88 protein-coding genes, 1 tRNA gene and 1 pseudogene (1 of these 90 cut by a window edge) are annotated in these 92794 nt (G+C 64.3%); 39 read left to right on the plus strand and 51 right to left on the minus strand.

Annotated elements, in window-relative coordinates; all coding sequences use genetic code 11:
• From EN818_RS20770 to EN818_RS20820, 11 genes are all read right to left on the minus strand, one after another.
• On the minus strand, window positions 1-2 hold a 2-nt sliver of the coding sequence (locus EN818_RS20770) for a MotE family protein (RefSeq protein WP_095806239.1). It extends 556 nt beyond the left edge of the window; a 2-nt sliver of its 558-nt coding sequence is all that appears in the window; its start codon straddles the left edge of the window (only 2 of its three bases are visible, at window positions 1-2); the stop codon falls past the left edge of the window.
• A gap of 8 nt (window positions 3-10) precedes the next feature.
• Entirely contained in the window at window positions 11-1099 is a 1089-nt protein-coding gene (locus tag EN818_RS20775; RefSeq protein WP_245420366.1) for a flagellar basal body P-ring protein FlgI, read from the minus strand.
• A 149-nt stretch (window positions 1100-1248) separates the two neighbouring features.
• Window positions 1249-1773, minus strand: a complete 525-nt coding sequence (gene flgA, locus EN818_RS20780) for a flagellar basal body P-ring formation chaperone FlgA (RefSeq protein ID WP_095806237.1) — start codon at window positions 1771-1773, stop codon at window positions 1249-1251.
• A gap of 6 nt (window positions 1774-1779) precedes the next feature.
• Window positions 1780-2568 (minus strand): flagellar basal-body rod protein FlgG, encoded by a 789-nt coding sequence (flgG, locus tag EN818_RS20785; RefSeq protein WP_095806236.1) that lies wholly within the window; start codon window positions 2566-2568, stop codon window positions 1780-1782.
• Between the two features lie 9 nt (window positions 2569-2577).
• On the minus strand, window positions 2578-2907 hold the full coding sequence (locus EN818_RS20790) for a flagellar hook-basal body complex protein FliE (protein WP_095806235.1): 330 nt from the start codon (window positions 2905-2907) through the stop codon (window positions 2578-2580).
• Window positions 2904-3323: a flagellar basal body rod protein FlgC gene (gene flgC / locus EN818_RS20795; RefSeq protein ID WP_095806234.1), complete on the minus strand. Its 420-nt coding sequence runs from the start codon at window positions 3321-3323 to the stop codon at window positions 2904-2906. The genes EN818_RS20790 and flgC overlap by 4 nt, the downstream gene beginning before the upstream one ends.
• A 2-nt stretch (window positions 3324-3325) precedes the next feature.
• Window positions 3326-3706, minus strand: a complete 381-nt coding sequence (flgB, locus tag EN818_RS20800) for a flagellar basal body rod protein FlgB (protein WP_095806233.1) — start codon at window positions 3704-3706, stop codon at window positions 3326-3328.
• A 94-nt stretch (window positions 3707-3800) separates the two neighbouring features.
• A complete protein-coding gene (locus tag EN818_RS20805) occupies window positions 3801-4601 on the minus strand; it encodes a hypothetical protein (protein ID WP_135904626.1) in 801 nt (266 codons plus the stop codon).
• The gene (gene fliI / locus EN818_RS20810; RefSeq protein WP_095806231.1) at window positions 4582-5991 is read right to left on the minus strand and encodes a flagellar protein export ATPase FliI; all 1410 of its coding nucleotides are present in this window, start codon (window positions 5989-5991) and stop codon (window positions 4582-4584) included. The genes EN818_RS20805 and fliI overlap by 20 nt, the downstream gene beginning before the upstream one ends.
• 4 nt (window positions 5992-5995) lie before the next feature.
• A complete protein-coding gene (gene flgF / locus EN818_RS20815; RefSeq protein WP_095806230.1) occupies window positions 5996-6718 on the minus strand; it encodes a flagellar basal-body rod protein FlgF in 723 nt (240 codons plus the stop codon).
• Between the two features lie 6 nt (window positions 6719-6724).
• Window positions 6725-7501 carry a DUF1217 domain-containing protein gene (locus tag EN818_RS20820; RefSeq protein ID WP_165350000.1) on the minus strand — a complete coding sequence of 259 codons (777 nt, stop codon included), beginning with the start codon at window positions 7499-7501 and terminating at the stop codon, window positions 6725-6727.
• Between the two features lie 146 nt (window positions 7502-7647).
• Between EN818_RS20820 and motA the strand changes: the two genes are divergently transcribed.
• Genes motA through EN818_RS20850 form a run of 6 tightly spaced genes read left to right on the plus strand, consistent with a single transcriptional unit; the run spans window position 7648 to window position 12518 of the window.
• The gene (gene motA, locus EN818_RS20825; protein WP_095806228.1) at window positions 7648-8520 is read left to right on the plus strand and encodes a flagellar motor stator protein MotA; all 873 of its coding nucleotides are present in this window, start codon (window positions 7648-7650) and stop codon (window positions 8518-8520) included.
• A 34-nt stretch (window positions 8521-8554) separates the two neighbouring features.
• Window positions 8555-9487 carry a FliM/FliN family flagellar motor switch protein gene (locus tag EN818_RS20830; RefSeq protein ID WP_095806227.1) on the plus strand — a complete coding sequence of 311 codons (933 nt, stop codon included), beginning with the start codon at window positions 8555-8557 and terminating at the stop codon, window positions 9485-9487.
• Window positions 9488-9516: 29 nt separating this feature from the next.
• Window positions 9517-9897 carry a flagellar motor switch protein FliN gene (gene fliN, locus EN818_RS20835; protein WP_095806226.1) on the plus strand — a complete coding sequence of 127 codons (381 nt, stop codon included), beginning with the start codon at window positions 9517-9519 and terminating at the stop codon, window positions 9895-9897.
• A 43-nt stretch (window positions 9898-9940) separates the two neighbouring features.
• On the plus strand, window positions 9941-10957 hold the full coding sequence (locus EN818_RS20840) for a flagellar motor switch protein FliG (protein WP_095806225.1): 1017 nt from the start codon (window positions 9941-9943) through the stop codon (window positions 10955-10957).
• A 21-nt stretch (window positions 10958-10978) separates the two neighbouring features.
• Window positions 10979-12061 carry a flagellar biosynthesis protein FlhB gene (flhB, locus tag EN818_RS20845; RefSeq protein WP_095806224.1) on the plus strand — a complete coding sequence of 361 codons (1083 nt, stop codon included), beginning with the start codon at window positions 10979-10981 and terminating at the stop codon, window positions 12059-12061.
• Window positions 12062-12080: 19 nt separating this feature from the next.
• Window positions 12081-12518 (plus strand): hypothetical protein, encoded by a 438-nt coding sequence (locus tag EN818_RS20850; RefSeq protein WP_095806223.1) that lies wholly within the window; start codon window positions 12081-12083, stop codon window positions 12516-12518.
• A gap of 42 nt (window positions 12519-12560) precedes the next feature.
• Here the strand turns inward: EN818_RS20850 and EN818_RS20855 are convergent, their stop codons facing one another.
• The 4 genes from EN818_RS20855 to EN818_RS20870 all read right to left on the minus strand — a co-directional run bounded on the left by EN818_RS20855 (window position 12561) and on the right by EN818_RS20870 (window position 16129).
• Window positions 12561-13331: a helix-turn-helix transcriptional regulator gene (locus tag EN818_RS20855; RefSeq protein ID WP_095806222.1), complete on the minus strand. Its 771-nt coding sequence runs from the start codon at window positions 13329-13331 to the stop codon at window positions 12561-12563.
• Window positions 13328-14038: a helix-turn-helix transcriptional regulator gene (locus EN818_RS20860; protein ID WP_095806466.1), complete on the minus strand. Its 711-nt coding sequence runs from the start codon at window positions 14036-14038 to the stop codon at window positions 13328-13330. The genes EN818_RS20855 and EN818_RS20860 overlap by 4 nt, the downstream gene beginning before the upstream one ends.
• A gap of 382 nt (window positions 14039-14420) precedes the next feature.
• Entirely contained in the window at window positions 14421-15452 is a 1032-nt protein-coding gene (locus EN818_RS20865) for a histone deacetylase family protein (RefSeq protein ID WP_095806221.1), read from the minus strand.
• A 23-nt stretch (window positions 15453-15475) separates the two neighbouring features.
• Window positions 15476-16129 carry a TetR/AcrR family transcriptional regulator gene (locus EN818_RS20870; protein WP_095806220.1) on the minus strand — a complete coding sequence of 218 codons (654 nt, stop codon included), beginning with the start codon at window positions 16127-16129 and terminating at the stop codon, window positions 15476-15478.
• Between the two features lie 259 nt (window positions 16130-16388).
• Between EN818_RS20870 and EN818_RS20875 the strand changes: the two genes are divergently transcribed.
• The 10 genes from EN818_RS20875 to EN818_RS20920 all read left to right on the plus strand — a co-directional run bounded on the left by EN818_RS20875 (window position 16389) and on the right by EN818_RS20920 (window position 27778).
• Window positions 16389-18068 (plus strand): amidohydrolase, encoded by a 1680-nt coding sequence (locus EN818_RS20875; protein WP_095806219.1) that lies wholly within the window; start codon window positions 16389-16391, stop codon window positions 18066-18068.
• Window positions 18069-18193: 125 nt separating this feature from the next.
• Window positions 18194-19288 carry an ABC transporter ATP-binding protein gene (locus tag EN818_RS20880; RefSeq protein ID WP_095806218.1) on the plus strand — a complete coding sequence of 365 codons (1095 nt, stop codon included), beginning with the start codon at window positions 18194-18196 and terminating at the stop codon, window positions 19286-19288.
• The gene (locus EN818_RS20885) at window positions 19288-20211 is read left to right on the plus strand and encodes an ABC transporter permease (RefSeq protein ID WP_095806217.1); all 924 of its coding nucleotides are present in this window, start codon (window positions 19288-19290) and stop codon (window positions 20209-20211) included. The genes EN818_RS20880 and EN818_RS20885 overlap by 1 nt, the downstream gene beginning before the upstream one ends.
• Window positions 20204-21007, plus strand: coding sequence for an ABC transporter permease (locus tag EN818_RS20890; protein ID WP_095806216.1), 804 nt, complete (start codon window positions 20204-20206; stop codon window positions 21005-21007). Before EN818_RS20885 ends, EN818_RS20890 begins: the two co-directional genes overlap by 8 nt.
• A gap of 28 nt (window positions 21008-21035) precedes the next feature.
• Window positions 21036-22070: an extracellular solute-binding protein gene (locus EN818_RS20895; RefSeq protein WP_095806215.1), complete on the plus strand. Its 1035-nt coding sequence runs from the start codon at window positions 21036-21038 to the stop codon at window positions 22068-22070.
• A gap of 236 nt (window positions 22071-22306) precedes the next feature.
• A complete protein-coding gene (locus EN818_RS20900) occupies window positions 22307-23503 on the plus strand; it encodes a serine hydrolase (RefSeq protein WP_129553822.1) in 1197 nt (398 codons plus the stop codon).
• 25 nt (window positions 23504-23528) lie between these two features.
• Window positions 23529-24707 carry a serine hydrolase gene (locus tag EN818_RS20905; RefSeq protein ID WP_095806213.1) on the plus strand — a complete coding sequence of 393 codons (1179 nt, stop codon included), beginning with the start codon at window positions 23529-23531 and terminating at the stop codon, window positions 24705-24707.
• Between the two features lie 124 nt (window positions 24708-24831).
• Window positions 24832-27153, plus strand: a complete 2322-nt coding sequence (locus EN818_RS20910; protein ID WP_095806212.1) for a Tex family protein — start codon at window positions 24832-24834, stop codon at window positions 27151-27153.
• Between the two features lie 62 nt (window positions 27154-27215).
• Window positions 27216-27494, plus strand: a complete 279-nt coding sequence (locus EN818_RS20915; protein WP_095806211.1) for a type II toxin-antitoxin system ParD family antitoxin — start codon at window positions 27216-27218, stop codon at window positions 27492-27494.
• Complete coding sequence (locus EN818_RS20920; RefSeq protein ID WP_095806210.1) at window positions 27494-27778, plus strand: type II toxin-antitoxin system RelE/ParE family toxin; 285 nt, start codon at window positions 27494-27496, stop codon at window positions 27776-27778. The genes EN818_RS20915 and EN818_RS20920 overlap by 1 nt, the downstream gene beginning before the upstream one ends.
• A 73-nt stretch (window positions 27779-27851) precedes the next feature.
• Here the strand turns inward: EN818_RS20920 and EN818_RS20925 are convergent, their stop codons facing one another.
• The gene (locus tag EN818_RS20925) at window positions 27852-28763 is read right to left on the minus strand and encodes a LysR family transcriptional regulator (RefSeq protein WP_095806209.1); all 912 of its coding nucleotides are present in this window, start codon (window positions 28761-28763) and stop codon (window positions 27852-27854) included.
• Window positions 28764-28863: 100 nt separating this feature from the next.
• On the opposite strand from EN818_RS20925, the gene EN818_RS20930 reads away from it, so the two are divergent.
• The 8 genes from EN818_RS20930 (at window position 28864) to EN818_RS20965 (ending at window position 41705) form a co-directional block, all read left to right on the plus strand.
• Window positions 28864-30054: an acyl-CoA dehydrogenase gene (locus EN818_RS20930; RefSeq protein ID WP_095806208.1), complete on the plus strand. Its 1191-nt coding sequence runs from the start codon at window positions 28864-28866 to the stop codon at window positions 30052-30054.
• A 272-nt stretch (window positions 30055-30326) separates the two neighbouring features.
• Window positions 30327-33686: a transglutaminase family protein gene (locus EN818_RS20935; RefSeq protein WP_095806207.1), complete on the plus strand. Its 3360-nt coding sequence runs from the start codon at window positions 30327-30329 to the stop codon at window positions 33684-33686.
• A gap of 6 nt (window positions 33687-33692) precedes the next feature.
• Window positions 33693-36104, plus strand: coding sequence for a circularly permuted type 2 ATP-grasp protein (locus EN818_RS20940; RefSeq protein WP_129553823.1), 2412 nt, complete (start codon window positions 33693-33695; stop codon window positions 36102-36104).
• 6 nt (window positions 36105-36110) lie between these two features.
• Window positions 36111-36995: a transglutaminase family protein gene (locus EN818_RS20945; RefSeq protein ID WP_095806205.1), complete on the plus strand. Its 885-nt coding sequence runs from the start codon at window positions 36111-36113 to the stop codon at window positions 36993-36995.
• 163 nt (window positions 36996-37158) lie between these two features.
• On the plus strand, window positions 37159-38253 hold the full coding sequence (locus EN818_RS20950; protein WP_095806204.1) for a DNA topoisomerase IB: 1095 nt from the start codon (window positions 37159-37161) through the stop codon (window positions 38251-38253).
• A 105-nt stretch (window positions 38254-38358) separates the two neighbouring features.
• Window positions 38359-38733, plus strand: coding sequence for a YciI family protein (locus EN818_RS20955; protein WP_095806203.1), 375 nt, complete (start codon window positions 38359-38361; stop codon window positions 38731-38733).
• Entirely contained in the window at window positions 38730-40004 is a 1275-nt protein-coding gene (locus EN818_RS20960) for an RNA polymerase sigma factor (RefSeq protein WP_095806202.1), read from the plus strand. Before EN818_RS20955 ends, EN818_RS20960 begins: the two co-directional genes overlap by 4 nt.
• 186 nt (window positions 40005-40190) lie before the next feature.
• Window positions 40191-41705, plus strand: coding sequence for an aldehyde dehydrogenase family protein (locus EN818_RS20965; protein WP_095806201.1), 1515 nt, complete (start codon window positions 40191-40193; stop codon window positions 41703-41705).
• Between the two features lie 71 nt (window positions 41706-41776).
• Here EN818_RS20965 and ugpC read toward each other — a convergent pair whose 3' ends face one another.
• From ugpC to EN818_RS20995, 6 genes are all read right to left on the minus strand, one after another.
• Window positions 41777-42853, minus strand: coding sequence for a sn-glycerol-3-phosphate ABC transporter ATP-binding protein UgpC (ugpC, locus tag EN818_RS20970; protein ID WP_095806200.1), 1077 nt, complete (start codon window positions 42851-42853; stop codon window positions 41777-41779).
• Window positions 42840-43778 carry a PfkB family carbohydrate kinase gene (locus tag EN818_RS20975; RefSeq protein WP_095806465.1) on the minus strand — a complete coding sequence of 313 codons (939 nt, stop codon included), beginning with the start codon at window positions 43776-43778 and terminating at the stop codon, window positions 42840-42842. The genes ugpC and EN818_RS20975 overlap by 14 nt, the downstream gene beginning before the upstream one ends.
• Entirely contained in the window at window positions 43778-44794 is a 1017-nt protein-coding gene (locus EN818_RS20980; protein ID WP_095806199.1) for an SIS domain-containing protein, read from the minus strand. Before EN818_RS20980 ends, EN818_RS20975 begins: the two co-directional genes overlap by 1 nt.
• 2 nt (window positions 44795-44796) lie before the next feature.
• Window positions 44797-45642, minus strand: a complete 846-nt coding sequence (locus EN818_RS20985; RefSeq protein ID WP_095806198.1) for a carbohydrate ABC transporter permease — start codon at window positions 45640-45642, stop codon at window positions 44797-44799.
• Complete coding sequence (locus EN818_RS20990) at window positions 45642-46526, minus strand: sugar ABC transporter permease (protein ID WP_095806197.1); 885 nt, start codon at window positions 46524-46526, stop codon at window positions 45642-45644. Before EN818_RS20990 ends, EN818_RS20985 begins: the two co-directional genes overlap by 1 nt.
• Window positions 46527-46611: 85 nt before the next feature.
• On the minus strand, window positions 46612-47850 hold the full coding sequence (locus tag EN818_RS20995; RefSeq protein WP_095806196.1) for an extracellular solute-binding protein: 1239 nt from the start codon (window positions 47848-47850) through the stop codon (window positions 46612-46614).
• A 223-nt stretch (window positions 47851-48073) separates the two neighbouring features.
• Here EN818_RS20995 and EN818_RS21000 point away from each other — a divergent pair, with 223 nt between their 5' ends.
• Window positions 48074-49276 carry an ROK family transcriptional regulator gene (locus EN818_RS21000; RefSeq protein WP_095806464.1) on the plus strand — a complete coding sequence of 401 codons (1203 nt, stop codon included), beginning with the start codon at window positions 48074-48076 and terminating at the stop codon, window positions 49274-49276.
• A gap of 9 nt (window positions 49277-49285) precedes the next feature.
• Here the strand turns inward: EN818_RS21000 and EN818_RS21005 are convergent, their stop codons facing one another.
• On the minus strand, window positions 49286-50173 hold the full coding sequence (locus EN818_RS21005) for a hypothetical protein (RefSeq protein WP_095806195.1): 888 nt from the start codon (window positions 50171-50173) through the stop codon (window positions 49286-49288).
• 303 nt (window positions 50174-50476) lie between these two features.
• Between EN818_RS21005 and EN818_RS21010 the strand changes: the two genes are divergently transcribed.
• Window positions 50477-51310: a GNAT family N-acetyltransferase gene (locus EN818_RS21010; RefSeq protein ID WP_129553826.1), complete on the plus strand. Its 834-nt coding sequence runs from the start codon at window positions 50477-50479 to the stop codon at window positions 51308-51310.
• 155 nt (window positions 51311-51465) lie between these two features.
• A complete protein-coding gene (locus EN818_RS21015) occupies window positions 51466-52506 on the plus strand; it encodes a proline racemase family protein (RefSeq protein WP_095806193.1) in 1041 nt (346 codons plus the stop codon).
• A gap of 121 nt (window positions 52507-52627) precedes the next feature.
• Here the strand turns inward: EN818_RS21015 and EN818_RS21020 are convergent.
• Window positions 52628-52704 (minus strand) — tRNA-Met (locus tag EN818_RS21020).
• Window positions 52705-52946: 242 nt separating this feature from the next.
• On the opposite strand from EN818_RS21020, the gene EN818_RS21025 reads away from it, so the two are divergent.
• Window positions 52947-53912, plus strand: a complete 966-nt coding sequence (locus EN818_RS21025; protein WP_095809329.1) for a Gfo/Idh/MocA family oxidoreductase — start codon at window positions 52947-52949, stop codon at window positions 53910-53912.
• A 50-nt stretch (window positions 53913-53962) separates the two neighbouring features.
• Here the strand turns inward: EN818_RS21025 and mnmA are convergent, their stop codons facing one another.
• A complete protein-coding gene (gene mnmA, locus EN818_RS21030) occupies window positions 53963-55153 on the minus strand; it encodes a tRNA 2-thiouridine(34) synthase MnmA (protein WP_095809330.1) in 1191 nt (396 codons plus the stop codon).
• A 260-nt stretch (window positions 55154-55413) separates the two neighbouring features.
• Here mnmA and EN818_RS21035 point away from each other — a divergent pair, with 260 nt between their 5' ends.
• Entirely contained in the window at window positions 55414-55689 is a 276-nt protein-coding gene (locus EN818_RS21035; protein WP_006203587.1) for a DUF1153 domain-containing protein, read from the plus strand.
• Window positions 55690-56004: 315 nt separating this feature from the next.
• Here the strand turns inward: EN818_RS21035 and EN818_RS21040 are convergent, their stop codons facing one another.
• Window positions 56005-56382: a flagellar export protein FliJ gene (locus EN818_RS21040; RefSeq protein WP_095809331.1), complete on the minus strand. Its 378-nt coding sequence runs from the start codon at window positions 56380-56382 to the stop codon at window positions 56005-56007.
• Window positions 56383-56827: 445 nt separating this feature from the next.
• On the opposite strand from EN818_RS21040, the gene ctrA reads away from it, so the two are divergent.
• Window positions 56828-57523, plus strand: coding sequence for a cell cycle two-component system response regulator CtrA (gene ctrA, locus EN818_RS21045; protein ID WP_006203583.1), 696 nt, complete (start codon window positions 56828-56830; stop codon window positions 57521-57523).
• 107 nt (window positions 57524-57630) lie between these two features.
• Here the strand turns inward: ctrA and EN818_RS21050 are convergent, their stop codons facing one another.
• Together EN818_RS21050 and EN818_RS21055 are read right to left on the minus strand one after the other, a co-directional pair.
• Window positions 57631-57999, minus strand: coding sequence for a response regulator (locus tag EN818_RS21050; RefSeq protein ID WP_095809332.1), 369 nt, complete (start codon window positions 57997-57999; stop codon window positions 57631-57633).
• 234 nt (window positions 58000-58233) lie between these two features.
• Window positions 58234-58863: a histidine phosphotransferase family protein gene (locus EN818_RS21055; protein ID WP_095809333.1), complete on the minus strand. Its 630-nt coding sequence runs from the start codon at window positions 58861-58863 to the stop codon at window positions 58234-58236.
• Between the two features lie 375 nt (window positions 58864-59238).
• On the opposite strand from EN818_RS21055, the gene EN818_RS21060 reads away from it, so the two are divergent.
• Together EN818_RS21060 and EN818_RS21065 are read left to right on the plus strand one after the other, a co-directional pair.
• Window positions 59239-59775, plus strand: coding sequence for an EipA family protein (locus EN818_RS21060; RefSeq protein WP_245420711.1), 537 nt, complete (start codon window positions 59239-59241; stop codon window positions 59773-59775).
• A gap of 131 nt (window positions 59776-59906) precedes the next feature.
• Entirely contained in the window at window positions 59907-61037 is a 1131-nt protein-coding gene (locus EN818_RS21065) for a hypothetical protein (RefSeq protein ID WP_095809335.1), read from the plus strand.
• A 9-nt stretch (window positions 61038-61046) separates the two neighbouring features.
• On the opposite strand, the gene EN818_RS21070 is transcribed toward EN818_RS21065, so the two are convergent.
• The 6 genes from EN818_RS21070 to EN818_RS21095 form a co-directional block, all read right to left on the minus strand.
• Entirely contained in the window at window positions 61047-61844 is a 798-nt protein-coding gene (locus tag EN818_RS21070; RefSeq protein ID WP_095809363.1) for an RNA methyltransferase, read from the minus strand.
• A gap of 56 nt (window positions 61845-61900) precedes the next feature.
• Window positions 61901-62239 carry a metalloregulator ArsR/SmtB family transcription factor gene (locus tag EN818_RS21075; RefSeq protein WP_095809336.1) on the minus strand — a complete coding sequence of 113 codons (339 nt, stop codon included), beginning with the start codon at window positions 62237-62239 and terminating at the stop codon, window positions 61901-61903.
• A 174-nt stretch (window positions 62240-62413) separates the two neighbouring features.
• The gene (locus EN818_RS21080; RefSeq protein ID WP_095809337.1) at window positions 62414-63175 is read right to left on the minus strand and encodes a HugZ family protein; all 762 of its coding nucleotides are present in this window, start codon (window positions 63173-63175) and stop codon (window positions 62414-62416) included.
• Between the two features lie 36 nt (window positions 63176-63211).
• Window positions 63212-64399 (minus strand): CaiB/BaiF CoA-transferase family protein, encoded by a 1188-nt coding sequence (locus tag EN818_RS21085; protein ID WP_095809338.1) that lies wholly within the window; start codon window positions 64397-64399, stop codon window positions 63212-63214.
• 4 nt (window positions 64400-64403) lie between these two features.
• The gene (locus EN818_RS21090; protein ID WP_095809339.1) at window positions 64404-65165 is read right to left on the minus strand and encodes a 3-hydroxyacyl-CoA dehydrogenase; all 762 of its coding nucleotides are present in this window, start codon (window positions 65163-65165) and stop codon (window positions 64404-64406) included.
• 30 nt (window positions 65166-65195) lie between these two features.
• Entirely contained in the window at window positions 65196-65801 is a 606-nt protein-coding gene (locus tag EN818_RS21095; RefSeq protein WP_095809364.1) for an N-acetyltransferase, read from the minus strand.
• 291 nt (window positions 65802-66092) lie between these two features.
• On the opposite strand from EN818_RS21095, the gene EN818_RS21100 reads away from it, so the two are divergent.
• Window positions 66093-67079: a glutathione S-transferase family protein gene (locus EN818_RS21100; RefSeq protein WP_129553828.1), complete on the plus strand. Its 987-nt coding sequence runs from the start codon at window positions 66093-66095 to the stop codon at window positions 67077-67079.
• A 1-nt stretch (window position 67080) separates the two neighbouring features.
• Here EN818_RS21100 and EN818_RS21105 read toward each other — a convergent pair whose 3' ends face one another.
• Window positions 67081-67584, minus strand: a complete 504-nt coding sequence (locus tag EN818_RS21105) for an NUDIX domain-containing protein (protein ID WP_095809341.1) — start codon at window positions 67582-67584, stop codon at window positions 67081-67083.
• 68 nt (window positions 67585-67652) lie between these two features.
• Here EN818_RS21105 and EN818_RS21110 point away from each other — a divergent pair, with 68 nt between their 5' ends.
• Window positions 67653-68588 carry a metallophosphoesterase gene (locus EN818_RS21110; protein ID WP_095809342.1) on the plus strand — a complete coding sequence of 312 codons (936 nt, stop codon included), beginning with the start codon at window positions 67653-67655 and terminating at the stop codon, window positions 68586-68588.
• Here the strand turns inward: EN818_RS21110 and EN818_RS21115 are convergent.
• The 4 genes from EN818_RS21115 to leuA all read right to left on the minus strand — a co-directional run bounded on the left by EN818_RS21115 (window position 68578) and on the right by leuA (window position 73897).
• A complete protein-coding gene (locus EN818_RS21115) occupies window positions 68578-69192 on the minus strand; it encodes a hypothetical protein (RefSeq protein ID WP_095809343.1) in 615 nt (204 codons plus the stop codon). The two genes, EN818_RS21110 and EN818_RS21115, sit on opposite strands and share 11 nt — an antisense overlap.
• Window positions 69193-69263: 71 nt before the next feature.
• Window positions 69264-70067 carry an alpha/beta fold hydrolase gene (locus EN818_RS21120; protein ID WP_095809344.1) on the minus strand — a complete coding sequence of 268 codons (804 nt, stop codon included), beginning with the start codon at window positions 70065-70067 and terminating at the stop codon, window positions 69264-69266.
• Window positions 70068-70181: 114 nt separating this feature from the next.
• The gene (locus EN818_RS21125; protein WP_095809345.1) at window positions 70182-71966 is read right to left on the minus strand and encodes a hypothetical protein; all 1785 of its coding nucleotides are present in this window, start codon (window positions 71964-71966) and stop codon (window positions 70182-70184) included.
• A gap of 191 nt (window positions 71967-72157) precedes the next feature.
• A complete protein-coding gene (gene leuA / locus EN818_RS21130; RefSeq protein WP_095809346.1) occupies window positions 72158-73897 on the minus strand; it encodes a 2-isopropylmalate synthase in 1740 nt (579 codons plus the stop codon).
• Between the two features lie 395 nt (window positions 73898-74292).
• Between leuA and EN818_RS21140 the strand changes: the two genes are divergently transcribed.
• The 3 genes from EN818_RS21140 (at window position 74293) to EN818_RS21150 (ending at window position 77528) form a co-directional block, all read left to right on the plus strand.
• Entirely contained in the window at window positions 74293-75459 is a 1167-nt protein-coding gene (locus EN818_RS21140) for an ATP-grasp domain-containing protein (protein WP_095809348.1), read from the plus strand.
• 3 nt (window positions 75460-75462) lie between these two features.
• Window positions 75463-76239: an esterase family protein gene (locus tag EN818_RS21145; protein ID WP_095809349.1), complete on the plus strand. Its 777-nt coding sequence runs from the start codon at window positions 75463-75465 to the stop codon at window positions 76237-76239.
• A 272-nt stretch (window positions 76240-76511) separates the two neighbouring features.
• The gene (locus EN818_RS21150; RefSeq protein WP_245420708.1) at window positions 76512-77528 is read left to right on the plus strand and encodes a siderophore-interacting protein; all 1017 of its coding nucleotides are present in this window, start codon (window positions 76512-76514) and stop codon (window positions 77526-77528) included.
• A gap of 18 nt (window positions 77529-77546) precedes the next feature.
• Here the strand turns inward: EN818_RS21150 and EN818_RS21155 are convergent, their stop codons facing one another.
• The 5 genes from EN818_RS21155 to EN818_RS21175 all read right to left on the minus strand — a co-directional run bounded on the left by EN818_RS21155 (window position 77547) and on the right by EN818_RS21175 (window position 82646).
• On the minus strand, window positions 77547-79655 hold the full coding sequence (locus EN818_RS21155; RefSeq protein ID WP_135904623.1) for a TonB-dependent siderophore receptor: 2109 nt from the start codon (window positions 79653-79655) through the stop codon (window positions 77547-77549).
• A 182-nt stretch (window positions 79656-79837) separates the two neighbouring features.
• Window positions 79838-80941 (minus strand): AbrB family transcriptional regulator, encoded by a 1104-nt coding sequence (locus EN818_RS21160; RefSeq protein ID WP_129553829.1) that lies wholly within the window; start codon window positions 80939-80941, stop codon window positions 79838-79840.
• Window positions 80942-81008: 67 nt separating this feature from the next.
• Window positions 81009-81317: a putative quinol monooxygenase gene (locus tag EN818_RS21165; RefSeq protein ID WP_095809353.1), complete on the minus strand. Its 309-nt coding sequence runs from the start codon at window positions 81315-81317 to the stop codon at window positions 81009-81011.
• Between the two features lie 48 nt (window positions 81318-81365).
• Window positions 81366-82139, minus strand: coding sequence for an SDR family oxidoreductase (locus EN818_RS21170; protein ID WP_095809365.1), 774 nt, complete (start codon window positions 82137-82139; stop codon window positions 81366-81368).
• A gap of 72 nt (window positions 82140-82211) precedes the next feature.
• Entirely contained in the window at window positions 82212-82646 is a 435-nt protein-coding gene (locus tag EN818_RS21175; RefSeq protein WP_095809354.1) for a DsrE family protein, read from the minus strand.
• A gap of 165 nt (window positions 82647-82811) precedes the next feature.
• On the opposite strand from EN818_RS21175, the gene EN818_RS21180 reads away from it, so the two are divergent.
• A complete protein-coding gene (locus tag EN818_RS21180) occupies window positions 82812-83894 on the plus strand; it encodes a hypothetical protein (protein ID WP_095809355.1) in 1083 nt (360 codons plus the stop codon).
• A 237-nt stretch (window positions 83895-84131) separates the two neighbouring features.
• On the opposite strand, the gene EN818_RS21185 is transcribed toward EN818_RS21180, so the two are convergent.
• From EN818_RS21185 to EN818_RS21210, 6 genes and pseudogenes are all read right to left on the minus strand, one after another.
• A complete protein-coding gene (locus tag EN818_RS21185) occupies window positions 84132-85079 on the minus strand; it encodes a cation diffusion facilitator family transporter (RefSeq protein ID WP_135904621.1) in 948 nt (315 codons plus the stop codon).
• A 5-nt stretch (window positions 85080-85084) separates the two neighbouring features.
• A complete protein-coding gene (locus EN818_RS21190; protein WP_095809366.1) occupies window positions 85085-87274 on the minus strand; it encodes an anthranilate synthase in 2190 nt (729 codons plus the stop codon).
• A 250-nt stretch (window positions 87275-87524) separates the two neighbouring features.
• Window positions 87525-88581: pseudogene (locus tag EN818_RS21195) on the minus strand (succinylglutamate desuccinylase/aspartoacylase family protein).
• 136 nt (window positions 88582-88717) lie between these two features.
• On the minus strand, window positions 88718-90094 hold the full coding sequence (locus tag EN818_RS21200) for an FAD-containing oxidoreductase (protein WP_095809357.1): 1377 nt from the start codon (window positions 90092-90094) through the stop codon (window positions 88718-88720).
• Window positions 90091-90552 (minus strand): DUF4126 domain-containing protein, encoded by a 462-nt coding sequence (locus EN818_RS21205; protein WP_095809358.1) that lies wholly within the window; start codon window positions 90550-90552, stop codon window positions 90091-90093. Before EN818_RS21205 ends, EN818_RS21200 begins: the two co-directional genes overlap by 4 nt.
• 48 nt (window positions 90553-90600) lie before the next feature.
• Window positions 90601-91617 carry a helix-turn-helix domain-containing protein gene (locus EN818_RS21210; protein WP_095809359.1) on the minus strand — a complete coding sequence of 339 codons (1017 nt, stop codon included), beginning with the start codon at window positions 91615-91617 and terminating at the stop codon, window positions 90601-90603.
• A gap of 139 nt (window positions 91618-91756) precedes the next feature.
• Between EN818_RS21210 and EN818_RS21215 the strand changes: the two genes are divergently transcribed.
• Window positions 91757-92398 (plus strand): cysteine hydrolase family protein, encoded by a 642-nt coding sequence (locus tag EN818_RS21215; protein WP_095809360.1) that lies wholly within the window; start codon window positions 91757-91759, stop codon window positions 92396-92398.
• A gap of 79 nt (window positions 92399-92477) precedes the next feature.
• Here the strand turns inward: EN818_RS21215 and EN818_RS21220 are convergent.
• The coding region (locus EN818_RS21220; RefSeq protein ID WP_135906544.1) for a formate--tetrahydrofolate ligase at window positions 92478-92794 on the minus strand (317 nt) is incomplete at its 5' end.

A 92794-nucleotide genomic window follows, 5' to 3' on the forward strand; every position in this document is an offset into this window, starting at 1 on the left:
ATCGGCGTGCCTATTGGAGGACCAGATCGGCCTGCAGGGCACCGGCCGACTTGATGCCTTGCAGGATGGCGATGATGCCGTCGGGCTTCACGCCGAGGCGGTTGAGGCCGGAGACGAGCGTTTCGAGATCGGGACCGTCGAGCACTGCGACGCGGGCATTGGGCTGGGTCGCCTCGATCGCGGTGAAGGGCTCGACCGCTGTGTGCCCCTTGGAGAAGGGCGCGGGCTGAACGACCTTCGGCGCTTCGGTGATGCGCACGGTGAGCGTGCCGTGGCTGATGGCCACGCGCGAGATCCTGACGTTGTTGCCGATGACGATGGTCCCGGTACGCTCGTCGATGACGACACGCGCCGGCGCGTCCGACTCCACGACAAGGTTTTCGATCTCGGCGTAGAAGCGCGCAGCGGAAACGTTCTTCGGCCGCCTGATCTGCACGGTGCGGGCGTCGCGCTCGGCGGCGACGCGCATGCCGAAACGCTGCGACGTATAGTCGTTGATGGCGTCGGCAATGCGGATGGCGGTGGAAAAATCGGGATTGCGCAATTGCAGCGTCAGCACGCCCTGGTCGTCGAATTCGGCCGGCACCGAACGCTCGACTATGGCGCCGTTCGGCACGCGACCGGCGGTCGGAACGCCTTGTGTCAGCTGTTCGGCCTGGCCCTTGGCGCTGAAGCCGCCGACGATCACCGAACCTTGTCCGACGGCATAGATCTCGCCGTCCGCAGCCTTCAGCGGCGTCATCACCAGCGTGCCGCCGGCAAGCGAGGAGGCGTCGCCCATCGAGGAGACGTCGATGTCGATGCGGGCGCCCGACTGGACGAAGGGCGGCATGTTGGCGGTGACGATGACGGCGGCGACGTTCTTGGCGCGCGCGCTGCCGCCTTCGGTGGCAATGCCGAGATTCTCCAGCATGGCGCGGATCGACTGTTCGGTGAAAGGCGAGTTGCGCAGGCTGTCGCCGGTTCCCGCCAGGCCGATGACCAGGCCGTAGCCGACGAGCTGGTTGTCGCGCGCGCTCTGCAGCTGGGCGATGTCCTTGATGCGCGCGGCGACCTGGCCGGGCGGCAGCGTGCTCGGCCCGGTCGAGACGCGGAACATGCGCGTGGTGGTCTCGGGGTCGTATTCCGGATCGCTGGAGGCAGTGCCGTTCTTCAAAACAAGCTCGCGCTTGGCCTTGGGGGTGAGCCCATCGGCGAGCGCGGGCTGAAGACCGATTGCCGCGCTCAGCAGGATGGCCAATGCACGCATCACGACGCGCCGACCCTGATGCTGCCGTCCGCCATCACCGTGCCGGAAATGATCTTGCCGCTGTCGACGTTGCGGACCTTGACTAGGTCGCCGGCAGCGCCCGGCTGCAAGGTGACGGCCGTCGCCGAAATGGTGAGCGCGCCGGCGGTGAAGTAGACCTGCACCGAGGCACCCTGCTCGACAAGCCAGGCATCGCGTATGGCGGCTGTCGGAATGTACCGGCCGGGCACGAGGGTGCGCTTGGCAACCTTGCCCTCAAGTTCCTCGGCGCGTGTCGCCATGCCGTCCGGTCTGTGCTTGCCCGCAATAAGCGTCACCTGCTGGAGCGCGGCGAGCTCGATGGCCTCGCCGGGATAGATGACGCGATTGGGTATCAGCACCGCTTCGCCGGCCGCCTGACCGGCCGCGATCTGGTTCGCCGACTGACCGTCCGAGTCCTGCGCAAATGCCGGCATGCCGCCGGCGACCAGCGCCAGTGCCAGCGCGGCGCAGCGGAATGCGGAGCAGGAGATCGGCTTCGCCATGGTGCGCTACCTGATGTTCTTGGAAACCACGGACGCCATGTCGTCGGCAGCCTGGATCACCTTGGAGTTCATCTCGTAGGCGCGCTGCGCCGAGATCAGTTCGGTGATCTCCTTGACCGGATCGACGTTGGACGACTCCAGATAGCCCTGTTCGATCGTGGCGAAGCCGGGATCTCCGGGCACGCCGACATTGGCCGGGCCGGAGGCCGCCGTCTCCTGGAACAGGTTGTCGCCGAGCGGCGCCAGGCCGGCCTCGTTGGCGAAATTGGCGAGCTGGAGCTGGCCGAGGAGCTGGAGGTCGGTCTGGCCCTCGATGCGGGCGAAGACCTGGCCGGTCTTGTTGACGATGACCTCGACCGCGTCGGTCGGCACGGTGATGGCCGGGATCACGTTGGCGCCGTCGACGGTCACCAACTGCCCGGTGGCGTTGGTGTTGAAGGCGCCGGCGCGTGAGTAGAGCGTGCCGCCGTCGGCGCCCTCGATCTGGAACCAGCCCCTGCCGGTCAGCGCCAGGTCGAAGCTGTTGCCGGTGCTGGTCAGCTCGCCCTGGGTGTGGACGTTGCGCACGGCCGTGGTCTTGACGCCGAGACCAATGGAAACGCCTTCCGGCACCAGCGAGGTGTTCGAGCGGTTGGGCACCCCTTGCGTGCGGTCGACCTGGTAGAGCAGGTCCGAAAATTCGGCTCGGGCGCGCTTGTAGCCGGTGGTGTTGATGTTGGCGATGTTGTTGGCGATGACCTCGAGATTGGTCTGCTGGGCATTCATGCCGGTCGCGGCGATGGCAAGGGCTTTCATGACGCGGTCCTAGATATTCATGCGACTGATTTCGAGATAGGCGGAGACGACCTTGTCGCGGATGGCGATCGTCGTCTGCAGCGCCTGCTGGGCGCTCATCACGGCATCGACCACCTGGCGCGTGTCGGCATCGCCCTTGAGCGCCTGGATCGACAATTGTTCGGCGTTCTGCAGCGTGCCCACCGTCTTCGATGCGGCCTGGCTGAGAAGGTCGGCGAAGGAACTGCCGACGCTCTCGCCGGCTTGCGGACCCGCGCCGCCAGGCAGCAGGCCAGGCGCCGCCGCGTCGGCGCCATCGATTGCCGGTTTGAACTGCAGCGCGCCGATACCGCCGATCATGACTGGTTCCTCATCAGATCGATGGTCATGGAGATCAGATCGCGCGCCTGCTTGATGACCTGGAGGTTCGCCTCATAGGAGCGGTTGGCCTCCGTCATGTCGGCCATTTCGACCAGCACGTTGACATTGGGCATCTTGACATATCCCCGTTCGTCGGCAGCCACGTTGCCGGGCTGGAATTCGACCGGGAAGTCCGATGGATCGCGGTCGATCGAGTTGACCTCGACCAGAGAGCCGCCGGTGGCGCGGTCGAGCTCCGAAGCGAAGGTGATCGTCTTGCGGCGATAGGGATCGGCGCCCGCCGAGGTGCCGGTCGACTGGGCGTTGGCGAGGTTTTCCGACACCACGCGCAGGCGCTCCGACTGGGCGCCAAGGCCGGACGAAGCGACTTTGAGGGCTGCGGTCAGCGCGTCCATCGTCAGCCCTTCGCCGCCATCGTCAGCATCGAATGGAAGGCCTTGACGATCGCCGTGTTGAGCTCGAAGGAGCGGCGGATCTCGCCCGCCTTCATCAACTCGTCCTCGAGCACCACCGTGTTCTTCGACGGCATGATCGAGCCGTTGTCCTCCTGCGGCTTGACGGCGAAACCGGCATTGGCCGTTTCGGCGCCAAGATGCCCGGACTGCGTGGCGCTGAGCGTGACCGCGGTCCGGTCCAGAACCTTTTCGAACGGCTCGACATCGTTTGCCGTGTAGCCCGGTGTGTTGGCATTGGCGATGTTGGATGCAACCGTGGACTGACGAACGGCAAGCCACTGCGACTGCCTGGTGGCGAGATCGAATAGGTTGACGGGTTCCATGGGAATCTCCGGGCGAGTGCGCACAAGACTAGGTGGCCAGTCTTGCGCGGACCTTGCGCGGCAGGCCGCAGCCGCCAGCGCTGTCCACCGTCGATTACCTGGAAAGCTCGATCACCTTGTCGGTGCTGGTGACGATGACCCATTTGCCGCCGCGCTGCTCGATCGAGCTGACGCGGCTGGAATCGGGCAGCACCGAGCCGCGCTGAACGATCCACAGGCCGGTGTCGTCCTCGATCATGGCGCGGCCATTGGCGACATGCACCATCTTGAATTCCGAAACCGCGGCAGGGAAGGGCTGTTCGTCGAGCCCGGGCGCCTTGTCGGGGTCTTCCGGCTCGTCCTGCAAGGTGCCGGTGGCGAGCAGGTCGAGATCGGGAACGTTCTTTGACGTCGGCGGCGCCCCTCGATTCTCCAGCTGCGATTCGCCGGCAACGCGCCCGTCATTGGTGCCGCTGCCGCCGAATTTGATCGCCTGCACGCCGAACTGGTCCTGATTGAAGAAGATGTACCACGGAAACAGCGCACAGATCAGGCCGAGCGCGATGCCGAGGGCGGCGATGACGAAATCGCTGCGCCGGTCGGCCGTCTTGTCTGTCAGGCGCGGGAACTCGGATCGCGGCGGCTGCGGCCAATCGGTGCGCGGAAACAGCCCCTCGATCAGCGACTCGCGGCTGGCCTGCATGGTCTCGACGGTCTCAGGCTGCGGAGCCCTGGGCAGGGGAGGCCTGGTTGCCCTGGCGAGAATGGCGGCGGCCCTGCCAGCCATGGCGCGGGCAGCCTTCGCGTTGGCAGCTCTGGCAATGTCTGCTTCGGCTTCCTCTGCGGCCCGGGCCTCGGCGATCATCTCGCGCAAAAGGCGCTCGGTGTACTGAAGCTCAGTTTCCTTGATCGCCATTCAGCTTCCCCTTGAGATGGCGGGCGAGGTCGGCAAACGGATCCGCCGAGGCACGGTCCCTCGGCGATTGCGTGAGCGCTTCGTAGATCAGCGGCACCTGGCGCACGGCGATGTCGAGCTCGGCGTCGGCGCCGCTCTGGTAGGCGCCGAGCAGGCGGATGTCGCGCGTGTCCTCGAAGCGCGAGATCATCGACTTCAACCGGGTCACCAGCATGCGCTGTTCGGCGCTCCAGGCCTTGTCGGCGAGACGCGAGATGGACGACAGCGGATTGACCGGCGGATAGCGACCCTGCTCGGCGATCGAGCGGTCGAGCACGACATGGCCATCGAGAATGCCGCGCACCGAGTCTGCCACTGGATCATTGTGGTCGTCGCCATCGACCAGCACGGAGATGATGGCGGTGATCGAGCCTTTGCCTCTAACCCCGGGGCCCTCGGCACCGGGTCCGGCGCGCTCGAGCAGCTTCGGCAGGTCGGTAAAGACCGAGGCCGGGTAGCCGCGCGCGACCGGCGGCTCGCCGGTCCCAGTCGCCACCTCCCGCAAGGCGTGCGCGAAGCGGGTGATCGAATCGAGTACCAGAAGGACGCGGTGGCCCTGGTCGCGGAAATGCTCGGCCACGCACATGGCGGTGTCGGGCGCACGCCGACGCATCATGGCGCTCTCGTCGCTGGTGGCGACGACGGCGACGGTCTTGGCCATGCTTTCGACGCCGATCGTATCCTCGAGGAACTCGCGCACCTCGCGGCCGCGCTCGCCGATCAAAGCGACGACGACCGTGTCGAAGGCCTCGGAGCCGGCAAGCATGGCGAGCAGCGTCGACTTGCCGACGCCGGAGCCGGCGAAGATGCCAAGCCGCTGGCCGAAACAGAGCGGGGTGAAGATGTCGATGACGCGCACGCCGGTGAGAAAGCCGGTGCCGACGCGCTGGCGCGACATGGCGCCCGGCGTAGCAGCCTCCGCATCATAGGCGGCATTCGGCCTGATCAGCGGCGGGCCGCCGTCGATCGCCCGGGTCAGTGCGTCGATGGCCCGCCCGCGCCAGGAGGCATGCGGGGTGACCGCGAGCGGGCCGCGACGGAACACGGCGTCGCCGATGCCGGCGTCGGCGCTGCGCTCGAACGGCGCGACCACGACCTCGTCGCGACCGATCTTGACGATCTCGCCGCGGCGGCTGCCGGCGTTGCCGCGCTGCTCGACGATATCGCCGAGCCGGGCAATGTCGGAAAGCCCGCGCACCTTGTAGTGGGTGGGAGAGATCTCGCTGACACGGCCGCCGCGGCTGAGCAGCGTCTGCGGATTGTCGAACCGCCGCCAGATGCGCTCGAGCCCGGCCAGCCGGTCCTCCGCCGGCTTCTCAGGAGCGCGTATCAAGGAAGGTGCGGTGGCCATGCCGCTATTTCGAGCCGAGCGTCTTGATGGCTTCGTCGCTGGAAGCGTCGGTCTGCCGGATCAGCGCCGCCGTGTTCTCGAACGCGCGCTGAACCATGATCAGCCGCGTCATCTCCAGCACCGGATTGACGTTTGATTCTTCCAGGAAGCCTTGCGCGACGCCGACGTCGGAGCGGTCGGTGACCGGCTCCGGAGTGCGCGCGGGAACGATCCCCGAATTGCCGTAGCGGACGAAGTTCTCGCCCGGATCGAACGTGTAGAGGCCGATGGCGCCGACCAGCTGCTCGTTCTGCCGCAGCGACCCGTCGGCGCCGGCCTTGGGCGGCCCGTTGCGCGGATCGAGCTGGATCGGCGCGCCGCCGCTGTCCAGCACAGGATAGCCCTCGATCGACATCAGTTCGCCATTCTCGTTCATCGAGAAACGGCCGTCGCGGGTCATGACGGTACCCGCCGGCGTCTGGATGGCGAACCAGGCATCGCCCTGGATGGCGAAGTCGAAGGGATTGCCTGTCTCGGTCATCGAGCCATGGGCAGTGGAAAGATAGGTCTTGCCCGAGGAGGCGAAGGAGACCGACTTCAGACCGGTGCCGGAAACCACGTCCTCGAATTTCACGCCCGTGGCGCGGAAGCCGATGGTGGAGGCGTTGGCGACATTGTCGGCGATGGTGTCGAGGCGGCGCTCGAGCGCGATCTGCGAGGAGAGGGCGACGTAGAGACTGTCCTGCATGATGCCTCAGAACTTCAGCTTCTGCATGGCCATCATCAGGTCGGTGGAGATGCCGACCGTGGTTGGCTGGGCGAACAACACGCCGACCGACGTCTGCGCCGTGGATGTGGGGTTGTTGATCTCCCACAGGCTGGTGAAGCGGGTCAGAAACTTGCTCAGCTTGTCCGTGTCCTTGAAATCGGCGATGTCGAGCTTCTGCTCGAACAGTTGCGCCTGCTTGTCGATGTCGGCGGAGGCGAAGGAATCGGGCAGGCCGAGCGCGGTGCGAACCACGCTGGAGAGCGCGGTGTCGGCGAGCACGTCGTACCAGTTGGTGATGGTGGGCGCCTTGCGCTGGAAGTAGAGCGCCAGCCGAACGCCCTGATTGGTCTCGCCGGCGTTTTCCTCCAGCGTCTGGCGCATGTACTTGTCGACCGTGCCTTGCTGGGCGGAGGTGTAGATCGTGGCGGTCTCGCCATGGGCGGCAAAGTTGAACGCCTTGACGAATTCGGCGTAGCGCTTGTCGGTCAACTTGTTGGCGAAGCTGTCCTCGTCGGAGACGCCCTCCTTGAGCGCCTTGACCATGAAAGCCTTGGCATAGGCCATGTCTTCGAGTCCGAATGCCTTCATGGCATAGTTGAACAGGCGGGTGTTGCCGACGAAATCGTCGATGGTTTTGGCGTTGCCGATGTTGGCGAGATAGTACTCGGTCTCGCGTTTCACGGCCGGCTGCGACTCGACCTGATCGATGGCCTTGGGAATGTCCTTGGCGATGAGCTGGTAGCTCGTATAGGTGTTCAACACGCGGGCGCCTCCGGCCGAAGCTATGACGAAACGATAGCCAGGTTTCCTTGCGCGAAGCTGAATCGGGTTCCGGAGCAGGATTCAAGCCTCACACAAGGCACGAAGACTAGCCTGATCCGACGACGTGACATGCGGAAGGACCTGTCGTGGGCATTCTGATCGGACTTGTGGTGACGCTCGGCTGCGTCCTCGGCGGCTTCATGGCCATGGGCGGGCACCTCCACGTGCTGGTCCAGCCCTGGGAAGCGGTGGTCATCTGCGGCGCCGCGCTCGGCACCTTCCTCGTCGCCAATCCGATGAAGACCGTCAAGGACACCGGCAAGGGCATATTGGAAGCCTTCAAGCAGGCAGTGCCGAAGGAGCGGGACTATCTCGAGACGCTCGGCGTTCTGCACAGCCTGATGCGCGAGCTGCGGTCGAAATCGCGCAGCGAGGTCGAGGCGCATATCGACAACCCGGACGAGTCGGCCATCTTCCAGGCATTCCCGACCGTGCTGAAGAACCACGACCTCACGCATTTCATCTGCGATTATTGCCGCATCATCATCATCGGCAATGCCCGCTCGCATGAGATCGAGGCGCTGATGGACGAAGAGATCCAGACCATCCGCACCGACAAGCTCAAGGCCTATCACGCCATGGTGGCGGTGGGCGACGGCCTGCCGGCGCTCGGCATCGTGGCCGCGGTGCTCGGCGTGGTCAAGGCGATGGGGGCTCTCGACCAGTCGCCGGAAATCCTCGGCGGGCTGATCGGCGCCGCGCTGGTGGGAACCTTCCTCGGCATCTTCCTCTCCTATGCGGTGGTCGGTCCGGTCGCCACCAAGATCAAGACGGTGCGCGAGAAGAGGAACCGCCTCTACATCATCGTCAAGCAGACGCTGCTTGCCTACATGAACGGCGCCCTGCCGCAGGTGGCGATCGAGTTCGGCCGCAAGACCATCTCGTCCTATGAGCGGCCGACGATCGACGCCGTCGAGCAGAGCACGATGAACACGGGCGCCGAGAAGAAGGCGGCCTGATCATGCGCGAAGACAGTCAGGACCGCTTGCCGTCATGACCAGTCCGGGCAGTCCGTCACAAACCCGGGCCCTGATCATCGAGCGTCTCGTCGGCGACAGCGGCGAGGCCGCGCAGGTGATCGGCGTCGGACGGGGCATGGCGGAACGGGCGCTGCCGCTGCTGCAGAAAGCCCTTGCCGGCGAACTCGGCGCACCGGTCACGGTCGACCTGCAGGCGGTGGAAGTCGGCCGTGTTCCCGAGGCGCGCTCGCGCGCCGGCGAAACCTTCGCCATGACCATCATTCCGTCGCCGACATCGGCCGATGCCATGACCCTGGTGATCGACGCGCCAGCGATTGCGGTCATGGTCTGCGCCCTGTTCGGCGGCGATCCCGATCAGCCCGTGTCCCCCATAGAACGCGAGCTGTCGCAGATCGAGACCGATGTCGCGACGATGGTATTCCAGGAGGTGGCAGTGGCGCTGAACGGGTCGGGGCGCCGTTCGCTCGAACTGCGCCTGCCGGTGCCCCGGGCCATGTCGGGCATCGAGGCAAGGCGGCGCGTGCTGCGCGACGGCGCTTCGATCCGCATCGTCTTCGGCGTCTCAACCCCGACGGACACCGGCACGGTCACGGTGATGATCCCGCAGCGTATTCTCTTGGCCACGCGCGGCGCCACGGCCCACAGCGGCGAGGACGATCAGACGGGCGACTGGCGGGCACGCTTCTCGGAAGAGGTCATGCGCTCGACGGTGCGTTTGGAAGCCACCATGCCGCTGGCCAGACTGACGCTTGGCGATCTCGACGGCTTCCAACCCGGCCAGGTGATCGAATTCGAGGAACACGCGCACGCGCAGGCAAGGCTCAGCGCCCGCGACAGGACGCTGTTCGTCTGTGAGTTCGGAAAGCTCGGACAAAACTACACCGTCCGCATCAGGCATCCCTTCGATGCCGGACAGGACTTCATCGACGGACTGATACCTGGCTGATGCCAGGCCGGAATTCTTGGAGACGACGCATGGCACAGACCCAGTTGGAAGCCGAACCGGATCAGCCCAACGAGCAGCTCGACCGCGCGATCGAGGAACTGCGCGGCGTGCTTCGGGAGGAAGAGAGGCGCCCCGACGCCTCCTCCCCGACGGGCGCCACCTCAGGCATCATCATGAGCATTCCGGTCGACGTGCAGATCATTCTCGGTAGCACCGAGATGCCGGTCTCGGAATTGATGGCGCTGCAAAAGGGCTCGACGGTGGCGCTCAATCGCCGCATCGGCGAGCCGGTCGACGTGGTGGTCAACGGCCGCAAGATCGCGCGCGGCGAAATCACGGTTCTGGAGAACGATCCCTCCCGCTTCGGCATCCGGCTGACCGAGATCATCGCCGCGGCCAAGAGCGCATAGACATGGACGGCGGACGCATGCGGCGAGGGCAGGGGCAGGCAGGATGACGAATCTGACGCTGACGCGTCCGCAGAAGGCGGCCGCAATACTGGTGGCGATGGGCAAGCCCTCGGCCAGCCGGCTGCTCAAATTCTTCAAGCAGGAAGAGCTGAAGGCGCTGATCGAGGGCGCCCGGCTGCTGCGCACCATTCCCCAGAACGATCTCGAGCGCATTGTCGCCGAATTCGAAGCCGAGTTCACCGAGGGTGCCGGCCTGCTCGATTCCGCCGACAGGATGGACACGATCCTCAACGAGTCTCTGTCGCCCGAAGAGATGAGCGCCATCATGGGCGACAGGAAGTTCGAGCCCGTGGCCGAGGGGCCGCCACCGATCTGGCCGGACCTCGAAAAGCTAGAGCCGTCGCGCCTTGGGACCTATCTGGCGGGCGAGCATGCGCAGACCGCGGCCATGGTGCTGTCGAAGCTTGCGCCGCAGGCGGCCGCCAATGTGCTGCTGACCATGGAAAAGCCGATGCGCAGCCAGATCATCAAGCGCATGGTGACGATGGCCAACATTCCGGACGCGGCAACCAGGATCGTCGAGAACCAGCTGCGCGCCAGCGTGCTGTCCGAGAAGACGACCAAGGACACCTCGGCCGGTCAGGAGCGCGTCGCCAGCCTGCTCAATGAAATGGCCAAGCCGGAACTCGACGAGCTCATGCAGGATCTGGAGGAAGCCGGCACGCCCGATCTAGCCGGGGTTAAGTCGCGGCTGTTTGCCTTCGACGATCTGCCGCTGCTGACGCAGAAGGCGCGCGTGCTGCTGTTCGACGGCCTGTCGACGGAACTCGTCACGCTGGCGCTGCGCGGCGCGCCGCCGGCGCTCACCGAATCCGTGCTGTCGGCGATCGGCGCGCGCTCGCGGCGCATGATCGAATCCGAACTCGGACAAGGGTCGGAAGGCATCGCGCTGGCCGACATCATGGCGGCCCGCAAGACCATCGCGGTGGCGACCGTCCGGCTGTCGCGCGAGGGGGCTTTCGAGCTTCCGTCGACGCAAAGCCCGGCCGAAGCTGCCTGACGACAATTCGGTCAGGACACCATGGCTGAGGCGGTCGACAAGGATTCCAAAACCGAGGAAGCCACAGAAAAGAAGATCCGCGACACGATCGAGCAGGGCAAGCTGCCCCATTCGCGCGAGACGGCGATCTTCGCTTCCTTCCTGGCCATATTGGTGTTCACCGTGTTTTACGCCAAGGACGCCATCGTCGACCTCGGCATGTTCCTGTCGATGTTCCTGGCAAAGCCTGAGGCCTGGCCGATGGACACCGAGACCGACGTGATCGCGCTCTACAAGCAGGTGCTGATCGAGATCGGCCGGGCCGTGGTGAGCCTGCTGGTGCTGCTGGTGGTCGCCGGCGTCGGCGCCTCGGTGTTCCAGAACCTTCCGCAGTTCATCGGCGAGCGCGTCAGGCCGCAGCTGTCGCGCATCTCGATCGCCAAGGGCTGGAGCCGGCTGTTCGGGGTGCAGGGCCTCGTCGAGTTCGCGAAATCGCTGGCCAAGCTCGCTTTTGCCATCGCGGTGCTTGCCTTCACGCTGTCGGAAGATCATCGCAAGCTGCTCGCCGGCATGATCACCAATCCGATCGCGTTCGGCATGGTCATCCGCGGCATCGCCGTCGACATCCTGGTGGCGATCGTCTTTGTCACGGGGCTGATCGCGGTGGCCGACCTGGTCTGGTCGCGCTTCCACTGGCGGCGGGACCTGCGCATGACCAAGCAGGAAGTGAAGGACGAGCTGAAGCAGTCGGAAGGCGACCCGATCGTGAAGTCCCGCCTGCGCTCGCTGGCGCGCGACCGGGCGCGCAGGCGCATGATGACGGCGGTGCCGCGAGCAACGCTGGTCATCGCCAACCCGACACACTATTCGATCGCGCTGAAATATGTGCGCGAGGAAGACTCCGCTCCTGTGGTCGTCGCCAAGGGCCAGGATCTGGTGGCGCTCAAGATCCGCGAGATCGCAACCGAACACAACATTCCGATCTTCGAGGACGTCGCGCTCGCCCGCTCCATGTACAAGCAAGTTTCGGTTGATAGCGTGATCCCGTCGCAATTCTACCAGGCCGTGGCCGAGCTGGTGCGGATCGTCTACTCGAAAAAGGCCGAGCGCAGAGTAACCTCATGAACGGAAGCTGCTTCTATCCATGAACCGGCAACCACACGCCAATTCACGCGAGCTCATCGTCGCCAAGGCCATCGAAGGCGTGGTGGGCGAACTCAGGCTGATCGAGGTCGCCGACTACATCGCCTTCATCCGGCTGGAGCATTTCGCCTGCCTGTCGGATCTGGTGGACTCGGCGGCCGAGCTCTTCTTCCAGCCGGGCACGCTGAGGCTTGGCCATGGCGGCGAAGCGCATGTCGACTGGAGCGGCCATCCGCGCATCGTGCTCGATCTCGAACTCAGACCGCGCGGCGTCACTATCTATTTCCAGCTGACGCTGAACGAACACGGAGCCTCGGTGGTGGTCAACTACGTGTCGTTCGAGAAGCCGGGCGAAACCCCGGAGCACAACACCGCGCTGCTCGAGGATGCCGTCGAACAGGCCCGCCTGCGTAAGAGCGAGCCGCTCGCCTGTCCGTAAGAAAGATTTCGAAGAGCTTTCGAACGCTTTGGCCTGAGCGGCCTACTCGATCAGGCCGAGCCGCAGCGCCTTGGCCACCGCCTGGTTGCGGTTGACGGCATTGAGCTTCTGCGTCGACTGGGTGAGATACTGGTTGGCGGTGTGGACCGAGAGCTTCAAAAGCTTCGCGATCTCTTCGCTGGTGTTGCCATTGGCGGTCAGCTTCAGGCATTCGAGCTCGCGCTTGGAAATCGACCGCGTCCTACCGGCATCGCTCGGCCGGATGCGGGCGACCGCGGCGAACAGCGTGAAGCATCGCGCATGGATCTCATACATGATGTCGTCGGACAGGGTCATTTCCGACCCCAGGAAAACCACCAGGCCACACTGGCCGCGCTCGGCGTGGACCGGGAAGGCAATTCCGTTCGTGCCGGGCGCAAGAGCTACGGTGCGCTCAGCCCAGGCAAGGTTCTGGAGGGTGTGCTGCGAGCCGGCAATGACATCGTCGGCCCACCAGCGCGGTGCCGTCGAGATGCGGCTGTGGCGGACCATCTCCTCGCCATTGGCGCCGGAGATGAACTTCGTTGCGACGGCCGTTGCAGGGTAGTCGGAATCGAAGCAGGCAACGAGGCGCGCCCGCTCGAGCGACGGGCTGACGAAGAACAGTCCGAAGGCGGAGGCGTTAATGTCGACGGCGATCCAGCGGCAGCGCCGCACGGCGTCCGGAACCGTGACCGCGTGATGGGTCTCGGAGCCGAGGGAGAAGGCGCCGAACGGATTGCGCTGATCGTTGAACAGAGCTTCGGCGGTCGCTTTGATATGCGCGTGTTTCAAATGATGCCGCTCCTGATCGCCGTTGCGATCGCCATGGCGCGGTTGCTGGCCGCGAATTTCTGGATGGCGTGGGTGATGTAGCTGTTGACGGTGTTGGACGAGACGCCGAGGATGAGCGCCACCTCATCCGTGGTCTTGCCTTCGGACACCCAGAACAGGCATTCGCGCTCGCGGTCGGAAAGCGGATCCTGCATGGCGGCGGCGGCGATCAGTTGCGGGATGTCCGACAGCGCGTAGCAGCATTTCAGTTGCGCCTTCATCAGCGCCGGCAGGTCGATCTTGCCGGGCTCCGCGGCCGAGAAGAGCGCGAACAGGCGCTGACGACCGACATTGAGCCGCAATGAATAGACTTCGGCATGGCCGAGCACGTCGAGCAGCCGTGCCTCCTCGCCGGTCAGCAGGGTGCCGGCGTCGGGCGCATGCGCCGCCACCAGAGCCTTCGGGCGTGTGCCGGGAGCGGCCGTCAATGGCCCGAGCGCGAGGCCGGCGATCAGCTTTTTGCCGATCAGTTCGATCGCGTCGAAGATCCAATTCGAGGCGACGATGCGCGCATCGTTGCGATCCTCGTCGTGGACGATGGCAACCAGCATGTAGCTGTCGGCGCCGATCTCGGCGGCCAATTGCATGAAGAAGCCGGTGAGATCGCCGCGGGACGCAAGGCGTGAACCTGATGCATCGGATTTGAGAAGCGCGGCGGGACTGCTCATTTTGATATTCTGGCCGGAATCGATCCCTGTGCCCGGTGCTGGCATCGGCCAGCGCCCGGACCCGAAACGCGTCACGTTTACGAAGACACACACAAGGGCGCGCAGCGCCCAATCAAGCCGAATCCTTTGGGGAACGCGAAGCCGTCCGCGTCTGGTACCGGCCGTATGCCGGAACTTGAGACTTTGGGTGGTCGCCGCGCCCCCCGTGGACCGGCTGATTCGGGTCTAATCTACCCGCAGATGAATCCGACATCAAACGCGATTTGACAAAATCGAATCTGATGGACTCGCGACGCGACTCAGTAGCCGGGGCTATATTGCCTGGCGGCGAAGAAATCTCCGCTCGGATGCTCCGTGGAGGGCTCGTCCTTCGCCCGATGCGTCAGCGATCTTCGAAGCCGGTCAGCACGCCGACGGCGTTGACGCCGATCTCTTCCACCGCGTAGCCGCCCTCCATGACGAACAGCGTCGGCAGGCCGAGCCTGGCGATGCGGCGGCCGATCCTGGGATAGTCCTCGCTCTTCAGCTTGAACTGGCTGATCGGATCTTTCTCGAAAGTGTCGACGCCAAGCGACACCACGACGACGTCCGGCGCATAGGCAGCAAGCTTGGCGCAGGCGTCTTCCAGCGAAGCGCTCCATGCGCCCCAACCGGTGCCGAAGGGCATCGGATAGTTGACGTTGAAGCCTTCGCCTTCACCCTCGCCGCGTTCGTCGGCATGGCCGAGGAAGAAGGGGTACTCGACCATCGGGTCGCCGTGCAGACTGAGCACCTGGACGTCGCCGCGGCGATAGAAGATCTCCTGCGTGCCGTTGCCGTGGTGGTAGTCGACATCGAGGATCGAGACGCGCCTGGCGCCCTGGTCGCGGAACCATTGCGCGACCACGGCGGCGTTGTTGATGAAGCAGTAGCCGCCCATGAAGGCAGCGCCGGCGTGATGACCGGGCGGACGGCAGAGCGCGAAGGCGCTCCGCTCGCCGCCCCTGACCAGCGCCGCCGCGGTCAGGGCGACGTCATAGGAGGACTTGATCGCGGCCCAGGTGCCTTCGACGAAGGTGGCGCCGGCATCGAAGGAATAGTAGCCCAGCAAGGCGTCGATGCGTTTGGGCGGCACATTACCGCGCAGGCCGCGCGTCGGCCAGGCGAAACCCATGGCCGAACCCTTGAAGCCGGCGGCGACCCATTCCGGCCACACCGTCGGCAGAAAATCGATGTAGTCGGTTTCGTGGACGCGCTTGGCGGCCGCAAGATCGTGCTCGACCGGCCCGATGATCGGCCCGAGCTTCTCTCTCTCCACCCGCGCCCTGATGAATTCCGCCCGCGACGGCTTCTCGAAACCCGGCACGATCTGCGACGTAACCAGTTCCATCTGCCCTGCGTGCCCGGCATGGAAAGGCGAATAGACAGTCTTCATGAAATTCCTTTCCAAACGGGGGCTTAGTCGAGGTTGAGATAGGGGCTCAATAGGGCGAGCCACATGGCTTCCACGTCGTCCTCGATGAGGTCGAACGTCCTGCGATCCCTCTTCAGCCCCACGAGCCGGCAGGCATGCCCGACTTCCATCATCACCAGGCCGAGCCGGCTGGCGATCTTGCCTTCGAGAGCCGGGTTCACATGCTGCAGCCATGCGGCGTACAGAGCGATGATCTGGTCGTCATATTCGTTCTGAATTGGCCTGAGATCGGCGTTGCCGGATATCGCCTCGATCACCGGCATCAGGGTGGCGTTTTCGAGATAGAGCCTGGATGTATCGATGAAGAGCTTGCGGACTTCCCGCCGAAACTCTTCGCGGTTGGTGGGCGGAGCGACCTTGATGCGCTTGGCTATTACCTCGGGGAAGGACGACAGCCAGCGCCGGGCAAGGTCGAGAAGAATGGCTTCCTTGTTGGGAAAATATTGGTAGACCGAACCGACCGACAGGCCGGCACGCTGTGCGATCGCAAGTGTCGTCGGTGTCCTGGTCCCTTGCTCCCGCGTCAAGATCAGCGCCGCGTCGAGAATCCTGTCGACCACCTTGCTCGACCGTTGCTGCCGCGGCTGCTTGCGCGGTTCGAGCGCTATCTTGGTTTTGCGGTCGAAACTGCGCTTCACTGCTCGATGTCCTCGTTCCCCGCCCGGTCCCAAAACAGGCGGAGGGTGGTGTCCACAATACATTCGAAATTCCGAACGTTGACAAACGCGAATGATTAGTCGCATTCTTTATCAACGCTGTCTCCAAGGATAACAAGGGGAATTTCGAAGACGGCGTGCCGGCATCATTTCTTGTCCGACACCGCCGCTCCGGCGGAGTGCAGGTGGTTGGGCACAACGGGCGTCGGTCTCAGCCAGCCGTCAAAAGCGCGGAGTCGCGATGTCTGTCACGGGTGCGGGTCAACATGCCGATCTGATCGTCATCAACGGTCCGGTGCTGACCATGGACGCTGACAATCCCGCCGCCGAGGCCGTTGCCGTCAAGGGCGGCGCCATCATTGCCATCGGCAGCCGTGCAGCAGTCGAAGAGCTGAAGGGACCGTCTACCAATGTTGTCGACGCCCAGGGCGGGTCCGTCCTGCCGGGGTTCATCGAAGCGCATATGCATCTGTTCTCGGGTGCGGCCGAGCTTGCCCATTTGCAACTGGCTGGCGTCCACGGTTTCGAAACGCTGCAAAAGGCGATCCGCGACTACGCGCAAGCGCGCCCCGACGCCAAGATGCTGGTTGGACAGGGCGTCGACTACACCGTGCTCGATGGCGAGAGGATAACGCGCCACCATCTCGATGCGATCCTGCCGGACCGGCCTTTCGTCATGGCCGCTCCCGACCACCACACGATGTGGGCCAACACCAGGGCGCTGGAGAGGGCAGGGGTTTTGCACGGGCGCGAGCTCGGTCCGGGCAATGAAATCGTCATGGGCGACGACGGTATGGCCGAAGGCGAGTTGCGCGAGGGCGAGGCGTTCGGTCCAGTGCTCGAGCTTGCCGGCGAGGGGCGTGTGCGGTTGGGGCTGTCCACCGGCGGTGAGCCGGACACGATGCCGTCGGTGGAAGAACGTGCCGCCGACCGCGATATCATGCGGCGGGGACTTGCCTGGTGCGCACGCCACGGCATCACCTCCATCCACAACATGGATGGCAACCTCTACCAGCTCGAACTGCTGGCCGAGATCGAGGCCGAGGAAGGCCTGCCCTGCCGCGTGCAGGTCCCGTTCCACTACAAGAATTTCATGACGCTCGACATGCTCGGCAAGGCCTCAGCCATGGCCGAGCGTTACAACAGCGAATGGCTGTCGTCGGGCATCGTCAAGGTGTTCTATGACGGCGTGCTCGATTCCTGGACGGCTGTCATGATCGAGCCCTATGCCGACCGATTGGATTGGGCCGGCGAGCCGCTGTTCACGCCCCGGCAATTCGTCGATCTCGCCACCGCCATCGACAAACGCGGGCTGCAGATCGCGGTGCATTCGATCGGCGACGGCGCCGTACGCGCCGTGCTTGACGGCTACGAAGCGGCTGAGAGAGCGAACGGCAAGCGCGACAGCCGGCACCGCATCGAACATATCGAGGTCATCACCGAGGTCGACGTGCCGCGCTTCGCCGAACTCGGAGTCGTCGCTTCCATGCAGCCGCCGCATGCGCCCGGGGCCATGGATTTTCCGCTGCAGCCGACCGTGGCGCGCATCGGGCAGGCCCGCTGGCCGCTGAGCTATGCCTGGCGAACCCTGAAGAAAGCGGGTGCCCATGTCGTCTTCGCTTCTGACTGGCCGGTATCGCCGATCGATCCGATCCGAGCCATTCAGGCGGCGATGACACGCAAATCGTGGGCAGAAACCGATCCGGACCAGCGCTTCTCGCTGCATGAATCGCTTGCCGCCTACACCGTGGAGGGCGCCTATGCCGAGTTCATGGAACATCGCAAGGGGCGCCTGAGAACCGGATACCTCGCCGATATCGTCGTCTTGTCGGCCGATATCGAGAAGACCGCGCCGGAAGCGTTGCACACCGTTCGAACCGCGACCACCATCTGTGGTGGAAGGATCACTTATCAGGCCTGACGATGGCACAGGAATTGCTCTCTAGGTCCAGTGAAGCTCCGCAGTTGCCAAGCCGATTGGCTTATGGTGACAATCGAACAGGAACAAATCTGCCGCCAAGAGCAGGCTCTCTCAATGGGGTACTCGTGCCGGAACAACCGGATAAGAACGCGATTGAAGTTCGCGGTGTACGCAAGGTATTTGGAACCGGTGAAAACGAGGTAGCCGCTCTCGACACGGTCTCGGTGTCGATCCGCGAGAACGAGTTCTTCACGCTGCTCGGCCCGTCCGGATGCGGAAAGACGACGCTGCTGAGACTGATCGCCGGCTTCGATTTCCCAACCGCTGGCGAGATCCTGCTGCATGGCCAGGACATCGCGCCGCTGCCGCCCTTCAAGCGCCCGGTCAACACCGTCTTCCAGAGCTACGCGCTGTTTCCGCACATGACGGTGGCGCAAAATATCGGCTTTGGCCTGGAAATGCTCGGCAAGCCGAAAGCCGAGATCGAGGCGCGCGTCGCCCAGATGCTGAAGCTGGTCAAGATGGAGGCGCTGAAGGGGCGCCGCACCAGCCAGATCTCGGGCGGCCAGCAGCAGCGCGTGGCGCTGGCCCGGGCGCTGGCGCCGCAGCCGAAGGTGCTGCTGCTCGACGAGCCGCTGTCGGCCCTGGACTACAAGCTGCGCAAGGAGATGCAGATCGAGCTGAAACGGCTGCAGCACGAGACCGGCATCACCTTCATCTTCGTCACCCACGATCAGGAAGAGGCGCTGACCATGTCCGACCGCATCGCGGTGATGTCGGCCGGCAAGATCCTGCAGGTCGGTACGCCCTGGGACATTTACGACAAGCCGGCGGAACGCTTCGTCGCCGACTTCATCGGCGAGAGCAATTTCCTCACCGCGGCGATCGCCACCATCGGCAATGGCAAGGCGCGAGCGACACTGAAATCCGGTGCCACGATCGAAGCGACCCTGGCCGAAGGATTCACGCCGAAGGGCGATGCCACCGTCGTGGTCAGGCCGGAACACGCCAAACTGACCAGCGGCAAGGGCGACCTGTCGGGCACGGTCGAAAACATCGTCTATTTCGGCACCGATACGCATATCCATGTCCGCCTGGACAGCGGCGAAGCGTTCACCGTGCGCCAGCAGAACTCGCGCAGCGCCGGCTGCGGCTTCGAGCGCGGCGACAAGGTCGGCATCTCGATCGGCAACGACGCAGCGCAGGTGCTGAGGGACTGATGGCCAGCGCGGAACAAGTCGCCAAGGAAGCGGAGCGGCGCGACGTGCGCACGCGCTGGCTGCTGTCGACGCCGGCGCTCGTCATCATCCTTCTGGCCGCCACCGGGCCGCTTTTCGTGATGCTGGCCTATTCCTTCATGCTGAAGGGCGACTACGGCGACGTGCAGTTCGGTACCTTCTCGCTGGACGGATGGACATCGGTCCTGTTCCAGCGTGACATCTTCGACGATACGCTGGGCATGGCGGACGCGCACCTGAGCATCCTCTGGCGTTCGATCAGCCTGTCCTCCTACACCACCGTACTGACGTTGCTCTTCGGCTTTCCCACGGCCTATTTCATTGCCACGCGACCGCCGAAGACGCGCGAGGTCTGGGTTTTCCTCGTGACCATTCCGTTCTGGACGAACCTGCTGATCCGCACCTTCGCCATGCAACAGGTGATCCGCAACGAAGGCCTGGTCAACACAGCGCTGATGGCGCTCGGCATTATCAAACAACCGCTGCAGATCATGAATACCGACACAGCCATCCTGCTCGGCATGGTCTACGTCTATCTGCCCCTGATGGTGCTGCCGATCTACGCCTCGATGGAGAAGCTCGACTTCCGGCTGGTCGAGGCCGGATATGACCTCTACGCCGGCCGCTGGCAGGTTCTGCGCCGTATCATCATTCCGCTGGTCAAGCCCGGCCTCATCGCCGGCTCGATCCTGGTCTTCATCCCCTCGCTCGGCGCCTATGTCATTCCGCGTGTGCTGGGCGGGGGCAAGAACATGATGCTCGGCAACCTAATCGAACTGCAGTTCGGCGCGGGCCGCAACTGGCCCCTGGGCGCGGCCATCTCGATCACGCTGATGGCGCTGGTGATGATTGCGCTGCTGTTCTACGTGCGCAACGCTTCCCGCTCGCAGGGCGTCCATGGCTAAGCGACCGTTCGACATACAGGCGCAGCCCGGCTTTGGCTTCGTGGCGCTTGTGACGTTCTTCGCGCTCTATCTGCCGATGGCCGCGCTCGTCGCCTATTCGTTCAACGCGGCGGATTCGCTGTCGCGCTGGGACGGCTTCTCGCTGCGCTGGTTTATTTCGGCCTGGCACAATTCGGCCGTGCAAGACGCCTCCGTCCGATCGCTCGTGTTGGCGATCTCGGCTGCCGCGCTTTCGACGATTGTCGCCACCATGGCTGCGCTGGCCACGACCCGCACGCCGCCGTATCCCGGCCTGACCTTCAAATACGCCTTCATCAACCAGCCCCTGATGGTGCCGGAGATCGTCACTGGTGTCGCGCTCCTAATCGTGTTCTCGCGCATCAAGGTCTGGACCGGCTATTCAGGGCTCGGCTATCTGATCGCAGCGCACACCGCCTTCTGCATCCCGTTCGCCTACCTGCCGATCCGGGCACGGCTGGAGAGCATGGACCTGACTCTGGAGCGCGCAGCCGCCGATCTATACGCCACGCCTTGGAAAGCCTTCCGTTTCGTGACGCTGCCGCTCTTGAGGCCAGCCATCATCGCCGGCCTCATGCTCGCCTTCGTCATTTCGCTCGACGACGTCGTCATCACCGAATTCGTCAAGTCCGGCGGGCAGGATACGCTACCCACCTACATGCTCGGCCAATTGCGACGCGAAACCAGTCCGGAAATCAATGCCATCGCCACGGTTTTCCTGGCGCTCTCGGTGGTGCTCGTAACCGTTTTCTACTTCGTCAATCGGCGCAAACCATGACCAACCATTGCCAAACGGGAGAACAGCAATGAAATGGAAGACAACGGCAGCCACGGCGGCATTAGCATTGTTTGCTTTTGCCGGAAGTGCGTATGCGGGAGGCGAACTCAACATCTTCAATTGGGGCGACTACACCAGCCCCGAGATGATCAAGAAGTTCGAGGACACCTACAAGGTCAAGGTAACGGTCACCGACTACGATTCCAACGACACCGCGCTCGCCAAGGTGCGCGCCGGTGGTCACGGCTTCGACATCGTGGTGCCTTCGGCCAACTACGTGCCGATCTGGGTGAAGGAAGGGCTTCTGCTCGAGGCTCGGCCCGACCAGATGGAGAATTTCAAGAATGTCGACGAGCGCTGGGTGAACGTTCCCTGGGATCCGGGCCGTCACTATACGGTTCCGTGGCAGTGGGGCCTGACCGGCATAGGCGTCAACACCAAGGTTTATAGCGGCGACATCAACACTTCCGCCATCTTCCTCGATCCGCCGAAGGAACTGGTCGGCAAGATCAACGTCGCACCGGAAATGAACGACGTGATGTTCGCCGCCATCAAGTATCTCGGCGGCAACTGGTGCACGGACGACAAGGAACTGCTCAAAAAAGTGCGCGACAAGCTCGTCGAGGCCAAGCCGAAATGGCTGGCCATGGACTACAGCGTGACCGAGAAGCTACCGGCCGGCGACTATTCGGCCGTCTACTACTGGAACGGCGCCATCATGCGCTCGCGCATCAAGAACCCCGATGTCAAGTTCGGCTACCCGAAGGAGGGCTTCCCCTTCTTCATGGATAGTGTTGCCATCCTGAAAGATGCGAAGAATGTCGAGAACGCAAAGCTCTTCATGAACTTCATCATGGATCCCCAGAATGCCGCCATGATCTCCGCATTCGCCAAATATGCCAATGGCATCAAGGGGTCGAAGGCGTTTATGCCCGATGATATGAAGGATGCGCCCGAACTGGTAGTGCCGCCGGAGTTCGAAAAAGTGGGCGAGTTCATCACCCCCTGCTCGCCCGAGGTGCAGCAACTCTACACACGCATCTGGACGGACGTTCAGAAGTAGCAGCACTCTTCCTTCTCTCCGCTTGCGGGTAGAAGGCTGCTCGAAGGGCCGGATGAGGGGCGGCGCTGAACTCGCAGCGTCGCGCCGCCCCTGATCTGCCTGGCGGCACTGCTGTCGCCATGGCTTCGGGTGTTCGTCACTGGAAAGGCCCTTCGAGAACTTTTCGTCCGCTGTGCTGGCCGCTCCTCACCGCGGCGAACAGGAGAGCGGTGGTCACATGCGGCAAGGAAATTCTCATGCAGTCGTACCGAAATTCCGATCCGCGACCGCCGATCATGCAGGGCTCGCCGCCGGCAATGGTCTTGCCGAAGCTGGAGTGGGACCGGCCGCCGTGGAACCGCTGGGCCTTCCAGCACATCCGCGAATTCCTGCCGACCGCCGAGGTCTGGCGCGGCAGCGGCCACCGCCATCGTTTCGAGCGGGCCGAGGTCGACCTCGACGAACTGCCGGTGCTGGACAGCGACGGTGCTGCGACGACGCTCGCCGCATTGCTCGACGAGACCTACACCGACGGTTTTCTGGTGCTGAAGGACCGCAAGATCGCCTATGAGCGCTACTTCAACGGCATGGACGAGCGCACGCTGCATCTGTCGCAGTCGATGGCGAAGTCGATCACCGGCTCGGTCTTCGGCATCCTGGTCGGCCGCGGGCTGATCGATCCCGCCAAACTAGTGACAGACTATCTCCCGGAACTCGGTGCGACGGGCTGGGAAGGCGCAAGCGTGCAGCACGTGCTCGACATGACGACCGGCGTGCGCTTCTGCGAGGAGTATACCGATCGCTATTCCGAAATCGGCCAGGTCGATGTCGCCACGGGCTGGAAGCCGATCCCGCCGGACAGCGATCCCGACTTCCAGTGGCCGTCGCATCTGTTCGAACTCATCCTGCGGCTGAAGGACAAGGTGCGGGAGCATGGCGAGGCATTCCAGTATCGCTCGATCGAGACGGACGTGCTCGCCTTCGTCATGGAGCGGGTCACCGGAAAGCGCCTGGCGCAGCTTGTCTCGGAAGAGCTCTGGCAGAAGCTCGGCGCCGACGAGAGCGCCTGCTTCACCGTCGACAGCGCCGGCTACGCGGTGGCCGATGGCGGCTTCAACGCGACGCTGCGCGACTATGGCCGTTTCGGCCAACTGATCCTCGACAATGGGGGCGGCGTGATCCCGGGCGAATGGATCGAGGCGACGCGCAGCGGCAAGCATGCGTCCACCTTCAATCCCAGCCTGCCGGAAGGCAGCTATCGCAACCAGTTCTGGATCGAGGATCCGCGCTCGCGCGCATTGATGTGCCGCGGTGTGTTCGGACAGCTGATCCATATCGACTGGGGCAACAGGATGGTGGTGGTGAAGCTTTCGAGCTATCCGGATTTCACCAACATCGCCTATTCGGTGGCGACGCTGAAGGCCGTGCACGCTATGGCCGCCGCACTGGCCTGACGTCTCGCTGTAGAAAGACAAGATCGTGGCCGGCAACACTGCGTTCGAGATCAATTATGGCTTTGCCCGCAAGGATGTGCGGCTCGACAATTGGCGGCTGAGGCCGTTCAGCCAATGGTCGTTCCAGAATGTCGGCGAGTTGGTGCCGAGCGTGCCTGTTGCAGCCGCACCGGATGGCGAGGAGCCGGCAAAGCCTCTCGGTGCGCTGCTCGAAGAAGAGCTCGCTTTGGCCGGCGGGGCAGAAACCGTCGAAGCCCTCCTCAATCGTTCCGATACCGACGGGCTGACGATCATGAAGGCCGGCCGCATGGTCGGCGATTGGTCGACACCGCACATGGCGTTCGGCGCGCGCCATATCGTCTTCTCCATCAGCAAGTCGGTGACGGCGATTCTCGCCGGCATCCTGGAAGGCGAGGGCCTGTTCGATCCTGAAGCGCCGGTGACGCAATACATGCCCGAGGCAAAAGGCTCGGCCTATGGCGATGCGAGGGTCAGGCATGTGCTCGACATGAGCGTCAGCCTCGATTTCGACGAGGACTATCTCGATCCCGAGAACGCTTTCGCCCGCTATCGCCGTGCGACCCTGTGGAACCCCGGCGGCGGTTTGGAAAGCCTTGCGGCGTTCCTGCTGACGCTGCCGCGTCTCGCCGAGCCACACGGCTTGACCTATCGCTACCGCTCGCCCAACTCGGACCTGCTCGGTATCCTGCTGGAGCGGGCGTCGGGCAAGCGCATCGGCGATCTGTTGGCCGAGAAACTGTGGCGGCCGCTCGGCGCCGCCAGCGAAATGTCGGTCACGGTCGACATGGAAGGCACGGCGCGTACCGCCGGCGGTATGTCGATGACGCCGCGCGACCTCGCCCGCATCGGCGAGATGATGCGGCAGGGCGGCACGGCCAACGGCCGCCGCATCGTGCCGGAAGACTGGGTGCGCGACACGATCACCGCCGGCGGCAGCCACGAAGCCTGGCAACGAGGCACCATGGCGTTCCTGTTTCCCAAGGGGCGCTACCGCAACAAATGGTACCAGACCGGCGCGACAAGCGGCGCCTTCTGCGGCATCGGCATCCATGGCCAATGGCTCTACGTCAACCCGAAGACCGAGGTGGTCATCGCCAAGATGTCGTCTCAGGCGGAGCCAGTCGACAACGGGCTCGACCTCGCTCTCGTGGCGTTTTTCGAGGCGCTCAGCGGGATGGTCTGAGACCGTCGACTCTTGATCCCATGTCGCTGTTTCCTGTGGACCTTCTCTGCCAGGTGAAAACAGCGCGGTTGGCGCGGCCGGCATCCCGGCCTATGGTCGCCCGTTCTTTTCGACAGGGACCGGCATGGCATCGGACATCAAGCGCATCGCAGCAATCATCGCGGCCGAGATCGGCTCGCGGCCTGAGCAGGCCGCGGCGGCGATCGGTCTGCTGGACGAGGGCGCCACGGTGCCGTTCGTAGCGCGCTACCGCAAGGAAGTCACCGGCGGGCTCGACGACACGCAGCTGCGCGACCTTTCCGAACGGCTTGCCTATCTGCGTGAGCTCGACGCGCGCCGCGAGACGATCCTCGGCTCGATCCGCGAGCAAGGCAAGCTGACTGAAGAGCTCGAGGCCAAGATCGCCGCGGCAAACACCAAGGCCGAGCTCGAAGACATCTACCTGCCTTACAAGCCGAAGCGCCGCACCAAGGCCGAGATCGCCAAGGAGCGTGGGCTCGGTCCGTTGGCCGAGGCGATCCTGGCCGACCGTTCCGCAGTTCCGGCCCAACTGGCGCTCGCCTATGTCACCGAAGAGGTAGCCGACGCCAAGGCGGCGCTCGAAGGCGCGCGCGATATCCTGTCGGAACAGTTCGCCGAGAATGCCGACCTGGTCGGCAAGCTGCGCAGCTATATGAAGGAACGCGCCTTCCTGCGCGCTCGCGTTGTCGACGGCAAGCAGGAGGCAGGCGCGAAATTCTCCGACTATTTCGACCATGTCGAGCGCTGGGCAAATGTGCCCAGCCATCGCGCGCTGGCGATGCTGCGCGGCCGCAACGAGGAGGTGCTGTCGCTCGATATCGACGTCGATGCCGACGATGCCTCGCCGGTGAGGCCGGTCGAGCGCATGATCGCCAATGCCTACGCGATCGGCGCCAGCCTGCCCGGCGATCGCTGGCTGATGGAGGTCGCCGGCTGGACCTGGCGCATCAAGTTGTCATTACACTTGACCCTCGATTTGATGCGCGACCTGCGCGAGCGGGCCGAGGACGAGGCGATCCATGTCTTTGCCCGCAATCTGAAGGATCTTTTGCTTGCCGCTCCCGCCGGCTCGCGGCCCACCATGGGTCTGGATCCCGGCATCCGCACCGGCGTCAAGGTGGCGGTGGTCGATGGCACCGGCAAGCTGGTGGCGACGAGCACTGTCTATCCGTTTCCGCCGAAGAATGACGTGCGCGGAACGCAGGCCGAGCTGGCGAAGCTCATCCGCCTGCACAAGGTGGAGCTGATTTCGATCGGCAATGGCACCGGCAGCCGCGAAACCGAGAAACTCGTGGCCGACATGCTGTCCAGCCTGCCTGCGGACGGCGGGCCAAAGCCGCTGAAGGTGATCGTCAGCGAAGCCGGCGCTTCGGTCTATTCGGCCTCCGCCACGGCGGCGGCGGAATTCCCCGGGCTCGACGTGTCGCTGCGCGGCGCGGTGTCGATCGCCAGACGACTGCAGGACCCGCTCGCCGAGCTGGTCAAGATCGAGCCGAAGTCGATCGGCGTCGGCCAGTACCAGCATGATGTCGACCAGTACCGGCTCGGGCGCTCTCTCGAGGCCGTCGTGGAGGATGCGGTCAACGCCGTCGGCGTCGACCTCAACACGGCATCGGCGCCGCTACTGGCGCGCGTCTCGGGGCTGGGGCCCTCGCTTGCGGAAGCCATCGTCGCGCATCGCGACGCGGGCGGTCCATTCGCGACGCGCCGGGAACTGTTGAACGTGTCGCGCCTCGGGCCGCGCGCCTTCGAGCAGTGCGCCGGCTTCCTGCGCATCCCGAACGGCGCCGAGCCGCTCGATGCGTCCTCTGTCCATCCGGAAGCCTATGGCGTGGCGAAGAAGATCGTCGCCGCCTGCGGCCGCGACGTGCGTTCGCTGATGGGCGACAGCGCCGCGCTCAAGGCCCTCGATCCACGCGTCTTCGTCGACGAGCGCTTCGGCCTGCCGACTGTGCGCGACATCATCGCCGAGTTGGAGAAGCCCGGCCGCGATCCGCGCCCCGGCTTCAAGACGGCGACCTTCGCGGAGGGTGTCGACGACATCAAGGATCTGAAGCCCGGCATGCTCCTCGAAGGCACGGTCACTAATGTCGCCGCCTTCGGCGCCTTCGTCGATATCGGCGTGCACCAGGACGGGCTGGTGCATGTCTCGCAACTCGCCGACCGCTTCATCAAGGATGCCCATGAAGTGGTGAAGGCCGGCGATGTCGTGAAGGTGCGGGTGGTCGATGTCGACATCAAGCGCAATCGTATCGGCCTCTCGATGCGCAAGGATGGCGGCCAGGGTGGGGCGCCTCGGGGCGGCCAGCGTGACAGCAGCGGCGGCAAGCCCGCACCGCGCTCGCCGGCGCCGCAGCGCCAGCCCGAACGGCCGGCGCAGGGTGCTTTCGGCGCGGCGCTTGCCGAGGCGATGAAGCGGAAGTAGCGGGCGGACGCGTAAAGAGTTCCTTCCTTGCAATCGGTAGTAAGGTTGCCTACCATATCTGCATGGCGAATGTAGAGAAAGTGAGTGTTGCCCTCACTCCCGAAATGGCAAACATGATGCGGGAAGTCGTCGCTGCTGGCGAATACGCCTCGGCAAGCGAAGTCATGCGGGAGGCATTGCGCGACTGGAAATTTCGCAGGACACAGCGCGATCAGGCTATCCACGAACTGGGCCGTCTTTGGGATGAAGGCATGGCAAGCGGCAACGCGGTCGACGGCAATCAGGCTTTCACCCGGATCAAAAACAAGCTCGAAGCGAAAATCGCCGAACGCAAGTCGTAATGACACTGCGCTTACGACCAGAAGCAGAGGCCGATATCGAGGCGATCGCGCTTTACATCGCCGAGGATAGTCCGTCGGCGGCGTTGCGCTGGTATGACGAGATGTTCACCCATTGCCAGCGCATCGCCGAAATGCCGGGAATGGGCGTTGCCCGGCCGGAAGTACGGGCGGACTTACGCACGTTTCCTGTAGGAAATTACCTTATCCTCTATCGCCAGATCGAGGGCGGGGCCGAGATCGTGCGCGTCGTTCATGGTGCGCGGCGGTGGCAGGAACTGCTTTAACTGAACGTCGAGATGCAACGGCGACGCGCGCGCATTTGGCGCGGCGCTCGCGGAGACGATGAAGTGCAAGTAGCTACCACGCCAGGACAGCCGGCTCCTTGGCGATCTGGCCCAGCAGCCAGTCGCGAAAACTGACGACCGGCGGATAGCCGCGTTTGTCATGCGGCACGACCAGATAATAGGCGCTGCGGCTCTGCATCGGCTGGCCCGGCGCCGGCAGCAACTGGCCGCGCTGCAATTCTCCGGCAATCAGGATTTCCGGCAGCAGCGCCACGCCGAGCCCCGCCATGCAGGCCTGGGCGACCGTGCCGAATTGCTCGAACTGCATGCCGGGGCCGGTCGGCGCGCTGAGACCCTGCTCTTCGAACCATTCGCTCCAGGCACCGGGTCGCGTCGCCATGTGCAGCAAAGGCAGGCGGCTGATATCGGCCGGCGTCGCGATGGCACCGCGAGCCAGAAATTCGGGTGAAACCACCGGCATGACGGTCTCGCGCATCAGCAGCGTGCAATCGGCGTCCGGCCACTCGGGCAGGCCGTGATGGATAGCCGCGTCGAGGCGCTCGCGGGCGAAGTCGAAGCGGCCGATGCGGGTGGCGAAATTGATGGTGATGTCGGGGTGGCGGGCGACGAAATCAGGGATCAGCGGCATCAGCCAGCGCGTGCCGAAGGTGGGCAGGATGGCGAGGTTGAGCACCCCGCTATGCTGATTGCTCATCAATCCCAGCGCCGCATCGCGCAACTGACCAAGCGCTGAACGCACCGCCTCGGCATAGATCTCGCCGGCCGTCGAGAGCCGGACATTGCGGCTGTCGCGCTCGAACAGCCGGCGGCCGAACTGCTCCTCCAACAGGCTGATCTGCCGACTGATGGCGCCCTGCGTCAGATCGAGTTCGCGGGCGGCGGCGGTGAAGGAGCCGAGACGCGCCACAGACTCGAAGGCGGCAAGGGCGCTGATGTTCGGCAGCAGGCGGCGTTGAACGTTCATGATCTATTACTAACGCTCATTGATCGGTGATGCAATTTTGTTTGATTTTTTTGACCCCCAGGCCGATAAGCCGGGGCATCTCAATCTGGAGACTGGAGCCATGGCCGCCGAGAAGAACGCCTTCGTGTGGAACGATCCTTTCCTGATCGAGGATCAGCTTTCCGAGGACGAACGCATGGTGCGCGACGGCGCGGCCGCATTCGCGGCCGACAAGCTCGCACCGCGTATCGAGGAAGCTTACGCCGACGAGAAGACCGATCCCTCGATTTTCCGCGAGATGGGCGAGGCCGGCCTGCTGGGCATCACCATTCCGGAGGAATATGGCGGGCTCGGTGCCAATTACGTGACCTACGGGCTGGTGGCGCGGGAAGTCGAGCGCGTCGATTCCGGCTACCGCTCGATGATGAGCGTGCAATCGTCGCTGGTCATGTTTCCGATCCATGCCTATGGCTCGGAAGAGCAGCGCAGGAAATACCTGCCGAAGCTGGCGTCGGGCGAGTGGATCGGCTGCTTCGGTCTCACCGAGCCCGATGCCGGTTCCGACCCCGGCGGCATGAAGACAAGGGCCGAGAAGACGGCGAGCGGCTACAAGCTCTCCGGCTCCAAGATGTGGATTTCCAACGCGCCGATCGCCGACGTTTTCGTCGTCTGGGCCAAGTCGGCCGCGCACGACAACCAGATCCGCGGCTTCGTGCTGGACAAGGGCATGAAGGGGCTGTCGGCGCCGAAGATCGGCGGCAAGCTGTCGCTGCGGGCCTCCATCACGGGCGAGGTGGTGATGGAAGGCGTCGAGGTCGGCGAGGAGGCGCTGCTGCCCAACGTTTCGGGTCTCAAAGGTCCGTTCGGCTGCCTCAACCGCGCACGCTACGGCATCTCCTGGGGCGCCATGGGCGCTGCCGAGGATTGCTGGCATCGGGCGCGGCAATACGGCCTCGACCGCAAGCAGTTCGGCAAGCCGCTCGCCGGCACGCAGCTGTTCCAGAAGAAGCTCGCGGACATGCAGACCGAGATCGCGCTCGGCCTGCAGGGCTCGTTGCGCGTCGGACGGCTGATGGACGAAGGCAAAATGGCGCCCGAGATGATCTCCATCGTCAAGCGCAACAATTGCGGCAAGGCGCTCGATATCGCCCGCCAGGCCCGCGACATGCATGGCGGCAACGGCATCCAGATCGGCTATCACGTGATGCGCCATGCGCAGAACCTGGAGACGGTCAACACCTATGAGGGCACGCATGACGTGCATGCGCTGATCTTGGGACGGGCGCAAACCGGGCTGCAGGCGTTTTTCTGAGCGGCCGATGGCTCATCCTCGGACCTTGACCCGAGCATCGATGCCCTGACATCGAGGGCCGCTGCGGTGCACACTGCGAAGGATCGCAACCCAGCAGCCCATCTTCTGAGCCGCTGTGGATTCGGCCAAGGTCGCGGCATGGATTCGGGAGTCTGCGCTCCGCTTCGCGTCGCTCCGCCCTGGACTTACGAAGTGCAGCGCAACATCCGCTTGGAGAATGCCCGGGACTTGTGTCAGGGTCAGGCGGTTGAAACGCCATTCTCCGGGGACCCATGGCAATTCTGGCAGCCGTCCACCACCTGACCCACTACAAATATGACCGGCCGGTGGTGCTCGGCCCTCAGGTGATCCGGCTGCAGCCGGCGCCCCATTCGCGCACCAAGGTGCTCAGCCACTCGCTGAAGGTCGAGCCGAAGAATCACTTCGTCAACCTGCAGCAGGACCCGTACGGCAATTTCCTCGCCCGCTTCGTCTTCCCGGAGCCAGTCAACGAGCTCAAGATCGAGGTCGACCTCGTCGCCGACATGACGGTCTACAACCCGTTCGACTTCTTCGTCGAGGAGGCGGCCGAAACCTTTCCGTTCGACTATCCGGAAGAGATCCGGGAAGACCTGGCCATCTACCGGACGCCGGAACCGGCCGGGCCGCTGCTGTCGAAATTCCTGGAAAGCATCGATCGGAGCCCGACCAACACGGTCAACTTCCTCGTCGGCCTCAACGCGCGGCTGCAGCGCGAGATCGCATATATCGTGCGCATGGAAACAGGCGTCTATTCGCCGGAGGAGACGCTCGCCGCGGCCAAGGGCTCGTGCCGCGATTCGAGCTGGCTGCTGGTGCAGATCCTGCGCAATCTCGGCATCGCCGCGCGCTTCGTCTCCGGCTATCTGATCCAGCTCAAGCCGGATCTCGTCTCGCTGGACGGACCGCCCGGAACCTCGGTCGATTTCACCGACCTGCACGCCTGGTGCGAGGTCTATATTCCGGGCGCCGGCTGGATCGGCTTCGACCCGACCTCCGGCTTGCTGACCGGCGAAAGCCATGTGCCGCTGGCCGCGACCCCGCACTACCGCAACGCCGCGCCGATCTCCGGCATGGCGAGCTTCGCCAATGTCGATTTCGGCTTCGACATGCGGGTCGACCGCATCGCCGAGCATCCGCGCATCACCAAGCCGTTCTCGGACGAAAGCTGGGAGGCGCTCGATGCGCTTGGCAACAAGGTCGATGCCATTTTGCGCGAGCAGGACGTGCGGCTCACGATGGGCGGGGAGCCGACCTTCGTGTCGATCGACGATTTCGAGTCCGCCGAATGGAACACCGCGGCGGTCGGCCCGACCAAGCGCGACAAGGCCGATCAGCTCATCCGCCGGCTGCGCGAACGCTTTGCGCCGGGCGGTTTCCTGCATTACGGCCAAGGCAAATGGTATCCGGGCGAAAGCCTGCCGCGCTGGACCTTCTCGCTCTACTGGCGCACCGATGGCGAGCCGGTGTGGAGCGACCCCTCGCTGATCGCACGGGAGACGGGCAACACCGCTGTCGGGCCGGAGCAGGCAGAGAAGCTGCTCAAGGCGATCGCCGGCGAACTCGCCATCGAGCCGTCGTTGGTCAGCGAGGCTTATGAGGATCCGGGCGAATGGCTGCTCAAGGAAGGCAAGCTGCCGGACAATGTCGACCCTTCCAACTCGAAGCTGGAGGACCCGGAAGAGCGCAGCCGCATGGCGCGCGTCTTCGAGCGCGGGCTGACCAGGCCCTCCGGCTATGTGCTGCCGGTCCAGCGCTGGAACAGCCAAGCCGCGGGGCAGCGCTGGCGTTCGGAGAAATGGAAGACGCGGCGCGGCCGCCTGTTCCTGGTGCCGGGCGATTCTCCGGTGGGTTACCGCCTGCCGCTCGGCGCACTTCCTTACGTGCCGCCGGCGCAATTTCCCTATATCGTGCCGGTCGATCCGTCGGTGCCGCGCGGGGCCTTGCCGGCGCGCGAGACAATCCTGCCGAGAGCCGCCCAGGCAGAGCCTGACGGCGCCGATGAAATGGCGCGGCGCCAGCAGGCGGTGTCCTTCACCGTCGCGACCGGCCAGCAGGACCGCATCGAACAAGAGATCACCGAGATCGGCGGCGCGGTGCGCACCGCGCTCACCGTCGAGCCGCGCGACGGGCGGCTTTGCGTGTTCATGCCGCCGGTCGAGGCGCTGGAAGACTATCTCGAACTCGTGGCGGCGGCCGAGAACGCGGCCAAGGCCATCGGCCTGCCTGTGCACATCGAGGGCTACGCCCCGCCGCACGATCCGCGCCTCAATGTCATCCGCGTGGCGCCCGATCCCGGCGTCATCGAGGTGAACATCCATCCGGCTGCCAGCTGGCAGGAATGCGTCGCCACGACCACGGCGATCTATGAGGAAGCCAGGCAGTCGCGACTTGGTACCGACAAGTTCATGATCGACGGCCGCCACACCGGCACCGGCGGCGGCAACCATGTCGTGGTCGGCGGCGCCACACCCAACGACAGTCCATTCCTGCGCCGGCCGGACCTTCTGAAAAGCCTGGTGCTGCAGTGGCAGCGCCATCCGTCGCTGTCCTACCTGTTCTCAGGCTTGTTCATCGGCCCGACCAGCCAGGCGCCACGCTTCGACGAGGCGCGGCACGATTCCCTCTACGAGCTCGAGATCGCGCTGGCGCAGGTCCCGCATCCCGACAAGGGCGAGGCGCCCTTGCCGTGGCTGGTCGACCGGCTGTTCCGCAACCTGCTCACCGATGTGACCGGCAATACGCATCGTTCGGAAATCTGCATCGACAAACTGTTCTCGCCGGACGGTCCAACGGGCCGGCTCGGACTGGTCGAGTTCCGCGGCTTCGAGATGCCGCCCAATGCGCGCATGTCGCTCGCCCAGCAATTGCTGGTCCGGGCCATCATTGCACGCGCCTGGAAGAACCCGCTCGACGGACGGTTCGTGCGCTGGGGGACCTCGCTGCACGATCGCTTCATGCTGCCGCATTATGTCTGGGCGGACTTCCTGGACGTTCTGGAGGACTTGAAGCTCAACGGCTTCGACTTCCGTTCCGAATGGTTCGCCGCCCAGCTCGAATTCCGTTTCCCGTTTTGCGGCGAGGTGCAGCACGCCGGTGTCAAGCTGGAACTCAGGCAGGCGCTGGAGCCCTGGCATGTGATGGGCGAGCAGGGCGCCATCGGCGGGACCGTCCGCTTCGTCGATTCCTCGGTGGAAAGGCTGCAGGTGAAGACGGAAGGGCTCAATCCGGAGCGTCACGCCGTCGTCTGCAACGGACGCATCGTGCCGATGAAAGTCACCGACAATCGCGAGGTGGCCGTGGCGGGCGTGCGCTTCAAGGCCTGGCAGCCGGCCTCAGGCCTGCATCCGGCCTTGCCCGTCAACACGCCGCTGGTCTTCGACATTTACGACCGCTGGTCGGGCCGCTCGGTCGGCGGCTGCGTCTACCATGTCGCGCATCCCGGCGGTCGCAACTACGACACCTTCCCGGTGAACGGCAATGAGGCCGAAGCCCGGCGGCTTGCCCGGTTCGAGCCGCGCGGTCATACGCCTGGAACCTATGAGCTGCGACAAGAGGAAGCTTCCGAGGAGTTCCCGATGACCCTTGACCTGCGGCGGCCTCAGAGACTCTGATCGGCAATGGCAAAGGGGAATCAGAAGAGGGTGCGCGGTAGGCCGCAGGCGAACAGCCTGCTGGAGCACTATCGGCCGATCGAAGGGGTCGTCGACGAGATGGTCGACGCCTCAGGCAATCCGCGCCCGGCCTGGCGGTCCTTCATCGAGGCTCTCGGCGACCTGGGCGCGGACAGGCTCGCACAGCGATTTGCCCGCGCCGACCAGTATCTGCGCGACGCCGGCGTCTATTATCGCGTCTATGACAAGGCCGGCGCCAACGAGCGTGCATGGCCGCTGGCGCATGTCCCGTTGCTGATCGATGAGCTGGAGTGGGCCGAGATCAGTGCCGGCCTCATCCAGCGCGCCGATCTGTTCGAGGCGATCCTCGCCGACATCTATGGCCCGAACCGCCTGGTCGAGAAAGGCATCCTGCCGGCCAGGCTGATTGCGGCCAGCCCGGAATATCTGCGTCCGGTTGTCGGCACCCGGCCGGCCAGCGGCCATTTCCTGCATATGCTCGCTTTCGAGCTTGGCCGTGGTCCTGACGGTCGCTGGTGGGTGCTGGGCGACCGAACGCAGGCGCCATCGGGCGCCGGTTTCGCGCTGGAGAACCGCGTCGCCACCACGCGAGCCCTGTCGGACATCTATGGCGAGATGCATGTGCACCGCCTGGCCGGCTTCTTTCGCCGTTTTCGCGATGCGCTGAACGGCATGGCGAAGGAATCCGGCGGTCGCGTCGCCATCCTGACGCCTGGACCGCTCAATGAGACCTATTACGAGCACGCCTATATCGCACGTTATCTCGGCATCATGCTGCTCGAGGGCGAGGACCTGACCGTCTCCGGCGGCAAGCTGATGGTGCGCACCGTCTCTGGTCTGAAGCCGATCGGGGTGCTGTGGCGGCGGCTCGACGCCGCCTTCGCCGATCCGCTCGAACTCAACGCGGATTCGCAGATCGGCACGCCCGGATTGGTCGAGGCGATCCGCCGTGGCGCCGTCTCGGCGGTCAATGCGCTTGGCTCGGGCCTGATGGAAACGCGAGCGCTGCTTTCCTTCCTGCCCAGGATATCGCGCGAATTGCGGGGCGAGGATTTGTCCCTGCCGAACGTCGCCACCTGGTGGTGCGGGCAGCAGGCCGAGCGCAACCATGTGCTTGCCAATATCGAGCGCCTGGTCGTCGGTCCGGCGCTGTCGACACGGGTGGCTTTCGAAGACGACGGCGCGACACGACTGGGCTCAGCGCTTTCGGCGGAGGAGCGGGCGGAACTGGTCGCGCGCATCGAAAGGGAAGGCGCAGCCTTCGTCGGCCAGGAAGCGGTGACGCTTTCGACGACCCCGGTGTTCGCCGACGGCCGGCTGCAACCGCGCCCGGCCAGCCTGCGCGTCTATCTGGCGCGCACGCCCGACGGCTGGACGGTGATGCCGGGCGGGTTCGCTCGGGTCGGCTTCTCGCTCGATCCGACGGCGATCGCCATGCAGCGCGGCGGCCAGGCGGCGGACGTCTGGGTGGTCAGCGACAGGCCGGTCGAGCGCGAGACCCTGCTGCCGCAGGAAAGCGACGGCTTCATCCGCACCATGCCCGGCAGCCTGCCGAGCCGTGCAGCGGAGAACCTGACCTGGCTTGGCCGCTACATAGAGCGGTCGGAAGACACGGTGCGTATCCTGCGCGCCTATCACGTGCGGCTGGCGGAAACCTCCGATCCCGAGATGCCGCTGCTCGCCGACATTAGGGACTATCTCGAACCGTTCGGCATCGAGGTTGAATCCGCGATCCCACTGGGGCTGATCAGCACGTTGGACAGCGCCGTCTATAGCGCCGGCCAGATCCGCGACCGCTTCTCGCCGGATGGCTGGCTGGCGCTGAAGGACCTGTCGAAGACGATCCACCAATTCGCCAGCACAGTGGCGCCCGGCGACGACGCGACGCGGGCGATGACGGTGATGCTGCGCAAGCTCGCCGGCTTTTCCGGCCTGCTGCACGAAAACATGTACCGCTTCGCCGGGTGGCGCTTCCTGGAGATTGGCCGCCGGCTCGAGCGCGGCATCCAGATCGCCCGCACGCTCGCCTGCCTGACCAGGGCGGACGCTCCCGACGGCGCGCTCGACATGATGCTGGAGATCGGCGACAGCGTCATGACCCATCGCCGGCAGTATCCCGTGCAGGCGGGGCGGCGCACCGTGATCGACCTTCTGGCGCTCGACCCGCTCAATCCCCGCTCGATCCTGTTCCAGCTCGAACGGTTGAAGGCCGAGATCGGCATGCTGCCCTCGGTCGGCGGCGAGGGGCACATGTCGCCCGCTGCCAAGGAAGTCCTGCAGCTCAACACTGCCATCGCCGTGATGGAGCCCTCCGATATGACCGCGCAGGTGCTCGACGAACTCGCCAACCAGATCGGCGACCTCTACAGCAGGCTGGCCAAGGCCTATTTCGGATAAGCGGCGATGCTGTACGACATCAGGCTTCATCTGCATTACGACTATGCCACTGCCGCCGGCGGGGGGCGGCACCAGGTGCGGGTGATGCCGCAGACGATCGCCGGTGTGCAGCGGGTGATCGCCGCCTCGCTGTCCTTCCAGCCATCGCCGGCCGAGCGCGCCGATTTCGCCGATTTCTTCGGCAACAGCGTCACCTCGATCGCCTTTCGCGACGCGCACGAGAAATTGGACATCAGGATGAGCGCGCGCGTGTCGGTTTCGCGGCCGGAACCCGGCCTCGACGTGTCCCCGGACGTTCATGGCCTGAAGACGGAGCTCGATTCGGTGCGCTCGCTGTCGCCATCGGCGCCGCATCACTTCCTCGCAGCCAGCGACCATGCCGGCATCGATGCGGCGATCACCGACTATGCGCGGCAAAGTCTCTCGGGTTCCACGGTCGCCACCGCCATCGACCTCTGCAACCGCATCCACCGCGATTTCACCTATGACGGCAAAGCGACCACGGTTGAGACGCGGGCGAGCGACGCCTTCGCGCTGAAACGTGGCGTCTGCCAGGACTTCTCGCACATCATGATCGCCGGCCTGCGCGGGCTCGGCATTCCGGCCGGCTATGTCAGCGGCTTCCTTCGTACGATACCGCCGAAAGGCAAACCGCGGCTCGAAGGGGCTGATGCCATGCATGCCTGGGTCAAGGCTTGGTGCGGTCGGGACGCCGGGTGGCAGGAATTCGATCCGACCAACGGCATGCGGGCAAGCAACGACCACATCACCGCAGGTTACGGCCGCGACTATTCCGACGTGGCACCGATCGTCGGCGTGCTGAAAACCACGGGCGGCCAAGTCGGCGAGCAAGCCGTCGACGTCATCCCGGTCGCGGTCGAGAACGTGTGACGCCCAATAGCGGTGCGGACCACGATTGCTTCCCGACCTCAGAATGCCAACCGCAGCGCATTTGATGAGACGCGAACGGCCGAGTTGAAGCCGATCGATCGGCGTCGCGGGAACCAGGCCCGGGCACGCGGCTTATCTACGGACGCAGTTCCGTGGAGCCATCATGTTGCAACAACGAGCACAACCGTCCTCCGACCAGCTGGCAGTCAACGAGGAAACGCAGAAGAACGGTGCGCAGACGTCCGCCGAACGCGCCTCGTTGAGCTATGTGAGCGACGCCGATCCCGGCATTCGCCGATTGATAAAAGGCAAGGGATTTTCCTATCTCGGACCGAACGGCCGCGCCGTCGATCCAGCGACGCTTGACCGCATCAAGGCGATCGTCATTCCGCCCGCCTGGACGGATGTGTGGATCTCCCCCGATCCGAACGGCCACATCCAGGCGACCGGACGGGACCAGCGCGGCCGCAAGCAGTATCGCTATCATGCGCAATGGACCGAGGAGCGGGACGGCGTCAAATATTCCAGCCTCGTCGCTTTTGCGGAAAGCCTGCCTGGGCTGCGGCGCCAGGTCGACGCCGATTTGCGCCGGCGCGGCCTGCCGCTGGAACGCGTCGTCGCCTCGATCGTCTGGCTGCTCGACAACACGATGATCCGCGTCGGAAACGCCGCTTATGCCCGGGACAACAAGAGCTTCGGCCTGACCACGCTGCGCGACCGCCATGTCGACATCGAAGGTTCCAGCCTGCGCTTTGCCTTCAAGGGCAAGTCCGGCAAGGAATGGAAGCTGAAGCTGGTCGATCGCCGCATCGCGAGAGTGGTACGAGGAGCGCAGGATCTGCCCGGCCAGAAGCTGTTCCAATATCTCGGCGAAGACGGCAATCGGCGGCCCGTTCGCTCGGAGGACGTCAACGCCTATATTCGCGCGGCCGCTGGCGCCGAATTCAGCTCAAAGCACTTTCGCACATGGGGCGGCACCATCCATGCGGCGTCGCTGTTCGCCCAGGCCGAACTTCCGGAGAGTGCCGCCCAGCGGAAGCGGGCGATGAACAGCATCATCGACAAGGTGGCAGAAAGGCTGGGCAATACGCGAGCCGTGTGCCGCCGTTGCTACATCCATCCGCTGGTCTTCGAAGCGTGGTCGGAAGGCAGGCTGCTCAACGAGATGGCCGAAGCCAACAAGCGACAGCGCCTTATCAACGGCCTCGACGAGGAGGAGACGCTGGTTCTGAGGTGGCTGCAGGCGCACGGAGCCTGACGAACGCCGCCACAGTAAGTCCGTGATCGTCCTATGAATTTTTTTGTCGACCTTGTGTCGGGAAGGGTCCTACTGTCGCGTCCTTTGATACGGAAAGGACGCACCATGCTCTACGCCATCCTCTGCTACGCCTCTGAAGACGTCGTCTGCTCCTGGAGCAAGGAACAGGACGACGAGGTCATGGCAAAGCTCCTCAACGTCCAGGACAAATATGCCAAGGCGGGCCGGCTCGGTCCGGTGGCGCGGCTGTTGCCGACGACCGCCGCGACGACGCTGCGAAAGGTCAAGGGCGAGGCGGTCGTGTTCGATGGTCCGTTTGCCGAGACCAAGGAGCAATTCCTTGGCTTCTACACGCTGGATTGCCGCGATCTCGATGAGGCCGTGGCGTTTGCGCGCGAGCTGTCCGAAGTCAATCCGAGCGGCGGATCCTACGAGATCAGGCCGATCTCGATCTTCAACCCGACCAAGGTCCCAGCATGACCGAGCTTGCCTGGATCAGCAACGCGATCAGCACCGCCCGCCCGCAGGCGATGGGCGCGCTGCTGCGCTATTTCCGCGACCTCGATGCAGCGGAAGAAGCTTTCCAGGATGCATGCCTGAGGGCACTCAAGAACTGGCCGAAGAACGGACCGCCGCGCGATCCGGCGGCGTGGCTGATCTTCGTCGGGCGCAACAGCGGCATCGACGCGGTGCGCAAGCGGGCTAAGCAGGCGCCGATGCCGGAAGAGGAGCATATCTCCGATCTGGAGGATGCCGAGAGCGACATTGCCGAGCGGCTGGACGGCGCGCATTACCGCGACGACATCCTGCGGCTGTTGTTCATCTGCTGCCATCCGGACCTGCCGGCCACGCAGCAAATCGCGGTGGCGCTGCGCATCGTCTCCGGTCTCACCGTCAAGCAGATCGCGCGCGCCTTTCTGGTCGGCGAAAGCGCCATGGAACAGCGCATTACCCGTGCCAAGGCGCGGATTGCCGACGCCGGCGTACCGTTCGAGACGCCGGGTGCCGTCGAGCGCTCGGAGCGGCTCGCGGCGGTCGCGGCTATGATCTATCTCATCTTCAACGAGGGCTATTCGAGCAATGGCGGCGAGGCGCCGGCGCGAGCTCCGCTCTGCGAGGAGGCGATCCGCCTCGCGCGCCTGCTGCTGCGGCTCTTCCAGGCGGAACCCGAGATCATGGGGCTGACCGCGCTGCTGCTTCTCCAGCATGCACGCGCGCCGGCGCGTTTCGATCAGAATGGCGAGATCGTGCTGCTGGAGGACCAGGACCGGTCGCTGTGGAGCCGCAAGATGATCGACGAGGGTTTGGCGCTGGTCGACAAGGCGCTGCGCCATCGCCAGCCTGGTCCCTATCAGGTGCAGGCCGCAATCGCGGCGCTGCATGCGCGGGCGGCAACGCCCGAGCAGACCGACTGGACCGAGATCGACCTGCTCTACGGCCTGCTGGAGCAGATGCAGCCGTCGCCGGTGGTGACGCTGAACCGCGCCGTCGCCGTCAGCAAGGTGCGCGGGCCGGAGGCGGCACTTGCCCTGATCGAGCCGTTGGAAGAGAGACTGTCCGGTTATTTCCACTTCTTCGGACTGCGGGGCGGCCTGCTGATGCAGCTTGGCCGCAACGAGGAAGCGCGTGTGGCGTTCGACCGGGCGATCGCGCTTGCCAATACCGCCGCAGAGGCTGCGCATATCCGCATGCATATCGACCGGCTGATCAAGGAAAGCGCCGCGAAGCCGATCCAGAAGAAAGCGCGCTGATCCGCACCTCCGCAGCCTGGCCCAATTTTGCAGACCGGGGTTGGACCATGCCGGGGTGGCGGTTTTTCCCTGAAACGAGTAATTCCACGCCATCAAAGCGCCGACTGTGCCGGAACCGGCACCCACAGGCATGATTCAAGGTGTCTCCCCATCGCCACTGAGCGGCGGGATGTGAAAGGGATAACAATGACCATAGCGAAGGAAACGGCTTCACTTCTGGAAAAGCTCGGCGTCGGCAAAGACGCGCTTTCCGGCGGCGACCTCGTTGTGCGCAGCCCGGTGACTGGCGAGCAGATCGCGGCGCTGAGGACCATTTCGGCGGCCGATACGGGCAGGGCAATCGATGCCGCGCACAAGGCTTTCCAGGCCTGGCGGCTGGTGCCGGGGCCCAAGCGCGGCGAACTGGTGCGCCTGCTCGGCGAGGAACTGCGCGCGCATAAGGCGGAACTCGGCCGGCTGGTTTCGATCGAGGTCGGCAAGATCCCGTCCGAGGGCCTCGGCGAAGTGCAGGAGATGATCGACATCTGCGATTTCGCGGTCGGTCTTTCGCGCCAGCTGTATGGGCTCACCATCGCCACCGAGCGTCCTGGACACCGCATGATGGAGACCTGGCATCCGCTCGGCGTCGTCGGCGTGATTTCGGCCTTCAACTTCCCGGTCGCGGTGTGGTCGTGGAACGCAGCACTTGCGCTGGTCTGCGGCGACGCGGTGGTGTGGAAGCCGTCGGAAAAGACGCCGCTGACCGCACTTGCCTGCGAGGCGATCTTCAAGCGCGCCGCCAAGCGCTTCGGCGCCGACGCGCCGGAAGGCCTGCTGCAGGTGCTGATCGGCGATCGTGCCGTCGGCGAGGCGTTGGTCGATCATTCGAAGGTGCCGCTGGTCTCGGCCACCGGCTCGACCCGCATGGGCCGCGAGGTCGGCCCGCGTCTGGCGAAGCGCTTTGCGCGTGCGGTGCTGGAGCTTGGCGGCAACAATGCCGGCATCGTCTGTCCGACCGCCGATCTCGACATGGCGCTGCGCGCGATCGCGTTCGGCGCGATGGGCACGGCCGGCCAGCGCTGCACGACGCTCAGGCGCCTGTTCGTGCATGACAGCGTCTATGACGCGCTGCTGCCGCGACTGAAGAAGGCCTATGAGAGCGTCTCCGTTGGCAATCCCTTGGAGACATCGGCGCTGGTCGGTCCGCTGATCGACAAGGCGGCCTTCGACAACATGCAGAAGGCGCTGAAGGAGGCGGAAGCGCATGGCGGCAAAGTCACCGGCGGCACGCGCGTCGAGAACGGTCATCCCGACGCCTACTATGTGCACCCGGCGTTGGTCGAGATGCCGAAGCAGGTTGCCCCGGTGACGGAAGAGACCTTCGCGCCCATCCTCTATGTGATGAGATATTCCGATTTCGATGAGGCCCTCGACCTGCACAATGCGGTCGGCGCCGGCCTGTCATCGTCGATCTTCACCCGCGACCTGCAGGAATCCGAGCGTTTCCTCGGCGTGGACGGTTCGGATTGCGGCATCGCCAACGTCAATATCGGCACTTCCGGTGCGGAGATCGGCGGCGCGTTCGGCGGCGAGAAGGAGACCGGCGGCGGCCGTGAGAGCGGCTCCGATGCCTGGAAAGCGTATATGCGCCGCGCCACAAACACGGTGAACTTCTCCAAGGCGCTGCCTCTGGCGCAGGGCGTCTCCTTCGACATCGACTGAGGTCCTTGCAGCGGATCAGCCTTCCGCCGAACGCTGATCCGCCCCACCTCTCCGCCGGCCGACCTGCGTGCTCAGAGGGCGTTGCCGGTCGCGGGATCGAAGAGGCGAAGCGCGTCTTCGTCGAAAATGAAGGTGCATCGCTGGCCCTTGGCGACGCGGACCTGCGGCGGCAAGGTTGCCGTCAGCCTTTGTGCGCCGATCCGGGCGGTGGTGACCTGCTCGGGTCCGGTCAACTCGACGACGTCGACCTCGACCGGCAAGGACAGTTCAGCGCCGCTGCCCGGTCCAAGCCTGAGCGCCTCGGGCCTGATCCCGACGACGACCGGAGCGTCGTCTCCGGACAGCTTCGCGTAGCGGGGCGGCAGCGCCAGCCGCGTATTCGCGCCGACGATGGCAAGTTTGCCATCCTGGATCTCCGCTTGCAGCATGTTCATCGACGGAGCGCCGACGAAGCCCGCGACATAAAGCGTGGCCGGATGGTTGTAGATCTCCTCCGGCGTGCCGAGCTGCTCAATGCGGCCGTCGCGCATGACCGCGATTCGGCTCGCCAGCGTCATCGCCTCGATCTGGTCGTGGGTGACATAGACGACCGTGGTCTGCAGCATCTGGTGCAAGCGCTTGAGCTCGGTGCGCATCTCCAGCCGCAGCTTGGCGTCGAGATTGGAGAGCGGCTCATCGAACAGGAACACTTGCGGCTTGCGCACCAGCGCCCTGCCGATGGCGACGCGTTGGCGCTGACCGCCGGATAGCTGGCCAGGCTTGCGGTCGAGCAGGGGCTCGATCTGCAAGAGCCTGGCCGCCTCGCGCACCGCCTTGTCGCGCTCGGCCACCGGGACCTTGCGCATCTCCAGGCCGAAGCCGATGTTCCGGTGCACGGTCAGGTTCGGATAGAGCGCATAGGACTGGAAGACCATGGCGATGTCGCGGTTCTTCGGGTGAACGCCCAGCACCGAGCGGCCGCCGATCAAGACGTCACCGCTCGTTGCCTCGGCAAGACCGGCAATGATGTTGAGCAAGGTCGACTTGCCGCAGCCGGAGGAGCCGAGCAGCACCAGGAACTCGCCGCTTTCCAACGCAATGTCGATGCCCTTCAGCGTCTCGACGGCGCCGTAGTTCTTGCGGATGTCTCGGATCTCAAGCGCGCTCATTGACGGCTTCCTCGAAAAGCATCGGCCCGCCATAGTCGCGGGGCAAGGTTGAGATGGCGCGGGACGCTACGCGGGTGGCCGCGGAAAGGCAGGACGCGAGCGGCCGCTCCTGCGCCAGGGCGGCCAGAAAGGCGGCGTTGAAGACATCGCCGGCACCGATCGTGTCGACGACGGTGACGCGAGGCGCAGACATTTCGACGATTTGCCCATCCGGGCCGATGGCAAGCGCACCTTCCGGTCCGCGCTTGACGACGACGGTCGCGCGCTCCTTCATGCCGTGACGGATCTCGCGAGCCGCCTGCGCGGGATTCCGCAGGCTCGCTAGCGTCGTCGTCTCGACCTCGTTGAAGAGAGCCAGATCGGATCGCGACAGCCACGCGCGGGCCGCAGCGCAGTTGGCAGCGGTCCAACCCTCCATCGGCCAGCCGGTGTCGAGGGCGACGGCAATCTGATGCTGATCGGCCCAGTCGAAAAGCGCGGCGTACTGCTGCGTCAGGTCGTCAGTCAGGAAGGAGCCGGTGAGCAGCGCATAGCCGCCCGAGAGCCGGTTGCCGTCCAGAACGGCAAGCACGTCGCCGAGGCTGAAGCGCGGCAGGTGACCGCGCGTGGTGAAGAAGGTGCGCTCGCCGTCCGGATGGGTCATGCCCACCGACAGCGTCGTCCCTTCGGGATGAACCGGCCATGTCTCCGCACGAGACCCAAAAGCCTCGCGCAGCCAGCGGCCGAACTGGTCGTCGCCGAGATTGGCGGCGATGTCGAAGTCGATGCCCAGGGCCTGCCAGGCGAGCGCCGTGTTGCCGGCCTGTCCGCCGACGCGCAAATCGTCATGTTCGACGACGGTCTCGGTTCCCGCCTTCGGCCATGGCGCGACCGGGCCGACGATCAGGTCGACATTGACGTTGCCGATCACTGCAAGCGGCCGCATCATTCGCTCCGAGTGATCTTGGTGGAGCGAACCGGCGTTCCGGCATTCTCGACATGGGCATCGGCGAAGGCGATCATCAGGCGCTGCGCCGCAGGCAGCATGGCGAAGATCGCGGCCAGCCCGGAAGCCGGTTTGAAGGTAAGCGTGACCGCGCCCGCGACCGGCGGCTTGCCTGAGGCATCGAAGATGACCAGCGGCGCGCCGGCCTCGACGACGGAAGCCGCCATTGCGGTGACGAGGTCGGATGTCGGATCGTCGCCGCGAAACAGGATGACGCCGATGTTGGGGCCGAGCATCTCCATCGGTCCATGGCGAAGCTGACCGCCCTCGAGGGAATAGCAGGGCAGGCGCGAAAGCTCCGTGAGGCCAAGCGCCAGCGCTTCGGCCAGGCCCTGCAGGCTGCGGCCGGAGGTGACGATGGCCGCCACATCGCTCAGCGCAGCCAAGGCGGCGTCGGTTTCGATCGCTTGCGGGTTTTGCAGTGCTGCAAGCGCAGCGGCAGGGTCATGGCCGAGCGCGGCCAGGATGGCGAGGTGCAGTGCGAAGCTGACGGTCAGGCTGCGGGTCGCGGCAAACGCTAGCTCGGTGCCGCCGGCGCCGACGAGGCAAGGGACCGTGCGGGCCAGGAAGGAACTGGCTTCCAGCGTCAGCCCGAACGTATCTGCGGGCAAGCCGGCTTCGGCAAACCAGCGCACGACTTCGGCGCTCTCGCCGGATTGCGAGGTGACGAGGACCATCCTGCCGGTCAGCGGCAATGGCTGGCCGAGCTGCTCTGAGAGCGGGATCGCCACGGCGTCGATGCCATGGGCGCGATAGATCGGCTCGACAGCGCGGCCGACGGCATGCGAGCCGCCCATGCCGAGCAGCAGCAGCCGGCCATTTGTCGTTAGCGAAGCCGCGACCTTGCCGGCGATATCTCTGTTGTTCTCGAACGAGGCGATCGCATCCCCATGCTGGCGCGCCATTTCGCGGTCGATCGCGACGAGCCCGGAGGGGCGGGGTCTTTCAGCAGTCATCACTATCCTTTCACGCCGCCGCTGGTCAGTCCCGAGATCAGCGCGCGTTGCATGACGAGGCCGATCAGCACCGGCGGCAGGGCGGCGATGACGCCGGCCGTGGCGATCAGCCCGTAGTCTGAAACCCGGCCGCCGGCGAGGTCGGCAATGGCGACGGTCAGCGTCTTGGCCCGCTGGTCCGAGGTGAAGAGCAAGGCATAGAAGAACTCGTCCCAGGCGAGCAGCACGGCAAACAGCGCCGATGTCGCCACCACAGGCGCGGCCAGCGGCAACGTAAGCATACGCCAGGTCTGGAACAGACCGGCACCGTCGATCATGGCGGCGGCCTCGATCTCGCGGGGAATGGCGTCGAAGCCCGACTTCATCAGCCAGGTGGTGAAGGGCGCCAGGATGGTCAGATAGATCAGCGCCAGGCCAAAGACGTTGTTGAGCAGGCCGAGATAGGACAGGCCCATATAGAGCGGCACGGAAAGCGCCACCGGCGGCAGCATGTAGGTGGCGATCACCATCGACAGCGACCAGCCGACGGATGGCGTGCGCGAGACAGCCCAGCCGGCCGGCACCGCAAGCAGGATGGCAGCGAGCGTCGCCATGCCGGCGACCTCCAGGCTGTTGCGCAGCGATGCGGTGAAAGCGGCTCCGGCGCTGTTTTCGGCGGTCGAAAGCAATTGCGCATAGCGCGAGAAGTCGGCGCTCTGCGGCCACCAGCGCAGCGGCTTGGCGGCAAGATCGGCCGCCGGCGAAATGCTCATGACGAAGAGCCAGACCAGCGGCGCCAGGATCACTGCGGCGAGCAGAACCGCGCTGACATAAATGAAGGCGGTGAAGCCCGGGCTCCTGCGTTCCATCAGGCGGCACTCCCCGCGGTCTTGCGGACCAGAGCCGCGTAAGCGACTGCGAGCACGGTGACGAGCAGGGTGACGATCAGCGCCAGCGAGGCGCCGGAACCGGCGCGCTGGAAGGAAAAGGCTTCCTGATAGACGAGGATCGACAGCGTGCGGGTGCTGTTGGCGGGCCCGCCGCGGGTCATCACCCAGATGATGTCGAAGACCTTGAAGGCCTCGATGGTGCGCAGCACCAGCGCGACCATCAGCGGCCCGGCAAGATAGGGCAGGACGACGAAGCGGAAACGGGCGAACGGACCGGCGCCATCGACCAAAGCGGCGGCGGTGATGTCGCGCGGCACCGCCTGGAGCGCGGCCAGCGCAATCAGCGCCACCAGCGGAAAGTTCTTCCAGCAGTCGGCGACGATCAGCGCAGCCAGTGCCGTTCCGGGCTCGCCCAGCCAGGAGCGGTAGGTGTCGATGACGTGCAGCTGCGTCAGCGCCGCGTTCAGCGCGCCATACTCTGGATTGTAGATCAGCCGCCAGAGCGTGGCGTTGACGACAGTCGGCAGCGCCCAGGGCAGGATCATCAGCCCGCGCAGCGCCGTGCGGCCGCGAAATTCCTGGTTGAGCAACAGTGCCGCCAGCACGCCGAGCACCATCTCGGCGGCGACCGAGATGACCGCGAACCAGGTGGTGGTGACCAGCGTGCGCGAGAAATTCGAGCTGGTCAGCATCTTCGCATAATTGTCGATGCCGACGAAATTGCCCGCCGTGCCGACCAGCTTGGCGTCGGTGAAGGAAAGGCCGACCGTGTCGACGAGCGGCCAGCCGATGACGGCGACCATGACCGCGAGAAGCGGCAGCATCAGCAGCCACGCACGTGTCGTCATCCAGGTGCCCGACATTGAGGCGCCTCTTCCCGTTCTTGGAGATGCAGGCCCGAACAACACGGGCGGCCATAAAGCCGCCCGCGATTCGAGGATCGATGGCTCAGAGACCGCTGTTTTCGGCAGCCGTCTTCAGGGCATCTTCCGGAGAGGCCGTGCCGAGCAGCGATTCCTGGATGGCCTGCTGCAGCGCTGTCGACATCTCCTGGTATTTCGGCGTTGTCGGCCGCGGATACATGGCGGCGAGACCGACCTTTGCCGTGGCGATCAGCTCTTCCTGACCCTTGGCAACGGCGGGGTCGTCATAGGAGGACGCCCAGATCGGCAGCGAGAGCTTGGCGTACTGGTTCTGCGTCGACTGCGAGGTCATGAACTCGATGTATTTCCAGGCCTCATCCGCGTGCTTGCTGACGGCCGTGATGCCGAGGCCCATCGAGCCGTTGACGGCCGAGACCTCGCTCTTGCCGGCGATGCCCGGCGCCGGCACGACGCCGACCTTGCCGGCGACCTTGGAGTCCTTCGGGTCGTTGGCCATGTTGTACATGTATGTCCAGTTGAGCGCGAAGGCGGCGTCGCCATTCTGGAAAACCTTGCGCACGTCCTCCTCGAGGAATTCCTTGGAGTTCGGATTGGTCAGGCCGGACTTGTAGCTCGCGACCATATATTTCAGCGCCTCGAGGCCGCCACCGTTCTGGAAGTCGGGCTTGCCGTCCTTGATGAAGTCGCCCTTGTAGGCGCTGAGCAGTGTGGCGTAATCGCAGATCGCGGCCTCGGCCTGCGACCAGCTCCAGGCGATCGGAGTGGCAAGCAGGCCCTTGTCCTTGATGATCTTGGCCTGCTCGCTGAGCTCGTCCCAGGTCTTCGGCGGCGCCTTGATGCCGGCCTTTTCCAGGATCTCCTTGTTGTAGAACAGGTATTTGGTATCGAGGATCCAGGGCATGCCGTAATATTTGCCCTCGTACTGGACGGTGGTCCAGGCGCCGGGCAACACGCCCTTTTTCATGTCATCGGTGATCTTCGAGGAGACGTCGACCAGCACCTTGTTGGTCGCGTATTCGGCCGGCCAGATGACGTCGAACAGCACGACGTCATAGCCGCCGCCGGAGCCCTGGGCGAGCACGGTCTTGTCGTGCAGGCCTTCGTAAGGAACGAATTCCAGATTGACCTTGATGTCGGGATTGGCCTTGGTGAAGGCTTCCGTCATGGCGCGTACGTCGGCCTCGCTGTAGGCGGCCTGCGCCATGAACAGCGCGTTCAAAGTCGTTTCGGCGAAGGCGTGCGGCACCAGTAATCCGCCCGCAAAGACCGCGCCCAGAATTGTCCTACCGATCGATTTCAGCATTTGTCATCTCCCATTTTCGGCATTGGCGAGTTGGCGGCGAAAGGCAAGGCACCACCTTCTCGAACGACTATCGCGTGTGACCTCGGTCTGCCGTCGGGGCGCGGCAAGAGGCTTGCTGGCCTTGCCGTCTTTTTCTCAATCCGCCGGGCTTGCGCCATTAAGTCAATTCGCTTGACTTAATTAGTCGATCAATCCTTAAATGGAGTCAAGAGGGGAAACGACGGTGCACGACATCAGTCCCATCCGCGCCAAAAGCGGCACCAACCAAGAGGGCACCAGTGCCCACAATCGCCGCGTCATGATCGAGGCGCTGCGGCTCAACGGCCAGCTGTCGCGCGCCGACCTGGCGCGCGCGACGCAACTGACCAAGCAGGCGGTTTCCAACATCATCGAGGATCTCGAGCGCGACGGTCTGGTAGTGGCGCTGAATACGGTGCGCAAGGGCAGGGGGCAGCCCTTCACGCCTTACCGGCTGGTGCCCGAGGGCGCTTTCGCCGTCGGGCTGCAGATCGACCGCCACCTGGGACGGGTGGTGGTGGTCGATTTGATCGGCAAGGTGATGGCGCGCGCCGAGGCCAACCTGCCCTTCGACGAACCGTCGGCAGGCGTCGAGATCATCCTCGATCTCGTTGCCCGCGTCCGGCATGAGCTGGCAGGCATCTCCGCGCAATCGGAGCGACGGCTGGTCGGGCTCGGCGTCGCCATGCCGGGACCGTTCGGGTTGAACAATTCCGACGACAAATGGATGATGCCAGCCTGGCAGCAATTCCCGTTGCTCGAGGCGCTCGCCGCGGGCACCGGGCTGGATGTCGGCCTGCAGAACGACGCCGCCGCCTGCGCCACGGCGGAACGCATCGTCGGCGCGGCGCATGGCATCGACCACGCGGTCTGCCTCTATGTCGGCTACGGCATCGGCGCCGGGCTCATACTCAACGGCGAACTCTACACCGGCGGCAACGGCAATGCCGGCGAGATCGGCCTGGCGCTGCTGTCGCCGGCGGGCCCAGGCTCGACGCCGCTCGAACACCGAGCCTCGCTGGCTTCTCTCTACCAGCACCTGGGACTCAATCCCGCCGACGCGCAGCTTTACGAACGCCTGGATACGCTGGCGTTGGCCGACGATCCGAAGGTGGCGGCCTGGGTTGAGGCTGCCGCGCACGATCTGCGCTGGAGCGTGCATCTGATCGAAACGATGCTCGATCCACAGACGGTCATCCTCACGAGCGGCGCCCCTGCTTCGCTCGCCCGCCGCCTGCTGCAGGCCATGCATCCGCTGCTGCCGTCCATCGCCGATCGTCCCGGACGGCGATTGCCGCGCCTGCAACTCGGCATCACCGACCCCTGGGCGATCGCGGTCGGTGCCGCGGCCGAGCCGATCGGCCGCGCCTTCGATCCGCGCTTCTCGGCGATCCTCAAGGCTGGATAGGCAGCGAGGTCAGCCTGAACCGGCATTGGGGCCAGCTTGTCCGCAGCCCGAAAAACATGCCTCGAAAGCCGTGTCGACGACAGCGAGCTTGGCGGCCTGGGCGGCCATGTATTCCTCGTAGAACTTCCGCGAAATCCACATGACGGAATGTCCGCGCTGGCCAACCCAGCCGATGCTGCCAAGCGCTTCGGCGTCGCGGAGCTTGCGCGCCAGATGGGTGCGCGAGAGCTTCAGCCAATGCGCAAATTCGCTGATCGAGATCACGCCGGTCGGGATCCTGTCCAAATTGACGTCTTCCGGATCGATACCGGACATCAGCCAGTCCATGACGATGCCGCCATTGTTCAGCCAGATAAACAGCGAGAAAGTCTGCTCAGGTTCCCGCACCGGCTCGCACTGAAGCAGTCCGTCGCAGATCAGCGGCTGCAGTCTCGCCACCAGTTTGGGCCGCTCGAGGAAGCTTGCCAGCCGGTTTCCATCATCGATGCGGTCCAGGGTTCTGAGGTGGGCATGGATCCAGGCGGCGAATGTCTCTATCGTGGCAGCGGTCGGCCGCATGGGACGGGCGCGCCCATCGCTGCCCGTCGAAACATATTCGGCGATGTTGTAGTGCAGCATCTCCTTGAGAAATGCCTCGGCAGTGTTGCGGCTGGCGACGGAGTTGCGTCTTACGACATCGATGAAGCGGGCGGCTGTGAGTTCAGTACGGCGGTCCTGGGGATCGTACCTGAAATGCATGGCGAGCCCGACATGGCCGAGCAGCCAGCGCTGCTGAGTGGCAAAGACGCCCGCGAGCCTTGGGCTGGTCTCATAGACGCCGATGAGTGCGCGCGATTGCTCCTGAACACTGCGAAGCGCTGCCGGATGACCAGCGATTTCTTCGGCTGTCAGCGCCATTCCCTGCGGTGTCCCTTCCGTCGCCCACCCCGACCGAATCCAGATTTATAGCCTTCGCCGGTTGTGTCCAGCTGCCCGTTGGAACAATCGCCGACGACAGCGGCCGTTTTTTCTAACCGTCTGTCTTGGCTCGGAAAAACGCCCTTTCTGCCGTAGTCTGGCCTACAGCCCTGCGTTGAATCTTGCAAGCGTGATCTTCGACGCTCCGACGGGCGTACGTGAAAGTGCAGCCTTTGCAAAGCCGCGGGCCGCGACCTATCGTGGCGAGAGTTCTTTCGACTGGTTCGCTGCCCGAGTGAAACAATGCTGAGAGAGATCAGGACGCTGACCGCCAGCGAGGTGGAAACGCTCGTCGATTGGGCGGCCGGGGAGGGTTGGAACCCAGGCATCGACGACGCCGGCCTGTTCCGGGCAGCCGATCCCGAAGGGTTCATCGGCGCCTTCGTCGCCGGCGAGATGGTGGCCGGCATTTCGGCCGTTGCCTATGGCGCCGGCTTTGGGTTCATCGGCCTTTACATCTGCCGACCGGGCAACCGCGGCCAAGGCCATGGCAAGGCAGTCTGGGATGCCGGCATGACAAGGCTCGGTGGCCGGATCATCGGCCTCGATGGCGTGGCCGAGCAGCGGGCCAAGTACCAGCGCATGGGCTTCGTGCCAGCCTATGAGACGGTTCGCTACAGCGGACGACCCGACGGCCTGATTCGCGGCGCCGACATCCGGCCAGCGACGCCGGAGAGCTACGCGGCTATCCAGGCCTACGACCGTCAGTGCTTTCCAGCACCGCGGCGGGTGTTTCTCGAAGGATGGCTGCGAGCGCCGCGGATGGCGCTGATCGCGAGCGATCGTACCGGCATTGCAGGCTATGGCGTCGCGCGGCGATGCCGCGACGGCTTCAAGATCGGGCCGCTGTTCGCCGACGGCACGGAGGTTGCGCTGGGGCTGCTGGCTGAGCTCGCCGAGAGCGTGGAAGGCGAGACGCTGCATGTCGACGTGCCAGCCAGCAATGGCGGGCTCATCGCCGCGCTCGAGTCCGCCGGCATGCGTCCAGGCTTCACCACGACCCGGATGTACAAAGGCGGCACGCCCGACAATGTCGCCGCCAAGGTCTTCGGGATCACGACGCTGGAACTGGGCTGACGCCGGATGTGCCGTCGGAGGTGCCGATCGGCGGCATGCGCCAGAGCCGGTTTGCGGCCGAGGAATTTGTGTTCTGAAAACGGTGGTCATCCAGGACTCGCGCGGCTATCCACGCTATCTTTCCGGCAAGTAGTCCGGGTCGCCAAGGAGCAACAATGCGTACGAAAGCCAGCATTCGTGTCGTCGGCTGCCATGCCGAAGGTGAGGTCGGCGATGTCATCGTTGGCGGCGTCCTGCCGCCGGCGGGCCGCACGATGATGGAAAAGATGATCACCATGGAACGCGATCACGACCATGTGCGGCGCATGCTTATCTGCGAGCCGCGCGGCAGCGTCGCACGGCATGTCAATCTGCTGGTGCCCTCGACGCGCGAGGATTGCGCAGCGGGTGCCATCATCATGGAGCCGACGGAATACGTGCCGATGTCCGGCTCCAACACGATCTGCGTCGCCACCGTGCTGCTCGAGACCGGCATGGTGCCGATGCACGAGCCCGAGACGCGCTTCAAGCTCGACATGCCGGGCGGCGTCATCGAGGTGCGCGCCGAATGCCGCGACGGCAAATGCCTGTCGATCACCTTCCGCAACGCGCCCGCCTTTGCCGAGCGCCTCGACGCCAGCATCGAGGTCGAGGGGCTCGGAACGCTGAAGGTCGACATTGCCTATGGCGGCATGTTCTACGCCATCGTCGATGCCAAGGCGCTCGGCTTCTCAGTCACCCCCGACGAGGCTCGCGAATTGGCGGTGGCCGGCGAGAAGATCCGCCGCGCGGCGCGCGAACAGCTCGATGTCGTGCATCCGGAATTCGACAATGTGCGCGGCGTGTCGATCGTGCAGTTCGCGATGCCTTTCCAGGGCCCCGGCAACGTCACCCGCAACACCTGCATCGTGTCGCCGGGACGCTCCGACCGCAGCCCGACCGGAACCGGGACATCGGCCCGCATGGCGGTGCTGCGGGCCCGCGGATTGATGGGGGTGGGCGACGTGCTGATCCATGAATCGATCATCGGCTCGCGCTTCACCGGCAGGATCGTGGAGCTTGCGGACATTGCGGGGCGCAAGGCGGTCGTTCCGGAGATCACCGGCCGCGCCTGGATCACCGGCGAGCACAATTACTATCTTGATCCGACGGACCCGTACCCGCAGGGCTACGTGCTGTCGGACACGTGGGGCACCTCGACCTCGGTGAAGCAGTAGTGCGAAACGCCAAGCCTGCGTGCCGCCCCGCAGGTCTGGCCGAAGGAGACGCCGAAGGGTTGTCACCCATGTCTTAGGGACAAGCTGTTACCTATGTCTCCGGGTCGGACAAGGGGAGAGATGGTAGCGGAGGAGGGACTTGAACCCCCGACCCCAGGATTATGATTCCCGTGCTCTAACCAACTGAGCTACTCCGCCAGGAGTGGCGAGGAGCTCGAGGGAACCGCCCGCTTCAGCGGGCAATTTCGAGGCTATCGCCAAGGTCGCGCGGATATAAGGTTGGCGGGGCAAAGCTGTCAAGCGCGGATGCGGCAGGCATGCCAGCATAATCTCCTCCCGGAAATGCGTTGCCTGGCAGATGGATGAGCGCATGCGCCGGGGTTGAGTTCGACGGGGCACGTCGCTATGTCATCGGCGATGAAACTCTAGAGCTTGAGCGAATGAAGCCGCGCATCGCAGTCCTCGGTTGCGGATACTGGGGCAGCAACCATATCCGCACCCTCAAGGCGCTCGGCGCGCTCCATGCCGTGTCCGATGAGAACCGCGCTCGAGCCGAAGGCTTCGCCAGCGAGCAGGACTGCCTGGCAATCGAACCGGACAAGCTGTTCAGCCGCACAGATGTCGACGCCGTCGTCATGGCGCTGCCGCCGCAATTCCACGCCGATACGGCGGTGCGCGCGATCGAGAACGGCAAGGACGTGCTGGTGGAAAAGCCGATCGCATTGACCGTTGCCGACGCCGAACGCTCGGTGCAGGCGGCAAGGGACAATGGCCGCGTCTTCATGGTCGGCCATGTGCTGCGCTTTCATCCGGCCTTCGAGACGCTCAAGGGGCTGATCGACAGTGGCGAGCTCGGCGAGGTGCGCTACATCCATTCGCACCGGCTGGGCCTCGGCAAGTTCCATACCGAAAACGATGCGCTTTGGGACCTCGCGCCGCACGACCTCTCGATGATCCTCGCCATCACCGGCACCGAGCCGATCGAGGTGAGGGGCGAGGGCGCGGCGCTGCTCGACAATCTGAGCGACTTCGCGCATCTGCACATGCGCTTTCCGAACGGCTTGCGCAGCCATCTCTTTGCTTCGCGGCTCAATCCCTACCGCGAGCGGCGGCTGACCGTCGTCGGCACCAAGGCCATGGCCGTGTTCGACGACGTGGAACCCTGGGAACGCAAGCTTGCCGTCTATCGGCACGCCGTATGGCAGGACAGCGGCCAGTGGGCCTTCACCGCCAACGAACCGTCATACGTGCCTGTCGGCGAAGGCATGCCGCTGACGCGGGAACTCGCCCATTTCATCCAGTGCATCGAAACGCGCGCCGAACCGCGCACCGACGGCGAGGAAGCGATCAGGGTGCTGCGCATCCTGACCGCGGGCACGGTGACGCATAGCGGTCCGTCCGCCTGAGCCGTCCATAAAGGCAATCCTGAGTTGGGGCGGCTGGTCGAGGGCGTAGGCTACTCGGCCGGGACTTGCGCGGGCCGCTGCGTCAGCTTGGAAAGCATGGCCTCGGCCTCGGCGCCGCGCTCGGAGCGTTCGATGAAGCCGCCGCCGAAGACACGCGCCTCGTTGCCGTCATCCGAATAGAGCACGCAGGCCTGGCCGGGCGCGATGCCGGACTCGCCATCGACCAGTTCCACCGAGGTCACGCCGTCGCGATGATGCAGCACGGCAGGGCGTGGCGGCTTGGTCGAACGAACCTTGGCGAAAAGCTCGAGCCCGCCCGCGGGAATGTCCGACAACGGATTATCGCCCAGCCAGTTCATGGCACGCAAATAGATCTTGTGCGTCTCCAGCGCCTCGCGCGGGCCGACCACGACGCGCGCCCGGTCCGCGTCGAGGTGAACGACATAGAGCGGCTCGCCCGAGGCGATGCCGATGCCGCGGCGCTGGCCGATCGTGTAGCGCAAGATGCCCTCGTGGCGGCCGAGCACGCGGCCGTCTATATGCACGATATCGCCCGGATTGGCGGCTGCCGGCTTCAGCTTGGCGATGATGTCGGAATATTTGCCCTGCGGCACGAAGCAGATGTCCTGGCTGTCCTGCTTGGCGGCAACGGTCAACCCCATCTCTTCGGCAATCGCCCGCACCTGCGGCTTCGACAGACCGCCCAGCGGGAAGCGCAGATAGTCGATCTGAGCCTGCGTGGTGGCGAACAGGAAGTAGCTCTGGTCACGGTCGGCATCGACCGGCCGGTAGAGCGCGCGATGCGCGCCATTGGCGCGCGAGCGGATGTAGTGGCCGGTGGCCAACGCATCGGCGCCGAGATCCTGCGCGGTGGCAAGAAGATCGGCGAATTTGACCGTCTGGTTGCAAGACACGCAAGGGATCGGCGTTTCGCCGGCGACATAGCTCTCGGCGAAAGGATCGATGACCGCCTTGCGGAAGCGCTCCTCGTAATCAAGCACGTAATGGGGAATGCCCAGCGTCTCCGAAACGCGGCGGGCGTCGTCGATGTCCTGGCCAGCGCAGCAGGACCCTGCGCGATGGGTGGCCGCACCATGATCGTAGAGCTGCAGGGTGACGCCGACCACGTCATAACCCTCGCGCTTCAGGATGCCGGCGACGACGGACGAATCGACGCCACCCGACATGGCGACGACGACGCGGGTGTCTTCGGGACGTCCAGGGAGATCGAGGCTGTTCATGGTGCTATCATCGTGCATGGCGCTGAATGCCAATGGCGGGAATATAGGTCAAGCCTTTCGGGTGCGCCAGCTTCGCTCCGCCGGAGGCGATTTCTGCCAGCAATTTCAAGGGCGGCCGGCGATTTATTCAAATTGCGAACAAAACCCTAACGCGACATTCACGATCCTTACCTAGTCATTAGGGTTCGCTTAGGCAAATTTTAAAGCTGTGGCGGTACTGTGGCGGGGATTGGGTCTTTGAGTTTTTTGTAGAGAGTACGATGACCGATCTGGTTAGACCTAGAGTCAAATATGTTATCGGGCCCGACGGCAGCCCTCTTACGATAGCCGATCTGCCGCCGACGAATACACGGCGCTGGGTTATCCGGCGCAAGGCGGAAGTGGTGGCGGCGGTGCGCGGTGGACTGCTTAGCCTGGAGGAAGCCTGCCAGCGCTACAAGCTTACCACCGAAGAGTTTCTCTCCTGGCAGGCATCGATCGACGAATACGGTCTTGCCGGGTTGCGGACAACGCGAATCCAGCAATACCGGCACTAGGCTTTTAGATCGCCGGAAACAGGAAAGGGCGCGAAATTCGCGCCCTTTTCGCTGTTGGCGCTCCAGCTTAGCCTTGCAAGGCCTGCGGCGGATGGGTCGCAAAAAGGCCTGCGGCAGTTCCGCCGCGATCTCGTGGGTTGCCCAGCACAGGCACTGCTCGAAACACAGCACCAAGGATGCCCGTGCGGACCGGCGAACCGAGACGATGGCGGTAATGTCGTGACGCTGGCCCGCCGGTGGCGGGGCAGTTAAACTGGCTCGCGGCTTAGCGGCATGCCGGGAATTCTCGCCGACAGAAATGGTGGCGTTCGGCGATCAGCCGATCATGGCGCTGCGGCCGCCCAGTTCCGCCTCGCGGATCTTGCTGTCGCGGGATTCCAGCATCTCCGCCTTGGAAAGCTCCGCTTCAGCTTCGCCGAGTAATGATTCGGCAGTGCTTCGCTGCAGGGCGAGGTCGCTTTGTGAATTCCTGAGGTTGTCGCGGCGCAGGCGCGCCGCCTTGGCGAAGGTCGGATAGGCGAAATGATTGATATCGGTGATGCCGGCTTTCTTCTCTTCGGCGGCGATCTGAAGCTCCAACTCGACGGCCATGCGCTCGAACTCGGCGATCATCATGTCGAGCTGCAGCAACTGGCGCCGCTTCTCATTCACCTGAAACTGCTTCAGCCGAACGAGGTTTTCACGTGACTTCATGATTCGATACTCCGCAAACGCACACCTGCATATCGTCCAATCCGCCCCGAAAGGCCCAAGCGTCGCCCGTGTCCCCCGGCTTTCCCAGCGCTATGGAAAACAAAGCCCTAAAGATTTTTGCCGGCGGTAACCATTCGTTTACGGGCATTGTTAATCATACGGCCGAGGACTTAAGGCCGGGTAAAAATTCCGGCGCTGGTGGGAAACGCGGCCTGCGAGTCTCTGGAGTCACTTAGCGTGGCTTATTAATGTGGTGCATTAGCGATTTGGGTCTGTGATTCGTTATTAGATTCAAGCGGGTGTAGAAAGGGGTTAAAAATTCTGCTATCGTGGTCGACACGAAATTAGGATTTGTTAACCAGTCGGTGGCACCTTCTGTTCAGGCAAACGCTGCTCCGGTCCCGGGCGGTCATGACACGGCCCGGAAGCAGAAAAGGGGAATGAAATGCGTGTTCTGCTGATTGAAGATGACAGTGCAACCGCACAAAGCATCGAGCTGATGCTGAAATCGGAAAGCTTCAACGTCTATACGACCGATCTCGGCGAAGAAGGCGTCGATCTCGGCAAGCTTTACGACTACGACATCATCCTTCTCGATCTCAATCTCCCCGATATGTCGGGCTACGAAGTGCTGCGCACGCTTCGGCTCTCCAAGGTCAAGACGCCCATCCTCATTCTCTCCGGCATGGCCGGCATCGAGGACAAGGTTCGCGGCCTCGGCTTCGGCGCCGACGACTATATGACCAAGCCGTTCCACAAGGACGAGCTGGTGGCGCGCATTCATGCCATCGTCCGCCGCTCGAAGGGCCACGCGCAGTCGGTCATCACCACCGGCGACCTGGTGGTCAACCTGGACGCCAAGACGGTGGAAGTCGGTGGCCAGCGCGTGCATCTGACTGGCAAGGAATACCAGATGCTGGAGCTGCTCTCGCTTCGCAAGGGCACCACGCTCACTAAGGAAATGTTCCTCAACCACCTCTATGGCGGCATGGACGAGCCGGAACTGAAGATCATCGACGTCTTCATCTGCAAGCTGCGCAAGAAGCTCGACGCGGCGTCCGGCGGCCAGAACTACATCGAGACCGTCTGGGGTCGCGGCTATGTTCTGCGCGAGCCGGAAGACATCCGGGTCAGCGCCTGAGCAAGCCTTTCACGATTGTTTGGGAAAAAACCCGGCTCCGGCCGGGTTTTTTGTTGTCGGCATTCCGGACGGAAAACCGCCACGTCTTTCGGCTGGAAACGTCTTGGTCAGGCAGCGATCTTGAGCGAGCGGAAGCTATCGAGCAACTGCGCCCGGTTGAACGGCTTCAGCAGGTAGCCCTGGGCACCCGCCCGCTTGGCGCGCATGATCGAGGCGACATCGACCTCGACCAGGGAAACCAGAATCTGCGGCTTGACCGCTCCATCCATCGCACGGATGCGGCGAATGAGATCCACCGCCGGCATGTCCGGCAGGCCGCCATCGACAACGATGACGTCTGGCATGTCGGTCGCGCAAATTTCGGCGGCCTCAAGGCCGTTGGCCGCTTCAATGACCGCAATATCCGAGCCGCCAAGGATGCGTTTTGCGACCTTTCTGATGACGCTGGAATCGTCGACGAACAGGCAGCGCTTCATTTCCGGGTCCTCTATCCCAACCGGCGAACCGGCACGTCCGGGTAACCAGGAGGATCATAGATCAAACTGGTAAAGAAGCGGGAAAGCCGTTAGGTAAAGTTTTTGCAAAGACGCGGCCAGGCAGTTTTCTGCGGCCGAACCCAATACCGACGCAACATCGGCCGTTGCTGTCCTTGGCGCGGTCGGCCGCAGTATCGGCGCGGGTCAGTACTTTGCCTGTTCTTGACCGTACCTTCAGGCCGCCGACAGCACGATCTCGTCCGCCGTCGCGTGTATCGAGATCGTCATATTGGCCTCTCGGGCCAGGAGGAGGGTGTAGTAAGGCTGGACCGAGTGGGCGTCGATCGGCTCCTCCGGCTTATGACCGGAATGGAGTTCGAGGAATTTCGGCGGCACGCGCAGCATCGGACCGCTGGCCGACAGTGAAAAGCGCGGCTCGGTCTCGAGATTCTCCAGCGTGACCACTAGCTTGCCCCCACGCGGAATGGCGGCGTTGGCGACCAGGATGAGATTGAGCAGCAGCTTGACCTTGTTCTTGGGCAACAGCGCGCGGGGGCCGTTCCACACAAGCTCCGGCTTCTCGTTTTTGAGAAAGGCAATCGCCACGGCTTCCGCGTCGCCGGTGTCGATCATCATGCCGGCCGAACCCGCCGCGCCGAAGGCGATGCGCGCGAACTGCAGCCGCGCCGAAGCGTTCCTCGCGCTCTGGCGAATCAGCTTCATGGCGTCTTCGTCGGCGCCGCCTTCGTCGAGCAGCTCGAGGCCATTGTTTATCGCGCCTACCGGCGAAATGATGTCGTGGCAGACTCGGCTGCACAGAAGAGCTGCCAGGTCGGGGGCGGTAAGGGTGAAGAGCTCGGCCATCTTAGAAATCCCTGCTAGTTCACAATTTCATGGCCGAGCGATCGATTTTCGCGCCCGCCTACGCGAATCACGCTCTTTTCCAAGACATTCTGAATACACAGCGCCCGCCCCTGCATCAACAAATCCAGAATTGCCGCTGGTGAAAATGGTGTCCGCGCCCGCAAGCGGCCGCGAAGGGAGCCTTCGAACCGCCATCTTCCTGTGGAAGCTTAATGGTTGAAAAAGGATTACGGCATAGTTTGCCAGTGATAGTCATCTCAAGCGGCCGGCAAGAGCCGTAGGGGGATGCGAGGCGTCGGCGAAAGTGCTCCCTGACGGAGATTTGGAAGCATGTTTTCCCGATTCTATGACCGGACCTGCGTCCGCGTCCTCACCATGACGATTGCCCTCCTGGGGGTCCTCGTTTTCTCAGCCTCCACGTTGCGGGCCCAGGAATACACCGCCCAGGAGATTGTCGATTCCGGCCACAAATTCTTCGGCGCGACGTCCGGCGGCCTGGCCACCGTGGTGGAGAAGATCTTCGCCTCCTACGGCCTGCCCAACGGCTACCTGCTCGGCGAGGAGGGATCGGGGGCGCTGATCGGCGGCCTGACCTATGGCGAAGGCACGCTCTATACCAAGAACGCCGGCGACCATAAGGTGTTCTGGCAGGGTCCGTCGCTCGGCTGGGATTTCGGCGGCGAGGGCTCGCGGGTGATGATCCTGGTCTATAATCTCGATGACGTGAGCAGCCTCTACAACCGTTTCGGCGGTGTTGCCGGCTCGGCCTATGTCGTGGCGGGCGTCGGCTTCAACGTGCTGCAGAGTAACCGGGTGCTGCTGGTGCCGATCCGCACCGGTGTCGGCGCCCGGCTTGGCGTCAACCTCGGCTATCTGAAGCTGACGCAGAGGCCGACCTGGAATCCGTTCTGATCGGTCCACGTCGTTCAAGCGACCGGATAACTCCCGCTGCGCCTCGGCACGCTCTTGCCGTGGCGGCGGATTTCCGCCATGCCAAGGGCAGCACAGTCGAGCACCGTCACCCTGCTATCGGATAGTCCACCTTGGTCCAGTCGGCCCTGTTCTTCGCCCTCGGCTTCCTCTGCGCGGTCTTTCTGGTGTCGCTGGTCGCGCCCGCTATCTGGCGTCGCGCCGTCGTCCTGACGCGCCGGCGCCTCGAGCGCTCGATGCCGTTGACCCGGGCCGAGATCCAGGCGGACAAGGACCGGGTCCGGGCCGAGTTCGCAATGACGACGCGAAGGCTCGAGATGACCGTCAAGGGCCTGCAGGAGAAGGTGGCCGAGCAACTGGTCGAGATCGGCCGCGGCCAGGAGGCCCTGAAAGGGCTTGCAGTCGAGAGGAAGGACAAGGACCAGGCCCTGTCCGATCTTGGAGCCAAGAACCAGGAGCTTCAGCGGCGCGGGGAAGAGCTGCAGCGCCTTTCCGAAAAGCTGGCGCAGGCCGAGCGCGCGCTTGAAAAGCGGGGGCTGGAGCTCGAAAAGCTCGGGCAGATGTACGACGACGCCAGCTTTTCCTCCAGCAATCGCCAGATCGAGCTCGTGGCGCGGGAATCGGAGCTGGAAAAACTTGCCAGCGACATTGCAACGCTGCGCAGCCAACGCAAGGAAGCGGACCGGCGCAATCAGGAGATCGCAGCCGAGGGCAGGGTCGTGCGCGACGCGTTGAAAGCTGAGAAGAAGCGAGCCGCCGAACTGGACAAGAAAGTCGAGCGCCTGCTTGCGACGCTCGCCGATCGCGAGGAGAAGCTCGATCGGCAACAGAAGGCGCTCGCGCAGTTTCGCGAGCGCCCGAAACAGGAGGCCGCAAACGGCACCCGCCGCCCAGTCGGCGCAAGCGAGGGCGTCGAGCAGGCGATCGCAAAGCTCGAAGGCGATCGGGAGCGCCTCGAGGCGAGGCTGATGGCGCTCGCCCGCGAGAACAAGCGGCTGAAGACTGATCTCGCCGGTGCGGCCAGGCCAGGCAGCGATGCCGTTCAAGCCGGCGCGGCGCTGCGCGAACAAATGAACGAGTTGGCGGCGGAGGTCGTCAATCTGACCATGAGACTCGACGGACCGGATTCGCCGATCGCCAAAGCCCTGGCAACGTCCCGTGAAGGGCAACAAGGCGCCGGCGAGCGCGGCATCAGTCTTGCGGATCGCGTGAGGGCGCTGCAGAAGGCCGATCCGTCGACCTGAGACGCGCTGCTACCTCTTGGAAAAGTGATGCAGGGCGATCGCGGACGCAGCCGCGACATTGAGGCTGTCGAAGCCTTCCGCCATGCCGATCCGCAACGTGCGCAGGCGAGCAAGCAGATCTTCCGGCAGCCCCTCGCCCTCCGTGCCGAGATATAGCGCCAGTCGTGGCGGGCGGTCCGCGGAACGGATGTCGGTCTCGCCGCGCGGCGACAGCGCGAACTGGCTGAAGCCAAACCGATCAAGTGCTGCGGTGAAACCTGCGCTATCGCTGAAGGCGGCGAAGGGAACCTTCAGGGCCGCGCCGACTGAGACGCGGATCGCCTTGCGGTAAAGCGGATCGCAGCAAGTGGGATCGAGAAGCACGGCCTGCGCGCCGAAGGCTGCGGCGTTGCGAAAGATCGATCCCATGTTGTCATGATTGGATATGCCGACGAGAACGACGATCAGCGCGCTGGCGGGCATTCTCGCCAACAGGGCCTCGACGGGCTGGGGATCGCCGCGGCTGCCGATCGCCAGTATGCCGCGATGCATGTGGAAGCCGGCGATCCGGTCCATGACCTCGCCTGTGGCAACATAGACCGGGAAGTCCGCTGGGGCCTTGCGCAAGACGGGATCGAGTCCGGCCAGCCTGTTTTCGAGGATGAGAGCGGATTCGGCCGCGAAACGTCGGCTCGACAAGAGAAGATCGAGCACCACCTTGCCTTCCGCGACGAAGCGCCCATGGCGGCCGACGAGATCGCGCTCGCGAATATCGAGATAGGCGGCGACGCGCGGGTCGTGCGGATCGTCGATCGGGATGAGGTTCATGCGATGCTCGCCGGCGAGGAAATCGTCAGCGAGGTAGTGAAGGACAGAAGCGATCGTCAAGCCCCGGCGCGACGCATCCTATAGGCCATCTGGGAAAGATCGTCCTCGCCGAAAATGCCTTCCAGCATGCGAAGCAACTCGCGCACCGCGTCCGACTTGCAAGAATAATAGATCATCTGCCGGTCACGGCGCGTCTCGACGAGGTTCAGCGCCCTAAGCTTGGCGAGATGCTGCGAGAGCGCCGACTGGCTCAGTTGGACCTTTTCGGCGATGGCACCGACCGACATTTCACCGTCGATCAGGTAGCTCACGATCAGCAGCCGCTTCTCATTGCCCATGAGCGTCAGAAACGCGGCCGCCGGTTCGGCATTGGCGATTAGCTTGTTCGAGATCATAGATCCCCCATGAATTCCGGCTCATCCAAGGCGCCATGGGGGCAATGGAGCCTGATTCAATAAGTTCAGATTCGCATATGCGCCGCTGAATCAGCGCTGCAACGAAAGGTAGATCATTTCATCTAAATCTCAAGAGTTGCTTTTGATTCAAGACGATTAACTGTCGGTATGTGGCTAGCTGGCTGCGCGCGCGGTCCTGGCCATCTCGACCAGCATGGAGCGCAACTCACCCGCCGTTTCGAGAGGCTGGGGAAAAAAGACCCGGCAGGTCATGTCCGCGCAGGCGAGATCCATCCCGTCCGCATCGAAACCGGTAGCGATCCAGCCGTCGCCTTCGACCTTCGCGAAATGACGGGCATAGAGGGCGATCGCGTCGCTATGGTCTGCGTTCATGTGATCGAGCGCCGACTGTTCGCCGGCTGCCAAATCCTCGGCAAGGGGGCCGCTGGTGATGAAGTCGGTGCGATCGAGAAGATAAGCCTTGCCGAAGCCGCCGTTCAGGCTGGCGTGTTCGGCCTCGAGCCGGAACAGCGAGAAATCGCCAAGGCCGACGTAGAGTTTCGCCTTCGGATTGTGATTGAGGTAGCGCCGTTCGGCGCGGGCGTGATCGGGCGCCCCGCGGTCCAGGCGCCGTGCGCGGCATATCAAGGTCATGCGCGGATGCGCCAGCGGATCACCTTTGCCAGGCTCGCCGACGAGCAGCGAGCATCGCGGATCGGCAAGAAGGGCACCGGTGTGGGCCGAAAGCATCGAAACCAGGATCAGAGGCGTCCCGTCGACATCGGTCGCCAAGCCGACCCGGCTTGCCAAAGGCGAGCCGGTGCCGGGCTCGATCACGGCGAGCGCGCCGAAGCGGGCCGAGCGGAGCAGCGTCTTCGCCAGCCTGATCGCCCCGGCGTCGGTCTCGCGGATGACAGCCTTCTTCTGCTCGGGCAAAGCGCTCACCGCTGTAAGTTGATATTCATCATCCGGTTATCGGTCTAGAAGTCCCGATTTGACAAGGGCCGCGACGTCGCTCTCGAGCAAGCCGAACCGCTTTAGCACAAGCTCCGGCTGGCGATCGGCGGAGCTCGGCGCCACGGCAGGCTCAAGCACTGCAACGGAAAAGCGTGGCGCTGGGGCTGGCCGGTGCAGGGGACCGGAAGTCACGTAATTTTGCCGAGCGCGATTGTGCGGGTTGTCGCTTGCCTCGCTCAATGAAAGCACCGGCGCGACGCAGGCGTCGGTTGCAAAGAAATATCCGGCCCATTCGTCGCGTGTCTTTTGCCTGATCCTGGCGGCTATGGCGGCTCGCATCTGAGGCCAGGAGCTCCGGTCGTACTGGCTGTGGACGAAAGCGCGGTCGAGCGGCAGCAGGCTGGCGAATTCGGCGAAGAAGCGGGGTTCGAGACAGCCAATCGCAACATGCCGGCCGTCCGCCGTCTCATAGGTGTCGTAGAAGGGTGCGCCGGAATCGAGCAGGTTCTCACCGCGCCTGTCCTTCCATAAGCCCGCGGCCATAAAGGCGTGGATGGGTGCGGCCAACATCGCCGCGCCCTCAACCATCGCAGCGTCGATCACCTCGCCCTTGCCGGTGCGGGAACGCCGGAAGAGGGCGGCCAGCACGCCGGCGATCAGCATCATGGCGCCGCCGCCCTGGTCGGCGACGAGGTTGAGCGGCGGCACGGGCGGCGACCCTTGCCGGCCGAAGGCGTGCAGGAGGCCGGCATAGGCAAGATAGGTGATGTCGTGACCGGCTCGGCCGGAAAGCGGTCCATGCTGGCCGAACCCGGTCAAGCGGCCGTAGATCAGCGCCGGGTTGCGTTCGAGCGCCGCATCCGGCCCCAGGCCCAGCCGTTCCATGACCCCGGGACGGAAGCCTTCGAGGAGGATGTCGGCCTTCTCCACAAGGCGCAGCAACAGTTCGCCGCCACCCGGCCGTTTCAGATCGACGCGCAGGATGGCGCGGCCGTGGCGGTCCAGGTCGTACTCTTCCGGGAGCGGCAGAAGCGGTTGATCGCCACCGGTCCGCTCGATGCGCAGCACCTCTGCGCCCATCTCCGACAGCATCAATGCGGCGAGCGGCACCGGACCAAGGCCGGCCAATTCGATGACCTTCAGGCCGGCCAGCGGCCCGGTCTTCTCGGCGGTGACGCCGATGTTTGTCGGCGCTCCAGACATGCCGCTATTTCGGCGCCATGCGGATGGCGCCGTCGAGGCGGATCGTTTCGCCGTTCAGCATCTGGTTCTCGATGATGTGCAAGGCGAGCGCTGCATATTCGGAAGGTTCGCCGAGACGGGGCGGGAAGGGCACCGCGGCGCCCAGCGAATCCTGAACCTCCTGGGGCATTCCGGCCATCATCGGCGTCTTGAATATGCCGGGCGCGATGGTGCAGACGCGGATGCCGGAGCGAGCGAGATCGCGCGCCACCGGCAGCGTCATGGCGACGACGCCGCCTTTCGAGGCTGCATAGGCGGCCTGGCCGATCTGGCCGTCATAGGCGGCGACGGAAGCGGTGTTGACGATGACGCCACGCTCGCCGCCAGGCAAAGGATCGAGCTTCGCCGCACGATCGGCGACCAGACGGATCATATTGAAGGTGCCGATCAGATTGATCTCGATTACCTTGCGGAACTGGTCGAGCGGGTGCGGACCGTCCTTGCCGACCGTCTTCACGCCAATGGCGATGCCGGCGCAATTGACCAGGATGCGCGGCTCGCCGAGCGTCTTCGCCACCTCGGCGACGGCAGCCGTGCCGCTGTCGCCGCTGCTAACGTCGCATTGAACGGCGATGCCGCCGATATCGGCCGCCACTTTCGTCGCGCGCTCGATGCCGACGTCCAGTATGGCGACGCTGGCGCCCTGGGCAACAAGCGTGCGCGCCGTCGCCTCGCCGAGGCCAGAGCCGCCGCCGGTGACGATCGCGATCTGGCCATTGGGGTTCATGCCTGCATCCTCCCAGGATTTCGCGTCATGCTACGAGGCGCGCTGCTGGGACGCAATCTGAATGACCGGATCGATCGAGGCCTGCGGATTGACCGATGTCCGGCCCGCAGCCGGCGCCAGGTCCGCAACTCGCGCCGTGTCCGCATGGCAGACCTCTCCGGCAAAGCGGGCCACCGCGCCCGGCTTGATCTCATGGTGGAGCAGTCTGTCGAGATCGACCGGACGCGGCATGGTGACCTGGCCACGTGGAAACCGCTTGAAGCCGAGCGGACCATAATAGGGCTCGTCGCCGACCAGCATCACCGCCGGCGCGCCCGCCTTCGCCGCCGCTTCGACCGCGATCGCGACAAGCTTGCGACCGATGCCGAGATTCTTGAAGGCGGGACGAACGGCGAGCGGGCCGAGCATCATGGCGCGCCCGGCGCCGGCGGCAACGCGCGTCATGCGCACCGAGGCGACCACCGTGTCGCCGTCGACGGCGACAAAGGACATCGACCGGTCATGCCCACCGGACTCGCGGATCTTGTAGGCGGCGAGCACGAAACGGCCGGGGCCGAAGGCCTCCTCGTTGATGTCTTCGATTTGAGGATCATGCGCCGGGGTTTCCGGCAGGTATTTCACGTCGGCAAGGCTCATGGTCTTTGCGTTCCGGTATGCGAGGAAAGGTTGCTGCAAGCGGCAGCGTTCGCCAGTCAGCGCTTCATGAAGCGCGGGCGCCCTTTCGTCGTCGGTCGAACCGGATGGAGGCAAAGTCGAACATGGGCGCCTCCGCTACCATCAATTTCCTGCCTCCGCAATTGGCGCTTTCGACCTTTCTGCCGCCGCTTGACGGTCTGGTTGGTCGTTTGACGAACTGTTCAGCGTCTGTGGGCTTCGACAACCCCGCAATAGGCCTAAATACTGATGAAACGCACGAGGAGATTCCGCATGGGATTGCTGGTCGAAGGCAAGTGGACGGATCGGGCGCCGAGCGTCGACAGTGGCGGCAGGTTCGTGCGTGCGGAAGCGCAATGGCGCGATTGGGTGACGCGCGACGGCGCGCCGGCGGAGGGTCGCAAGCAGGGCTTCAAGGCCGAGCCTGGCCGCTACCACCTTTATGTCTCGCTTGCCTGTCCATGGGCGCACCGCACGCTGATCTTCCGCGCCTTGAAGAAGCTGGAAGGCATCATTTCCGTCTCTGTCGTGCATCATTTCATGGGCGAGAACGGCTGGACCTTCAAAGCCGAGGACGGTGCCACCGGCGATACGCTCTACGGGCTCGACTACCTCCACCAGATCTACGTCAAGGCCAATCCAGCCTATTCGGGCCGGGTGACGGTGCCGGTGCTCTGGGACAAAAGCCAGGAGACAATCGTCAGCAACGAGTCCTCCGAGATCATCCGGATGCTCAATTCCGCGTTCGACGATTGGGGAGACGCGAGCCGCGACTTCTACCCGAAGGCGCTGCGTTCCGAGATCGACAGGATCAATGCGCTGGTCTATCCGGCTATCAACAACGGCGTCTATCGCACCGGCTTCGCCACAACGCAGGAAGCCTATGAGGAGGCGTTCGGCGAGTTGTTCGGCGCTCTCGACATGGTGGAAGAGCGGCTGTCAAAACAGCGCTATCTGGTCGGCGATCGCCTCACCGAGGCCGACTGGCGGCTGTTCACGACCCTGGTCCGGTTCGATCCGGTCTATGTCGGCCACTTCAAATGCAATCTGCGCCGCATCGCCGACTATCCGAACCTGTCGAACTATCTGCGCGACCTTTATCAAGTGCGGGGCGTCTCAGCCACGGTCAACCTGCACCACATCAAGTCGCATTATTACGGCAGCCACAAATCGATCAACCCGACGGGGATCATTCCCTTGGGGCCCGAGCTGGACTATGCCGCGCCGCACGACCGCGGCAGGTTCAGGAAGGCGGCGTGAACTACCAGTAGGCCGAGGCCTTTTCCCCACCGAATATCTCGGCAACTCGCCGCAGGGTTGCGGGCGTCGTGCCTTCGGGCAAGCGGTCGAGCCGGAAGAAGCCGGCTTCGGCAATCTCACGGTCAGGGCGCTTCGGTGCGGTCTGACTGAAGGTCTCGATCAGATAAAGGGCGACATGATCGCGCCGGCTGGCGCGCCGGTTGAAATGCATCGACTTCAGGACCGGCGGCGCGGTGAGCGCGATGTTGCCTTCCTCGGCCAGTTCGCGCGCCAGCGCTTGAAGAAGCGTCTCGCCAACCTCGACGCCGCCGCCCGGCAATTGCCAGCCCGGAACATAGGTGTGGCGGATGAGGAAGATCGCGTTCGAGCCCCGGTCAAAGACCAGGCCGCGCACGCCAAGCGTCATCGGACGCCGCAACAGAAAATAGAGGTGGAACAGCTTCGCTCTCAACCCCGGCCAGCCGGTCTGGCGGAACGCTTCTTCTGGATCCGTAGCGCCGGTCATCCACGAAACCGCAAGCTGGCAGGAAACGGTGAGTAGAAAGGCCGAGCGGGGTCGCTTAAGAATGAGCTATGTTCAGGCTCGCGCATATTTCCGATGTCCATCTGGGGCCGCTGCCCGATGTAACCTATCGCGACCTCGCGTCCAAGCGCGTGCTGGGCTACGTCAACTGGCAACGCAACCGCCGTCGCCATATGCACGACGCGGTCATCGACTCGATCGTCGCCGACATCAAGGCCAATGCGCCCGACCACCTCGCCGTGACCGGCGATCTCGTCAACCTCGCCCTCGACGGCGAGATCGAGATGGCAAAGCACTGGCTGGAGACGCTCGGCTCGCCGAACGACGTGTCCGTGGTGCCCGGCAACCACGACGCCTATGTGCCGGGCGCGTTCGACAAGGTATGCCGTTCATGGGCGGCGTGGATGACGGGAGACGGGGTCAACAGTCCGGTCGACCGCAATTCCTTTCCCTATCTGCGCGTGCGCGGCAATGTCGCGCTGATCGGCGTCACGACGGCGCGCGCCACGGCTCCCTTCATGGCCAATGGCTTCTTCATGGAGGGTCAGGCAGACCGGCTCGGCAAGATCCTCGACAACACGTCTAAACAAGGGCTTTTCCGAGCCATCATGATCCATCATCCGCCGGTGCGTGGCGCGGTCTCGCAGCACAAGCGCCTGTTCGGCATTGCGCGGTTCAACAAGATCATTCGAGGGCACGGCGCCGAGCTTGTCCTGCATGGACATTCGCATCTGCCGACGCTGTTCACCGTTGGGACTCGTGGCGCCAAGGTCCCGGTGGTCGGCGTCGCCGCCGCCGGCCAGGCGCCCGGCGGCAAGCATCCGGCGGCGCAGTACAATTTGTTCGAAATCGACGGCGAACCGGGCCGTTGGGACATCCGGCTGACACGTCGCGGCCTGACCGGGCCGGCATTGCCGCCCTCGGACCTGCAGACGTTGGACCTTGCCGTGCCGGCCGAAACGGTTCGTCAGCTGGTCAGAAGCTGACCTTCATCTGGGCAATGCGGTCCCAGAACAGCACGAGCGAAACCGCCAGGCCGACCAGCGCGCCGGCGGCAATCAGGCCAAGGCCCGCGAAGAAGGTCGTCCAGCCGTTTCGCCGGGTCTCGGATTGGAGCGGCGGTTCGGCTTCCAGGACCGCCGCGCGATGCAGGCCAGGCGCGGCGCTTTGTGACACGCCTTCCATCATCCGCTGCCGCTCGACAACGCGCTCGGCCACGTAGCGCGTCACGGCATCGGCTACCGACTTCATGTCGGTGGATTCGGCCAGCACCACGCGGCCGATGCGCGTGTCCCTGAGGAACCGGTAGGTGCGGCGGTCGCGCCCCATGGCGACATGGCTCACGGCATCGATCCATAGCCGCGGCTGCAGGCCGGACGAAACGGTGAAGTCGAAATTGTCGATGTCCGCCGGCACCTCGGCGAAGACCGGCGCGAGCTCTCCGGCGATCAGATCGAGCCGCATGCGATGCGCCTCACGCATGTCGACCACCACGTCGTCGCGGTCGGCAAAGGCATTCTTGACGTCGCGGATCGCGTCCGCCAGCTTTCGCGACGGTTCGATGGGGGTGATTTTTTCGCCGCTGTCCATGGCGACTGCCTCGCTGTTGGTTAACAGCGAGTTAACACAGCCTACGACAAAATGCACGGCAGGACGGCTGGTCAGCTGGCGGCCGCGCCGAATGCCGGCCTCACACGCCTGCCGCGGCGTCTTGTGTTGCGGCGAACGACCTCAGCAATCAAGTCAGGCGCTTCCTCGACCAGCATGTGGCCGGCATCCAGCACGTGATGCAGATGGAAATGCGCCGGCAGGCTATCGGCCTGGCAGACGGGCAGAAGCGGATCCTCGGTTCCCCATACCACGATGACCGGCATGTCGAGCCTTTCCAGCCGTTCCCGCGGGATCATACCTTGGCGGCCATCCCTGGTCATCATCGCCGCCGTCTCGACAAGGCTCCGCGACTGACCTCGTCGCCCGCGCATCCGGCACAGCACGTCCAGCGTCTCGGCAGGAGGCACGCTCTGCGGTCCGGACATGGCGGCAAGGCAGGCGCGGATATTGTCCGCGTCGACCGCCGCAGCATAGCGGCGCAGCAACGGCGCGTTGATCTCCCGACCGAAACCGCCAGGCGCCAGAAGCGTCAGCGAGGCCACTTTTTCGGGCTCGGCAAGCGCCATCAACGTCGCGATGGCTCCGCCCATGGAATGGCCGACAAGGTGCACTTTTCCCAGACGGCGGTCTGCCAGATCCGCAAGGATGGTCAGTGCAGCCTGTTTGGCGCCGCCCGTTGCCTGACAATCCAGGGAAAGCCCGTGCCCCGGCATGTCATAGGCCAGCACCCTGACGGCCGGCAGCAGTGCGGCGATCACCGCGCGCCAGATCTCATGACAGCCACCGAAACCGTGCAGGAAGACGATCGTTTTCGGGCCAACGCCGCATTCGGCGGCATGAGGGTAGAGTGGCATGGACGGAGTTGGCTGGGGAGCAAAACGAGGAGCAATTGCCTGACCGTGGCTGGATGCTCCCTGGCCGGATCGTTAGCCAGTAAAATCTTCGCGATTGCTGGTCTGTCGTGACCGTCAGCTCGGGTTGCCGAGCCCTGCGGCACGCAAGGATTGCACCAGCCGGTCAATCAGGTCGGCGGGATACTTCCTGTCGGCGAAGGTCGCTCGGGGATCGGCGGCAAATTTAGGGAATTCGGCGGTGAGTTCGTTGACGAGCTCGCTTGCGAGCTTGTCACGGCCGGAAATCTTGGCGCCGATCAGGCGTGCGGCCAGATAATGCGACTTCGATGCCGTCGTTCTGAGCGACTCGCTGGCAATCGCGGCCCTTTTCATGTCGCCCTGCATAAAGGCGCCGATAAAAAGACCGTAGTCCCACCAGGTCGGATGGCCGCTGAAGGCGTCGACGGCATGGCCGAGGATCGGTGTGCCTTCCTGGTACTTGCCGGCGAAGATGAGGCCGTAGCCATAGGCAGCGGCCATGCCGAGATCGTATGGATTGAGTTCATAGGCCTTGCGCATCCAGCGGATCGCCTCGTCGGTATTGCCGAGGCGAGAATTGATGTAGCCGTAGGCGCGATGGGCATGCGGGCTCATCGGTCCCATCTGGATGGCGCGATGGGCAAACGACATTGCCTGCTCGATCGACGTTACGGGCGGGTAGGCGTAGTGATCGGTGACGGCCTCCAAATGCAGGGAAGCCAGCTCCGAATAGACGAGCGACGACTTGGTGCTCTGGCTGACGAGCTTCTCCAGGCAACGATAGGCCGCTTCGTGGCTCTTGGCGCTCTGGTCGAGATAATAACGATCGTCGAGCACCAGGCATTGGATCTGGCTGGTCTGGACTCCGCTCTGGTCGATGTAGCTGTAGATCAGGCCGGAGGCGGGAATGGTCGACGTCAGAAGGCCGGCGATGCTGCCTTCGACCGCTGAAGGCGCGTTTTCGGCCGGGGTCAGGTTGCGCGACAGGAGAACGCGTCCGGTCGCAACGCTTTGCAGTTCCACAGTCACGTCGCCGCTGTCAGGTCCGGGCGTGACTTCGAAAACGAAGCTGATCGGATCAGCCGTTTCATCGCGGCTTGCGTCGGCGTCACGTCCGATGAAGTCGATCGTGTCGAAGCCGGCAAGTCCGGCGCGCAGCGAAAGGGCGACACGGGCTGCTTCCGGGCCCTCGGCTCTGAGGGCTATGTAGATGAGCGGCAAGCCGTCAAAGGCGGCTGAGGCAGGGGCGGTCGGCGTGCCGGCAGTCTGGACCGGCACGACCTTGTCGCTGCCGCCGGCGAAGATGTGGCCGCCCTGACGAAAGATGAGCAAACCCAGCATGGCGATGACGAGAACCATGGCGGCCCAGAAGAATCGCAATTGGCGCGTCAGCGACGGCGCGGCAGTGGTGGTCATCAGCGGCGCGGCGTCCGCTGCCGCCAAGGTCTCGAACCGGTCCGGCGCGGGCTCTACAACGTCGGTTGGCGGCGAGGCGCTCTTGCCGGGCTTGGCATGCTCGGCTTCGGCCGGCAGGCGGATGCCATTCAGCTCATAGGAAGGGACATAGCCGCCGCGAGGGATGGCGATGCGCACCGGCTCGGCAACGCCCTCGTTGTCGAAATAATGCGCCAACAGCTCGCGCAGCCGCCCGGCCTGGACCCTGACCACGGCATCGGTCGCAGGATCGAAATCCCGATCCTTGCCGAAGACATCCATGGCGATGGAGAGGCCCTTGAGCCTGTCGCCTTCGCCGGCCTGCTCGCGCTCGACCAGGTAGCGTAACAGCCGGCGCGCGCGCTCGGACCGTCCGAACGTTTCGCTGGCAAGCAGTCGCTCCAATGTCTCGCGCACTGCGGGGGCGGCAGGCGTGGCAGGCTCCAAGTGTCGATCCTTCCGAAGTCGGCACAGGTTAGGGCGCGATCATATAGGGCCCGGGCCGGCACACAAGAATGCTTGTATTATGCGATCGCGTAAGCCACGGGAAAGTTCCCGCTCGGTTAACGAAGTGGCGGGCATCTGTTCCGAGAGCCGGCGCGCTCTCGCGAACGCGCCGCGCCCAAGGGCTTGAATGATCAGCCGGCCTTGCGCTCGAGGATGCGGTTGGCGGCCGAAACCACCGCCTCCAGCGAGGCGGCGACGATGTTGGTGTTTATCCCGGCGCCGAACAGCTTGCCGGCCGGATGTTCCATCTCGACATAGGAGATGGCCGAGGCATTGGAGCCGCGCTGGAGCGAATGCTCGGAATAGTCGAGAACCGACATCTCGATGCCGATATGACGCGACAGCGCGTCGATGAAGCCATCGATCGGGCCAGTTCCGGTCCCGGTGATAGTCACTTCCCTGCCGTTGTCGAGGATGACCGCCTCGACCACGCGCCGGCCTTTGACCTCGGTATCGGGATAGGTCTGGTGATCGAGGAATTTCAGCCGCGCGCCGGGCTGATCGACATAGGTCTCGAGGAAACGGTCATGGATGCGCTTGCCCGGAACCTCCTTGCCTTCCGCGTCGGTGATCGCCTGGATGTCCTGGCTGAACTCGATCTGCAGGTTGCGCGGCAGGTTGAGGCCGTAATCGGCATGCAGCACATAGGCGATGCCGCCCTTGCCGGATTGCGAGTTGATGCGGATGATCGCCTCATAGGTGCGGCCGACATCGGCCGGGTCGATCGGCAGATAAGGCACTTCCCAGACCGGTGTGTTGGCCTTGCGCAGCGCCTTCATGCCCTTGTTGATGGCGTCCTGGTGCGAGCCGGAGAAAGCGGTATAGACGAGCTCGCCGACATAGGGATGGCGCTCCGGAATCTTCAACTGGTTCGAATATTCGTAGACGTCCTTCATCCGGTTGATGTCGGAGCAGTCGAGCTCGGGATCGACGCCCTGCGTGTACATGTTGAGCGCCAGGGTGACGATGTCGACATTGCCGGTGCGCTCGCCATTGCCGAACAGCGTTCCCTCGACACGGTCGGCGCCTGCCATCAGGCCAAGCTCGGTGGTGGCGACGCCGGTGCCGCGGTCGTTGTGCGGGTGCAGTGAGATGATCAGGTTCTCGCGATTGTCGAGGTTGCGGCACATCCATTCGATGCGATCGGCATAGACGTTGGGCGTCGACATCTCGACGGTCGAGGGCAGGTTGATGATCAGCTTGTTCTCCGCCGTCGGCTTCACGATCTCGGTGACGGCGTTGCAGATCTCCAGCGCGACCTCGAGCTCGGTCCCGGTGAAGCTTTCCGGCGAATATTCGAAGCGGTAGCCGCCGCCCGCCTTGGCCGCCATGTCGGTGATCATCTTGGCGGCGTCGGTGGCGATCCGCTTGATGCCGGGCACGTCCTTCTCGAAGACGACGCGGCGCTGCAACTCGCTGGTCGAGTTGTAGAAATGCACGATCGGCCGATGCGCGCCCTTCAGCGCCTCGAAGGTGCGCGTGATCAGCTCGGGCCGGCACTGCACCAGCACCTGCAGCGATACGTCCCGGGGCACGCCACCTTCCTCGATGCACCAGCGGGCGAAATCGAAGTCGGTCTGCGAAGCCGAGGGAAAGCCGATCTCGATCTCCTTGAAGCCCATGTCGAGCAGCAGCGCGAACATACGCGCCTTGCGCTCGTGGCCCATCGGGTCGATCAGTGCCTGGTTGCCATCGCGCAGGTCGACCGAGCACCAGATCGGCGCCTTTTCGATGACCTTGGCCGGCCAGGTCCGGTCGGTGAGGCCGACGGTGGGGTAGGGTTGGTATTTACGGGCTGCCTCCGGCATGTGGCCGGCCGTGCGCTTCTCGCTTTCAGCCTCGCCGGCGCGAATTTCTTCTCTTGCGTTCATCGTCGTTTCTCCGGACGGCTCGCATGCCCGCCTTGGGCGGGTTGGTGGCGAGCGTCGCCTCTACCAGAATTTCGTTCGCTTGATGTGACTTTGCCAAGGAGCGTGCGCCTCTAGCGGCGGGCATCGACCGCCGGGCGCTCCTTCAGCGAGCCCGGCGATCGCCGATAAGGCCGAGAAGAAGCAGGGTCGAAGCGAGCGCGCGCACGGTCTCGCCGGCAAAGCCGGTGCGAGAGGAAGCGACGAAGCGGGTACGCGTAGCCATGGCGGTCTCTTACAGGAGCGGCTTTCCGGAGGCAAGTGCCGCCCTGCCGAACGGATCGCGGGCTCTTCCCCGCATCAGGCAAATACGCCACACTTGCCCGACGCGGTCCATCGTGGCCCGGAGGAGGTCGTGCATGAATTTCGTGTTCTTCTCGCCGCATTTTCCGGCCAACGGCGCCGATTTCTGCGACCGGCTGAAGAAGGCCGGCGCCACCGTGCTCGGTATTGGCGATGCTCCTTATGAAACGCTGAGCGGCAAGCTCAAGGCGGCGCTTTCCGAGTATTACCGCGTGGCGGACATGGAGGACTACGACACGGTGTTCCGGGCGATGGGACATTTCATCCACAAGTGGGGCCGTATCGATCGCTTCGAGTCCCTCAACGAGCATTGGCTGGAACTCGAGGCCAACATCCGCACCGACTTCAACGTCTTCGGCACCAAGCTCGATTTCGTGAAAAACCTGAAGCGCAAGAGCCGCATGCGCGCGTTCTTTCGCAAGAGCGGCGTCGAGACCATTCCGCAGCGCAAATGCTCCGACCGTGCCGGCGCCATGACCTTCATCCGGCGGGTTGGCTATCCGGTGGTGGTGAAGCCGGATTCAGGTTCCGGCGCCTCGAACACGTTCAAGATCTCCAACGCAAAAGAACTAGACCAGTTCTTCAAGGACAAGCCCGAGGGGGTCAGCTTCGTCATGGAGCAGTTCATCGAGGGCCTGGTGGTGACCTTCGACGGGCTGGTCAACCGCGACGGCGAGGTGGTGCTGGCGGCCAGCCACCGCTACGACCAGAGCGTCATGGAGGTGGTCAACCGCGACCGCCATATGAGCTACACCTGCTTCCCCGAGATCACGCCGGCGGTGGAGCAGGCAGGCCGAAAGATCCTCAAGGCGTTCGACGTGCGCGAGCGCTTCTTCCACATCGAGCTGTTCGAGACCAGCGACAAGCGCATCATCGCGCTGGAGGTCAACATGCGCCCGCCCGGGGCCTGGATGACCGACGCAATCAACTACACCTTCGACATCGACGTCTATGCGGCATGGGCCGAGATGGTGGTCAAGAACGCTGCCGGCGGTCCCTACAAGGGCAAGTATTTCACCGCCTATGCCAGCCGCAAACGGCATGTCGACTATTTGCACAGCCATGAGGACGTGCTAGCCGCCCACGGCGACAAGATCGTCCACCACCAGGCCATCGAAGAGGTTTTCAGCCGCGCCATGGGCAACTACGCCTACCAGATGCGTTCGAAGGACCCGAAGGCGCTGCGCCAGGCGGTCGACTATATCCACGCGGAAAAGGCATGAGCGATGGACGTCTCCTACCATAAGGGACATGCCCGCAACCTTGGCCGAGACATGGAATACAAGCGCTACGGCCATGCCGGACGGCCGGTGGTGGTGTTCCCGACCTCGCAGGGGCGCTTCTACCAGTTCGAGGATTCGGGCGGCGTCGGCGCGCTCAGCGAATTCATCGACACTGGCCGCATCCAGCTGTTCACACTCGACGGGATCGATTCGGAATCCTTCTTCGACAAGCATGGTGATGCGACCCATCGCATCGCGCGCCACGAGGCGTATTTCCGCTATGTGCGCGAGGAGGCGCTGCCGGAACTTTCGGCGGTTGCCGCCAAGGCCAATGGCGGGCGCACGCTGAAGCCGCTGTTCTGCGGCTGCTCGATGGGCGGTTACCACTCGTCGAATTTCGTCTTCCGCTTCCCGGAGCTGGCGAGCGGCGTGATCTCATTGTCAGGCGTCTATTCGACCCGCGACTTCTTCGGGCGGATGCTCGAGGGCAATGTCTACTTCAACTCGCCGCTCGACTATCTGCCCGGCATCGTCGACCAGAAGCTGCTCGGGCGGCTGCGCGCCCTACGACTGATCTTCTGTTGCGGGCAGGGCGCGTGGGAGGAGCGCATGCTGGTCGAAACGCGCGAGCTGGAGCAGGTGCTGCGCGACAAGTCCATTCCGGCCTGGGTGGATTATTGGGGCGGCGACGTCAGCCATGACTGGCCATGGTGGCACAAGCAACTCGTCTATTTCTTCGGCCGCTGGCTGGATGACGACCTGATGAAGCGATTGGACTGATGCCAAGGCGTCGGTGACATGACCTTTTCGCTGGGCGCCGATCGGATCGCCTTCTGCAACTGAAGCCGTCGTGCCGGTCATCCGCCGATATTGATCTAAAAATATGACTGTTCCTGTCATCTTTTTGTGGAAACATCGCAGACGCTGTGGCATGCCCGCCGGGACGATGGCATCGGCCTGAGGGCCGATCGCCTCCACCTTTGTCGAAAGGCCTGGCGATGGTTCAGCTCAGCGCGCAAACCCATATCCGAAACGACGGGATCCAGGCGGTCATGGACAGGCTGCGCGCCGAGCACAGCGTCTGCGAAATCGAAATCGGCCACGCGGATCAGTGGGCGCTCCGTATGCATTACGGCTCGCTGCATGCCGCTGCCGAGGAGGGGGGCATGCTGATCCGGGTCGCCGCCCAGGACGAGACCTGCTTGGCCTATATGAAGATGATCGTTGCTGGTCACATAGCCGGGCAGTTGGGGACGACGAACGGCCTGCGCTGGCAGGGTGACGGCAGCCATGCCGGCACACCCGTCTTCTTCCGCGAGATCAGCGTGCAATCCTCGACGCGGCTGTCGCCGCACATGCAGCGCGTGCGCTTCGCGGGCCGCGATCTCGGCCGTTTCGCCCATGGCGGGCTGCATGTGAGGCTCCTGCTGCCGCCCGCCGGTCGACAGCCGGTGTGGCCGTTGATGGGCGTCGACGGGATGATGGTGTGGCCTTCGGGCGAGGACGCGCTCACGGTCCGGGTCTACACGATCCGGGCGCTGGACGTCGCCGGCGGTTGGCTCGACATCGATTTTGTGCTGCATCCAGGCACCGAAACGCCGGCGGCGGATTTCGCGCTGAGCGCGCGGGCCGGCGACGTCGTCGGCATGATCGGTCCCGGCGGCGGCGGCGTCCCGGAGGCGCAAAATCTGCTTCTCCTCGGCGATGACACGGCGCTGCCGGCCATTGGCAGAATCCTGGAGGAAATTCCGCCGTCGATCCGCGCCGAGGTCCTTGTCGAGGTCGATGGTCCGGAGGACCGGATTGCGCTTACGGAAGACGACAACATCGCCGTCAACTGGCTCTACCGGCAGGGCCAAGAGGCCGGCACGGCCGGTCTCTTGCCGGCCGCGCTGCGCGAGCGCGGGCCTTCGGCCGGAGATTTCTATGTTTGGGCCGGGTGCGAGTTTTCCGACTTCCGCGAGATCCGAAAAATCCTGCGCAAGGAATGGGGCCTGCCGCGCGAGCGGCATCTGGCCACCGCCTATTGGCGCCGGGGTGCGCAGGGCGCAGAGGGCGGCGAGGAGTAGTCGCCGCCCCCCACCAGATCAGAAGCGGTAGCGCAGGCTCCCGAACAGCGAGCGGCCTTCGTCGCGGTAGCAATAGCCTGCGGAGCAGATCGTCTGCTGGTTGTCGAACAGGTTCTTGGCGTTGACCTGAAGTTTCACGCCTTCCAGCTTGGCATTGCGATAGCCGAAATCGTAGGACAGCGAGGCATCGACGAAGGCGCGCGCGTCGTTCTTGAAAGTGTTGGTGTCGTCGCCGTAACTGGCGCCGGCGAAGCGCAGGCCGGTGCCAAGGCCCAGTCCCCCCAGCGCGCCGTTCTCGAACTGGTAGTGGCCCCAGAGCGACAGGATATGGTTCGGCGTTGCCGAGAGCTCCTTGCCGACCGTGCCTTCCGCGCCACGCTCGATCTTCATGCGCAGATAGGTGTAGGAGGCGATGAAGCTGAAGCCGTTGGCGAGGGAGGCATTTCCCTCCAGCTCGAAACCGCGCGAGTTGAGGTCAAGCTGACGCTGCTTGTTGATGGCGGTCGAGGCATCGAAGACGACGCCGTCCTGCTGGTGGATGTCGAACAGGGCGGCGCTGACCGTGGCATTGCGGTCCGGTATCTCGTATTTGACGCCGATCTCCTTCTGCGTCGCAATGGTCGGCCGGGCGACGTGGCTGACGTCGCTGTTGATGTCGTCATAGACGAAGCCGATGTTGGGCGAGAACGAGGTCGAGTAGTTCACGTAGGGCGTGATGCCCCATTCGGTCTGGTAGGAGAGGCCGACCCGGCCGGAAAAGGCGCTGTCCTTCTGCCTCGACTGGCTGGAATCGGCAGCAGTGGAAGTGGTGTCCACCCAGTCGTAGCGGCCGCTGGCGAACAGGGTGAAGTCGTTCCACTCCATCTGGTCGTGCAGATAGGTGCCGAGCTGGTTCATCCGCTGGCCGCCATAGTAGGGAACCGGCGCGGATTCGATGTCTTCGACGGAGACGAAGGACACGCCGCTGCCGGCGTCATAGTTCGACCACGCATAGTCGAGGCCGGCGATCGCGGTGTGCCTGATCGGCCCAGTGTCGAACTCGAACTGCGCCATGTTGTCGACGACGAAGTTCTTCATCTTCTCGGTATAGTGGCCCCAGTAGCGCTGCAGCGGCTGGTTGGCCCCGATCGAATAGTGGCCGCTATACTCGATGTCGCTGTCGACGGCGTCGTAGCGCAGGTTCTGCCGTACCGTCAGCACGTCGTTGAAGCGGTGCTCGAACTCATAGCCGAGGCGGCCCTGGTCTTGGCTGAAATCGTTCCAGGCAGGATCGCCTTCATAGACATTCGACAGCACGCCATAGGCCGAATTGTAGAAGGCCGCGGTGCCGCCGGTGACGGACTTCGAATATTCGCCGAGAATGGTGAGCTTGGTGTCCTCGTCCGGCTTGAAGGTGAAGGCCGGCGCCAGATAGAGCTTGTCGTCGGGATAGGCAGGCAGGTCTGTCTCGCTCAGGCGGCCGAGGCTGGTGAAGCGGTAAAGCAGGCTGCCGTCGCCGTTCACCGGGCCGGAGGCATCGAGTGCAGCCTGAAAGCGGTTGTGCTCGCCGGCCAGCAATTCGATCTCGTGGAACGGCTCGTCCTTGGGGCGCTTGGTGACGACATTGACGATGCCGCCGGGCCCGCTGATGCCATAGAGCGAGGACGCAGGGCCCTTGAGAATGGTCACGCCCTCGATGCCGTAGGGCTCGGTCTTGAACCAGGCCGAAGGTCCGTTGTACTGGCGCAGCCCGTCACGGAACATGCCGTTGTAGAAGGCCTGGAAGCCGCGCAGGAAGAAGGCGTCGTAGCGGGTGTCGAAGCCGAAGCTGTTGGGATTGGCGCTCGCCGTGTAGCCCAGCGCATCGTTCAGCGTGCGCGGCTTCTGATCCTCGATCTGCTTCTGAGTGACGACCGAAACCGCCTGCGGGATCTTGGCGATCGGCGTATCAATCTTGGTGCCGATGCGGTCCTTGGCGACATAACCGTCCTGCACGAGGATATCATCGCTCTCGGCGGTGACGTCGATGTTGCCGAGCACCGTGGCGTCGGCGCTGTCCTGCGCTGCGGCCGGTAACGCCTGGCTAAGCACGGCGGCTCCGGCCAGCACTGCTATTTCCTGGCGCCATGTCGTCGGCCGTTTGCGCATCAACTCGTCTCCACTGTCCCATGCTTGATTGCGATCCCGCGCTCTCAAATATGAGTATAAGAGTCAAGTATTTTTTGCGCCTGTTGAGATATCGGCCCGTACTGCCGCCAAAGCACTTTGGTCGGGCGCGTCGGAGGGCGATTGTTCGGAAGCTGTTTAGCGGCGTCGGGATTCGACGGGCGCTATTCCCTAACGCTTCTGGCGATCAGGCGGGCCATGCTCGGCCCAAGCAGCAGCACGATCAGGAAGCGGGCTGACTGCAGCGCCATGACGAAGGAGATGTCGACGTTCTGCGCCGCGGCGGCAATGATGGCGACGCTGTCCATGCCGCCGGGGCTGGTCGCCAGATAGGCGGTCAGCGGATCGACGCCGGTCAGGTGACTGATGAGGAAGGCAAGGCCGCCGCAGAAGGCGATCAGCACCACGATCGAGCCGACGATCTGCGGCAGTGCCCGCATCGCGTGGCGCAGGATCGGCCGCGTGAAGTTCAATCCGATCGACCAGCCGACCATGGCGTAGCTGATGGCCAGCAGCCAGGGCGGCAGTTGCATCGGCACGCCGAGGCCGAGATGGACTACCGCGCCGAAGATGAAGGTGCCGAGAAAAAATGGCGAGGGCAGCCGGCAGAGTTTTCCCGCAAGACCGCCGACGATTGCGATGGCGATGGTGGCGGCGAACGGCAGCGGTTCGATCGGCGGAAACCAGATGATCGGCGGCACTTCGACGCCGGATGTGTCGACCCACATCTTCGCGACAAGCGCAGCCGTCATCGAGACGCAGATGACGCGCAGATACTGCATGAAGGCGACGAGTCGCTGGTCGGCACCGAAGGCGCCCGCCATCAGCACCATGGCGGTGGCGGCACCCGGCGAGGAGCCCCAGACTGCCGTGGTGCCCGGCAAAATGCGCCAGCGGCTGATCAGCCAGCCGAGCAGGCTGGAAGCCGCGAGCGTGGCCGTGACAGCACCGAGAAAAAGCGGCCATTCGGCATAGAAGACCGGGAAGATGTCGGCCGAGATCGAAGCGGCGACTAGGCAACCCACCACGGCCTGCGCGGAGCCGAAGAGCAGGCGCGGCACGCGCACGGTGGCGCCATTGGTGCCGGCGAGGATCGCCGCCAGCATCGGGCCAATGAGCAGCGCCGCTGGCAGTGCTGCGAGTTCCAGCGCAGCGGCGAACAGCAGCGAGACCGCCAGCAGCGCCAGCCACTGCTGTGGCGAGCGCATGCGCGCCATGCGTTCAATGGGCTGTTTGTCGAGAGGCGGCTGCTCTGGCGAGGAGTCCATATCGCGCTCTTAGACCGATCGCGGGAAAATGCGAACCCGTTTCTCCGGCGAAAATATGCTTCGCAGGTCAGCCAGACTTATCGGCGGGCAGGCCGAAGCCGCCCACCGGCTGCGTCTCGACCTGGAACTCGAAGCCGGCGATGAAGGGCTTCGCCTTGGCGATCGCTGCCTGGACTTGCGGCAATTGCAGCGAGGCCTTGTGGCTCGCCTGGTCGGTCCACACCTCGGTCACCCAGATCGCATCGGCGTCGACCGGGTCGGTGGCGATGATGTAGCTGAGGCAGCCAGGGAGCGCGGCGGTGCTTTCGCGCAGCACGTCCATGACCGCGTCGCGCTGGCCGCGCGCCGCCCGCATCTTGCCGATCAGTCCGTACATTCCTCACTCCCTCCAGGTTGCGCGCCATGCGAGTATGCAGTCGGCGGCTCACGGCATCAACTGGCCGCCATTGACCTCGATCACCTGGCCGATGATGTAGCCGCTCAGCAGCTCGGACGACAGGAACAAATAGGCGCCGACGCAATCCTCGGCCGTTCCAGCGCGGCCCTGTGGGATGGTGGCGACCATGGCCTTGACCTGATCCGCGGTCGAATAGCGTTCATGGAAGGGCGTGAGGATGGTGCCGGGGGCGACCGCATTGACGCGGATGCCGAAGCCGATCAACTCCTTGGCCAAGCCGCGGGTCACATTGGAGACGAAGGCCTTGGATGAGCCGTAAAGGCCGGCGCCGCCGCCGGCGCCGTTGCGGGCGGCTATCGAAGTGGTGTTGATGATGAAGCCGCCCTGGCGCTTCAGCCACGGGATGGCTTTTCGGGAAGCGGTCAGCACCGAGCGGGCGTTGAGGTCCATTACCGCGTCGTAGTGCGCCTCGTCCTGGTCGGCATAGGCAACGCGGCCGAGCATGCCGCCGGCATTGTTGACCAGCCCGTCGAGCCGGCCGAAATGTCCGGCACTTTCCTCCACCACACGCTCGACATCGGACGGCAGCGAAAAGTCGCCCTGGGTGAGAAACACCTCGCCGCCATCGTCACGGATGGTATTGGCGAGCCTTTCGGCGGCGTCGCGGCTCGAATTGTAGTGGAGCGCCACGCGGCATTTCTGCCGGGCATAGGCATGGGCAAGTGCAGCGCCGATGCCGGTCGACGCGCCGGTGACCAGCACCACCTTGCCGGCCAGGTCGGGAATGACAAGTGTCGTCATGATGGTCTGGCCTCCGAAATATCCCGCCCTTTCGTAGGCCATTGCCGACCCGGCGTTCAAGCTCGCTGTTGCTCAAGGCCGGAGATAGACATAGCCCTGGCGCTGCAGTTCGGCGAGTTTGACCACGCCGCCCTTGTCGGCCACGTGAAAGCCGGCCAGCAGGTCGGCGAGCGTGAGGTTCATGCCGTCCATGGTGTTGCCGCAGGCCTGCGGCGTGAGCCCCTGCTGGACGAGGCCGGCAAACCGGCTGGACGTCGCGCCGGACGCGCTTTTCGCCTTGAAGGCCGCGAGCGCCGGGCCATGCACCACCAGCACGACGTCGACATTGCCGCCGGTGCCCTCGTAGTGGTTCTTGATGTTGCCGAGCACGAAATTGACCTTGTCGACGTCGCTGAGGTGGTAGGCGACCTTCAGCCGTTCCTCGCCCGTGGCGGCACTTGCCCGGCGCAGGCCGAATAGGCTTGCTGTTCCGGCCAGGCCGGCGCGGAAAATATCACGGCGCAGCATCGCATCCTCCTCGATCGGCCGGCTCTCGCAGTCCTGCGTGGCCCCAGCTTCGCCAACCGTATGTTCTTGCGCAATTGCGGGCGGAATCCGTTACACACTTCTCCTGGAATTCTCCCTAGACTAGCATAAGTTGCGACTACGTCCTGCGGTGCGAGGAGGGATCACATGACGTCCAAGATTGCGGTGGGCGCAGTGCTGGGCGCTGTGTTGTTCGTTGCCGGATCGGCACTTGCCGAAGATGCTCCCAAGCTCACAGAACTCAGTCCCAATGGCGCCGATGCCTGCTTCGGCCGCGTCTATGATGCCGCCCACCTCAAGGCACATCCGCACCAGAAGGTGGCGCGTATCTTTTTCTACTACGGTCGCGACCCGGTCAGCCGGCCGAACGAAGAACCGAGCACGATGTCGGACGTCGCCTATAACGGTTTTCTCACCACCAGGGTGCGCGGCGCCACGAAGCCGGAGTGGGCCGCTGGCTGGTGCAACAAGGAGGATCCGAGCGACAAGGCGAGCGCCATCCGTTGCGGCATGGAATGCGACCGCACGCTTGCCTCGCTCAAGGTCGACGACAAGGGCCGGCTCATCGTCTCCAACCTTCAGGCTGATGTCTATCTCGACGCCGGCGCGGAGGAGGAACTCGGCGCGGCGGAGTACGATAAGCAGGCGCTGGGCAGCGACGACGACAATTTCCGCCTCGACCCGATGCCGACCGACACCTGCAAGGCGGAGTTCGCGCGTATCGACCCGATCGATCCGGCGCTGGGGGATCCGCTGCGCGAGCGGCTGAAGGCCGACCAGCCCTTCTGCTATGGCCGCGACTACGATGACGCGCATCTGAAGTCGCATCCCGACCAAGCGACGCAATCGATCCGCGTCTTCCGCGGCCCGATCGAGCTCGCCTCCTTCGCGTCAACCGGCGATGCCGCCAATTGGCCCGACGGCGCCGACATCGCCGTTTCAGTCACCACCCGCCAGAAGGGAGCCAAGGTCACGCAGACCTATTCCTGCCAGGGCGAGGCCGACCAATGGCGCTGTTCGGCAAGCGCCAAGATGAGCGATTTCGCCTGCGACATCTCGCAGAAGGAGATTTTCCTCAAGCGGGGCGCCAACGGCACGATGATGCTGGCCAACCCCAACAGCGCGCTTGCCATCGTCGACCTCTGCTCGAGGGCGGCGGACGGCAAGACGAGATCCGACGACAAGATCTACCGGCTGAATCCAATGCCGCAGTCGGCCTGCTCGCCGTAAGGCCTGTCGATATTCAGGTGATGCCGGCCTGCGAACGGCGGTTTCCTGCGCTTCCGGCCTTCGCCGGCCGAAGCATTCATGAAAGTGACGTGGGAGTAAGACAAGGCTTCGGCCGGCGGAGGCCGGTGCTCACGTACTTCAAGTACGCTCCGCTCCGGTTCTCGGCAGCCACCGTTCTCGACTCGGCCTGACCTGAATCTCAACAGGCCTTAGGAAGGGTAAAGCTAAGGGCGAGTCTCAGGCGAAGGGCACCGCCGAGGTGCCTTTCGGCAGCTTCGCCTCGTCGTCCGGCTCGACATGGATGGTGACGCGCACCGACGGGATCTCGGCTTTCAGCGCATCCTCGATGCGGTCGCAAATGACGTGGCTGGCACCGACCGTCATGTCGGCATCGACGACCAGATGAAATTCGATGAAGGTCGCGCGGCCGGCAATGCGGGTCTTCAGGTCGTGCACCTCGAGCGCGCCTTTCGAATTGGCCGAGATGATGTCGCGGATATGCATATGCTCCTGGGTGTCGACGGCGCGGTCCATCAGGCCGCTCAACGATTCTCCGGTAAGCTTCCAACCTTGATAGAGAATGTTCAGCGCAACGAGCAGCGCAAGCAGGGGGTCGAGGATGTGCCAGCCGGTCATCACCGCGGCGACAAGTCCCACGATGACGCCGAGCGAGGTAAGCACGTCGGTCATGATGTGCTGGCCGTCGGCGACCAGAGCCGGCGAGCGTTCGGTGCGGCCGTTGCGGATCAGCACGAAGGCCCAGATCGCGTTGACCAGAGCCGCGCCGGCATTGATCGCCAGACCCTCCCAGGGCTGTTCGAGCGATGCCGGGTTCTGGAGTGACTGCCAGACCTTGGCGATGATCAGCAGCGCCGCAACGACGATCAGCACGCCCTCGAGCACGGCGGAAAAGTATTCGGCCTTGTGGTGACCGAACGGATGATCGGTGTCGGCCGGTTTATGGCTGATGCGGATTGCCCAAAAGGCGGCAGCCGCAGTGATCACGTTGACGATGGACTCCAGGGCGTCCGAATAAAGCGCGACGGAGCCGGTCCTCTGCCAGGCAACGAACTTCAGCCCCATCACCAGGAAGGCGATGACGATCGACCAGAAGGCGAGGCTGGCGACCTTGCGCTTCGCGGCGGCTTTCGCCGCGACCGCCGTCGTGTCTTCCATCGAGGCCATCGTTGCTAGGCAGCCTTTTCCCTGGCCTTGCGCGGCAGGTGCGCAACGATGTTCTCGATGATGCGCATGCCGGCATTGTGGCCGAGCGTCATGATCGATTCGGGATGGAACTGAACCGCGGCGATCGGCTCCTTGCGGTGCTCGAAGGCCATGATGATACCGTCCTCGGTCTCGGCGGTGACGACGAAGTCGTCGGGCAGGCGCACCGGATCGGCGAAGATCGAGTGGTAACGGCCGACCGTCACTTCCTTCGGGAGCCCCGAGAAGATGATCCCGGGCTTCGAGACGCGGATGCGCGACGGCTTGCCGTGCATCGGGATGTGCAGTTGCCGGAGCTCCCCGCCATAGGCTTCGGCCAGCGCCTGCAGGCCGAGGCAGACGCCGAAGACCGGCAGCTCGCGGCTCCTCGCCTTCTTGATGGTGGCGGCGCAGTCGAAATCCTTCGGCGTGCCCGGGCCGGGCGAAAGCACGACGAGATCGGGCTTCAGCCGCTCGAACACCTCTTCCGGCACCGGGCTGCGCACGGTGGAGACATTGGCGCCGGTCTGGCGGAAGTAATTGGCTAGCGTGTGGACAAAGCTGTCCTCGTGGTCGACCAGCAGGATGTTGACGCCGTCGCCGACGCGCGCGGTGGTGCGTTCGGCGCCAGCGGCGTTGCCGGTCTTGGCGTCGCGGATGGCGGAGAGCATGGCGGATGCCTTCAGTTCGGTTTCGGCTTCTTCTTCCTCGGGCACGCTGTCGAAGAGCAGCGTGGCGCCGGCACGCACCTCCGCAATGCCGTCCTTGATGCGGATGGTGCGCAGCGTGAGCCCGGTGTTCATGTCGCCGTTGAAGTTGACCATGCCGATCGCGCCGCCGTACCAGGCACGCGGACTCTTCTCGTTCTGCTCGATGAAGCGCATGGCCCAGAGTTTCGGCGCGCCGGTGACGGTGACCGCCCAGGCGTGCGAAAGGAAGGCGTCGAAGGCATCCATGCCTTCGCGCAGCCGGCCCTCGATGTGGTCGACGGTGTGGATCAGGCGCGAATACATCTCGATCTGGCGGCGGCCGATGACGCGCACCGAACCCGGCTCGCAGACGCGCGACTTGTCGTTGCGGTCGACGTCCGAGCACATGGTGAGTTCGGATTCGTCCTTCTTGGAATTGAGCAGCTTGAGGATCTGCTCGCTGTCGGAAATGGCGTCGTCGCCACGCTTGATGGTGCCGGAGATCGGGCAGGTCTCGACGCGGCGGCCATTGACGCGCACGAACATCTCCGGCGAGGCGCCGATCAAATACTCGTTTTCGCCGAGATTGATGAAGAACGAATAGGGCGAGGGGTTGATCGACTTCAGCTTGCGCGAAATGTCGGAGGGCTGGGTCTCGCAGCGCTCGTAGAACATCTGGCCCGGCACGACCTCGAACAGGTCGCCGCGCTTGAAGCTCTCCATCGCCCGGCGCACCAGGCTCGCATATTCGCCCGGCTCATGGTCGCCGCGCGGCGGGATGCGGTCGGCGGTCTTGAACGGCTCGACGGCGGCGTCGCGCGCCAGGCCGTTGGTCGAGAAACCCTCGCCGGAATAGTCGTAGCGGTCGGTCCAGGCCTTGGTCGAATAGTGGTCGACGACCAGGATCTCGTCGGGCAGGAACAGCACCAGGTCGCGCTGGCTCTCTCTGCGTTCGAGCTTGTGGTCGACAGGGTCGAACTGGAAGGCGAGGTCATAGCCGAAGGCGCCGTAGAGGCCGAGATTGGCGTCCTCGCCTGTCCTGAACAGCGCAGTGACGGCGCGCAACACGGTGAAGACCGACGGGACGCGGCTGCGCTCCTCCTCGGTGAAGACGCGGCCTGGCTTGGCGACATCGAGGCGGATAAGCCGCTTCGAAGTCTCGGTGATGGAGACCTCGGCAAGTCCGCTCAGCGCTTTGCCGATCGCCGGCAACAGCACTTCGCCGCGGGCATTCAGCGCCTCGATGCGCATGGCGCGGCCGCGCGCCGAGAACACCAGCGGCGGATCGATGATGGCCGTGTCCCAGCGCGTGTAACGACCCGGATACTCGTAGTTCGAGGAGAAGACCGCGCCACGACGGGAATTCAGGCCGTCGACATAGGCGTCGATCGCGCCTTCATAGGGCTGCTGATGGCGTTCGCGGGTGATCGTCACGCCGCCCGCAGTGACGAAGCGCTCCGCCCCGTTGTCCAGAACTGTTGTCGTCATTGCCGTCTCCATCAGCGTTTTGGGCAACGGACCCGGGAATGGCTTGAAAAAACAAATGGCCGCCCGGACATTCCGCTGCGGCCACCCTCTCTTTACGCACGCGCGTTCGAACTGGCCGCTGTCAGCGAGCCCACCACCAAACGGTCTTGTTCGAACGCATGTTCATGGCGACTCCCATAGCGGCGAACGGGCTGCCGCGCAACTGGATTCAATACAGACGGTGAAGGTAGGGCGCCGTCGAGAACGGCGCTCAGTCTTCCAGCGTGCCGGAGCGCGCATCGCGGCTCCTTTTGTCGCCGGCAAGCTTCAGCAGGTCCTCGCCGGCGCGGATGATGCGGCGCGAACGCCGGGTCAGAATGAATCCAGCCTGCGGGGCGAACACCTCCGTGCGCCCGTCCACCTCGCCGGGTGAATGGACGATTGTGGCCAGCCTGGCGCCCGTCTCGACCCGGTCGCCGGGCTTGACGTCGTAGAGGATCGCGCCGGCCCTGGGAGAGGGCATCATATCGATGTTTTCCAGCGGCACGACGGCTCCTGTGAAGCTGCGGGGGCTGGCGACTGACGGATCATCGATGACGCCGCGCGTCACCAGCAGGCGATAGAGGCCTTGCGCGTCGGAAGCAGCCAACGCGCCGTCGACGTAGAGCATGCCGCGATACTCGACCGTGGTGACGACGCGCCGGTCGAAGCGCGCGACGCTCGCCGGCTGAATCTGGTAGGGCATGATCGAGGCGGCCTCGAAGGTGCCGCTGCTGTCCTCGCTCCACAGCAGCACCGTGTCGACCCCCATGGCGGCCGCGCAATCGGCCATCGCCGGCCACAGGCTGGTGTGGATATAGAGATAGGCAAGGCTTTCGTCATCGCAGTGCAGATCGAGCACGATGTCGTGCCCAAGCGAAAGCTCGAGCAGCCGCGTCTTCAACCGGCGGTCGGCGCCGCCAAGGCTTGCGTCAGGCAGGAGCTTGGCGTCCGGCGCGGCAAGCAGCGGGAAGGGCGCGGTTGAAATTGGTGCGGGTGCCGAGATTGAAGCGGCCTTGGTGCTCGCCGAAATGATACTGGGCTCGGCCGATCGGATTCGCCCATGGCACGACGGTGATCGAACCCCTGATACGGCGCTCGGTCTCAGCCCCGGCAAGCATCGGCATCAGCGCATCGATGGCGACGACGCCCGGCAGTTCGCCGGCATGGAGGGCTGCCTGCAGATAGGCGGTCGGAGCCGCCTTGTCGCTGCCCTCAAAACGGAAGACCGGGAATTCGTAGGCGACGCCTTCGCTGTCGCCGGCGATGCGCTCGATCGTCTTTTGCATGAGGTGCCTCCGATGGAAGGCCAGCGATGCATGTTCGCAGCCGGTTGTCAGTGGTCCAGCGCAAGCCGCGCTGTAGGCGCAATCCGAACCATTTGGCGGTGAGGCAGCGCCGGAGGGGAGAGCAACAGACCTTAGCTCAGACCAGCGGTTTCAGCTCCTGGGCGATGGTCGGCAGAAGCTCGGAGACGTTGGGGTGGATATGCATGGCACGCGCCAGCGTCGAGATCGGCGCCTTGGCATACATCAGATCGAGCACGCAATGGATCGCCTCGTCGCCACCCGGCCCGAGCACCGAGCAGCCGAGGATTTCGCCGGTGTCGGCATCTGCCAGGATCTTCATGAAGCCTTGCGTCTCGCCCTTTTCGATGGCGCGGCCGACACGGGTCATGGGCCGCTGGCCGACCACTGCGCGGCGGCCGGCCTTCCTCACAGCGGCCTCCGTCATGCCGCAGCGGCCGAGCGGCGGATCGATATAGAGCGCATAGGCATCGATGCGGTCGCTCACCTTGCGCGGATCGTTGTCGAGCAGATTTGCGGCGACGATCTCGTAGTCGTTGTAGGAGGTGTGAGTGAAGGCGCCCCTGCCGTTGCAGTCGCCCATTGCCCAAATGCCTGGCACGCTGGTGCGAAGCTGGTCGTCGACGACGATGTAGCCGCGCTTGTCGATCTCGATGCCGGCCTTGTCGAGGCCAAGATCGTCGGTGTTGGGTTTGCGTCCCAGCGCCAGCAGCACATGCGAGCCGACGGCCGGAGGCTTGCCGGCACCGAAGCTTACGGCGATGTCGTTGCCTTGTCTGGCGAAGCCGATGTCATCGGCGCCGACATGGACAGTGATGCCTTCATTTTCGAGGATGGACAGGATGGCGGCCGAGACGTCTTCGTCCTCGCGGACGGTCAGCCGCGGCGCCTTTTCGATCACCGTGACCTTCGAACCGAAACGGCGGAACATCTGCGCGAATTCGAGCGAGATGTAGCTGCCGCCGACGACGACGAGATGGCTGGGCAGTACATCGAGATCCATCATCGAGGAATTGGTGAGATAGGGAATGTCCTTGACGCCGGGCAGTTCGGGCACCGAGGCGCGCCCTCCAGTGTTGAGGAAGATCTTTGGTGCGGTCAGCAGATGCCCGCCGACGCGCACGGTGCTCGCGGATTCGAAGCGGGCGTGACCACGGTAAAGCGTGCAGCCCTTCATCCCGGCGATCCAGCTTTCCAGATTGGCGCGTGCGTCGTTTGTCACCTTGTCCTTGCGCGCCTTGATCCGCTTGAAGTCGACGCCAACAGGACCGGAGAGCGCGACGCCATAGTCAGCGGCGCGGCGGGCAAGATGCGCCGCATAGGCGCTTGCCACCATCGTCTTGGTCGGCATGCAGCCGGTGTTGATGCAAGTGCCGCCGACGAACTTGCGCTCGATCAACGCAACGCTCATGCCGGCAGTGTCAAGCCGGCCGGCGAGAGACGGGCCGGCCTGGCCCGCTCCGATGATGATGGCGTCGAAGCTCCTGGCCGTCATGTGAGGACGGCTACAATCAGCAGGCCGCCGGCGATCGCCACCGCGTCCTCGATGAAGGCGGCGGGCGGATCCCTGCCGAATGCAGCGGCCAAGCGCGCTCGCGCTTCCGCGCCGCCCAGCGTGCCGACCACCGCGCCGATCGCGCCGGCGATCAGGCCGCCGATGGTGGCGCCGGCAGGGGCGCCGATCACGGCTCCGCAGAAGGCACCCACGACGATACGGGCGCCGAATTGCTCCGGCACCTTGCGGCTGGGTGTCGACGGCAATTGATCGGTGATGAGCTCGACAATTCCCAGGATGGTGAAGATGCCTACGGCGATCCAGTGGCCCATGAAACTTGCCCAGCTGTTCGCGACCGGCAGCCAGCCGAGCCAGGCGCCCCAAGCGGTGGCGGCAAGCGCCGTTCCGGCTCGCAGGCCGGCGACGACACCAATCAGCAATGCAAGGATGTAAAGCATGATCGACCCCTCAATTCGCGGATCGTTGCGCGGTCCGGGGACGGCAAGCTAGCATAGGCCGTGCTTCTGGCCACGGCTTTTCCCAGCCAGAGCTGGATGCTCGTCACGATCATTCCTGGAAAACTCTCGCCTGTATTGCAGCGGTGAGATCTTGAGCCGCGCCGCGAAATGCTGGCGCAACGAGGTGGCACTGCCGAAGCCGGCCTCGAAGGCCACGACATCGATCGATTTGTCGGTCTCTTCCAGCAGCCGCTGCGCCAGGCCCACGCGCTGGTCGGCCAGCCACTCACCGAAGCTGGCGCCGATCGACTTCTGGAAGCGGCGCGTGAACGTACGTCGGGTGAGACCGGCGCTGTCAGCCACGCTATCGAGGCTGTGGGCTTGGCCGAGTGTCGTCCGCACCTCGTCGAGGGCCTTGGTGAACCGGTCGGCGTTGGGCGTCGGCGCCAGCGGGCGTTCGATGAACTGAGCCTGTCCGCCCTGCCGGTGCGGCGAAAGCACGACGTGGCGGGCGAGGCGAAGCGCTGCCGCGGCGCCGTAGCGGTCCCGCACGATGTGCAGGCAGCAGTCGAGCCCGGCGGCGACGCCGGCCGAAGTGACGATGTCGCCGTCGTCGACATAGAGAACGTCGGCATCGACAGCGATGTCGGGATGAAGAGCCTGCAACTGGTCGGCATAGGCCCAATGCGTCGTCGCCTTTCGCCCGGCAAGCAGTCCGGCGGCGGCGATCGCGAAGGTGCCGAGGCATAGGCCCACGATCAGCGCGCCGCGCCGATGCGCCTTGCGCAGCGCATGCTTGAGCGGCTCCGCCAAAGGCACATCGAGATCCTTCCAGCTTGGCACGATGACGATATCGGCTTCATCACACGCACAGAGATCGTGTGGGACCGAAATGGTCAAACCGGCGTCGGTATGGATCTGCCCTTTCTCTATCGCGCAGACGCGAAAGTCGAAGCGCGGCAAGCCAAGTTGCGTGCGGTCCGCACCAAAAACCAGGCATGGCACGGAAAGGTGGAAGGCGCTGATGCCGTCAAAGGCGATCGCGGCGATGATCGGATTGCGCAAGTCAGACACCGTGGGAGTGAGGCAAGGCTTGGGATGGAGAAGTGTCCCAATTCTTTTGAATAATGTCAATCGGGCCACTTTCTAGGCCAGCATGTCCAGTCTAGCTTCCGGTCGTCAACCCGGTCGAAAGGAAACCGCCATGTCAGCACCAGCCAGCCAGCCGCGCCGCGCGCTCGTCGTCGTCGACGTCCAGAACGATTATGACGGCGGCAATCTCGCCATCCAGCATCCGCCCTTCGCCGATAGTGTCGCCAACGTGGCGCGCGCCATGGATGCCGCGGCCAGGGCCGGCATCAAGGTCGTCGTCGTCAGGCAGATGGCGCCCGAGACTTCGCCGATCTTCGCCAGCGGCAGCCCTGGCGGGGACCTGCATCCCGAGATCGCCCGGCGTGTCCGCGACCACTATGTCGAAAAGAAGCTGCCCTCAGCTTTCACCGGCACCAACCTGGAAGACTGGCTGCGCGGCAACGGCATCGATACGATCACGGTCGTCGGCTACATGACGCATAATTGCGATCTGTCGACCATCATCCATGCCGTGCATATGGGCTTCTCGGTCGAGTTCCTATCGGACGCGAGCGGTTCGGTGCCCTACGCCAACAGCGCCGGCTACGCGTCGGCCGAGGACATTCATCGCGTGGTGAGTGTCGTGCTGCAATCGCGCTTCGCCGCGGTGCTAAAGACCGCCGAATGGATCGACTGCCTGAAGACCGGCGCCCTCCCGGAACGCGACTCGATCTATGCGTCGAACCAGCGGGCGCTGGCCCGCAACGCGGCGTAGCCGCGGCGCGGAATGCGAAAAGGGCGCCGCGTTGCCGCGGCGCCCTTTGGCAGTCGGGTCAGCCGATCCTAAGTTAGATCTAGAACAGGCCTTCGATCTGGCCGGTCTCGTTGAGGAAGATCTTTTCCGAGGACGGCGCCTTGGGCAGGCCGGGCATGGTCATGACCTCGCCGCAGATGATGACGACGAAACCGGCGCCGGCGGCCAGCCTGACCTCGCGCACCGGCACGGTGTGGCCGGTCGGCGCGCCGCGCAGGTTGGGATCGGTGGAGAAGGAATACTGGGTCTTGGCCATGCACACCGGCAGCTTGCCGTAGCCGGCCTGCTCCCAGGCATGCAGTTGGTCGCGGATCGACTTGTCGGCGATCGCCTCGTCGCCGCGGTAGATGCGCTTGA

Origin of the sequence: Mesorhizobium sp. M3A.F.Ca.ET.175.01.1.1 (assembly GCF_004791945.1) — a bacterium.
Taxonomy (GTDB): Bacteria; Pseudomonadota; Alphaproteobacteria; order Rhizobiales; family Rhizobiaceae; genus Mesorhizobium.

Excerpts from the sequence above, each read along its gene's own strand:
- EN818_RS20775 (WP_245420366.1), bottom strand. The coding sequence starts at position 1,099 with ATGTTCCGCGTCTCGACCGGGCCGAGCACGCTGCCGCCCGGCCAGGTC.
- flgA (WP_095806237.1), bottom strand. The coding sequence starts at position 1,773 with ATGGCGAAGCCGATCTCCTGCTCCGCATTCCGCTGCGCCGCGCTGGCA.
- flgG (WP_095806236.1), bottom strand. The coding sequence starts at position 2,568 with ATGAAAGCCCTTGCCATCGCCGCGACCGGCATGAATGCCCAGCAGACC.
- EN818_RS20790 (WP_095806235.1), bottom strand. The coding sequence starts at position 2,907 with ATGATCGGCGGTATCGGCGCGCTGCAGTTCAAACCGGCAATCGATGGC.
- flgC (WP_095806234.1), bottom strand. The coding sequence starts at position 3,323 with ATGGACGCGCTGACCGCAGCCCTCAAAGTCGCTTCGTCCGGCCTTGGC.
- flgB (WP_095806233.1), bottom strand. The coding sequence starts at position 3,706 with ATGGAACCCGTCAACCTATTCGATCTCGCCACCAGGCAGTCGCAGTGG.
- EN818_RS20805 (WP_135904626.1), bottom strand. The coding sequence starts at position 4,601 with ATGGCGATCAAGGAAACTGAGCTTCAGTACACCGAGCGCCTTTTGCGC.
- fliI (WP_095806231.1), bottom strand. The coding sequence starts at position 5,991 with ATGGCCACCGCACCTTCCTTGATACGCGCTCCTGAGAAGCCGGCGGAG.
- flgF (WP_095806230.1), bottom strand. The coding sequence starts at position 6,718 with ATGCAGGACAGTCTCTACGTCGCCCTCTCCTCGCAGATCGCGCTCGAG.
- EN818_RS20830 (WP_095806227.1), top strand. The coding sequence starts at position 8,555 with ATGACCAGTCCGGGCAGTCCGTCACAAACCCGGGCCCTGATCATCGAG.
- fliN (WP_095806226.1), top strand. The coding sequence starts at position 9,517 with ATGGCACAGACCCAGTTGGAAGCCGAACCGGATCAGCCCAACGAGCAG.
- EN818_RS20840 (WP_095806225.1), top strand. The coding sequence starts at position 9,941 with ATGACGAATCTGACGCTGACGCGTCCGCAGAAGGCGGCCGCAATACTG.
- flhB (WP_095806224.1), top strand. The coding sequence starts at position 10,979 with ATGGCTGAGGCGGTCGACAAGGATTCCAAAACCGAGGAAGCCACAGAA.
- EN818_RS20850 (WP_095806223.1), top strand. The coding sequence starts at position 12,081 with ATGAACCGGCAACCACACGCCAATTCACGCGAGCTCATCGTCGCCAAG.
- EN818_RS20860 (WP_095806466.1), bottom strand. The coding sequence starts at position 14,038 with ATGAGCAGTCCCGCCGCGCTTCTCAAATCCGATGCATCAGGTTCACGC.
- EN818_RS20865 (WP_095806221.1), bottom strand. The coding sequence starts at position 15,452 with ATGAAGACTGTCTATTCGCCTTTCCATGCCGGGCACGCAGGGCAGATG.
- EN818_RS20875 (WP_095806219.1), top strand. The coding sequence starts at position 16,389 with ATGTCTGTCACGGGTGCGGGTCAACATGCCGATCTGATCGTCATCAAC.
- EN818_RS20885 (WP_095806217.1), top strand. The coding sequence starts at position 19,288 with ATGGCCAGCGCGGAACAAGTCGCCAAGGAAGCGGAGCGGCGCGACGTG.
- EN818_RS20890 (WP_095806216.1), top strand. The coding sequence starts at position 20,204 with ATGGCTAAGCGACCGTTCGACATACAGGCGCAGCCCGGCTTTGGCTTC.
- EN818_RS20895 (WP_095806215.1), top strand. The coding sequence starts at position 21,036 with ATGAAATGGAAGACAACGGCAGCCACGGCGGCATTAGCATTGTTTGCT.
- EN818_RS20900 (WP_129553822.1), top strand. The coding sequence starts at position 22,307 with ATGCAGTCGTACCGAAATTCCGATCCGCGACCGCCGATCATGCAGGGC.
- EN818_RS20910 (WP_095806212.1), top strand. The coding sequence starts at position 24,832 with ATGGCATCGGACATCAAGCGCATCGCAGCAATCATCGCGGCCGAGATC.
- EN818_RS20915 (WP_095806211.1), top strand. The coding sequence starts at position 27,216 with ATGGCGAATGTAGAGAAAGTGAGTGTTGCCCTCACTCCCGAAATGGCA.
- EN818_RS20920 (WP_095806210.1), top strand. The coding sequence starts at position 27,494 with ATGACACTGCGCTTACGACCAGAAGCAGAGGCCGATATCGAGGCGATC.
- EN818_RS20925 (WP_095806209.1), bottom strand. The coding sequence starts at position 28,763 with ATGAACGTTCAACGCCGCCTGCTGCCGAACATCAGCGCCCTTGCCGCC.
- EN818_RS20930 (WP_095806208.1), top strand. The coding sequence starts at position 28,864 with ATGGCCGCCGAGAAGAACGCCTTCGTGTGGAACGATCCTTTCCTGATC.
- EN818_RS20935 (WP_095806207.1), top strand. The coding sequence starts at position 30,327 with ATGGCAATTCTGGCAGCCGTCCACCACCTGACCCACTACAAATATGAC.
- EN818_RS20940 (WP_129553823.1), top strand. The coding sequence starts at position 33,693 with ATGGCAAAGGGGAATCAGAAGAGGGTGCGCGGTAGGCCGCAGGCGAAC.
- EN818_RS20945 (WP_095806205.1), top strand. The coding sequence starts at position 36,111 with ATGCTGTACGACATCAGGCTTCATCTGCATTACGACTATGCCACTGCC.
- EN818_RS20950 (WP_095806204.1), top strand. The coding sequence starts at position 37,159 with ATGTTGCAACAACGAGCACAACCGTCCTCCGACCAGCTGGCAGTCAAC.
- EN818_RS20955 (WP_095806203.1), top strand. The coding sequence starts at position 38,359 with ATGCTCTACGCCATCCTCTGCTACGCCTCTGAAGACGTCGTCTGCTCC.
- EN818_RS20960 (WP_095806202.1), top strand. The coding sequence starts at position 38,730 with ATGACCGAGCTTGCCTGGATCAGCAACGCGATCAGCACCGCCCGCCCG.
- EN818_RS20965 (WP_095806201.1), top strand. The coding sequence starts at position 40,191 with ATGACCATAGCGAAGGAAACGGCTTCACTTCTGGAAAAGCTCGGCGTC.
- ugpC (WP_095806200.1), bottom strand. The coding sequence starts at position 42,853 with ATGAGCGCGCTTGAGATCCGAGACATCCGCAAGAACTACGGCGCCGTC.
- EN818_RS20975 (WP_095806465.1), bottom strand. The coding sequence starts at position 43,778 with ATGCGGCCGCTTGCAGTGATCGGCAACGTCAATGTCGACCTGATCGTC.
- EN818_RS20980 (WP_095806199.1), bottom strand. The coding sequence starts at position 44,794 with ATGACTGCTGAAAGACCCCGCCCCTCCGGGCTCGTCGCGATCGACCGC.
- EN818_RS20985 (WP_095806198.1), bottom strand. The coding sequence starts at position 45,642 with ATGGAACGCAGGAGCCCGGGCTTCACCGCCTTCATTTATGTCAGCGCG.
- EN818_RS20990 (WP_095806197.1), bottom strand. The coding sequence starts at position 46,526 with ATGTCGGGCACCTGGATGACGACACGTGCGTGGCTGCTGATGCTGCCG.
- EN818_RS20995 (WP_095806196.1), bottom strand. The coding sequence starts at position 47,850 with ATGCTGAAATCGATCGGTAGGACAATTCTGGGCGCGGTCTTTGCGGGC.
- EN818_RS21005 (WP_095806195.1), bottom strand. The coding sequence starts at position 50,173 with ATGGCGCTGACAGCCGAAGAAATCGCTGGTCATCCGGCAGCGCTTCGC.
- EN818_RS21010 (WP_129553826.1), top strand. The coding sequence starts at position 50,477 with ATGCTGAGAGAGATCAGGACGCTGACCGCCAGCGAGGTGGAAACGCTC.
- EN818_RS21015 (WP_095806193.1), top strand. The coding sequence starts at position 51,466 with ATGCGTACGAAAGCCAGCATTCGTGTCGTCGGCTGCCATGCCGAAGGT.
- EN818_RS21025 (WP_095809329.1), top strand. The coding sequence starts at position 52,947 with ATGAAGCCGCGCATCGCAGTCCTCGGTTGCGGATACTGGGGCAGCAAC.
- mnmA (WP_095809330.1), bottom strand. The coding sequence starts at position 55,153 with ATGAACAGCCTCGATCTCCCTGGACGTCCCGAAGACACCCGCGTCGTC.
- EN818_RS21035 (WP_006203587.1), top strand. The coding sequence starts at position 55,414 with ATGACCGATCTGGTTAGACCTAGAGTCAAATATGTTATCGGGCCCGAC.
- EN818_RS21040 (WP_095809331.1), bottom strand. The coding sequence starts at position 56,382 with ATGAAGTCACGTGAAAACCTCGTTCGGCTGAAGCAGTTTCAGGTGAAT.
- ctrA (WP_006203583.1), top strand. The coding sequence starts at position 56,828 with ATGCGTGTTCTGCTGATTGAAGATGACAGTGCAACCGCACAAAGCATC.
- EN818_RS21050 (WP_095809332.1), bottom strand. The coding sequence starts at position 57,999 with ATGAAGCGCTGCCTGTTCGTCGACGATTCCAGCGTCATCAGAAAGGTC.
- EN818_RS21055 (WP_095809333.1), bottom strand. The coding sequence starts at position 58,863 with ATGGCCGAGCTCTTCACCCTTACCGCCCCCGACCTGGCAGCTCTTCTG.
- EN818_RS21060 (WP_245420711.1), top strand. The coding sequence starts at position 59,239 with ATGACGATTGCCCTCCTGGGGGTCCTCGTTTTCTCAGCCTCCACGTTG.
- EN818_RS21070 (WP_095809363.1), bottom strand. The coding sequence starts at position 61,844 with ATGAACCTCATCCCGATCGACGATCCGCACGACCCGCGCGTCGCCGCC.
- EN818_RS21075 (WP_095809336.1), bottom strand. The coding sequence starts at position 62,239 with ATGATCTCGAACAAGCTAATCGCCAATGCCGAACCGGCGGCCGCGTTT.
- EN818_RS21085 (WP_095809338.1), bottom strand. The coding sequence starts at position 64,399 with ATGTCTGGAGCGCCGACAAACATCGGCGTCACCGCCGAGAAGACCGGG.
- EN818_RS21090 (WP_095809339.1), bottom strand. The coding sequence starts at position 65,165 with ATGAACCCCAATGGCCAGATCGCGATCGTCACCGGCGGCGGCTCTGGC.
- EN818_RS21095 (WP_095809364.1), bottom strand. The coding sequence starts at position 65,801 with ATGAGCCTTGCCGACGTGAAATACCTGCCGGAAACCCCGGCGCATGAT.
- EN818_RS21100 (WP_129553828.1), top strand. The coding sequence starts at position 66,093 with ATGGGATTGCTGGTCGAAGGCAAGTGGACGGATCGGGCGCCGAGCGTC.
- EN818_RS21105 (WP_095809341.1), bottom strand. The coding sequence starts at position 67,584 with ATGACCGGCGCTACGGATCCAGAAGAAGCGTTCCGCCAGACCGGCTGG.
- EN818_RS21110 (WP_095809342.1), top strand. The coding sequence starts at position 67,653 with ATGTTCAGGCTCGCGCATATTTCCGATGTCCATCTGGGGCCGCTGCCC.
- EN818_RS21115 (WP_095809343.1), bottom strand. The coding sequence starts at position 69,192 with ATGGACAGCGGCGAAAAAATCACCCCCATCGAACCGTCGCGAAAGCTG.
- EN818_RS21120 (WP_095809344.1), bottom strand. The coding sequence starts at position 70,067 with ATGCCACTCTACCCTCATGCCGCCGAATGCGGCGTTGGCCCGAAAACG.
- leuA (WP_095809346.1), bottom strand. The coding sequence starts at position 73,897 with ATGAACGCAAGAGAAGAAATTCGCGCCGGCGAGGCTGAAAGCGAGAAG.
- EN818_RS21140 (WP_095809348.1), top strand. The coding sequence starts at position 74,293 with ATGAATTTCGTGTTCTTCTCGCCGCATTTTCCGGCCAACGGCGCCGAT.
- EN818_RS21145 (WP_095809349.1), top strand. The coding sequence starts at position 75,463 with ATGGACGTCTCCTACCATAAGGGACATGCCCGCAACCTTGGCCGAGAC.
- EN818_RS21150 (WP_245420708.1), top strand. The coding sequence starts at position 76,512 with ATGGACAGGCTGCGCGCCGAGCACAGCGTCTGCGAAATCGAAATCGGC.
- EN818_RS21155 (WP_135904623.1), bottom strand. The coding sequence starts at position 79,655 with ATGCGCAAACGGCCGACGACATGGCGCCAGGAAATAGCAGTGCTGGCC.
- EN818_RS21160 (WP_129553829.1), bottom strand. The coding sequence starts at position 80,941 with ATGGACTCCTCGCCAGAGCAGCCGCCTCTCGACAAACAGCCCATTGAA.
- EN818_RS21165 (WP_095809353.1), bottom strand. The coding sequence starts at position 81,317 with ATGTACGGACTGATCGGCAAGATGCGGGCGGCGCGCGGCCAGCGCGAC.
- EN818_RS21170 (WP_095809365.1), bottom strand. The coding sequence starts at position 82,139 with ATGACGACACTTGTCATTCCCGACCTGGCCGGCAAGGTGGTGCTGGTC.
- EN818_RS21175 (WP_095809354.1), bottom strand. The coding sequence starts at position 82,646 with ATGCTGCGCCGTGATATTTTCCGCGCCGGCCTGGCCGGAACAGCAAGC.
- EN818_RS21180 (WP_095809355.1), top strand. The coding sequence starts at position 82,812 with ATGACGTCCAAGATTGCGGTGGGCGCAGTGCTGGGCGCTGTGTTGTTC.
- EN818_RS21185 (WP_135904621.1), bottom strand. The coding sequence starts at position 85,079 with ATGGCCTCGATGGAAGACACGACGGCGGTCGCGGCGAAAGCCGCCGCG.
- EN818_RS21190 (WP_095809366.1), bottom strand. The coding sequence starts at position 87,274 with ATGACGACAACAGTTCTGGACAACGGGGCGGAGCGCTTCGTCACTGCG.
- EN818_RS21200 (WP_095809357.1), bottom strand. The coding sequence starts at position 90,094 with ATGACGGCCAGGAGCTTCGACGCCATCATCATCGGAGCGGGCCAGGCC.
- EN818_RS21205 (WP_095809358.1), bottom strand. The coding sequence starts at position 90,552 with ATGCTTTACATCCTTGCATTGCTGATTGGTGTCGTCGCCGGCCTGCGA.
- EN818_RS21215 (WP_095809360.1), top strand. The coding sequence starts at position 91,757 with ATGTCAGCACCAGCCAGCCAGCCGCGCCGCGCGCTCGTCGTCGTCGAC.